Annotated in this window: 82 protein-coding genes and 2 pseudogenes (1 of these 84 cut by a window edge); 37 read left to right on the top strand and 47 right to left on the bottom strand. The window is 68.9% G+C overall.

Annotated elements, in window-relative coordinates:
* Nucleotides 1–139 precede the first annotated feature (139 nt).
* Nucleotides 140–3,004, top strand: a complete 2,865-nt coding sequence (locus ACFY1L_RS22460; RefSeq protein WP_388826872.1) for a SpoIIE family protein phosphatase — start codon at nucleotides 140–142, stop codon at nucleotides 3,002–3,004.
* Nucleotides 3,005–3,013: 9 nt separating this feature from the next.
* Here the strand turns inward: ACFY1L_RS22460 and ACFY1L_RS22455 are convergent, their stop codons facing one another.
* Nucleotides 3,014–3,847, bottom strand: a complete 834-nt coding sequence (locus tag ACFY1L_RS22455; RefSeq protein ID WP_388826936.1) for an SDR family oxidoreductase — start codon at nucleotides 3,845–3,847, stop codon at nucleotides 3,014–3,016.
* A 464-nt stretch (nucleotides 3,848–4,311) separates the two neighbouring features.
* Here ACFY1L_RS22455 and ACFY1L_RS22450 point away from each other — a divergent pair, with 464 nt between their 5' ends.
* The 4 genes from ACFY1L_RS22450 to ACFY1L_RS22435 all read left to right on the top strand — a co-directional run bounded on the left by ACFY1L_RS22450 (nucleotide 4,312) and on the right by ACFY1L_RS22435 (nucleotide 8,763).
* A complete protein-coding gene (locus ACFY1L_RS22450) occupies nucleotides 4,312–4,758 on the top strand; it encodes a hypothetical protein (RefSeq protein WP_388826869.1) in 447 nt (148 codons plus the stop codon).
* Nucleotides 4,759–5,263: 505 nt separating this feature from the next.
* The gene (eno, locus tag ACFY1L_RS22445) at nucleotides 5,264–6,574 is read left to right on the top strand and encodes a phosphopyruvate hydratase (RefSeq protein ID WP_388826867.1); all 1,311 of its coding nucleotides are present in this window, start codon (nucleotides 5,264–5,266) and stop codon (nucleotides 6,572–6,574) included.
* A gap of 257 nt (nucleotides 6,575–6,831) precedes the next feature.
* Nucleotides 6,832–7,758 (top strand): LysR substrate-binding domain-containing protein, encoded by a 927-nt coding sequence (locus ACFY1L_RS22440; RefSeq protein WP_388826865.1) that lies wholly within the window; start codon nucleotides 6,832–6,834, stop codon nucleotides 7,756–7,758.
* Between the two features lie 141 nt (nucleotides 7,759–7,899).
* Complete coding sequence (locus tag ACFY1L_RS22435) at nucleotides 7,900–8,763, top strand: 3-hydroxybutyryl-CoA dehydrogenase (protein ID WP_388826863.1); 864 nt, start codon at nucleotides 7,900–7,902, stop codon at nucleotides 8,761–8,763.
* A 205-nt stretch (nucleotides 8,764–8,968) separates the two neighbouring features.
* Here ACFY1L_RS22435 and ACFY1L_RS22430 read toward each other — a convergent pair whose 3' ends face one another.
* The 4 genes from ACFY1L_RS22430 to ACFY1L_RS22415 form a co-directional block, all read right to left on the bottom strand.
* On the bottom strand, nucleotides 8,969–9,586 hold the full coding sequence (locus tag ACFY1L_RS22430; protein WP_388826861.1) for an FMN-dependent NADH-azoreductase: 618 nt from the start codon (nucleotides 9,584–9,586) through the stop codon (nucleotides 8,969–8,971).
* Nucleotides 9,587–9,639: 53 nt separating this feature from the next.
* On the bottom strand, nucleotides 9,640–10,359 hold the full coding sequence (npdG, locus tag ACFY1L_RS22425; protein WP_388826858.1) for an NADPH-dependent F420 reductase: 720 nt from the start codon (nucleotides 10,357–10,359) through the stop codon (nucleotides 9,640–9,642).
* Between the two features lie 53 nt (nucleotides 10,360–10,412).
* Nucleotides 10,413–10,949 (bottom strand): quercetin 2,3-dioxygenase, encoded by a 537-nt coding sequence (locus ACFY1L_RS22420; RefSeq protein WP_388826855.1) that lies wholly within the window; start codon nucleotides 10,947–10,949, stop codon nucleotides 10,413–10,415.
* A 302-nt stretch (nucleotides 10,950–11,251) separates the two neighbouring features.
* Nucleotides 11,252–12,358: an LLM class flavin-dependent oxidoreductase gene (locus tag ACFY1L_RS22415; RefSeq protein ID WP_388826852.1), complete on the bottom strand. Its 1,107-nt coding sequence runs from the start codon at nucleotides 12,356–12,358 to the stop codon at nucleotides 11,252–11,254.
* A 241-nt stretch (nucleotides 12,359–12,599) separates the two neighbouring features.
* Between ACFY1L_RS22415 and ACFY1L_RS22410 the strand changes: the two genes are divergently transcribed.
* Both ACFY1L_RS22410 and ACFY1L_RS22405 read left to right on the top strand, forming a co-directional pair.
* Nucleotides 12,600–13,025: a hypothetical protein gene (locus tag ACFY1L_RS22410; protein WP_388826849.1), complete on the top strand. Its 426-nt coding sequence runs from the start codon at nucleotides 12,600–12,602 to the stop codon at nucleotides 13,023–13,025.
* 363 nt (nucleotides 13,026–13,388) lie between these two features.
* A complete protein-coding gene (locus ACFY1L_RS22405) occupies nucleotides 13,389–15,362 on the top strand; it encodes an ABC transporter substrate-binding protein (RefSeq protein WP_388826846.1) in 1,974 nt (657 codons plus the stop codon).
* Between the two features lie 176 nt (nucleotides 15,363–15,538).
* On the opposite strand, the gene ACFY1L_RS22400 is transcribed toward ACFY1L_RS22405, so the two are convergent.
* The 6 genes from ACFY1L_RS22400 to ACFY1L_RS22375 all read right to left on the bottom strand — a co-directional run bounded on the left by ACFY1L_RS22400 (nucleotide 15,539) and on the right by ACFY1L_RS22375 (nucleotide 21,238).
* A complete protein-coding gene (locus ACFY1L_RS22400) occupies nucleotides 15,539–16,327 on the bottom strand; it encodes a polysaccharide deacetylase family protein (protein WP_388826843.1) in 789 nt (262 codons plus the stop codon).
* Between the two features lie 207 nt (nucleotides 16,328–16,534).
* Nucleotides 16,535–17,494 carry an electron transfer flavoprotein subunit alpha/FixB family protein gene (locus ACFY1L_RS22395; protein ID WP_388826840.1) on the bottom strand — a complete coding sequence of 320 codons (960 nt, stop codon included), beginning with the start codon at nucleotides 17,492–17,494 and terminating at the stop codon, nucleotides 16,535–16,537.
* Between the two features lie 79 nt (nucleotides 17,495–17,573).
* Nucleotides 17,574–18,356, bottom strand: a complete 783-nt coding sequence (locus ACFY1L_RS22390; RefSeq protein ID WP_388826837.1) for an electron transfer flavoprotein subunit beta/FixA family protein — start codon at nucleotides 18,354–18,356, stop codon at nucleotides 17,574–17,576.
* A gap of 25 nt (nucleotides 18,357–18,381) precedes the next feature.
* Complete coding sequence (locus tag ACFY1L_RS22385; RefSeq protein WP_388826834.1) at nucleotides 18,382–19,557, bottom strand: acyl-CoA dehydrogenase family protein; 1,176 nt, start codon at nucleotides 19,555–19,557, stop codon at nucleotides 18,382–18,384.
* Nucleotides 19,554–20,804: a CaiB/BaiF CoA transferase family protein gene (locus ACFY1L_RS22380; RefSeq protein WP_388826831.1), complete on the bottom strand. Its 1,251-nt coding sequence runs from the start codon at nucleotides 20,802–20,804 to the stop codon at nucleotides 19,554–19,556. The genes ACFY1L_RS22385 and ACFY1L_RS22380 overlap by 4 nt, the downstream gene beginning before the upstream one ends.
* Entirely contained in the window at nucleotides 20,801–21,238 is a 438-nt protein-coding gene (locus tag ACFY1L_RS22375) for a Zn-ribbon domain-containing OB-fold protein (RefSeq protein ID WP_388826827.1), read from the bottom strand. Before ACFY1L_RS22375 ends, ACFY1L_RS22380 begins: the two co-directional genes overlap by 4 nt.
* A 331-nt stretch (nucleotides 21,239–21,569) precedes the next feature.
* Here ACFY1L_RS22375 and ACFY1L_RS22370 point away from each other — a divergent pair, with 331 nt between their 5' ends.
* From ACFY1L_RS22370 to ACFY1L_RS22310, 13 genes are all read left to right on the top strand, one after another.
* Nucleotides 21,570–22,067, top strand: coding sequence for a MarR family winged helix-turn-helix transcriptional regulator (locus ACFY1L_RS22370; RefSeq protein ID WP_388826824.1), 498 nt, complete (start codon nucleotides 21,570–21,572; stop codon nucleotides 22,065–22,067).
* A gap of 212 nt (nucleotides 22,068–22,279) precedes the next feature.
* Nucleotides 22,280–23,296, top strand: a complete 1,017-nt coding sequence (locus ACFY1L_RS22365) for a hypothetical protein (RefSeq protein ID WP_388826822.1) — start codon at nucleotides 22,280–22,282, stop codon at nucleotides 23,294–23,296.
* Nucleotides 23,297–23,990: 694 nt separating this feature from the next.
* Nucleotides 23,991–24,428 (top strand): hypothetical protein, encoded by a 438-nt coding sequence (locus ACFY1L_RS22360; protein ID WP_388826819.1) that lies wholly within the window; start codon nucleotides 23,991–23,993, stop codon nucleotides 24,426–24,428.
* 260 nt (nucleotides 24,429–24,688) lie between these two features.
* Nucleotides 24,689–26,128, top strand: a complete 1,440-nt coding sequence (locus ACFY1L_RS22355) for an APC family permease (RefSeq protein ID WP_388826816.1) — start codon at nucleotides 24,689–24,691, stop codon at nucleotides 26,126–26,128.
* 57 nt (nucleotides 26,129–26,185) lie between these two features.
* Nucleotides 26,186–27,436, top strand: a complete 1,251-nt coding sequence (locus tag ACFY1L_RS22350; protein WP_388826813.1) for a cytochrome P450 — start codon at nucleotides 26,186–26,188, stop codon at nucleotides 27,434–27,436.
* 60 nt (nucleotides 27,437–27,496) lie between these two features.
* The gene (locus tag ACFY1L_RS22345; protein WP_388826810.1) at nucleotides 27,497–28,717 is read left to right on the top strand and encodes a cytochrome P450; all 1,221 of its coding nucleotides are present in this window, start codon (nucleotides 27,497–27,499) and stop codon (nucleotides 28,715–28,717) included.
* 45 nt (nucleotides 28,718–28,762) lie between these two features.
* On the top strand, nucleotides 28,763–29,506 hold the full coding sequence (locus tag ACFY1L_RS22340) for a glucose 1-dehydrogenase (protein ID WP_388826807.1): 744 nt from the start codon (nucleotides 28,763–28,765) through the stop codon (nucleotides 29,504–29,506).
* 107 nt (nucleotides 29,507–29,613) lie between these two features.
* Nucleotides 29,614–30,318 carry a M24 family metallopeptidase gene (locus ACFY1L_RS22335; protein ID WP_388826933.1) on the top strand — a complete coding sequence of 235 codons (705 nt, stop codon included), beginning with the start codon at nucleotides 29,614–29,616 and terminating at the stop codon, nucleotides 30,316–30,318.
* A 114-nt stretch (nucleotides 30,319–30,432) separates the two neighbouring features.
* Nucleotides 30,433–31,422 (top strand): Lrp/AsnC family transcriptional regulator, encoded by a 990-nt coding sequence (locus ACFY1L_RS22330; RefSeq protein ID WP_388826804.1) that lies wholly within the window; start codon nucleotides 30,433–30,435, stop codon nucleotides 31,420–31,422.
* A 390-nt stretch (nucleotides 31,423–31,812) separates the two neighbouring features.
* Complete coding sequence (locus ACFY1L_RS22325; protein WP_388826801.1) at nucleotides 31,813–32,691, top strand: PDR/VanB family oxidoreductase; 879 nt, start codon at nucleotides 31,813–31,815, stop codon at nucleotides 32,689–32,691.
* Between the two features lie 16 nt (nucleotides 32,692–32,707).
* Nucleotides 32,708–33,100 (top strand): RidA family protein, encoded by a 393-nt coding sequence (locus ACFY1L_RS22320; protein ID WP_388826798.1) that lies wholly within the window; start codon nucleotides 32,708–32,710, stop codon nucleotides 33,098–33,100.
* 92 nt (nucleotides 33,101–33,192) lie between these two features.
* The gene (locus tag ACFY1L_RS22315) at nucleotides 33,193–34,224 is read left to right on the top strand and encodes a Rieske 2Fe-2S domain-containing protein (RefSeq protein ID WP_388826795.1); all 1,032 of its coding nucleotides are present in this window, start codon (nucleotides 33,193–33,195) and stop codon (nucleotides 34,222–34,224) included.
* The gene (locus ACFY1L_RS22310; protein WP_388826792.1) at nucleotides 34,221–34,982 is read left to right on the top strand and encodes an SDR family NAD(P)-dependent oxidoreductase; all 762 of its coding nucleotides are present in this window, start codon (nucleotides 34,221–34,223) and stop codon (nucleotides 34,980–34,982) included. The genes ACFY1L_RS22315 and ACFY1L_RS22310 overlap by 4 nt, the downstream gene beginning before the upstream one ends.
* Nucleotides 34,983–35,043: 61 nt before the next feature.
* Here the strand turns inward: ACFY1L_RS22310 and ACFY1L_RS22305 are convergent, their stop codons facing one another.
* Complete coding sequence (locus ACFY1L_RS22305; RefSeq protein WP_388826930.1) at nucleotides 35,044–35,754, bottom strand: M24 family metallopeptidase; 711 nt, start codon at nucleotides 35,752–35,754, stop codon at nucleotides 35,044–35,046.
* Between the two features lie 229 nt (nucleotides 35,755–35,983).
* Here ACFY1L_RS22305 and ACFY1L_RS22300 point away from each other — a divergent pair, with 229 nt between their 5' ends.
* The 3 genes from ACFY1L_RS22300 (at nucleotide 35,984) to ACFY1L_RS22290 (ending at nucleotide 39,416) form a co-directional block, all read left to right on the top strand.
* Nucleotides 35,984–37,039, top strand: coding sequence for a thiamine pyrophosphate-dependent enzyme (locus ACFY1L_RS22300; RefSeq protein ID WP_388826789.1), 1,056 nt, complete (start codon nucleotides 35,984–35,986; stop codon nucleotides 37,037–37,039).
* A 72-nt stretch (nucleotides 37,040–37,111) separates the two neighbouring features.
* A complete protein-coding gene (locus ACFY1L_RS22295) occupies nucleotides 37,112–38,095 on the top strand; it encodes an alpha-ketoacid dehydrogenase subunit beta (RefSeq protein WP_388826786.1) in 984 nt (327 codons plus the stop codon).
* Nucleotides 38,096–38,105: 10 nt separating this feature from the next.
* Nucleotides 38,106–39,416, top strand: coding sequence for a dihydrolipoamide acetyltransferase family protein (locus tag ACFY1L_RS22290; protein ID WP_388826783.1), 1,311 nt, complete (start codon nucleotides 38,106–38,108; stop codon nucleotides 39,414–39,416).
* A gap of 32 nt (nucleotides 39,417–39,448) precedes the next feature.
* Here ACFY1L_RS22290 and ACFY1L_RS22285 read toward each other — a convergent pair whose 3' ends face one another.
* The 13 genes from ACFY1L_RS22285 to ACFY1L_RS22225 form a co-directional block, all read right to left on the bottom strand.
* On the bottom strand, nucleotides 39,449–40,549 hold the full coding sequence (locus ACFY1L_RS22285) for an S-(hydroxymethyl)mycothiol dehydrogenase (RefSeq protein WP_388826780.1): 1,101 nt from the start codon (nucleotides 40,547–40,549) through the stop codon (nucleotides 39,449–39,451).
* Nucleotides 40,550–40,649: 100 nt separating this feature from the next.
* Nucleotides 40,650–41,471: a coniferyl-alcohol dehydrogenase gene (locus ACFY1L_RS22280; protein WP_388826777.1), complete on the bottom strand. Its 822-nt coding sequence runs from the start codon at nucleotides 41,469–41,471 to the stop codon at nucleotides 40,650–40,652.
* Between the two features lie 44 nt (nucleotides 41,472–41,515).
* Nucleotides 41,516–42,994 carry an aldehyde dehydrogenase gene (locus ACFY1L_RS22275; RefSeq protein WP_388826774.1) on the bottom strand — a complete coding sequence of 493 codons (1,479 nt, stop codon included), beginning with the start codon at nucleotides 42,992–42,994 and terminating at the stop codon, nucleotides 41,516–41,518.
* A 36-nt stretch (nucleotides 42,995–43,030) separates the two neighbouring features.
* The gene (locus ACFY1L_RS22270; protein ID WP_388826771.1) at nucleotides 43,031–44,167 is read right to left on the bottom strand and encodes a zinc-binding dehydrogenase; all 1,137 of its coding nucleotides are present in this window, start codon (nucleotides 44,165–44,167) and stop codon (nucleotides 43,031–43,033) included.
* 44 nt (nucleotides 44,168–44,211) lie between these two features.
* A complete protein-coding gene (locus ACFY1L_RS22265; protein ID WP_388826768.1) occupies nucleotides 44,212–45,441 on the bottom strand; it encodes a cytochrome P450 in 1,230 nt (409 codons plus the stop codon).
* Between the two features lie 194 nt (nucleotides 45,442–45,635).
* Nucleotides 45,636–45,821, bottom strand: a complete 186-nt coding sequence (locus tag ACFY1L_RS22260; protein WP_388826765.1) for a rubredoxin — start codon at nucleotides 45,819–45,821, stop codon at nucleotides 45,636–45,638.
* A 10-nt stretch (nucleotides 45,822–45,831) separates the two neighbouring features.
* Nucleotides 45,832–46,206: a cytochrome P450 gene (locus ACFY1L_RS22255; protein ID WP_388826927.1), complete on the bottom strand. Its 375-nt coding sequence runs from the start codon at nucleotides 46,204–46,206 to the stop codon at nucleotides 45,832–45,834.
* 16 nt (nucleotides 46,207–46,222) lie between these two features.
* Complete coding sequence (locus tag ACFY1L_RS22250) at nucleotides 46,223–47,053, bottom strand: cytochrome P450 (protein WP_388826763.1); 831 nt, start codon at nucleotides 47,051–47,053, stop codon at nucleotides 46,223–46,225.
* A gap of 61 nt (nucleotides 47,054–47,114) precedes the next feature.
* On the bottom strand, nucleotides 47,115–47,375 hold the full coding sequence (locus ACFY1L_RS22245) for a ferredoxin family protein (RefSeq protein ID WP_388826760.1): 261 nt from the start codon (nucleotides 47,373–47,375) through the stop codon (nucleotides 47,115–47,117).
* A 43-nt stretch (nucleotides 47,376–47,418) separates the two neighbouring features.
* Entirely contained in the window at nucleotides 47,419–47,646 is a 228-nt protein-coding gene (locus tag ACFY1L_RS22240) for a ferredoxin (protein ID WP_388826757.1), read from the bottom strand.
* Between the two features lie 22 nt (nucleotides 47,647–47,668).
* A complete protein-coding gene (locus tag ACFY1L_RS22235) occupies nucleotides 47,669–49,087 on the bottom strand; it encodes an FAD-dependent oxidoreductase (protein WP_388826754.1) in 1,419 nt (472 codons plus the stop codon).
* Between the two features lie 35 nt (nucleotides 49,088–49,122).
* Complete coding sequence (locus tag ACFY1L_RS22230) at nucleotides 49,123–50,373, bottom strand: cytochrome P450 (RefSeq protein WP_388826751.1); 1,251 nt, start codon at nucleotides 50,371–50,373, stop codon at nucleotides 49,123–49,125.
* A 60-nt stretch (nucleotides 50,374–50,433) separates the two neighbouring features.
* Entirely contained in the window at nucleotides 50,434–51,879 is a 1,446-nt protein-coding gene (locus tag ACFY1L_RS22225; RefSeq protein ID WP_388826748.1) for an APC family permease, read from the bottom strand.
* A gap of 395 nt (nucleotides 51,880–52,274) precedes the next feature.
* Here ACFY1L_RS22225 and ACFY1L_RS22220 point away from each other — a divergent pair, with 395 nt between their 5' ends.
* Complete coding sequence (locus ACFY1L_RS22220) at nucleotides 52,275–52,529, top strand: hypothetical protein (protein WP_388826942.1); 255 nt, start codon at nucleotides 52,275–52,277, stop codon at nucleotides 52,527–52,529.
* Nucleotides 52,530–52,572: 43 nt separating this feature from the next.
* Here ACFY1L_RS22220 and ACFY1L_RS22215 read toward each other — a convergent pair whose 3' ends face one another.
* The 6 genes and pseudogenes from ACFY1L_RS22215 to ACFY1L_RS22190 all read right to left on the bottom strand — a co-directional run bounded on the left by ACFY1L_RS22215 (nucleotide 52,573) and on the right by ACFY1L_RS22190 (nucleotide 56,219).
* The gene (locus tag ACFY1L_RS22215) at nucleotides 52,573–52,863 is read right to left on the bottom strand and encodes a zinc-binding dehydrogenase (RefSeq protein WP_388826924.1); all 291 of its coding nucleotides are present in this window, start codon (nucleotides 52,861–52,863) and stop codon (nucleotides 52,573–52,575) included.
* Nucleotides 52,830–53,012 (bottom strand): annotated as a pseudogene (locus tag ACFY1L_RS22210) (hypothetical protein); the annotation flags it as partial. The pseudogene ACFY1L_RS22210 and the gene ACFY1L_RS22215, both read right to left, overlap by 34 nt.
* A 128-nt stretch (nucleotides 53,013–53,140) precedes the next feature.
* Complete coding sequence (locus ACFY1L_RS22205; RefSeq protein WP_388826745.1) at nucleotides 53,141–53,491, bottom strand: alcohol dehydrogenase catalytic domain-containing protein; 351 nt, start codon at nucleotides 53,489–53,491, stop codon at nucleotides 53,141–53,143.
* Between the two features lie 118 nt (nucleotides 53,492–53,609).
* Nucleotides 53,610–54,410, bottom strand: a complete 801-nt coding sequence (locus ACFY1L_RS22200; RefSeq protein ID WP_388826742.1) for an SDR family NAD(P)-dependent oxidoreductase — start codon at nucleotides 54,408–54,410, stop codon at nucleotides 53,610–53,612.
* A 208-nt stretch (nucleotides 54,411–54,618) separates the two neighbouring features.
* A complete protein-coding gene (locus ACFY1L_RS22195; RefSeq protein WP_388826739.1) occupies nucleotides 54,619–55,401 on the bottom strand; it encodes an N-acyl homoserine lactonase family protein in 783 nt (260 codons plus the stop codon).
* Between the two features lie 35 nt (nucleotides 55,402–55,436).
* Nucleotides 55,437–56,219, bottom strand: a complete 783-nt coding sequence (locus tag ACFY1L_RS22190) for an SDR family NAD(P)-dependent oxidoreductase (protein ID WP_388826736.1) — start codon at nucleotides 56,217–56,219, stop codon at nucleotides 55,437–55,439.
* Between the two features lie 175 nt (nucleotides 56,220–56,394).
* Here ACFY1L_RS22190 and ACFY1L_RS22185 point away from each other — a divergent pair, with 175 nt between their 5' ends.
* Complete coding sequence (locus tag ACFY1L_RS22185; RefSeq protein ID WP_388826733.1) at nucleotides 56,395–56,691, top strand: putative quinol monooxygenase; 297 nt, start codon at nucleotides 56,395–56,397, stop codon at nucleotides 56,689–56,691.
* An 11-nt stretch (nucleotides 56,692–56,702) separates the two neighbouring features.
* Here the strand turns inward: ACFY1L_RS22185 and ACFY1L_RS22180 are convergent, their stop codons facing one another.
* The 4 genes from ACFY1L_RS22180 to ACFY1L_RS22165 form a co-directional block, all read right to left on the bottom strand.
* Entirely contained in the window at nucleotides 56,703–58,145 is a 1,443-nt protein-coding gene (locus ACFY1L_RS22180) for an APC family permease (protein ID WP_388826731.1), read from the bottom strand.
* Nucleotides 58,146–58,350: 205 nt separating this feature from the next.
* Nucleotides 58,351–59,544, bottom strand: a complete 1,194-nt coding sequence (locus tag ACFY1L_RS22175) for an NAD(P)/FAD-dependent oxidoreductase (RefSeq protein WP_388826728.1) — start codon at nucleotides 59,542–59,544, stop codon at nucleotides 58,351–58,353.
* Complete coding sequence (locus tag ACFY1L_RS22170; protein ID WP_388826725.1) at nucleotides 59,541–61,292, bottom strand: tryptophan 7-halogenase; 1,752 nt, start codon at nucleotides 61,290–61,292, stop codon at nucleotides 59,541–59,543. The genes ACFY1L_RS22175 and ACFY1L_RS22170 overlap by 4 nt, the downstream gene beginning before the upstream one ends.
* Before the next feature lie 100 nt (nucleotides 61,293–61,392).
* Nucleotides 61,393–63,696 carry a molybdopterin-dependent oxidoreductase gene (locus ACFY1L_RS22165; RefSeq protein WP_388826722.1) on the bottom strand — a complete coding sequence of 768 codons (2,304 nt, stop codon included), beginning with the start codon at nucleotides 63,694–63,696 and terminating at the stop codon, nucleotides 61,393–61,395.
* A gap of 453 nt (nucleotides 63,697–64,149) precedes the next feature.
* Between ACFY1L_RS22165 and ACFY1L_RS22160 the strand changes: the two genes are divergently transcribed.
* From ACFY1L_RS22160 to ACFY1L_RS22140, 5 genes are all read left to right on the top strand, one after another.
* Nucleotides 64,150–65,412, top strand: a complete 1,263-nt coding sequence (locus ACFY1L_RS22160) for a M24 family metallopeptidase (protein ID WP_388826719.1) — start codon at nucleotides 64,150–64,152, stop codon at nucleotides 65,410–65,412.
* Between the two features lie 130 nt (nucleotides 65,413–65,542).
* On the top strand, nucleotides 65,543–66,361 hold the full coding sequence (locus ACFY1L_RS22155) for a TetR/AcrR family transcriptional regulator (RefSeq protein ID WP_388826716.1): 819 nt from the start codon (nucleotides 65,543–65,545) through the stop codon (nucleotides 66,359–66,361).
* 118 nt (nucleotides 66,362–66,479) lie between these two features.
* Nucleotides 66,480–67,871 carry an FAD-binding oxidoreductase gene (locus ACFY1L_RS22150; protein ID WP_388826713.1) on the top strand — a complete coding sequence of 464 codons (1,392 nt, stop codon included), beginning with the start codon at nucleotides 66,480–66,482 and terminating at the stop codon, nucleotides 67,869–67,871.
* Between the two features lie 174 nt (nucleotides 67,872–68,045).
* Nucleotides 68,046–68,822, top strand: a complete 777-nt coding sequence (locus tag ACFY1L_RS22145; RefSeq protein WP_388826710.1) for an aspartate/glutamate racemase family protein — start codon at nucleotides 68,046–68,048, stop codon at nucleotides 68,820–68,822.
* A gap of 33 nt (nucleotides 68,823–68,855) precedes the next feature.
* Nucleotides 68,856–69,869 carry an LLM class flavin-dependent oxidoreductase gene (locus ACFY1L_RS22140; protein ID WP_388826707.1) on the top strand — a complete coding sequence of 338 codons (1,014 nt, stop codon included), beginning with the start codon at nucleotides 68,856–68,858 and terminating at the stop codon, nucleotides 69,867–69,869.
* Between the two features lie 154 nt (nucleotides 69,870–70,023).
* On the opposite strand, the gene ACFY1L_RS22135 is transcribed toward ACFY1L_RS22140, so the two are convergent.
* Entirely contained in the window at nucleotides 70,024–70,461 is a 438-nt protein-coding gene (locus tag ACFY1L_RS22135) for an ester cyclase (RefSeq protein WP_388826704.1), read from the bottom strand.
* A gap of 105 nt (nucleotides 70,462–70,566) precedes the next feature.
* Between ACFY1L_RS22135 and ACFY1L_RS22130 the strand changes: the two genes are divergently transcribed.
* Nucleotides 70,567–71,313, top strand: coding sequence for an SDR family NAD(P)-dependent oxidoreductase (locus ACFY1L_RS22130; protein ID WP_388826702.1), 747 nt, complete (start codon nucleotides 70,567–70,569; stop codon nucleotides 71,311–71,313).
* A gap of 373 nt (nucleotides 71,314–71,686) precedes the next feature.
* Here ACFY1L_RS22130 and ACFY1L_RS22125 read toward each other — a convergent pair whose 3' ends face one another.
* The 3 genes from ACFY1L_RS22125 to ACFY1L_RS22115 all read right to left on the bottom strand — a co-directional run bounded on the left by ACFY1L_RS22125 (nucleotide 71,687) and on the right by ACFY1L_RS22115 (nucleotide 75,925).
* The gene (locus tag ACFY1L_RS22125; protein WP_388826699.1) at nucleotides 71,687–73,477 is read right to left on the bottom strand and encodes a glycoside hydrolase family 3 protein; all 1,791 of its coding nucleotides are present in this window, start codon (nucleotides 73,475–73,477) and stop codon (nucleotides 71,687–71,689) included.
* Nucleotides 73,477–74,778 carry an MFS transporter gene (locus tag ACFY1L_RS22120; protein ID WP_388826696.1) on the bottom strand — a complete coding sequence of 434 codons (1,302 nt, stop codon included), beginning with the start codon at nucleotides 74,776–74,778 and terminating at the stop codon, nucleotides 73,477–73,479. The genes ACFY1L_RS22125 and ACFY1L_RS22120 overlap by 1 nt, the downstream gene beginning before the upstream one ends.
* Nucleotides 74,779–74,863: 85 nt before the next feature.
* On the bottom strand, nucleotides 74,864–75,925 hold the full coding sequence (locus ACFY1L_RS22115) for a DUF1989 domain-containing protein (RefSeq protein WP_388826693.1): 1,062 nt from the start codon (nucleotides 75,923–75,925) through the stop codon (nucleotides 74,864–74,866).
* Nucleotides 75,926–76,185: 260 nt separating this feature from the next.
* On the opposite strand from ACFY1L_RS22115, the gene ACFY1L_RS22110 reads away from it, so the two are divergent.
* Nucleotides 76,186–76,980, top strand: coding sequence for a GntR family transcriptional regulator (locus ACFY1L_RS22110; RefSeq protein ID WP_388826690.1), 795 nt, complete (start codon nucleotides 76,186–76,188; stop codon nucleotides 76,978–76,980).
* A 150-nt stretch (nucleotides 76,981–77,130) separates the two neighbouring features.
* Here ACFY1L_RS22110 and ACFY1L_RS22105 read toward each other — a convergent pair.
* Nucleotides 77,131–77,321, bottom strand: a pseudogene (locus ACFY1L_RS22105) (DnaB-like helicase C-terminal domain-containing protein); the annotation flags it as partial.
* A 135-nt stretch (nucleotides 77,322–77,456) separates the two neighbouring features.
* On the opposite strand from ACFY1L_RS22105, the gene ACFY1L_RS22100 reads away from it, so the two are divergent.
* The 4 genes from ACFY1L_RS22100 to ACFY1L_RS22085 all read left to right on the top strand — a co-directional run bounded on the left by ACFY1L_RS22100 (nucleotide 77,457) and on the right by ACFY1L_RS22085 (nucleotide 80,443).
* Entirely contained in the window at nucleotides 77,457–78,422 is a 966-nt protein-coding gene (locus ACFY1L_RS22100; protein WP_388826687.1) for an Lrp/AsnC family transcriptional regulator, read from the top strand.
* 231 nt (nucleotides 78,423–78,653) lie between these two features.
* Nucleotides 78,654–78,953, top strand: coding sequence for an antibiotic biosynthesis monooxygenase family protein (locus tag ACFY1L_RS22095; RefSeq protein WP_388826684.1), 300 nt, complete (start codon nucleotides 78,654–78,656; stop codon nucleotides 78,951–78,953).
* 93 nt (nucleotides 78,954–79,046) lie between these two features.
* Entirely contained in the window at nucleotides 79,047–79,787 is a 741-nt protein-coding gene (locus ACFY1L_RS22090; protein WP_388826681.1) for an SDR family oxidoreductase, read from the top strand.
* Nucleotides 79,784–80,443 (top strand): DsbA family protein, encoded by a 660-nt coding sequence (locus ACFY1L_RS22085; RefSeq protein WP_388826678.1) that lies wholly within the window; start codon nucleotides 79,784–79,786, stop codon nucleotides 80,441–80,443. Before ACFY1L_RS22090 ends, ACFY1L_RS22085 begins: the two co-directional genes overlap by 4 nt.
* 150 nt (nucleotides 80,444–80,593) lie before the next feature.
* On the opposite strand, the gene ACFY1L_RS22080 is transcribed toward ACFY1L_RS22085, so the two are convergent.
* The 6 genes from ACFY1L_RS22080 to ACFY1L_RS22055 form a co-directional block, all read right to left on the bottom strand.
* Nucleotides 80,594–81,307, bottom strand: a complete 714-nt coding sequence (locus ACFY1L_RS22080) for a TetR/AcrR family transcriptional regulator (RefSeq protein ID WP_388826675.1) — start codon at nucleotides 81,305–81,307, stop codon at nucleotides 80,594–80,596.
* Between the two features lie 253 nt (nucleotides 81,308–81,560).
* The gene (locus ACFY1L_RS22075) at nucleotides 81,561–83,750 is read right to left on the bottom strand and encodes a hypothetical protein (RefSeq protein WP_388826672.1); all 2,190 of its coding nucleotides are present in this window, start codon (nucleotides 83,748–83,750) and stop codon (nucleotides 81,561–81,563) included.
* Nucleotides 83,751–84,160: 410 nt separating this feature from the next.
* Nucleotides 84,161–84,961, bottom strand: coding sequence for a creatininase (locus tag ACFY1L_RS22070; protein WP_388826669.1), 801 nt, complete (start codon nucleotides 84,959–84,961; stop codon nucleotides 84,161–84,163).
* A gap of 23 nt (nucleotides 84,962–84,984) precedes the next feature.
* Entirely contained in the window at nucleotides 84,985–85,515 is a 531-nt protein-coding gene (locus ACFY1L_RS22065; protein WP_388826666.1) for a MaoC/PaaZ C-terminal domain-containing protein, read from the bottom strand.
* Nucleotides 85,512–86,246 (bottom strand): TetR/AcrR family transcriptional regulator, encoded by a 735-nt coding sequence (locus ACFY1L_RS22060; RefSeq protein WP_388826664.1) that lies wholly within the window; start codon nucleotides 86,244–86,246, stop codon nucleotides 85,512–85,514. Before ACFY1L_RS22060 ends, ACFY1L_RS22065 begins: the two co-directional genes overlap by 4 nt.
* Nucleotides 86,243–87,919, bottom strand: coding sequence for a class I adenylate-forming enzyme family protein (locus tag ACFY1L_RS22055; RefSeq protein WP_388826661.1), 1,677 nt, complete (start codon nucleotides 87,917–87,919; stop codon nucleotides 86,243–86,245). Before ACFY1L_RS22055 ends, ACFY1L_RS22060 begins: the two co-directional genes overlap by 4 nt.
* A gap of 217 nt (nucleotides 87,920–88,136) precedes the next feature.
* On the opposite strand from ACFY1L_RS22055, the gene ACFY1L_RS22050 reads away from it, so the two are divergent.
* Nucleotides 88,137–89,609, top strand: a complete 1,473-nt coding sequence (locus ACFY1L_RS22050) for an APC family permease (RefSeq protein ID WP_388826658.1) — start codon at nucleotides 88,137–88,139, stop codon at nucleotides 89,607–89,609.
* Nucleotides 89,610–89,656: 47 nt separating this feature from the next.
* Here the strand turns inward: ACFY1L_RS22050 and ACFY1L_RS22045 are convergent, their stop codons facing one another.
* Nucleotides 89,657–89,842, bottom strand: the 3' end of a protein-coding gene (locus ACFY1L_RS22045) for a helix-turn-helix domain-containing protein (RefSeq protein ID WP_388826655.1). Its footprint extends 600 nt past the window's final position; 186 of the gene's 786 nt are visible here — the last part of the coding sequence; its start codon lies off the right edge, out of view — the gene reads right to left on this strand; its stop codon occupies nucleotides 89,657–89,659.

The raw sequence follows: 89,842 nt of genomic DNA, 5'->3' as shown, positions 1-89,842 counted from the left end.
CAACGGCTCCAGTTTCGGGCCCCGACGAGGAACTGACGCACCAGCAGCAGAAGTCACACGACTACTAACGATCAACTACTGGCGCAGGACACTAGCCGCTCAGCAGGCCGCGGCCGGCGTCGGCGGGCTGGCAGGACTGGTGCATCTGGCCGGGCCGGAAGAGAACACGCTGCTGCTGGCCGCGGCGGCTGGACTGCCCGCGCCCCTGGCCCAGGCGTGGGAGCGTATCCCTCGTGTGGACACCCCTGCCCTGTCCGGGGCGGTGACCGAGGCCGTGGCGCGGCGTGAAGTGACGTGGTCCTCGCCCCCGCTGCCACCCGAACGCCGCGCCGGGTTCCCCACGGGGTGGGAGACCACGGTGGGAATGCTGTCCGCTCCGATCACCGCGGGGGACACCCCGGTCGGGGCCCTGTCGGTACTGACGAGCCGGGTTCCGGACGCGGCCCGTCGCGCGTTCCTGACCGGTCTGGCGAGGACGACCAGTCGGCAGCTCCTGCACGTGAGGCGATGGCCTGTCGCCCCGGCCCCGTGGTGGCAGGAGCCCGCGCGCCCCCGTGCCGTCCAGCCGGTCAAGCTGGGCACGTGGGCCTGGGACCTGGCCACGGGACAGGTGGACGTGGACCAGGTCGCCGAGGAAGTGTTGCGCGGCGCAGGCCTGCCTCCGGAGAGATGGGCAGGCCAGGTCGACGGCTGGCTTTCCTGCGTGCATCCCGATGACCGCCCGGCTGTCGAGGTCGAAGCCAAGCGGGCGCTGGACACTCACCAGTTGTCCGCGCTGGAGTACCGCGTGGTCGGAGAAGACGGACGGATCTCCTGGATGGAGGAGCGCTGGAGGGGCGAGTACGACACGGCCGGCAACCTGACGCGGATGACCGGCACCGTCGTGGACATCACCGCGCGGCGCTCCCAGCACGAGTGGCTGGCCGGACTGCTGGAGCTGCACCCCGAGCCCATCGAGGTGTTGGACGACGGCAACCGTGTGGCCTGGGCCAATCGTGCGAGTCGAGGGATGGCCGCCGAGAAGGGCGCAGAGATCGTGGGCGCCGTGCCGTGGGAGGCTGTGCCCGCTCTGCGCGGCCATGGCCTGCCCCAGCTCGTGGACCGTGCCAGGACCGCGCCGGGATCCGTGGCCCTTCTGGAGATGGAGCTGCCGGCGGACGAGCACGGCGCTGCGGCCTACTACCAGGTGCGGGCCGTGGAGGTCGGCGGCCACGTCGCCGTCCAGCGGGCGGATGTCACCGAGCATCGTCGGGCGGAGCGGGCCGCGGCGGAACGGACCCAGCGGGTCGCGGACCTGAACGCCGCTCTGGCGAAGGCCCTGGAGACCGCCGACGTGGCGGCCGCCGTCACCGAGCACGTGCTGCCGCTGTTCGGCGCGACCGGTCTGGTCCTGCACGACCAGACCGGCCCGGGCCCCCGCGTCGTCGGCGCGGTCGGCTACCCGAAGGAGTTCCTCGACGAGCTGAATCGGCTGGAGCACTCCGCCCGTCCTCCGGTGGAGATCACGGCCGTGAGCGAGCCGCAGTACGTCTCCTCGCCGGAGGAGTTCGCGCGCCGCTGGCCCAGGCTGGAGTCCTTGGCCCGCCTCGGCCGCAAGCACGCCTGGGCCGTGCTGCCGCTGCTCGTCGGAGAGCGGAGTGTCGGGTCCTGCGTCCTCAGCTGGGCCGATCCGAGGCCGTTCCGGGCGGAGGAGCGGACCCTGCTGGAGACCCTCGCGACCTTCATCGCCCAGGCCCTGAGCAACGCCCGGCTGTACGAGCAGACGCGGGCCCGCGCGGAGCGCCTCCAGCGTGAGCTGCTGCCGGGCGAGCTGCCCGGCCTGGTCGGCGTGACCGCCGCCGCGCGCTACCGGGCCGCCGCCGGACAGGACGTGGGCGGGGACTGGTACGACACCGTGCCCCTGCCCGGCGGGCGGGTCCTGGCCGTCATCGGCGACGTGCTGGGCCACGGCCTGGAACAGGCCATCGTCATGGGCATCATCCGTCACGCGGTCCTGGTGATGGCCACCTTGGACATGCCCGCCGAGGACATCATGGCCCACCTCGGCGATGTCGCGGCCCGCCTGGAGCACCGCACACCCGACGCCCCCTCGTACGCCACCGCCCTGATCGTCCTGTACGACCCCACGGCCGGCACCTGCCACATCGCGAGCGCCGGACACCCGCCGCCCTTGGTCCTCCGCCCCGGCGGCGAGGGACCGCCGCAGGCCCTGGACGTGCCCCCCGGCCCCCCGCTCGGCGTCACCGACGACGCCTCCGGGGTGCCGCCGACCGTCACCCGAGTGGACGTGGAGCCCGGCAGCGTACTGATCCTCTACACCAACGGCCTGCTCGGCGCGGACGCCACCCAGCCGGGGCCGCTGGCCGAGGCCGTGTCCGCCTATGCCGCCACCCACCCCGGGACGCACGAGGAGGCCCCGGGCGCGGCCTGGCTGGAGGGGCTGTGCCAGGCGGTCGTCACCGGCTTGCCCGCCCCCTCCGACCGCCGGGACGACGCCGCGCTCCTGGTACTGTCCGCTGGCCGCGTCCCCGCGGGGCGCATCGCGGTCTGGGACCTGCCCTGCGCCGCGGAGTCCGCCCGCAAGGCCCGCGCCCTGGTGACCGACCGGCTCGCCGACTGGGCCCTGACCTCCCTGGTCGACTCCCTCCGGCTCATCGTGAGCGAGTTGATCGGGAACACCGTCCGACACGCCTCCGGCCTGCCCGGCGGGTCCGCCCAGGACGACCACAGCGACCAGAACGCGGGGACCTCCCAGGACGACCAGAGCCACCCCCGCGGCACGGTGCGCCTGCGGCTCCTGCATCTGGAGACCGGTGTGGTGTGCGAGGTGTACGACGGCTCCGAGGCGACACCGCGGGTGCGGCACCCCGCGCTCACCGACGAATTCGGCCGCGGTCTACAACTGGTGGCGCTGTCCTCCGACGGCTGGGGCGCCCGCTACACAGAGGGCGGGAAATGCGTCTGGGCCCGCCTGGACATCGCGCCGGTGGCCACCGCGCCGTGACCCACACCCTCAGCCCGGGGACCCCGTGATTCCTCCGTCAAGGGGGATGACCGCGGCGGTGAGGTAGGCGCCGGCCCGCGAGGCGAGGAAGCGCACGGCGCCGACGATGTCCCCGGCCAGCCCGTACCGGCCCAACGGGACCCGGGCCAGCAGCTCGGCCTCGACGTCCTGGTCGGCGCCCACGTGACCGAGCATGTCGGTCACAAAGGGCCCCGGGGCGATGGCGTTCACGGTGATGTGTTCAACCAACTCCTGCCGGGGCCCTCGCGTTACGGCGGGAATCGGCCCGTCCGGCCGCCGACAGCGCTGGTCGGCATGGCCGGTAGCGGCCCGGTGCGGTGCGGTGCGCAGGAGCCAGCCACGGTTGGAGAGTTCGCACAGCTGCCCCCGGACCGGCTCGATCTTCCCCGGCGTGGTCTCCCGGCCCAGTCCGAGGGCAACGTCATTGGCCGTCACCGGACCGTCCGCGCCCGCCACGATCTCCATGATCCTGAGATACTCCGAGGTCAGGGCCCGAAGCCTCAGCTCCTCGACGCGATCGGACACCACCCGCATCCCGCCCGCACCCGGGCCCACCGTCACAGCGACCGGCTCCGGCTCCGGCTCCGGCTCCGGCTCCGGCTCCGGCTCCGGCTCCGGCTCCGGCTCCGGCTCCGGCTCCGGCTCCGGCGACACGATGCCCGACTGCCGCCGTCCACCGTCGATGGCCTCGGCCCACTGCCCGAACACCACCTCGGCGGCCTCCAACCGGGCCACCTCCAGCACGACTTCGCCCAGCTCCTTACGCAGCAGCTCAGCACGCTTCGCCGACTCAGACCGCCGCCCGATCGTCCACGTCAGCATGTCCGTCACGGACATCCCTCCCGACGCGGAACCTACGCGGCAGCCCCGAACCTCACACCAGAACCCGCGAGAACGCCCACGCCGGACGATCTCGTACTGACGATCACCCCACCTGCCCGCGAGAGACCTCACCCGCACCTCACACCAGCCGCACTGAACTGCGGAGACGAGTTTGGCGGAGCCTCCGTCGCGTCTTCGCTCCGACGTCCGGGGTGAACACGACACGGGCGCGGCGTGTCAGTGCATGACGGCCGGTCTGTCGCCACAGGGCCTGGAGCCCACCGCGCACAGGCCGAAACCGCGTCGGCGGTTCCGTCGTACGCCATGCGGCGCCGCACCCTGACGGGACTCGAACATGGCCGGAACCGGGGTCCCTGCACTGGTGTTTCCCTGGGTAACACTGATCGCGTCAATTGTCTCGGTTCTTGGATGCCCCCCAGCACCTGGAAGAAGGCATGCGTCTCATGACCTCCCACAACCGCACCCGCCGCACCGCCCGTTCCGCCTACCTGGCCGCACTGTTCACTCTCACCTGCGCGACCGCCCTTGCCGTGGCACCCACAGCGTCCGCGGCCCCCGCGGCCTCACTCACCGCCGACGTACCGCTGGCCGCCAGAGGTGCCGGCACCTCCGTCGTGTACTTCGGCAGTCTCCGGATCGACGACGGCGCCTCCGTCACCTGCCTGAGCGGCATGGGCGGGGACGTCTCCGTCAGCAACGGACGGGCCACCTTCGTCACCGACCACAAGATCACCGCGGGTGTCACCTACGGCATCTCGGCCTGGGAGACCGGCAACTGCGACGCGTACATCCCCCAGACCGGCCGGTGGGCGCAGTCTCTCGGCGGTATCACCGTCAAGCCCACGACGGCCGACGTCTCCGGCGGCGTCTACAAGGTCAGGATTCCGTAGCACTCCCAGCGATTCACCACCTCCGCCGCCGGCCGCCCCGGCCGGACCGCCCCGGCGAGCGCGTGGTCGGACGGTTCGGCAGCCGTTGGGCAGGCCGGGCGGCACCTGCGAGGCCTCACCTTCGCGGCACGCCGGGCAGCGGTACGTCCGCACTCCGGGTGAGTCCCGGCCGCCTTCACCTCGGCGACACGGCGAACGCCGCACCCGGCGACCCCGCCGGACGGGAGCTGGGAAGCCGACACGGCTTCCCAGCTCCCGTGAACCGCGCCCCGGCGGACCCGCGCACCTGTGCTGTCCCTCTGTTCAGCTGCGGTGGATCCGCCGGGGATTTCGGTCGGGGACCCTCTCCCCGATGCGAACGATAGCAAACAACAGGATCGGCAACCTCTGGTCATCTCTTGACCCAAGCCCACCCCTCTCCCATGATTGCGCTATCGTTAGCACAGAGGTTGAGCCTTATGGCTGCCTCACTCCCCGTCGCCGGACTCCGAAAGGTCGCACCGTCATGTCAGACGCGCGCATCGCCACACTCCACGGCCGCAGGGTCTGGGACTCACGAGGTCGGCCGACCGTAGAGGTCGAGGCGCGTCTCGCGGACGGCTCGATCGGGCGGGCCATCGCGCCGGCGGGGGCCTCGACGGGGCAGGGCGAGGCGCTCGACCTGCGTGACGGCGGCCCGCGCTTCGGCGGACTGGACGTCCAGCGGGCGGTCGGCTCGGTGAACGACGAGATCGCGCCCGCCCTGCTGGGCCTCGACGCGGCCGACCAGGAAGCCGTCGACCGGCTCCTGGTGGACCTCGACGGCACTCCCGACCGCGGCCGCCTCGGCGGCAACGCGATCGTGGCCACGTCGATGGCCGTGCTGCACGCCGCCGCCGCTTCGGCGGGCGTCCCCCTGTGGCAGCACCTCGCGGGCGGACGACGGGTCCGCATCCCGCTGCCCGAGATCCAGATCTTCGGCGGCGGCGCGCACGCCGACCGGCGCGTGGACGTGCAGGACTTCATGGTGGTCTGCCCCGCCGCGCACAGCTTCTCGGAGGCGCTGGACTGGACGGCGGAGATCTACCGGGCCGCCGGAAGTCTGATGCGCGAGGCGGGCAAGGCACAGGGCGTGGCCGACGAGGGCGGCTACTGGCCGGCGTTCGACTCCAACGAAGAGGCCCTGGACACCCTGACCCGGGCGATCGAGACGGCCGGCTTCTCGGCTCCGCACCAGGTGGGCATCTCGCTGGACGTCGCGGCCTCCCAGTTCGGCAGTGCCGGTCGCTACACGCTGGCGCTCGACGACCGCACCCTGGACACCGCCGCCCTGATCGACATGCTCGGCGGCTGGATCGATCAGTACCCGGTCCTGTCCGTCGAGGACCCGGTGGGCGAGGACGACCACGACGGCATGGTGGAGTTCACCCGCCGCTACGGCCACCGCTGCCAGGTCATCGGCGACGACTACCTGGTCACCCATGCCAAGCGGGTCGAGGCGGCGGCCGTCGACAAGGCGGTGAACGCCGTCCTCGTCAAGCCGAACCAGGCCGGCACGGTCACCGAGGCGTTCCAGGCGCTGCGCGCCGGCAAGGACGCCGGTTTCGGCACCATCGTCTCGGCCCGCTCCGGTGAGACCGAGGACGTCACCATCGCGCATCTGAGTGTCGGCTGGGACGCCGGCCAGCTGAAGGTCGGCTCGTTCACCCGCTCCGAACGCATGGCCAAGTGGAACGAGGTGCTGCGCATCGAGGAGTCCCTCGGCGACTCCGCGGAATTCAGCGGCTGGTCCGCGTTCCCCTTCACAGCGTCCACGCGCTCCACGACCAGGCCGTAGAACGAGAACGAGACCAAGAACGAGATCGACATGTTCGAGCCAGCGGAACACCGAGTGTGGTGACCGCCGACGTCCCGGACCTGTCGTATCCGCTCTCCAAGCCCCTCCCGCTCCGCGATCCGCTGAGCGGCGGGCTCCCGAACCCACCCCGCGGCACTCCTGTTCTGCCCTGACACCGCCGCGGGGTGACCCTCTCACCAGGTCGTGACAACCGTCGGCGCCCTTCTCGGCGCGGGGCGGTCAGGACGGAGGAGCCGATGGAACTGCGGTGGCTGGAATCGTTCGTCGTCGTCGCGGAGGAACTGCACTTCGCGCGGGCCTCGGACCGTCTGCACCTCGCGCCGTCGGCCCTCAGCGCCCAGGTCAGGGCGCTGGAGTCGCACCTGGGCGTACGGCTGATCGACCGCGGGCGACGCACCCGCCCGGCCCTGACCGGCGCCGGGCGGCTGTTCCTCGAAGAGGCCCGGCTGACCCTCGCCCAGGCGGCGCGGGCGGAGGCCGTGGGCCGACGCGCGGGCCGGGGCGAGCTGGGACACGCCCAGATCGCGTACGTCGCCTCGGCCGCCTTCTCCGGGGTGCTGACGGATGTCCTCACCCGCTGCGCGGTCCCCGGCACCGACCTCACGCTTCAGGTCCGCGAGTTGGAGACACCGGCCCAGTTGGAGGCGCTGGCGTGCGGGGACATCGACGTCGGCTTCCTGCGCTGGCGACCGGTGTACCCGCCTGAGGTCACCGCGGCCTGCCTGCTGACCGAGGACGTCGTCCTGGCGCTGCCCGCCGGTGCGCCGCTCGCCGCGTACGAAGCGGTGCCGGCGTCCGAGCTGCGCGACGAGAACTTCGTGGCCCCGGACTTCGACGAGGAGTACGGCTGCCGCGACCAGATCCTGGAGGTGGCACGGCAAGGGGCGTTCAGCCCCCGCTGCGCCGCCCCCGTGCGGGACTACATCGCCGCGCTGACCCTGGTCGGCGGAGGTCTAGGGGTGGCCCTGGTCCCCGACTCGCTGCGCCGCGCGAACATCCCGGGGGTGGCCTACCGCACGGTGGCGGACGTGGCGCTGACCACCCGGCTGGTCGGCGCCTACCGCAAGGGCGAGACCTCGCCCGCGGTACGAGGAGTGATCCGGCGCCTGCGGCAGGCGGCCGCCACCGCCGTCACAGCTGCCACCACCGTCACGGCCGGCTGAGACCCCGGCCCCGGGCTGACTGCCACAAGCCCCAATCGACGCAACTTTGAACACGTGTGCCGCACTGTTCGGGCAGGTCAGAGGGCCTGTACCCGACCTAAGCTCGACGCGGCACCGCACACCGGACAGGCGGAGGAACACATGACATCGATCAAGCGGGTGGGCGTCGTCGGCGCCGGGCAGATGGGCCGGGGCATCACGGAGGTGTGCTCCCGGGCCGGACTGCGTGTCACCCTGTGCGACGTGACCGAGGACAGAGCCCGGGCCGGTCTGACCGGCGTGGCGAACTCCCTGCTCAAGGCGGAGAAGCGAGGCACCGTCACCTCGGAGGAACGCGCACACGCCCTGGCGGGGATATCGGTCACCGCGGACCTTTCCCTCCTGGCCGAGGCCGACCTCGTCATCGAGGCCGCCGTGGAGGACGAACAGGCCAAGACAGCGCTGTTCCAGCGTCTCGACGAGGTCACCGACCCGTCGGCCGTACTGGCCAGCAACACCTCCTCGATCCCCATCGCCCGCCTCGCCGCCGCGACCGGACGGCCGCACGCCGTGGTCGGCCTGCACTTCTTCAACCCCGTGCCCCTCATGCCGCTGGTCGAGATCATCCCGACCGTGCACACCTCCGAGGCGACGGAGCTGCGGGTGCGGGAGTTCGCGGGCGACACCCTGGGCAAGACCACGATCGTGGCCCAGGACCGGGCCGGCTTCGTCGTCAACTCGCTGCTCGTTCCCTACCTGTTGGCCGCGGTACGCATGGTCGGCTCCGGTACGGCGACGGCGGAGGACATCGACACCGGCATGACCGCGGGCTGCGCCCACCCCATGGGCCCGCTGCATCTCGCCGACCTCATCGGGCTCGACACGGTGGCGGCGATCGGCGAGGCGCTCTACGAGGAGTACCGCGAACCGCTGTACTCCCCTCCGCCGTCGCTGCGCCGCATGGTCGAGTCGGGACTGCTCGGTCGTAAGTCGGGACAGGGGTTCTTCGATTACCGGGCCGCCTGAAGGCGGTGGCAGGACGGGGCTGACCCGTAGGACGGGCGCTGCCCATGACCTGACCGATCCGTCGGTCGACGGACGGCACCCCGGGCATGTCATGTGCTCCCCGGACCAGAACAGGAAACAGGAAAACAGGAGGGGTGGCGGCCGGATCCGGCCGCCACCCCTCCTGCGTGCGGGTGCGTCCTACGACGTACCCGCACGCCCGTCGTCAAGCCGCCCGAGCCGCCAGAAGCCCGGCCTTGGCGACGGCTTCCGCGTGGGCCTTGGCCATCGACGCCTCGTGCAGGTCGATCAGGCCGGCCATGGCCGGTACCACCGGCGCCATGGTGAGCTCGGGAACGATGAAGTGGACGTCCAGGTCCAGGCTGCCGGGACCGAGCGCCTTCGCCAGGTAGGTCGTGACGAACTCGAAGGACTCGCGGGGAGTACCGGGGCCGTAGCCGCCGCCGCGGCTCGCCACCACGACGGTCGGAGTGCCCGCCACCGGCGAGTTCTCGACGCCCGTGGTGCGGCCCATGAGGATGACGTGGTCCAGCCATGCCTTCAGGGTGCTGGGGATGGTGAAGTTGTACATCGGGGCGCCGATCAGCACGGCGTCGGCCTGCTCCAGCTCCCGGATCAGCCGGCCCCGCAGGGCGTGGTCGGCTCCGGCGGTGTAGGTGGGGCCGTCGAGATGGGGTACCGGGTCGGCGGTCAGGTCGCGGTGGATGACGGTGCCGTCCGGGTGCCGGCTCTCCCACTCCTTGCGGAAGGACGCGGCGACGTCTCGGGACACGGAGCTGTCGACGGGCCAGATGGACGAGTCTATGTGCAGCAGAGTGGGCATGGCTGTGGTGCTCCAAGGAGTTCAAACGGGTGGGACTGGGGAAGAGCCGGTGCTCAGACGTCGGTGACGCGCAGTCCGGCGTGGGCCTTGTAACGACGGTTGACGGAGATCAGGTTGGCCACGAGCGACTCGACCTGGTGGGCGTTGCGCAGGCGGCCGGCGTAGATGCCGCGCATCCCGGGGACGCGGGCGGCGAGTGCCTGGACCGTCGCGGCGGACTCGCGGTCGTCTCCGAGCACCATCACGTCGGTGTCGATCCGCTCGACGGCCTGGTCCAGCAGGAGGACGGCGGACAGGTGGTGGAATGCGGCGGTGACACGGGAGTCGGGCAGCAGCAGTGCGGCCTGCTGGGCGGCGCTGCCTTCGTGCGGCTTCAGGGCGTAGGCACCCTGTTTGTCGAAGCCGAGCGGGTTGACGCAGTCGACGACGATCTTCCCGGCGAGTTCGCCGCGCAGGTGTTCCAGCTGCTCGCTGTGGCCCTCCCAGGGAACCGCGATGATGACGACGTCGCTGTCCCGGGCGGTCTCGGTGTTGTCGGCGCCCCGCACGCCCGGGATGTCCAGGCCCGTCGCGGCGGTGCGGGCTCGTTCCGCGTCGCGGGAGCCGATCACCACCTGCTGACCGGCCCGGCCGAGCCGGTACGCGAGGCCCCTGCCCTGTGGTCCGGTGCCGCCGAGCACCCCGACCACCAGGCGGGAGACGTCGGGCAGGTCGTGCGGGCCGGGGGTGGACGTCGCGGACGGAGTGACATGGGGTGCGGAAGGGGTGGGCATGAAAACCTTTGCCTGTGAGGTGAGTTGAGAAGGGGGACGAGTGCCTGGTGCCGCTACGCGCCGGGCTCGGGGGAGGTGCCGAACATGGGGTAGTCGGGCCGCCACACGACGTCGAACAGCTTCTCCGTCTCCTGGAGTTGCTCGGCCGTGGGTGCCGTGCGCGGGTCGAGGTAGTGGAGGGTTCCCTCGAAGCCACCCGGTGCGTAGACCGCGAGGAAGCGCGTGTCCGGTGCCCCGAACGCCCAGGAGTGCATCCAGCCGGTCGGGAGCAGCCCGAAGTCGCCGGCCTTGAGTTCGCTCTCGATCCGGGTGCCCTGCTGGTCGTCCTGCCAGACGTGCAGCGCACCGCTGAGGACGTAGACCGCCTCGGTGGTGTGGTGGTGGAAGTGGGGCGGGGTCGGACCGGAGGTGTCACCCGCGCAGTACGTCATGCCCATGTTGCCCTCGGTGTCCTGCGCCCGCGTCAGGAGGGACCGAAGACCGTTTCGTACGGTGATGTGGTCACCCTCTCCGGCCCGGAGGATGTAGGGCGCTCCGTTGCCGATGCCGTCGAGGGAGACGTATCCCGGGCGAAGTGTGTTGTCGTGCATGGACTGGCTCCTGGTGAGATGGGTCGGACGGGTCGGCGGTCATGCCGCCGGGGAGGGGCGCCGATGTCGGCGACGATCCGTCTCCGGAGCCGCTCGGCACACCTGTCGGACAGGGGAGAACGGGCGGCTTCGCGGGTGCTGTCCCGGCGGTTCGCTGGTGGAGACGAAAGGCGGTGCGCCGACAGAGGTCGAGGCCGACAGCAGAGGGCGGGCCGGGCTACGGCGGGTACCTGACGGCGACCGCCCGCGCCAGCAGCTGACGGATCACGGCTCACGGCTCACGGCTCACGGGTCACGGCTGCCTACAGAGGACTCTTCGCGGCGAGCAGCGGAGCGATCTTCTCCGCGTACTCCCTGATCGCCTCGCGCGCCAGGTGCGGCGGTGGGTTGAGGGCGATGTTCCGCAGACCTGCCGCCTCCAGTGCCCGGAGGATGTCCGCGATCTCGCGCGCCGTACCCGTCAGGGTCGTCATACGGATGATCTCCTCGGTCAGCACCTCCTCCTCGCCGGGCAGCAGATGGGAGAGATGACCCCGGTGGGACTCCTGATAGAGCCGGTCGCGGGGGACGTCGAGGCGAGCGAGCACCTTGCGTTCGTAGATCTCCAGGCGGTCGCGGATCGGCGCGGGAAAGTGCTCGCCGATGGCCGGGTTGTCGGCGTAGGCGTGGAAGGGCAGCATCGCGACCGGGCCGACCCGTTCCAGGACACGCGGTGACATCGGGGACTCGCCCTCGTCGAGGACGCAGAGGCCCACCGAGCACATCGTGTAGAAGTCGTCGGCGTTCTCGCCGGTCTCGGCCGCCGCCGCCCGCACGGCCGCGAGGGACGCTCCGAGGACCTCCGGCGCGTTCACCATGGCATGGCAGCCCTGGAGGCTCATGATCCAGCCGTCGCCCTGCTCGTACGCGACCCGGCGTGCGCGGGGGCCGTCCGCCGCCACGTAGACGGGGATGCCGCCGTAGTCGACATAACGATCCTCCGGGGCGTGCCCCATCCGGATCGGGCGGGCCGTCCCGCCTTCCATCTGGAGGGCCTCGCCGCCGTCCAGCAGGTCCCGGCACGCGGCGACGTACTCCTGGAGACGGCTCACGGGGAGCGCCTTCAGTCCGAGGATCGCCCGCCCCGTGTTGCCCGTGCCCACGCCGAGGAAGACCCGGCCGGGCGCGAGCCTGTTGACGGTCGCGAGGGCGGTGGCACAGGCGGGGGCGATACGGTTGCTGGGGATCGCGAGCATCGTCCCCATCCGGATGGTCGACGTGCGCTCGGCCGTAAGCGCCATGGCCACGAACGGGTCACCGGCGATGAGGGGCGAGTCGACGAAACCGACACTGGAAAACCCGGACTGCTCGGCAAGAGCCGCGTCGTCCCATGAACCGTGATAACTCATGAGGACCAGACCGACGTCCATGACGTCTCCTTCCTGCCGCTTCTCTCCCTCACACAACGCGCGGCCCCGTTCCCGGGCAACCGCTCCTGTGCGAAGAAATGCGGCGGCACTCCTTTGTGCTGACAGCGAAGGGCACCGTAGCAATGCTATCGGTAGCACACAACCCTTACGACCGGGTAGCAAAGAACCTGCTTGATTCAGTGCTACCGTTCGCATTAAGAAGGTCAGGCACGCTCACACAGGGAAAACGGTGACAGTCGACATGACAATCCCCGGCCGTAGCGACCAGTCGCCCGAGCCCGTGATCCTCCGCGTCTGGGCCGACGAGACCGGACAGAGCCGCTTCGAGGAGATCCGCCTCCCCGGGGGGCCGCGGCGCTCCGAGGTGTCGACCTCGGTGGCGTGGCTTTCGGAGAAGATCGCCGTACGCGGCCTGGTCTGGCGACGCGTGGAGCAGGAGGCCCCGCCGACGGTGCCGCACAACGCGCCCCGCCGCCAGTTGATCGTGCCGCTGTCCGGGGCCGTCGAGCTGGAGGTCAGCGGCGGGGAGCGGCGTACCGTCCAGCCGGGCGGGATGATCCTCGTCGAGGACACGACCGGCGCGGGTCACATCACCCGTGCGGCCGACGACGCACCGCGGGTCACGCTCATGCTCGAACTCGGCGACGAGCCCTTCCCCGGGATCTGACCCGGCCGCGGGCGGCAGAGGGACGCGCCACCGCGCGTACCGGCGGAGCGGACGCACTGCACGGAACGCAGGCAACCGTGCCTGTGCTGTGCGAACAACCTAAGTATTCGCCCCTGTGCAGATTCCGCGGCAGGCCCCGGTATGTACGGTCCTTGGTGGGACTCCTGAGCCAGGGAGTGCAGTCGATGACATTCCCGACGGTCCGACTCGGCGGCGCCGACATGGCTTTCGACGGCCGCCTCGACACCGACCGTCGCTCACCGAGTTCCCACCGTTCACCAGACCCGGTGCTGCACTCGCGGTTACGTCCGCCGGCGCGCTGGGGTCCGTCCATGCCGGTGCACCTTGTCGAAGGGGACAGACATGACTCCCGACCTCCACTCCAGCGCCCGTTCTCACGAGCCCGGCCCCGGCCGGCGCTCGATCCTGATCGGGGGCGCCGCCGCGCTCGGCGCCACCGCCCTCGGCTCCGTCACGGCGAGCCCCGCACTGGCCGCCACGCCGGTCGCGTCCCTGTCGACGCAGACCTCCCCCTCGACTGCGAGCACTCTCTCGATCCGGAGCTCCGGGGCAGCGAGTTCGCACACGCTCAGGATCGCCGGCGCCGTCGCGCCGACGTCCTACGACCGCTACAACGGCGGTGACGGCGACTACGCGTTCACCTACACCCTGCTCTGGGGCGACCGGCTCCTGGCATCCGACGAACGCGGTCACTACAGGCCCTGGCTCGCCGAGGATCTCGGCTCATGGTCCGACGACTACCTCACCTACACGGTGACGATCAGACACGGGGTCACCTTCCACGACGGCACGAACCTCACCGCGGCCGACGTGGCGGCGAGCTTCAACCGGCTGAACTCGGAGACGGGCCTCGCCAAGTCCGTGGTGTGGTCGCGGTACCTCACGCGCGCCACCGCCCACGGCAAATACCAGGTCACACTGCACTTCGGTACTCCGATGCCCAGCTTCTACGCGCAAGTGTCGATGTTCCCGATCATCCCCGCGCGTCATGTCAGGACAGGGGCGACCGACGCGGCGTTCTGGGCGCGTCCGATCGGCAGCGGACCGTACAGGTTCGACCCCGCCGATTCCGCCAACCTGACGTTCGTCCGCAACGAACACTGGTGGGGATGGGGCGTGGAAGGCCACGCCAACGTCGACAGGCTCGTGTTCTCCACCGTGTCCGGCGACAGCGCCGTGAACGGTCTCGCCGCCGGCGACTACGACATCGTGCAGCGGGTCGCGCTCGGCACGTCGAGTGCGGTGGACGCAGCTGTGGCCTCCGGTGCGAAAGACGTTCCACTCACCTATGACAAGCGGGAGTACCTGGCCTACACGGTCGCCAGGGCCGTACAGGACGGCGGTTACATCGCCGCGAGCGCCGCGTACGACAGCAGTGGGCAGTTCGTGGCCGGGGTCACCGTCGAGGACGCGCTCTTCGCCGACGTGCGACTGCGGGAAGCCGTGTCGCTCGCCGTGGACAGGGCCGCGCTGGCTCAACTGCGTGGTGGCGGGCCGGTCGAGCTGTGGTCGGGCCTGCCCGGGGCCATCGGATACGACGACACCCAGCCCTACGAGTACGACCCCACGAAGGCCAGGCAGTTGCTGGCCGACGCCGGCTTCGACTCCACGACCGTCGTCTACATGTTCGCCGAGAACGCGACCGTTCTGTCCACCATCACCAAGCAGCTGGCCGCGATCGGCATGACCGTCGAACCGACCGCCTTCAACCCGCTCAACCCCTCCACCTGGGCGGCGAACAAGGACAAGCCCGCCGACCTCAACTCGCAGGCGTACAACGAGCGGAACGCCGAAGGCATCGACGAGCTGACCGGGCTCATCTCCGTCGACCGGCAGAACACCGGCTACCTGCTCAAGCCGGAGGGCAGGCAGCTGCGCGCGCTGATCGACCAGGCCGTCGTGACGCCTGAACTCGAGTCGTGGGGCATCCGGCACGATGTCTACCAGTACGAAAGGGATCAGTACGCCCCGTACGCGTGGATGTACCTGCTCGTCAACCGCTACGTCGTGGCCGGTGATGTCACCGGCCACGGGATCCTCACCTACCCCGGCCTCGACCTGCGCTTCGTGAAAGTCGGCCTGAAGAAGGCGACGCCCATCGCTTCCCTCCAGGCGCTCGACGACGGCCGCACCAAGCTGACGGTCACCGTGACGGAGACGTATGCCGACGGGTCGACGACGACGTACACGACGAAGCAGACCCTGACCGGCAGCGGCGCCGGCATCCACTCCGTGGGCGGGGAGTACCGGGTCTTCGTCGACGTCGTGTCCAGCGGCGAGGTGGCGGGCTGCTCTCTGGTGTCCGTTCCCGCTTGAGTCGTACCCCCGTCAAGAGGGGCTGGCCTGCGAAAGGTCCCGGCTGCTCGGGGCGGGGGGCCTGGTGGACGCCGATGATCGCGGACGGACCGGACAGGCGGACGCCGACGACGGCGCTGTAGCAGGTCACGGGAGGCGACCGGGCGGCATGTACTCGGCCTCGGCGGCCGGGCGTCTCACCCGGGCGCGCCAGCCGCCACCTGCTCGGCGCTGAGGACATCGACGGCCGGGTGTGCCAGGGAATGCTCCAGCACCCGGCGCAGCGCGGCGACGCGCGTTTCGTCGACACCGGTCACGAACGGATGGACGATCAGGGTGACCAGGCCGGCGTTCTCAGCGGCCGAGTCCACCAGCCCCATCCAGTGCTCGGCGACGCGGTCCGGCGTCTGGGGACCTTCCGGCCTCGACTCGTAGTGACAGAAATCGATCATGTCCCAGGTCCACGGGATCGACACGATCCCGCCAGGCAGCGTCTGTACGGCCGGCTGGTCGCCCTCCCCGCCCCGGCCGCGATCGATGCTGCTGTCGATCCGGTATCCCAGTTCGGCCAGCACTTCGAGGGTGCGGCCGCCCCGGTAACCGCCGGGGGCCCGGAACGCCACCGGATCGAACCCCGCGAGCCGCAGAGCCGCCGTGCCGTCCCACAGCAACTGCTCCCGGCCCCGGTCGTCCAGCTCCTCCTCCCAGCGCTCGTGCACCCAGCCGTGCAGTCCGATCTCGTGGCCGGACGCGGCGATCCGCCGTAGGACATCCGGGTGGTGCAGCGCGTTCCATCCCTCCACGAAGAACGTCGAACGCAGACCCAGATCGGCGAACAGCCCCAGCAGGGCCGGCACTCCGAGCCGCAGGCCCGACTCCTCAGGGTCCGGGCGGGCCGCCGTACGCCTGCCGACCGCCCGCGCCGCGCCCAGGTTGTCGACCGTCAGGCACAGGGTGCCCCGCCCGCCCCGGCTCATTACCTCCATGGGTTCCTCCGTAAGTTGTCGGGTGGCCCGAGAGGGCCGGATGTGGCTTATGGTTCCTTGCCCTCACCTCAGTGGCTTGTGAGGAGTGGCCGTCCGGCTCTCCGGGGCGGCCTGTGTGCCGGTTTCGAGGCTGGCAGGCCGCCCCGGCGCTTCCGTCGACGGTGGGCATCCACCCGTCCTGGCCGGGGCGTGCCCACACCGTCCGCGTCACCCGCGGCGGGCGGCGACCTCCTGGGTGAGTTGGGGCGCGACCGCGAAGAGGTCCCCTACCACGCCGTAGTCGGCGAGAGCGAGGATCGGTGCCTCCGGGTCCGTGTTGACCGCGACGATCGTCCGGGAGGTCTGCATCCCGGCGAGGTGCTGGATGGCCCCGGAGATGCCCAGGGCGATGTACAGCTGCGGGGAGACGGACTTGCCGGTCTGGCCGACCTGGTACTGGTGCGGGTAGTAGCCGGCGTCGACCGCGGCGCGGGAGGCGCCCACCGCACCGCCGAGGGCGTCGGCCAGCCCCTCCACCACCCCGAAGCCGTCCGCTCCCCCGACTCCGCGCCCGCCGGAGACGACGACGCCCGCCTCGGTGAGCGCGGGCCGGTCGCCCGCGGGTGCGGCGCGGCGGGCGGTGACGCGGGCCGAGGCCGCGGGGTCCACCGTCGGCAGGGAGACGGTCCGCTCCACGGACGTCACCGGGTGCTCCTCCGGTTCGAAGGCACCCGGGCGCACCGTGATCACCGGCGTGCCATGTGTGACCTGGGAGCGCACGGTGTACGCCCCACCGAAGACGACCTGGTCGACGACGCCGGAGGAGTCCAGGTCGACCGCGTCGACCAGCAGCCCGGCGTCGAGTCGGGCGGCCAACCGTGCGGCGATCTCCTTGCCGTCCGTCGTGGCCGAGACCAGGACGGCGGCCGGAGCGGCTTCACGGGCGACGAGTTCCAGGGCGCCGACGGCGGGCGTGACGAGGAACCCGTCCGCTTCGGCGGATTCGGCGGCGTAGGTGCGCGTGGCGCCGTGCCGGGCGAGGGATTCGGCAAGTCGGGCCGTGGTGCCGGGAGTTCCGACCACGACGGCGGCCGGGTCGCCCAACCGCCGGGCGGCGGCGAGGAGTTCGTAGGTGGTTCTGTTGACGTGTTCCCCGTCGTGATCGACGAGGACGAGGACATCGGGCATGTGCAGGTGCCTGTTTCTTGGTTGGTTTCTCAGTCGGTTTCTTGGTCGGTTTCTTGGTCGGTTTCTTGGTCGGGGCGGTTCAGATCAGCTTCTCGGAGACGAGGTACGCGGCGAGCTGTCGGCCGGCCGAGCCGTCGTCCGTGACGAGGGTTCCGCCGACGCGCGGGGGTCGCGGCACGGCTTCCAGCACCCGGGTGCGGGTCACAAGGAAGGCGGCGAGGTCCGCGTCGGGGAACAGGTCGTCGAGATCGACCGTCTCCAGCGGCTTCTTCTTGGCGGCCATGATCCCCTTGAAGGAGGGGTAGCGCGGCTCGTTGATCTTCTCGGTGACGCTGACCAGTGCGGGCAGCGGCGCGAACAGCGTCGCCTCGCCCAGCTCGGTCTGACGCTCGGCGCGCACCTCTCCCCCGTCCACGGCGAGTTCGCGTACGCGGGTCACCTGCGGCAGGCCGAGCAGGTCCGCGACGACGGCGGGGACCGCGCTCGCCTGGCCGTCGGTGGCCGCGTCGCCCGCGAGCACCAGGTCGACGTCCGTCACGGTCCGTACGGCGGCCGCCAGGACCTTGGCCGTGCTCGGCACGTCCGCACCCCGCAGCCGGTCGTCGCAGACATGGATGCCGCGGTCGGCGCCCATCGCCAGGACCTTGCGGATGGCCTCCCGTGCGGAGTCTGGGCCCATGGAGACGACGGTGACATGGGCGCCGACCGCCTCCTTCAGCCTCAACGCCTCTTCGGCGGCGCGTTCGTTGATCTCGTCCAGGACGAGGTCGGCGTTGTCCCGGTCGAGATGGTGGTCGTCCTTCGACAGGGTGCGTTCGGCACCGGTGTCGGGGACCTGCTTGACGAGTACGACGATGTTCACTGCGTTCTCCTGCGGTCGTCGGCGCTCAGCGGAAGGCCGCCTGGCCGGTGATCGCCTGCCCGACGACCAGGGTGTGCATCTCGCTGGTGCCCTCGTAGGTCAGGACGGACTCCAGGTTGTTGGCGTGACGCAGTGGCGAGTACTCCAGCGAGATGCCGTTGGCGCCGAGGATCGTGCGGCACTCCCGGGCGATGGCGATCGCCTCGCGGACGTTGTTGAGCTTGCCGACGCTGATCTGCTCGGGCCGGATACGGCCCTGGTCCTTGAGCCGGCCCAGGTGCACCGCGAGCAGCGCCGCGTTGCCCACGGACACGCTCATGTCGGCGAGCTTCTTCTGGGTGAGCTGGAACGCGCTGATCGGCTTGTCGAACTGCACCCGGGAGTCGGCGTACTCGACGGCCGCCTGGATCGAGTCGCGGGCCGCGCCGACCGCGCCGAACAGGATGCCGAAGCGGGCCTCGTTCAGGCAGGACAGCGGGCCGCGCAGGCCCTCCGCGAGCGGCAGTCGGGCCGCGTCCGGCAACCGTACGTTGTCGAAGTACAGCTCGGAGGTGATCGAGGCGCGCAGCGACATCTTCTGCTTGATGTCCTGGGTGGTGAAGCCGGGTGTGCCGCGCGGCACGAGGAAGCCGCGCACGCCGTCCTCGGTCTGCGCCCAGACGGTGGCCACGTCGGCGATACCGCCGTTGGTGATCCACATCTTGGAGCCGTTGAGGATCCAGTCGCCGCCGTCCCGGACGGCACGGGTGCGCATGCCGGCCGGGTTGCTGCCGAAGTCGGGTTCGGTCAGCCCGAAGCAGCCGATCGCCTCACCGGCGGCGAGCCTGGGCAGCCACTCCTGCTTCTGCTGCTCCGATCCCCACTTCCAGATGGAGAACATCGACAGCGAGCCCTGCACGGAGACGAAGCTGCGGAAGCCGGAGTCCGCCGCCTCCAGTTCGAGACAGGCCAGGCCGTAGCTGACGGCGTTCGTGCCCGCGCAGCCGTACCCCTTCAGGTGCATGCCCAGCACCCCCAACTTGCCGAGCTCCGGGGCGAGTTCGCGGGCGAAGTGGGCGTTCTCGAACCACTCGCCGAGGTGCGGGCGCACCCGGTCGGTGAGGAACCTGGCGACGGTGGCCTGGATCTCGCGTTCCTCGCCGGTGAGGGTGGAGGGGAGGTCGAGGAGGTCGAGGGGGTCCTTGAGCGGCTTGCGGCTCATCGTGGCTCCTGAGAGTCGGTGGTTACGGTGTTCGGTCGGCTGGTGCGGTCGAGGATCTCCGCGGTGTGCTGGCCCAGTCGCGGAGGCGGGAGGCGGTACCCCGCGGGTGTGGCGCTCAGCGCGATGGGGCTGGCGACCTGGCGCGAGGGGCGCGCGGGTGCTGCGCCATCAGGGGCGGCGGGTATGTCGACGATGCCGGGCAGACCGAGCTTCTGGGCGAAGTCGAAGGCCTCGTCGAGGGTGTTGACCGGCCCGGCGGGCACTCCGGCGGCCAGCAGGACGGCCGTCCAGTGGTCGGCGCCGGCGGTGGCCAGCCGTTCGGTCAGGACGGCCCGCAGTGCGGCGCGGTGGGCGACGCGGTCGGTGTTCGTGCGGAACCGGTCGTCGAGCGCGAGACCGGGATCGCCCACGGCCTCGGCGAGCGCCGCGAACTGGCGGTCGTTGCCCACCGCGAGCGCCAGGGGACGGTCCGCGGCCGGGAAGGTCTCGTACGGCGCGATGCTCGGGTGCGCGTTGCCCATGCGGCCCGGCACCACTCCGGCGACGGCGTACGCGGACGCCTGGTTGACCAGGGCGGACAGCAGCGAGCCGAGCAGGTTCACCTCCACCCGCTGGCCCTCCCCGGTGGCATCGCGGTGCCGGAGGGCGGCGAGGACACCGAGCGAGGCGTGCAGTCCGGTGATGACGTCGACGAGGGCCACGCCCGCCTTCACCGGTTCCCCGTCCGCCGTGCCCGTCACGCTCATCAGACCGCCGACGGCCTGCACGAGCAGGTCGTACCCGGGGATCGCGGCGCCCGCGCCGCCGCCGAAGCCGCTGATCGAGCAGTAGACCAACTCCGGGCGCAGGGCGCGGAGTTCTTCGTATCCCAGACCCAGCCGTTCCATCGTGCCGGGCCGGAAGTTCTCCACCACCACATCGCACTCGGCGACCAGGGCACGGGCCTGCTCCCGGCCGTCCTCCGTGGTCAGGTCGAGGACGACCGACCGCTTGTTCCGGTTGACGCTCAGGAAGTAGGTCGAGGTGCCGTCGGTGTCGGCGGGCGGGTGCCAGGCGCGGGTCTCGTCCCCGATGCCCGGCCGCTCGACCTTCACCACGTCGGCCCCGAGGTCGCCGAGGAGCATGGTGGCGTAGGGCCCCGCGAGAACCCGGGAGAAGTCGGCGACACGCAGCCCGTCGAGGGCGCCCCGTCCCGTGCCGTTCCGACAACCGGCCCGTTGGTCCGGCGTGTTGTGCTGGGTGCTCACGCACCCTCCTCTCTGATCATCCACCGCGGGTACAGCCGCGTCGGCGCCCCCGGCCGTCCCCGCGCCTCCTCCACCGACCGCAGCGGGTCGGCCCGTTCGACGACGGGAAGGCCCTGGTCCAGCGGTCCGACGGCCCGTACGACGGTCACCCGCGCGCCCACCGCCATGACGACGGGTGCGGTCCCAGTGACCTGGCAGAGCAGGTTGAAGCCCTCGTCCATCGCCACGTACCAGGTGTTGTGCTGGGGGTGGCCGTTGCGGCGCACCACGACTCCGACTCCCCTGCTGCGCTCCCGGCCGAAGGCCCTGGACCCGCAGGCACGGCAGAACGAGCGTCGGTAGGCCGGCGTGCCGCACCACAGGCAGCGCTGGAAGAGGAGCTCACGGCTGAACGGCGGTGCGGTCGGCACAGCCGCCGGGTCCGCCGCGTCCACGGCGGCCACCCCAGAGTCGTTTTCGTGTTCGACGGGTGCGAAGGTCTCTGCACAGGGCGCCGCACAGGTCTCTTCACGGGCCGCCGCACAGGTCTCTTCACAGGCGTCTGCACGGGTTTCTGTCTGAAGCATCGCGGCCTCCCGCACGCAGCTCGGTGACCGGAACCAGGTGATCGGAATCCGAAGTCCCTTTCACCCTCGCCCCGCGGCGGATCACCGGTCAACGACCAGCTCACGCACCTTTGTGCGTGGAAAACGTTCCGTTCGCGGGGGTCGATACGGGCCTCCGGCCCTCCCTCGTGCATGCGCAAGCACTCTGTAGGGTTGGCCCATGTCAACGAGCGACGAGGCCTCCCCCCTCCATCCGGACGAGGAGGCGGTGATCCGGGCACTGCTTCCCGCGGTGACCGCGATGATGCGCGACTTCGACGCGGATCTGACCCGTGACGAGCATCTGACACACACCGAGTACCTGGTGCTGGTCTTCCTGTCCGAGGCCCCGGAAGGCACTCTGCGGCTCATCGACCTGGCCGCCCGCACCCACAAGTCACCGAGCGCCGTCAGCCGTGCGGTGGGACGCCTCGAGAACGAGCAGTTGGTACAGCGTGTGCAGGCCAGCGACGACGGCCGGGGCAGCAACGCGGTCCTCACCGACGCGGGCCTCACCCGCCTGGAACGGGCCCGGCGCACCCACATCACCAGCATCCGCCGACACCTCATCGACCACCTGAAGGGTGTCGACCTGGCAGCCCTGGCCCGGGGCCTGGAAGCCATCGCGCAGCCCGAGGCCGGCCCGAGGACCACGAAGCGGGCAGTCCCCCGTCGTTAGCTGGCGGAGTGCCGCCCTGGCTTGATCGCCGCGGGCGGCCTCGCCGACGCCCCTGTTCACCATCATCGGCCTTGCCTGCATCCAAACTACGTGCGTGCGCACGCACCTGGTGATACTGTTTTCTCATTCAACGACCCCGGCCGCGGACGTTCGACATGGCCGAGCCCTGTCCGGGCGGAGGTCGCGGCCCACACCTCGATGGGAAAACACAGATGAGAGTCAGCGAGTCGGGAACCGGCACGACAAGACGGGCGATTCTGCGGGGAGTCGCCCTCGGCGGAGTCGGTATCGCCACCACGTCACTCCTCACCCCCCAAAGCGCCGTGGCCACGGACGCGGGCAGCGGACTCGCCGTCCCCGGCGTCGATGTCGTCATCGACGACTCCCACGCCACCCGAGAGGTGACCACGCTGGTCAGGAACTACCTCGCCCGGAAGAGCGAGGCGGACCCGGACGGCACGATGACCTTCTTCTCACGCAACCCGGTCACCTACGTCGACGCGGTTCTGGGCTGGTCCTGGTACGACTGGAACTCCCTGCGAGCGGCGCTGCACCAGTTCATGCCCAACTGGCCCAGTGACGGCAGGTCCTACCCCACCCGGATCCTCGGCGACTCCTCCGGCGCCATCGTGTTCTTCACGGACACCGAGGGACTGTTCGGGCCGTCCGAGATCCGCGCTGTCGGCGTCGTCGACTTCCGTCATCGGAAGATCACCCGCCAGATCGACTACTGGGACGGCCGCCACTTCGGCGTGGCCGACGCGGCGAAGCTGAAGGTGTCGTCGGACCAGTTCCCCGCGGACTTCGGTGAATCCACCGTCGGCGAGAACGCGGCGCCGACCATGAAGAACATCTCCTCCCGACTCGCCCGCGCCCTGCGCGAGGGCGACGGAGCGAGCGCCGCGCGGCTGTTCGCTCCGGGGGCCGTCTTCGAGGACGTTCCGGCGCATGTGCAGATCACCGGCCCCAGAAGCATCGGCTCCTACCTCACCGGTGCCGCCGGCCTGTTGCCGTACGCCGGTCGCGGCACGAGCGTCCGGCACATCGTCGGCAGCGCGGTGGGGGGCGGCTACGAATGGACCGCTTCCGACGGCACCGTGCCCCGCGGTGTCACCGCACTGGAGCTGGACGAGTGGGGCAGGATCACCCGCCTGACCGCCATGTGGGACGGCTCGCTCGTCGAGGACTCCGCTCTGGTCGCCCTGGCGCAGCAGGCGATCGAACACTGAGGCGCGTGCAACGGCTGATGCCACGAGGGGAGTTGTCATTGGGTGATCAGGCCGGAGGCGAGTTAGAGGAACCCTTCGCGGATGTCGGCGCGGCGTTCCCAACGGATCCGCAGGCGCCGGAAGCCGTGCAGCCACGCGAAGCCTCTGCCGATCACCCCGCCGTGAGGGCCCAGTCCGGTGCCGGGCCATGTTCCCCGGCGGGGAGAGGAGGGATCTCGACGAGCACCGGCAGGAGCGGGGTGACGTCGCCACGGTCGGCACCGGTCAGCAGGACCACGAGCACCGGTCCGCGGCCCTGAAGGAGACCGGTGTCCGACCGGCCCGGTGCAACGGGGCACGATTCGCGCAACGGCGACATCGAAGTGCGCTTGCGGTCGGCCACGTGACCGTCGCCCCGCTTCGCCAACGCCTCGCGGCGCACGGTCCACGCCGGCCAGAGCCAGCTCTCATGACGTGATCGCAAGCTCGGCCCATCGGGTGACGCGGGCAGCGCGGCGGAAGACACCGTGCCGGACGGCGAGTGCCTCGACGATGCCCTTTTTCCGCGGCCTCATTCGGCCAGAGCGACCTCCGGGACAACGGGGGCAGGTTCCGGGGCGGTCTGCGCTGCCTGGGCGCCCCTCAGCGAGAGGCGTTCTGGGTCTGGAACGAGGTGCTGATACGTGATCGATGGCACCGCCTGGCTCACCTGGACATGCTGAGCTACCTGTCACCGGCGGAGTGCGGCAGCCACATGCAGATGATGGACTTCGTCGACTCGGTGCAGGCGTGCATGCCGGCCACCGCCCCCACTCTCGGTCTGGAACTGACGGCCGCGGCCCGCCAGTACATCAACACGCTGGACACGGGTGGCCCGTCAGCCCTGCTGGCCAGAGACCAGTGGCGCCACCGGGCCGACGTCTTGATTCTGGAGCGTGCCCTCGCCTGGCAACGCGATCCCCGATGCCTGCATCACGCCGCTGCCCTGGCAGACCTCAACACCCTCGCCTTCGCCCTCGCTGCCGCGCGAAGACCCCACGACGCCCAACCCGTCTTCGCCGCCTTGGGCGGCATCGTGACTCCCTGGCCCTGGAACGCGGTGGGCGACCCGCTCGCGGCGTACGCGCGGGAGAGCAGACGCGCCCTGCGCTGACTGCCCGGTAGCCAGTGCGGCCCGAGGGCGTCCCGGCCCGCGCGAGACCACATCGCCAGGGCGGATTTTCGCTGGAACAGGGCCCTTGATGATGAGAGTCCGGGGTAGCGGCGAAGTTTTCTGACTACAACTCTTGAGGAGGGATGTGATCTGGCCTACAGTCCTGCCACTGAATCCGCCCCGTCCACGCTGGCTGAAAGTGCCTCGTCCGGCTCAGCGGCGAACCCGTCGGCACGCGGCCTCCCGAAAGGATCCGTCCCGTGGAATCAGCAGCAGGCCAACACCTCAAACGGGAGTTCAGAGCACGAGACGCCCTCGTGTTCTCCTTCGCGGCGATCTCCCCCATCGCCGCCATCTACTCGGTTTTCGGCCTGGTCCTGGTCCTGGCCGGGCCGGTTGGATGGTGGGGATACGTCGCCGTACTGGCGATATCGGTGGTCGTCGCGTGCACCCTCGGTCTCGTGGCCTCCCGGTGGCCGATCGAGGGTGGCAGCTACCAGTGGGCCCGGCGGCTCGGCGGGCGCGCCTTCGGCTGGGCCGCGGGGTGGTCCTACATGTGGACCTGGACCATCGGCGTGGCCTCGGTCTCGTACTTCATGGCGGGGCTCCTGCCCCCCTTGCTGGGCATCGATCCTTTCACCGTGACGCGACAGACGCTGGTCGGCGTGGCGCTCATCGTGCTCGTCACCCTGCTCAACATGCTCGGTCCCACGGTCCTGAAGGTCGTCACCCGGCTCTGTCTGGTCGCTGAGGTGATCGGCTCGGTCTTCCTCGCGTTCGTCCTTCTCGTCTGGCATCGGGAGCAGTCACTCTCGGTGCTCACGGAGCGGGCCGGCGCCACGCCGCACGACTACACGTGGAGCGGGCTCTTCCTCGCGATCGCCCTGATCGGCTACACGTTCAGCGGCTACGAGAGCGCCTGCTCGATGGCGGAGGAGATCAAGGACCCGGAGCGGCACCTGCCCAAGGTCATGATCTACGCGGTGTTCGCCCTCGGTGGTGTCACTCTGCTCTCCTCGCTGGCCCTGCTGCTCGCCGTGCCCGACCTGCCCAAGGTGATGCTCGGGCAGGTGACCGACCCCGCAGCCGAGACCATCGTCGCCGCGCTGGGCTCCGGCGTCGCGAAGCCGTTCCTCGTGCTGATCCTTCTCGCCTTCGCCGCGACCCTGGTCGCCAGCCACACGACGGCGTCCCGGGTCCTGTGGTCGTTCGCGCGGGACGGCGCCGTACCGGCGTCGAAGTTCCTCGTGAAGCTGTCGGGACGCAGCACCTATCCGATCCGGTGCCTGGTCACCGTCGGCGCCCTGTCGACCGTCGTGATGCTCTCGGCCTTCTCGAACAAGATCTACACCACGCTCGTCTCCGGGGCGACCACCACCTTCTACATCACGATGGCGCTCGTCATCGGCGCCCTCGCGGTCAAGGTGTTCACCGGACGATTCGAGTACGGACCGTTCACCCTCGGCCGCGCCACCCCCGTCTTCGTCCTCGCCTCTCTGGCCTGGGTGGTTTTCGAGGTGATCAACCTCTGCTGGCCGCGGGCGACCGGTCAGGCGTGGTACGTCACGTGGGCCGTCCCGCTCGGGGTCACCACCATCGCCGTGCTCGGCGTGGTCGTTCGCCTCGTCGTTCGCCCCTCCCTCACCGAGCTCGACGTCAGCACCGAGCCCGACGCCGACGAGCGAGTGGCGGCGGTCTGACGGCCCCCCGTTCCGCGCTTCGCTCACGATCATGCCGTAGGAGAACTGAGAGTCACCATGACTGAGACCGGTGCGTACGACGTCGACGACCTCGATTCACCACTGCTGGCAGCCGATCCGCAGTCCTTCCTCGGGCGGCTGCGGGAAACGGATCCGGTGCACCGGAATCCGCGCTGGAACGCGTGGCTGGTGACGCGGCACGACGATGTCACCTTCGTCACCAGGAATCCGGAGATCTTCAGCAGTGCTCCCAAGGGGCTGAAGGCCTCGGAGTTCTACCCGCCGATCGACGAGGAGGCGTGGGATCTGGTCGACGGCGTCGATCCGGCCTACCGCGGTCATCTCGGTATCGGCCTGGGCGACATCCTGGTCCTGAGTGCCGACCGGCCCGATCACCTGCACATGCGTGAAGCGCTGCACGAGTGGTTCACCCCGCGCAACGTCAAGCGCTGGACGGATCTCATCCGCAGCACCGTCGACGGTCTCATCGAGGCCCGGTACGACGACCACCGGATGGAGTTCAAGAACGACTTCGCCACCCAGCTGCCGTTCCTGGCGATCCGGATCATGCTCAACCTGCCGGAGTCCGACGCCCTGTTGCTCAAGGAGACGGCGGAGCGGCTCACCAACCCGGCTGACGGCACCGCCGGAGCCGTGGCGGCACTCCACGAACTCGCCGCCTACTTCGGTCCGTTGCTCGACGCGCGCGCGAACAACCCGGGTGACGACATCCTGTCTCTGATCGCCGCGGGCGAGAAGAAGGGTGTCTACACCCGCCCGCAGGCGATCTCCGTCGCCATCACCATCCTGCTGGCCGGACACGAGACCACGCTCACCCTGCTCACCAACGGCCTGCGGTTGTTCATCGAACACCCCGACCAGTGGGACCTGTTGCGCACGGACCCCGGGGGCCTCGCGCCGAAGGCCGTCGAGGAATGTCTCAGGATGGAGCCCTCACTTGTCGGCATCGGCAGGTGTTCGACCCGGGATGTCGAACTGAGCGGCACGGTGATCCCTGCCGGCGATGTCGTGTACGGGATTCTGGCGACGGCGAACCGCGATCCCCGCGTCTTCGAGAACCCCGACAGCTTCGACATCACGAGGTTCCCGAACCGGCACATCTCGTTCGGTGGCGGGATCCACCACTGTCTCGGCGCCGCCCTCGCGCGGCTGGAGAGCCAGATCGCCTTCACCGCGCTGGCCAAGCGGTTCGAGCGGTTCGAGCTCGCCCAGCCGACGATCGACTACCTGCCCGACGTGTTCGTGCACTTCATGCACCAACCGACCGAGCTGAACGTCACCTGGTGAGACCCGACGGCCGACCCACCTCCCTCACACGGATACGCAGATGACAGGAGAGAACCGACGGTGAAGAGTCATCCCTCTGGCACTCAGGCCCCCGCCGCCACACAGGGCGACGAGCGCCCGCTCAAGGAAGCCTTGGAGTTCCTCTTCGAGGTCCCGGCCCCCCGAGACCCCTACCCGGCCTATGCCCGGCTGCGACGCGAGGCACCGGTCTGGTGGTGCGAGGAGCAGTCGGCGTGGCTGGTGAGCAGGTACGAGGACGCTCGCTCGGTCCTGCTGGACGCGGAGTCCTTCAGCAACAAACCTCATCAGGGTCTGTACGGCCCGTACAACGAACCGGACGCGGGCTCGTTCTTCCTCAAGGACAAGCCGGACCACACCGTGTGGCGCCGGATCTTCACCGGAGGAGGCAGTTACAGCGCCGCGGCGATGAAACCCGTCCTGGGCATGATGGAGGAGATGTGCTCCGACAGCATCGCCCGTCTCCCGAAGGACGGGTTCGACGCGGTCGGCGACCTCGGTGTGCCGTTGGCCGCGGAGTTCCTCGGCCGCTTCTTCGATCTGCCGGCGGATGAGTCACCGTGGGTCGCGGCGATCCCCATCTTCTACTATCCCGGCGCCGAGGACCTGACCCCGGAGTTGTTGACCTACTTCGAGGAGCTGGTCAGGAAGCGTCGCGCGGCCCCGGGGAACGACCCCCTCTCCAAGGCCGTGCTCGCCAACGACAGCCAGGGCCCGCTGCTGACCGACCGTCAGATGGCCTGGAACTTCCATGACTTGGTGTTCGCCGGCGCCGGTTCGCTCTATGTCGCGATCGCCGAGTCGGTCGCGGTGCTCGCGGAACACCCCGAGGCACAGGATCCGCTCCACTGGGAGTCGCCCGACGCCGCCGCGCGTTCGACCGAGGAGGTGTATCGATGGCTCAGCCACTCCCACTGGCTGTTCCGGACCGCGACGGTGGATGTGGAGCTGGGAGGTCAGCGGATTCGCGCCGGTGACGGCGTCTTCCCGCTCATCGCGTCGGCCAACCGGGACGAGGCCGTATGGGGGAACGGTGAGGAGCTGGACCTCGGGCGCGAGGCCGGCGTCCCGAACCTCGCCTTCGGCTACGGCCCGCACATCTCCGTGGGCACGTCGATAGGCCGGGCGTTCCTTGCCACGATGCTGCCCATCCTCGTTCGCGACCGAGCTCCCTTCCGCCTGGCCGGGACGCCTGAGCGCGTGCTGGCCTACGGCGTGAGCACGCCGAGGACACTCCCGATCGCACCGGCCGACGGAGGCTGAGAGGCACGTCAGGAACATCCGCACGAGAAAGGTGTACGCACCCCGATGCAAGGCAGAGTGCAGGACAAGGTCGCGCTGATCAGCGGCGGGGCTCGCGGAATGGGCGCCAGCCACGCTCGCGCGCTGGTCGCCGAGGGCGCACGCGTGGTCATCGGCGACCTCCTCGACTCCGAAGGTGCCGAACTGGCGGATGAACTAGGGGACATGGCCGCGTATGTGCACCTGGATGTGACCGACAGGTCGCAGTGGCAGGCCGCGGTGGACGAGGCCGTGAGCCGGTTCGGCGGTCTCGACGTCCTGGTGAACAACGCCGGTATCACGATCCGCGGTTCTGTCGAGGACTACGACCCCGAGGCCTGGCACAAGGTCATCGCGGTCAACCTCACCGGGGTCTTCCACGGCATTCAGGCCTGCGTCGGACCGCTGAAGAGGAGTGGACGCGGTTCGATCGTCAACGTGTCGTCGACCGCGGGGCTCCAGGGCTACCAGAACCTGGGCGCGTACGTGGCGTCCAAGTACGGAGTCCGCGGTCTGACGAAGAGCGCGGCGATCGATCTGGCACGCGACAACATCCGGGTCAACTCGGTGCACCCGGGACTGGTCCGCACACCGATGATCAGCGAGGGCGCGTGGTCCCAGGACCACGTCGCGCTCCAGCGCATCGGCGAGCCCTCCGAGGTCTCGGCACTGGTCCTCTTCCTCGCCAGCGACGAATCCAGCTTCTCGACCGGAGCGGAGTTCGTCGCGGACGGTGGCGAGACCGCGGGCCTGGCGGTCCTCAAGGGATGAGGGGCCGTCACGGGATGAGGGGCCGTCACGGGATGAGGGCCGTCATGGAGATCGGGCCGCCGAAAGCGGCACCCGCACGGTCAAAGGAGTAAGCGCTGATGGGCCAAGTGATCTACGACGAGGAGACCCGCGTCGCCGGTCTCCTCGCGGCGCAGGAGAAGGCCGAGGAACTGTTCGACGCCATGGTGGCGCACGATCTGATCCGCCCCGGCCGGAGCGAGGAGGAGGTCAGCCAGGACATCCACGCGCTGGCCCGCGGCATCATCGGGAAGCCGCGCTACTGGCACGCGCGTCTGGTGCGCGCCGGCATCAACACCGCGGCCCCTTACGACGAGTCGACCCCGGTTCGGGTCATCGAGGAGGACGACATCGTCTTCTGCGACCTCGGTCCGATCTTCGAGGAGTGGGAGGCCGACTTCGGGCGGACGTACGTACTCGGCGACGACCCGGACAAGCTGCGGCTGCGGGACAGTCTGCCCCAGCTGTGGGAAAGCGGGCGACGCTACTTCGAGCAGCACCCGGAGGTGACGAGCGCGGAGCTGTTCGCCTTCATGGAGTCGCAGGTCAAGGCGCGGGGTTGGGAACTGGGTGCGGGCTTCACAGGCCATCTCGTCGGTCAGTTCCCGCACGACATGGTGCCGCCGCCCGACGACATCCACAGCTATATCGCGCGCGACTCGCACCGTCCCATGCGTCGTCTGGACGACATCGGCCGCGTGTGCCACTGGATCCTGGAGGTCTACGTCATGGATCGCGAGCGGCAGTTCGGCGGCTTCCACGAGCAGCTTCTGGACCTGGGCCACGACGGTTGAGCCGGTGTGGGCAGATTGCCCAACCTCCCTGGTCATAGGAGCGGGCCGAGGTATTTTCGATGACAGAATCTCGCAGTGTGGCGTGCGTCCCAGCACTGTTCGGAAGGGGTTGCTGTGGAGAAGCCGGTCAGGCATCACGTTCTTGACGAGGTCGATCTCGGGTTGATCGAGTCGCTTCGTGAGGACGGCCGGATGGCGCTGGGCGAGCTGGGACGCCGGGTCGGCCTGTCGGGCGATGCGGCGCGTGAGCGGCTGCGTCGCTTGCGTGAGGCGGGCATCGTCAGGGTGCAGGCGCGGGTGGACCCGGCGGTGCTGGGTTACGACACGCTGGCCATGGTGCTGCTGACGGTGCGGGGAAACGTGGCGAAGGTGGCCGAGCGGCTGGTCGAGGTCGAGGAGATCGACACGGTCGTGACGGTGGCGGGGAGCGCGGATCTGCTCCTGGAGTTCGTGTGCCGGGACGACGAGCATCTCAACGAGCTGCTGGACACGCATGTGCGGGGCAGTGAGGAGATCGACGGGCGGTCGGTGCTGGTGTACCTGGAGGTGCTGAAGGACACCACCGGGGAGGACGCGATCGGTTCCGGTACGCGGCCGACGGGCGCGAAGCCGCTGGACGATGTGGATCGCGCCGTACTGGCGGCTCTCCAGCGCGACGGACGTGCCTCGTACCAGGATGTCGCCGATCACACGGGTCTGTCGTATTCACATGCGCGCAGACGTGCGGTGGCGTTGATCGAGTCGCAGACCGTCCGGATCGAGACGTCGGTCAACCGGATCAGTCAGGGACGCGTGGTGGCGGCGGTGGGGGTGCGTACGCAGGGGCCGATCGGTCCGGTGCGCGACGTGCTGCTGTCACTGGACGAGGTGCAGTTCGCGGTGGCCACGGCCGGTCCGTTCGACCTGGTGATCGATGTCGCCTGTCGTGACCGGGCGCGTCTGGTCGAGCTGGTGCTGCACGAGCTACGGATGGCGCCCGGGATCAGCGCGACGGAGATATTCCTCTATCTGGAGCTCCGGAAGCTCCCGCTGTGGTGGTCCGGCCTCGTCCGCCAGCCCGACAGCATCGGCGAGCGTCCCGCGCCGGCGGTCGATCCCTCGTAGCAGCGTGTCCTCCGTGGCGGCGTACCAGGTTCGCGGTGGGGCGCCGGGCGCTCACGGCAGGCCCCTGGCAGCGGTGCCCCGCCCGCACGGTGCACGCCTCACGCTGATCCCGTACGTCGACTTGCGCGTCGTCCGTCTCCCGATGCCGGTCGGGCATCCGGCTCTTACGTGACCACTCGCGGCACGCTGCACCTCGACACCCAAACCATCTGTCGAGACGCCCAGGGTTTGAAAATAACTCGCCCATTGCGACTTTCTAGTGTTAGCATCTCGGGTACAGGACCTTGGCAGAGTAATCCGTGAGGTGCGCTGGTGAGCCCATCAACCACCCTTGAAGCCGATGCCTTCGAGGTACGAGTCCGCGCGGTTCGCCTTGAGGCGGAGCAGGTCGTGTCTCTCGAGTTGGACAGTGCGGTCGGCGAGCCGCTCCCGGCCTGGACCTCCGGCGCCCACGTCGATGTGGTCCTGCCGTCCGGGCAGATCCGTCAGTACTCGTTGTGCGGGGACACGTCCGACCCGCGCAGCTACCGCATCGCGGTGCTTCGCCAGGAGGCGGGACGCGGTGGATCCGTCGAAGTGCACGACGGCCTGCGGGTCGGCCAGACACTCGAACTCAGGGGACCGCGCAACAACTTCCCCCTCGCTTCGGGCAGCCGGCACCTGTTCATCGCGGGAGGCATCGGGATCACCCCGCTCCTCGCCCACGCCCGTGCCGCGCACGCGCGTGGTGACAGGTGGTCCTTGATCTACGGAGCGCGCAGCGAATCAGCGATGGCGTTCGTCGACGAGCTCAACGCCCTTGGATCGGGCCAGGTCGACCTGGTGCCCGAGGACAGCCGCGGATTCATGGACCTCGACCGGATCGTGGCCAGACTCGACACGGACTGCGAGGTGTACTGCTGCGGACCCGCGGGCCTGCTGGACGCGATCACGCAGAAAGTGCCGGGTCCGCGACTTCACATTGAGCGCTTCACGGCGTCGCAGCAGCAGTCGACGACGGACAGCGGGTTCGAGGTCGAGTTCGCCCGCAGTGGGGTGACCGTCAAGGTGGGCCCGGACCAGAGCGTCCTGGACGCCGCGATCGACGCGGGCCTCAATCCCCTGTGGTCCTGCCGTGAGGGTCTGTGCGGAACCTGCCTCACCGGAGTGACGGGAGGCGAGCCCGAGCACCTCGACGACGTCCTGGACGACGACGAACGGGCCGCGAACGACCAGATGCTCATCTGCGTGTCACGCGCCAAATCCGCCCGGCTCACTCTCGACATGTAGGGACGAAAAGCCACCCATGCCCCCTCACACCCTCGTCACCCACGGCCCCGGCATCCCCCCGGCAGCGGGGCCCTACAGTCCCGCGGTGGTCGTCGGCGACACCTGTTACCTCAGCGGCCAGATCGCCCTCGACCCCGCCGGCGCGTTGGTCGGCGAGGACGCCGCCGCCCAGACCGTTCAGGTCATGAGCAACATCGGCGCCGTACTGGACGCCGCCGGCTTCCGCTTCGAGGACCTCGTCCTGGTCACCATCCTGCTCGCCGACATCGCCGACTTCGCCTCGGTCAACGACGCCTACGCCGCGGCCCTGCCGGAGCGGGTCCGTCCGGCCCGTGTCACCTACCAGGCGGGCGCGCTCCCCCTCGGCGCCCTGGTGGAGATCCAGACCACCGCCGTCCGACAGCGCTGACCCGCTCGCTCCGCCGCCGCCGAGTACACCCGAGCGGTCTCCGACGTCCCCGAAGGGACCAGCGCACGACTTTCGATCGAAAGGTTTGAGAGATGGCCGTAGGCGAACTCCTGTCCACCGAGGAAATCTCAGAGGGGCTGCGGCGCGCCTGGTTCCCCGTCGCCCGGAGCAGTGACATCGCCGCTCCCCACGGCACGGAACTTCTCGGTCGGCGACTGGTCGTCTTCCGTGACGCTCACGGCACCGTCCGCGTCACCGACCGCCGCTGTCCCCACCGCGGTGGGGACCTGGCGGCCGGGGAGATCCGGGGCACAAGCGTCAGCTGCCCCTACCACGGGTGGCAGTTCGACGGGGAGGACGGCGCCTGCACCGCGATCCCCGCGCTGGGCCCCGACGCCCGGATTCCACGGAACGCCCGCATCGACGCCTACCCGGCGGTGGAGCGTTACGGCCTGGTCTGGACGGTGCTCGGCGATCCGCTGACGGATGTGCCGGAGCTGCCCGAACTCGATCCTCTGGGGATGACGTACCTGGTCGGTGCGCCGATCCCGACCGCTGCCGGGATCCTCGCCTCGGCCGAGAACTTCCGGGACGTCGCCCACTTCCCCTTCGTGCACGCCTCGACGATGGGCGGAGTCCCCAAGGAGGTCGAGAGGCTCCACGTCAGGGCCGAGGGCTTCGAGACCTGGCTGACCCGGGAGTACTCCGTCGGCGGAGGTGACGCGGGCACGTACGTCTTCGACGAAGGCGTCGCCGTGCACTACCACGCGGTGATGCCGGCACTGGTGTCCGGGCGTTTCGACTACGGCGAGCAGGGCCAGCGCATCATCCTCGAATGCTTCCAGCCGCTCGGGCCGACGGGCACGATCATCTACCCGGTGTCCGGCACGGCCGAGGACTACACGGTGTCCACTCCCGAAGAGGCCCTCGCCGACGAGGAGTTCGTCATCAACGAGGACAAGCCCATCCTCGACGGCCTGTGGCCCCTCGAAGTCCCCCTGGACGGTTCGTTCGACGAGGTCTCCATCGCGGCGGACCGGTACACGCTGACGACCCGCAACGCCTTCTCTTCCTTTGTCCGTACCGCCCTGACCGCGGGCGTCCGAGAGCGGAGCACCGTGTGAGCACCGACCCCATGCCGGTCCCCGGCCAGCGAACCGTCCTCGTCACCGGGGCCGCCACCGGCATCGGCCTGGCGGTCGCCCGCCGGTTCGCCGCGGAGGGCGACCGCCTGGTGCTGAACTACTACAAGGACAACGGCGAGCTGGACGCGGTCGCGGCCGGCCATCCCGGCGGCGAGGCCGCCGTACTCCAGGTCGAAGCCGATGTCTCCGACCCGCACGCCTGTGAGGAACTCGTCCGCCGCGCCGAGGCCGCCTACGGCCGCGTCGACGTACTGGTCACCTCCGCGGGCATCGCCACCTGGGGGCCCACGGCGGAGTTCCCGTGGGAGGACTACGAGCGGTTGATGGCGGTGAACCTCCGCGGCACCTACGCCTGTGTCCGCGCCGTCCTTCCGGGCATGACCCGGCGCCGGGCGGGCCGCATCATCACCATCAGCTCAGAGGTCGCCCTGGTGGGCATGGCCGAGGCGACGGCCTACGCGGCGACGAAGGGCGCGGTCATCGCCATGACCAAGTCCCTCGCCCGGGAGATGGCACCACTGGGTGTGCTGGTCAACTCGGTGGCGCCGGGGCCGACCATGACCCCGCTCTTCGAGCAGTCGCCCGAGTCCCAGGACCCGGCGGTGCAGGCCGCGGTCCCGGTGGGCCGGTTCGGCCGGCCCGCAGAGATCGCCGGTGCGGTGTCCATGCTGGCGGGTCCCGACGGAAGCTTCTTCGTCGGACAGGTCGTCAGTCCGAACGGCGGAGCGGCCATCTGACATGGCCGGCGCCCCACGGAGACCTTCTCCGTGGGGCGCCGGCCGATTCGGAGCGGCGGAGTCACACCACCGCCGCGCCACCGAGATCGAGCAGCTCTTCCCGAAATCCACCGAACCGCCGCTGCCGGTCCACCAGATGCACCTCGAGAATCCAGTGGCAGACCCGCCCGGTCTCGTCCAGGCGTCGCATGGGCCGATCGGAACCGCGGGCGATGTAGCTGTGGACGTCGTCCGGCGGGGGGACCATGTCATGGGGGAACTGGCCGACGAGGTGCCCGCTGAAGCCGGCGCCGAGTTCCCATCCGGCCTCGTGCGCCCGCGCTTCCATGAACTCGTAGAGTCCCTCGCCCGTCACGTCCGGGTTCCGCTCGAAGTGACGGCGGCCCTCGTCCCACAGGTGGGCCAGGTCGTCGCGGAGTCGGAGCTTGTCCGGATCGTCGCCCAGCACGAAGGTCCGGCCGAAGTCGGCCTCCCACTCCTCGAAGATCGGGCCCAGGTCGCAGAACACGATGTCGTCGGGTTCGAGGACACGAACGGAGGCTGACTGGTCGTAGGGCAGCAGGGTGTTCGCACCGGCGCGGACGATGCGGGCGTGCCAGTACCGGGCCACGCCGAGTACCTTCCTGGCGAGCACGTGGATGTCCTTGCTGACCTCGACCTCGCTGCGCCCGGCGCGCACCAGCCGGTCCTCGACGATCGCGTCGAAGAGCTCCTCCGCCTTGGCCTGGGCCGCCAACAGGCCCTGAACACGTGCCTCTTCATCGAAGACCAGCTCTGCCATGTGGCTCTCCCCTTCAGTCCAGACTGCGCCACCCTATACAAGGCAACACCACAAGAACAAGAGTTTTATGCCATAGCCACCTGCTAATACCCGAGCTATATTCACTCCAAGAGAGTTTCAGCCGTACAACTTACGATCTTAGTCGACGGCAACACACCCCGTCGCGGCGCGGCCGCCCACCCGGCGCCCCGCGCTGCGGCGCACCCGGTGGAGGACCTGCATGGAACCCGTGCAACTGCTCGCCCCCGATGGCACACTGCGCTCCGACCCACGATGGCCACTCGACGTCACGGCGGAGCTGTGCCGTGACTTCTACCGGCGCATGACCTTGGCGCGCTGCTTCGACAACGAATCTCTCGCACTGCAACGCCAGGGCGAACTAGGCCTCTGGCTCCAGTCGTTGGGACAGGAAGCCGCACAGGTCGGCTCGATCACCGCGCTCCGCTCCGACGACTACGTCTTCCCCAGTTACCGCGAGCACGCCGCCGCGCTGTGCCGCGGCATCACGCCCGCCGAACTGCTGGTGCAGTGGCGCGGCAACCAGCACAGCGGGTGGGACCCGGTGCGGTACCGCTTCCACATCTACACGCTGGTCCTGGCCGCGCAGCTGCCGCATGCCACGGGCTATGCCATGGGCGTGCAGCGGGACGGGACGGAGGAGATCGTCGCGGCCTACTTCGGCGACGGCTCGTCGAGCCAGGGCGAGGCCAACGAGGCCTTCAACTGGGCCGCTGCCGCCGGCGCCCCCCTGCTGTTCTTCTGCCAGAACAACCAGTGGGCGATCTCCACTCCCACCCAGACCCAGATGCGTGCCTCGCTCCATCAGCGGGCCGCCGGTTTCGGGCTCGACGCCCATCTGGTCGACGGCAACGACGTCCTGGCCGTGCACGCGGTGACCAGCGCGGTCGCCAGCCAGATCCGCGCCGGAGGCGGCCCGGCGCTGATCGAGGCGATCACCTACCGGATGGCCGGCCACAGCACGTCCGACGACCCCGGCCGGTACCGGGCCCCCGGCGAGCTGGACACCTGGCAGAACCTCGACCCGATCACGCGGCTGGAGACGCTGCTGGTCGACCGGGGCTGGCTGGACGCGGAGTTCCGGGACGGGCTGGAGCAGGAGTGCGCGGCGCTCGCCGCGGAGACCCGCCGTATCTGTCGAGAACTCCCGCTCGGAGACGTCACCAGCCTGTTCGGCACCGTGCTGGCGCAGGAGACCCCGCTGCTGGCCGAGGAACGACGGCAGTACGAGGCCCTCGTCGCCTCCTATGTCGACTGATCAACCCACCCGTGCACTGATCGACCAGCCCACCAGCCGCCCCACCCCATGCGGCTCTCGACGGGAGCGAACATGCCCGTGCTCACCCTGTCCAAAGCGATCAACACCGGCCTGCGGCACGCCCTCGAAGACGATCCCAAGGTCATCGTCATGGGCGAGGACGTCGGTGTACTCGGCGGCGTCTTCCGCGTCACCGACGGCCTCCAGAAGGACTTCGGCGCCGACCGTGTGATCGACACCCCGCTCGCCGAGGCGAGCATCGTCGGCACCGCGATCGGCCTCGCGCTGCGCGGTTACCGCCCGGTGTGCGAGATCCAGTTCGACGGGTTCGTGTACCCCGCGTTCAGCCAGATCGTCTCCCAACTGGCCAAACTCCGTGCCCGCAGCGGCGGGCGGCTCTCGGTCCCGGTGGTGATCCGGATCCCGGTCGGCGGCGGCATCGGGGCGGTGGAACACCACAGCGAGTCCAACGAGGCCTACTTCGCCCATACGGCGGGACTGCGCGTCGTGTGCTGCTCGAACCCCCTGGACGCGCACTGGATGGTGCGTCAGGCGCTGTCCGGCCAGGACCCGGTCATCTTCTACGAGCCCAAGCGCCGCTACTGGACCAAGGACGAGGTCGCCGACACCGCCGACGACGAACGCGTGCTGCCGCTCGACCGTGCCCGGGTCGTGCGCGCGGGCCGTGACATCACGCTGCTCACCTACGGAGGCATGGTGCAGACCTGCCTCCAGGCAGCGAGCGCCGCGGCCGAGGAAAGCCGGGACATCGAGGTGATCGACCTGCGGTCCCTCGCGCCGCTGGACCTGGAGACGATCTCCCGCTCGGTGGACAGGACCGGCCGCTGCGTCGTGGTGCACGAGGCTCCCACCTTCGCCGGGCTCGGTGCCGAGATCGGCTCGGCGGTGACCGAGCGCTGCTTCTACCGTCTCCAGGCTCCGGTCCTGCGGGTCGGCGGGTTCAACACCCCTTATCCCCCGGCCAAGTTCGAGGACCGGTACCTGCCCGACCTCGACCGCGTCCTCGACGCCGTCGACCGCTCCTTCGCCTGGTGAGGACGCTGACATGACCGTCCAACAGTTCCGCCTGCCCGACGTCGGTGAGGGCCTCGAAGAAGCCGAGATCGTCAGCTGGCATGTCGCCGTCGGCGACACCGTCACGCACAACCAGGTCCTCGTCGAGATCGAGACCGCGAAGTCCCTGGTCGAGCTGCCGTCGCCGTACAACGGTGTGATCGCCGAACTCCTCGTCGAGGAAGGGCAGACCGTCGCCGTCGGCACACCGATCATCAGCGTCACAACCGACGCCGAGACCACCGTCGACACCCCGCCATCGACGCAACCCGTGCCCGACACGGACGACCACCCGGAGCCCGCACCCTCCGTGCTGGTCGGTTACGGCCCCAGCGAGGCGAGCGGCACCCGCAGGCGACGTCGGACGCCGGTGACGGCCACGCCGAACGGGGCGAGCCGACCCGGCGCGGTGATGACGCTCGCCAAGCCGCCCGTGCGCAAGCTCGCGAAGGACCTGGGCGTCGACCTGAGTGTGATCAGCGGCTCCGGGCCGGAGGGGAGGGTCACCCGGGACGACGTCCTGCGCTCCGCCGAGACGGCGGTCTCCACCGAGCGGCCCGTGCCCGACCACGCGGACCGCGCCGCCGTACCGGTTCCCGCCGCCTCCGTCACGCGCATCCCGGTGAAGGGCGTCCGCAAGGCCGTCGCGGCGGCGATGGTGGGCAGTGCGTTCACGGCGCCGCATGTGACCGAGTTCGTGACCGTGGACGTGACCCGTTCGGTGAAGCTAGTCGAGAAACTCAAGGCGGAGCGCGCCTTCGAGGGGTCCCGGGTCACGATGCTCCTGCTGGTGGCACGGGCGCTGCTGGCCGCGGTGCGTGAGTTCCCCGACATCAACGCCTCCTGGGACCGGGAGGCGAACGAGATCGTGCTGCACCACCAGGTGAACCTGGGCATCGCGGCCGCCACCCCGCGCGGGCTGATGGTGCCCAACATCAAGGACGCAGGCGCTTTGTCGCTGCCCCGGCTCGCCGGCGCTCTGACGGAACTCGTGGGGACCGCGCGCGAGGGCGGGCTGAGCCCCGAGGACATGGCGCGGGGGACGATCACGATCACGAACATCGGGGTCTTCGGGGTCGACTCCGGTACCCCGATCCTGAACCCGGGCGAGGCCGCCATCCTTTGTGTCGGAGCGGTGCGACGCACTCCGTGGGAGCACAAGGGCGGCATCGCCCTGCGCTGGACCGCCCAGCTGGCGATGTCGTTCGACCACCGGCTGGTCGACGGCGAACTCGGCAGCAGGGTGCTCGCCCGGGTGGGCAGGATCCTGGAGAATCCGAAGTGGGAGTTGTTGCTCAGCTAGTGTCTCTCGCACGCCCCGCGCTCAGGTGAGGGTCAGAGGATCACCACGGAGCGCAGGACGTCGCCGTGGTGCATCCGTTCGAACGCCGCCTCGACCCCGTCGATGCCGATCTCCTCGGTCACGAAGGCGTCGAGGTCGAGGCGGCCCTGCCGGTAGAGGTCGACCAGCATCGGGAAGTCGCGGGACGGCAGACAGTCCCCGTACCAGCTCGACCTGAGCGCGCCGCCGCGGCCGAACACGTCGATGAGCGGCAGGTCGGGCACCTTCATCTCCGGGGTGGGGACGCCGACCAGGACGACGGTGCCGGCCAGGTCGCGGGCGTAGAACGCCTGCTTCCAGGTCTCCGGGCGGCCGACCGCCTCGACGACCACGTCGGCGCCGTCCGCGCCGTCGGAGAACTCGCCGCAGATCCGCTTGATCTCCTCGACCGGGTCGACCTGGGAGGAGTCGACGGTGTGGGTGGCGCCCATCTTCTTCGCGGTCTGGAGCTTCTTGGTGTCGATGTCGACGGCGATGATCGGGCTCGCCCCGACGAGCGCCGAGCCTGCGATGGCGGCCACGCCGACCCCGCCGCAGCCGATGACCGCGACGGACTTGCCGCGGCTGACGGCGCCGGTGTTGATCGCCGCCCCGATGCCGGCCATCACTCCGCACCCCAGCAAGCCGACGGCGGCCGGCCGGGCCGAGGCGTCGACCTTGGTGCACTGCCCCGCCGCGACCAGTGTCTTCTCGGCGAACGCGCCGATGCCGAGGGCGGGTGAGAGCTCGGTGCCGTCCTCCAGGGTCATCTTCTGCGTCGCGTTGTGCGTGTCGAAGCAGTACTGGGGGTCGCCGCGCCGGCAGGCCCGGCACTCACCGCACACCGCCCGCCAGTTGAGCACCACGAAGTCCCCCGGCGCCACGCCGGTGACGTCCGGGCCCACGGCCTCCACGACACCCGCCGCCTCGTGACCGAGCAGGAACGGGAAGTCGTCGTTGATGCCGCCTTCGCGGTAGTGCAGATCGGTGTGGCACACCCCGCAGGCCTGCACCTTCACCAGCGCCTCCCCGGGGCCCGGGTCGGGCACGTTGACCGTGACGACCTCGACCGGTCGGCCCTTGCCCCGGGCGATGACGCCCTTCACCTGATGCATGGTTCTCCTTCGTTCTTGATGCGAATGTGCCCGCTCACGACAGACCGGGCCGGGCGCTCGACGCGCCCGGCCCGCATGTGCGAAGTCGCCGAAGCCGGCGTCAGGTCCCGGCCAGGTGCGGGATCTCAAGGCCGGGCAGGACGAGGGCCCCGGTCATCATCGCGCCGTCGCCGCCGCCCGAGATGTTGACGTCCTCGCCGTTGACCCAGCGCGCTCGTGGGCTCAGCAGGAACGTGATGAGCGTGGCGACGTCGGCGGGAGCGCCGTCTCCGCCGACGGCATCGCGTGCCGTGTCGAGCTGGTCCTTGTCGATGGTCCGGTAGAAGGAGGGAAGGAGCGGAGTGGCGATCGCCCCCGGGCTCACCGAGTTCATCCGGACACGGTCGGCGGGAAAGCGGCGAAGCGCCCGGTACTGGGTGTAGACGACCACCGCCTCCTTCGAGAACCAGTAGGCGTCGGGGCCCGACATCGGGTTCGCCTTGACCCACTCGACACCGGCCTCGTAGCTCGGTGTCTCGATGAGCTCACGGCAGAGGGCGACCCGGTCCCGCCAGAACATGCCCGCGTCCGAGGCGACGTTGACGACGGCGCCGCCCGGCTCAAGACGGTCGTACAGGGTTTCGGTGAGTTCGCGCAGACCGAGGAAGTTGATCCGCATGACGTCCTCACCCGCCTGCTCGCCCGAGACGCCGGCCGAGTTGACCAGCCCGAAGACCCGCTCGGGCAGCTGCTCGACGGCGTCGGCGACGGAGTCGGGGTCGGCGAGCGAACACTGGACGTGGGCGCGGCCGTCGGCCGGTGCCTTGATGTCGAGAACCGTGACCACGGCGCCCTCGGCTTCGAGACTCCGGACCGTGGCCTCCCCGATACCGGACGAGCCGCCCGTGACGACGATGTTCTTTCCTGCCAGCTGAAGGTCCATCTGCAACTCCTGTATGTGCACGCTTTCGAACGACCGTCACACCTCTAGGAGAGGTCCATCCACGTCGTCTTGAGGCCGGTGTACTTGTCGAGCGCGTGCAGGGAGAGGTCCCGGCCGATACCGGACTGCTTGAATCCGCCGAACGGCGCGGCCACGTTGATCGCGTCCACGGTGTTCACGCTGACGGTGCCCGCACGGACGAGTCGGGAGACCCGGTGCGCGCGGGTCAGGTCGCGGGTCCACACAGAGGCCGACAGACCGTAGTCGGTGCCGTTGGCGATCGCGATCGCCTCGGCCTCGTCGTCGAACCCGACGACGGAGAGCACCGGTCCGAAGATCTCCTCCTGGCCGAGCTCGGACCGCGGGTCGACGTCGTCGAACACCGTCGCCTCGACGAAGCAGCCGCGACCGTTGACGCTCGCCGTCTCGCCACCGAGCACCAGGCGGCCCGACGAGCGTCCGCGCTCGATCCGGCCCATCACGCTCTCGACCTGTTTGCGGTCGATGAGGGGGCCCATGGTGGAGTTCTCGTCCAGCGGGTCACCGGGGCGGTAGCCCTTGGCGCGCTCGATCACGAGGTCGATGAGGTCCGCCTTGACGTCCCGGTGCACGAGCAGCACCGTCGGAGCCGAGCAGACCTGCCCCTGGTGGTAGAACACCCCGTCCGCGGCCAGGCCGGCCGCGCGCTCCAGGTCGGCGTCCGAGAAGATGATGTTCGGGTTCTTGCCGCCGCACTCGGTCCACACCGGCTTCATGTTGGACGCGCCGGAGTACTGAAGGAAGTACTTGCCCACCTCGGTCGATCCGGTGAAGCAGATGCAGTCGACGTCGTGGTGCAGCCCGAGCGCCTTGCCCGCGGTGTGCCCGTATCCGGGTACGACGTTGAGGACGCCGTCCGGAAGTCCGGCCTCCTTGGCGAGCTGTGCGAAACGAAGGGCGCTGAGCGGGGTCTGCTCGGCGGGCTTGAGGACCACGCTGTTGCCAGCCGCCAGCGCGGGGGCCAGCTTCCAGGTCGCGAGGTAGAGCGGGAAGTTCCACGGGGTGACGGCACCGACGACGCCGAGCGGTTCACGCGTGACCGTCGCGAACTCGGTCCTGCCGGTGGGCACGATCTCGTCGTAGATCTTGTCGAGGGCCTCGCCGTACCACCGTATGGTCGCGGCGACGGACGGGATGTCGGCCTCGCGGGCGATGCCCAGCAGCTTGCCACCGTCCAGCGATTCGAGCATCGCCAGCTCTTCGGTGTGCTCGTCCACCAGGTCGGCGAGACGCAGCAGCACCGCCCGGCGCTCTCCCGGTGAGGCGAAGGACCAGTCGCCGTCGCGGAACGCCCGCGCGCCCGACTGCACGGCCCGGTCGATGTCCGCCGCATCGCCCGCGGCGACGTCGGCCAGCACCTCGTCGGTGGCCGGGTTGACCGTCTCGAATCGCGCGCCGTCGGCCGCGTCGTGGAAGCCGCCGTCGATGTAGACACCGGGCTCGGACGTGCCGAGGAGGTCGGAGACTTTCGTGCTGGTACTCAATGCTCTCTCCCGTATGCAGAGTTGGCCGTGTGCTCGTCAGAGCCCGGGGCTGCCGGACAGGTCGTCCTCCGACACCTGGATCACGAGCTTGCCGATGAACTTCTTCTCGGCGAAAGCCCGTTGGGCCTCGCGCAGCTGTGTCAACGGGAAGACGCGGTCGACGTGCGCGGTGATCTGCCCGGCCTCGATGTACCTGACCAGGTTCGCGGTCGTCTCGATCTCCGGGCTGGCGACACCGATGACCTGGAGGTCCTTGTAGATGATCTCGCGTAGATCCACGCGGGCGAACGGGCCCGCGAGTGCTCCTGCGGTGACGAGCCGGCCACCACGCCGCAGGAGACTGAGGAGCTCCATCGACGACTCACCGCCGACGACGTCGCACAGGACGTCGACACCACGCCTGCCGAAGACGGAGAGAACGGCCGCTGTCTGGTCCTCGACATCCCGGGCGACGAACTCGCTCGCGCCGAGGGCGCGTACCTCGGCCTCTTTCTCGGCGCTCGCGATCGCCAGGACGGTTGCCCCACGCATTCGAGCCAACTGGACCAGAGCTGTTCCCACTCCACCTCCGGCGCCGCGGACGACGACTTTGTCACCGGCCTTCACGTCGGTGCGAACGAGCATCTCCTCCGCAGTGGTGTGCGAGACGGGGAAGCCCGCCAACTCGACGAAGGAGACCTTGGCCTTCACCTCGATCGCGCTGGGCGAGGGGACCGCCACGTACTCCGCGAAACCACCGTCCGTGTCGCTTCCGATGCTTCCCACACCCCGGGCCAGAAAGGGGAGTTGCTCATCTCGGAGGATGGGATCGACCATGACCCGTTGTCCTACGCGCCCCTCGTCGACTCCCTCTCCGACCGCGACGACGGTTCCCGCGATCGCGCTCCCCTGGATCCTCGGGAACTGGAACTCGTCACGATTCCAGTTCCCGAGGTCGGTGGCGTCGGCGGGCGCTCCTTCCAGAGCGACCTTCTCCGTCATGCCTTCGGTGACGGTGGAGCCGTACCACCCCGTACGCGCGTTGAGGTCCATGTTGTTGATGCCGCAGGCGCCGACCTTGACGAGGACCTCGCCCTTGCCGGGGCTGGGCACCGGCCAGTCCTTCTCGTGGACGAGTCTGTCGAGGCCGCCGTGGCCGGTCAGCACCATGGCGTGCATCGTCTTGGGAATCACTGCCAAATCCTCCTGTACTCGGCGTGAGTCACCGCCGGTCCGCTTCAACGAACGCTGAAAGTCATCTCCATGCGCGCGGGCTGACTGGTGAACGGCTCGCCTCGCGTCTCGAACGGTGTGGCGAAGTCGATCGCCGCCCATCGCCGCGTCAGCACGCGGACGGCCTCCTCCATCTCCACCTGCGCGATCGGCTTGCCGAGGCAGTAGTGGATGCCCGTGCCCCAGTTCAGGGTCGGCTTCGGTCGCTTCCGGTCGATCCGGAACACGTCGGGCTCGGGATATGCTTCCGGGTCCCGGTGGGCGGTTGCCGCGAGCCCGAAGAACTCGGTGCCGGCCGGCACCTCCGTGTCGAGCACGGTGAGATCCTCGCGGGCGATCCGGAGGATCGACCACGCGCCGGTGCGCCAGCGAACCGCCTCCATCACCGCGGGCGCGATGACCGCGGGATCGGCGTGGCAGAGCTTCCAGAGATCGGGGCGGCTCGCCAACTCGGCTAGCACGAGCCCGAGTTGACCGGACGTGGTGTCGGTGCTCGCGCGCAGCAAGGCGGTCGTGTTGACCACCACATCGCGCCGCGAGACCGTGCCGGCCGCCTCCGCCGCCAGCAGATAGCTGACCACGTCGTCACCGGGCGCCTTCTGCTTCTCCTTGATGAGTCCGTTCACGTAGTCGGCCAGCTCCTGGTAGGCCGCCTCGATGGCCTCGTTGTTCGCCGGGTCCATGTAGACCACCTTGAGGAGCTGGTCCGAGATCCTCTCCAGGAACGTGGCGTCGGCGAGGGGAACGCCGATGAGCTGGGTGAAGAGGCGCGAGGGGATCTTCGGGGAGAACTCGGTGACCAGATCGACCGTCCCGCGGGGCTCGAAGCCGTCGACCAGGTCCTCGATGATCGCGCCGACCGTGGGCCGGAGCGCCTGCACCCACTCGCGGTTGAAGTAGCTGCCGAGCAGGGTGCGGAGGTTCTTGTGATGGTCGCCTTCGAGATTGTTGATGCTCGTCACCGCTGACTGGAACACGGCACTGGACTCGTCGAAGCCCGTCGCCGCGTACATCTCGTCGAACCCGATCTTCAGGCGACGGTCACTGAACAGCGTGTGGCACGCCGCGTAGGTCAGCGCCTCGATCCCGCGCGAACTGCGCGCGAGGCCATTGGGGCTGTCGGCCAGGGCGCGACGGGTGACCTCCCAAGGGGCGGACCGGAACTCCGCCGAGAAGACATCGATCTCGGGCAGGTCCCCCACACCGAACGTCGACGCCGTCTGCTGCACACTCATCCGTCCGCTCCTTCGTCAACGGGCTTCGAAGCCCGGCGTGGCGCCCCGCGGTTGCCAAGCAGGGTCCGCCCGGTCGGTCATGCGATCGTAATCTCAACATCACAGCAAGACAAGGATTTCGCGCATCCCAAGATGATGTGGCACGAATCTTCACCATGAATATCAGTCGCGATCAGCATTTCTGACACAGCTCGTCAGCTCTGCAGGGCGGCGAAGCACTGCTTGTCGGCTCCGCAGACGGGGCAGAACCAACTCGCCGGAATGTCCTCGAACCTCGTGCCCGGCGGCACACCGCCGTCGGGGTCGCCCTCGACGGGGTCGTACGTGTATCCGCAGGGCGCGCAGTACCACTTCTGTGCGGTCGTCGTCTCGGTGCTCATCGTCTGCCTCTCAGTTCTCGTCGGCCGGTGCGATCGGGACCGTGGTCGGAGTGCTGACGCCGTTGCCCAGCACACGCTCGGGCGTGCCACCGAGGCGGAACGGCGCGCGGGCACGGACGAGGATGGGCAGCAGCGTCGCGAGGAACGCCCGGGCGACCATCGCCCCCACGGCGATGTGCGGCCCGTACCCGAAGGCGAGGCTCTGCACCCCGGCGTCGCGATCGAGGTCGAGCTGGTCGCCGTTGCCCCACACGCCCTCGTCCCTGTTCGCCGACGCGATGACCGGGAAGACGCCGTCACCGGCACGAATCTGCTGACCGCCCAGCTCCACGTCCACGACCGCGGTCCGGAACAACCAGTGGGCATGCTCCAGCCACCGGAGGATCTCCTCCGTCGAGCGTTCAGCAGCCGCGGGGGTCTCCCAGTAGCGCGGATCCTGTGTCTCGGGGTGCTCCGCGAGGAACCGCCACCGATTCGGCGATCGCCGCGTAGAGCGACGCGGCGCCGGCGAGCACCATGTCATGGAAGTTCCAGGCCATCTGCTGATCGGTGAGCAGCGGGCCCTTGCTGTCGTTGGCCAGCACCGCCCTGGAGAGGGGGTCGTTTCCCGGCGTCTCGCGTCGCTGCCTGACCAGGTCCTCGAAGTACGTCAGGAGCGTGGGCGTCAGCTCGCCCGTGCCCGGGTGATAGAAGACCGTGATCGCCTCGACCCATGGCGATTCGTCCGCCGGGAGATCGTAGAAGCGCGCGAGGAACCTGGCGGTCAGCGGAACGCTGATGTCGTGGACCGCGTCGATGTCACCCTCGGGCAGCTTCGCGACGAGGTCGGAGCAGATCTCCTCCATCGCGTCCCGGCAGGCCTTCATCGCCGCCGCGCTGAAACCGCCGCCGCCGGTGAAGATCCGTCGCCAGGCGGTGTGTTCTGGCTGGTCCTTCAGGAAGAACGAGCCCGCGTTCTCGTCGTCGTACGGTCCGTACAGGCCCTGGTGGGGCTTGTTGCTGTACGTCTTCGCGTCCAGCAGGACCGAGCGAACATCCTCGTACCTGCTCACCAGCCACGCGGACTGCTCCTTGCACCACCACACCGGCGCCTCGTGGCGCAGGCGGGCGTAGACCGGGTGCGGGTTCCGGAAGAAGGCCGGCTCCTCGAACACGACCTCCTCGAGCGGGCGCTCGTCACGCCCCGTCCTGGCGTCGGCCTGGATGCCGGAAAGATCATCTTTCACTGCCACGACTCTCTCCTGTCATCTGAATCGAGTGAATCGACGCGACGGACTCGCCGTCCCGGCACTGTCAATGGCCGAAGTGGTTGGCGTTGATCTCGATGTACTTCAGCCAGTGGGCCGGGACCTGATCGGCGGGCATCGGCGCGTCGACCGGGCAGGCGGTCCTGCACGCGCCACAGTCGATGCAGCCGTAGGGATCGATGTAGAGCTGACTCGCCGAACTCGATTCGGGGTCCTCCGGGGCCGGGGAAATGCAGTCGACCGGACAGACCTCCACGCACGAGAATTCCTTGGTACCGATGCAGGGCTCGGTGATCACGTAGGTCATCTTGTTCTCCACATACCTTCGTCGATACGGGGTTCGGGCAGCGTCACTCGAACAGTTCCTCTCCGGTCTCGGCGTCCCGCACGACGATGGCGGCGACGGGGCACGCCGACACCGCGTGCAGGATCTGCTCGCGCCCGTCCAAGGGCGGCTCGCCGACGACCGACTGGCCGTGTTCGTCGGTGACGAAGGTCCGCGACGCGGCCTGTCTGCACATCGCGTTGCCGATACAGAGGTCGGCGTCCACCGAGATGTCGAGGCTGTGCTGATGCATTTCCCGGTCCCTTGTCTCTCTTTCAACCCCGGCCGAGAGCCACGGCCAGCTGGTCCGCTCGGCGAACCACCTTGACCCTGGGCCGGCCCTGTGACTCGCCCAGTCCCTTCTCATGGCTGTTGAGCAACTCCCAGCCGGCTTCGCGGACCACCTCCACCCCGCGCTGTTCCAGGAGGGACAGCAGGTCCGCGGAGGTCGACCGCGGCTCCGGCAGCAGTCCGGCGTCACGGTCGGCGAGGAGCAGTTGCGCGGTCTGGACGGCACAGCGCTTGTTCGTCCCGATCACCCCGGAGGGACCGCGCTTCGCCCATCCGGCGACATACGTGCCGGCGATCGGATCGCCGGTCCGCGGCTCGACGATCCGGCCGTCGTCGTTGCGGAGCGTTCCGCGTACGTCGTCGAAAGGCACGCCGGGAAGCGGTGAGCTCTTGAACCCGATGGCCCGGATCAGCAGCTGCGCCGGGACGACCTGCGTGTCCCCCGTCGGCCGCGCGGTGACCCGATCGCTCTCAAGCGTCAGGGCGTTTCGCGCGACGCGGATTTCTTCGACCTTCTCGCCTCCGATCACCTCGGTCGGCGAAGCGGCGAAGCGAAGAACGATGCGCCTGTGGCACCCCTTCGGCTCTCGGTTTCGAAGGGCCCGCAGGAGGTCGACGTTGCGCTGTTGGGCGGCGTTCGCCGGGTCCAGGCCGACGAAGGTCTCCTCCGGTGCGTCGACCACCAGGTCCACGTCGTCCCGGTCGGCGAGTTCCCGAAGCTCGACGTCGGTGAAGGCGCTCTGCGCGGGACCGCGCCGGCCCAGCACGATGATCTCCCGCAATGCCGATCGCGACAGAGCCTCGACGCCGTGATCGGCCATGTCGGTCGTGCGGAGATCCGCGCCGTCCGAGGCGAGCATCCGCGCCACATCCAGCGCCACGTTGCCGTTGCCGACGACCACGGCGGTGGCGGTCGAGGTCAGGTCGAACTCGCGCTCGGCGTGGTCGGGATGACCGTTGTACCAGGACACGAAGTCGGCGGCGGAACAGGAGCCGGGCAGTGCCTCCCCCGGTATCCCGAGGCCATGGTCCCGCGCCGCCCCCACCGCGTAGATGACGGCGTGGTAGGCGGACGCGAGCTCCGCGTGCGTCACATCGGCACCGACCTCGACATTGCCCAGAAACCGGAACCCAGGCCGCCGGGCGATCTTCTCGTAGGCGGCTGTGACGGACTTGATCGTCTGGTGGTCCGGCGCAACACCGTGCCGTACCAGCCCCCACGGCACCGCCAGGCGCTCGTACACGTCGACCTCGGCCGGGACACCGTCGCGGCTCAGCAGGTGTCCTGCGGCGTAGAAACCCGCGGGACCGGATCCGACGACGGCTACGCGCAGGGCTGGTGCCGGTGCCGGTGCCGGTGCCGGTGCCGGTGCCGGTGCCGGTGCCGGTTCATCTTGCTTCATCGCGCTTGCCTTTCGGCTCGGTTCCGGACGGGGCATCACCACGTGACGATCAGCTCGATCGGCTGGTGCATGTGGTGCACGAAGACGTCGGGCATGTACTCCACGGTCGGTTGGGCGAGTTCGAATCGCTCGAACCGCTTGGCCAGTGCCGTGAAGGCGATCTGGCTCTCCAGGCGCGCGAGGGCGGCGCCGAGGCAGTGGTGGATTCCGCCGCCGAACGTGATGTGCCGGTTCGGGAACCTCGTGATGTCGAAGCTGTCGGGATCCTCGAACGCCCGAGGATCGCGATTCGCGGCGGCCACGATGCCGTACAGGTCGTCACCCGCGCGAATCACCGTGCCACTCAGTTCGACGTCCCGGGTCGCGCGCCGGTTGATGATGACGAGGGACGGCTCAAACCTGAGGCATTCCTCGACGGCTTTCTGGGCGAGGCCGTCGGGATCGGTGCGCAGCAGGTCCCACTGGTCGGGGTTCTTGATGAACGCGTACAGGCCGTTGGTGATCAGGGTGAGTGTGGTCTCGTGTCCGGCCAGCAGGATGGTGATGGCGACGGAGATGGCCTGCGGGCGGGTGTAGACGCCCTTCTTCTCGCCGGCGGCGATCAGCGAGAGGATGTCGTCGCCGGGGTTCTTGCCCCGCTCGTCGAGGAGCGGGCCGAAGTAGGCGGCGAGTTCGTGGAGCGCGGCCACGGCACCGGCGGTGCCGTCCGCCGGGTTGGTCAGCCGCTCCGTCGTCTCCTTCAGCAGCAGGGCGTCGGACTCCGGCAGGTTGAGCATGATCCGGATCGCGAGGAACGGCAGCTGGGTGGCGAAGTCGTTCTTGAACTCCATCCGGTGGTCGTCGTACTTCGCCTCGATGAGACCGTCGACGGTGCTGCGGATGAGGTCTGTCCAGCGCTTGATGTTGCGCGGGGTGAACCATTCGTGCAGGGCCTCGCGCATGTGCAGGTGGTCGGGGCGGTCGGCGCTGAGCACCAGGATGTCCCCGAGCCCGATGCCGAGGTGACCGCGGTAGGCCGGGTCGACGCCGTCGACCAGGTCCCAGGCGTCCTCGTCGATCGGCGGGTAGTACTCCGAGGCCTTCAGCCCCTTGGGGGCACTGCTGAAGATGTCCGGGTTCCTGGTGACGAAGGTGACGTCCTCGTAGCGGGTCACCAGCCACGCCTTACGGTACGGGTTCCAGTGCACCGGATCCGTTTCCCGCAGCGGAGCGAAGAAGGCGTAGGGGTCGGCTGACAGCAGCGGTGCGTTGAGGTTGTCGACGTCGTACACGCCAGTCTCAGTCACAGGTCTCTCACTTCTTCTACGCCGGTGCGGGCTCAGGAGCGGGTTGCGGGCGAGGCGGGATCACACGGCAGAGGCCAGCCGCTCGCCGTCGGCGTCGGGATCGGTGCTCTCCCCGAGGCCGTCGCCAGACGTGCGAACACTCAGGCGAACGACGACGCCGAGGACGCCGATGGCGGCGACCCCGAGCGGAACGGCCCACGTCACGTACCACGCCTGGCCGGTGGCCCGAGGCCAGCACAGGTTCACCACCTCGAAGGTCAGCCAGGCCAGAGACGCGGCGACGAGTACGGGGGTGGCGCGTCCGAAGTTGAACGGCCCGTACTCGAACCGTCCGGTGAACACCTTGACGGCGAGTGCGCCCACGATGAGGGCCATCGTGACGTAGAACCCGGTGGTCGAGCCGGCGATGAGCGTGGTGTAGATCCTGTTCGAGAAGGCCGAGACCGTCACGACGGCGGCGAGACCGCCGCCGACGACGAGGCACCGGATCGGGTAGTTGTGGCGGTCCGACAGCTTCACGAGGAACTTCGACGCGGGGACCGAGCCGTCGCGCGCGAACGACCACAGCACTCGGGACGCCGCGGTGTGACACGCGACCAGGGTGGCGGCGAAAGCCAGGAGGATCAGGGCCAGGAACGGCTTCGCGATGCCGGCGCCGAACGCGGCGACGATGGTGTCGGAGGCCGGGTCTGCCACCTGCCCGAGCATGACCGCAGGCAGGTCCGGGACAGCGAGCAGCAGCGCCAGCGACGAGATCAGTATGACGGCGCCGAGGGAGAGCACCGCATAGATCATGACCTTGGGAAGGTGACGCGCCGGGTCCTTGATCTCCTCCGCCATCGAGCAGGCACTCTCGAAGCCGGCGAACGAGTAGCCGATCAGCGCGACGGCGAAGAAGAATCCGCCCCACAGGTAGTTGCCGTGCGCGGCCCCGGCGCTCTCGGTGAGAACCGACAGGGGGTGGTCCCGGTGCCAGACCAGAAGGACGACCGCGAGGAAGACCGAACCGATCGCCTCGGCGACCAGACACAGTCGGGTGAAGACCTTCAGAACCGTGGGACCGAGCATGTTGAGGACGGTGACAAGCACGATGATCACAAGCGACACCATCGTCTGCTGGGTCACCGTGAACGGGTCGATGCTCAGCAGCGGCGGCAGGAGTCCCGCCATGAAGTAGGCGACGGACGCGACACCGATGATCCAGGTCCACAGGTAGGCCCATCCCGCCGCCCAGCCGTAGCCGGGCCCGGCCAGCCGCCTGGCCCACTGGTAGCCACCGCCTTCGACGGGCCACCGGGACACCATGAGCCCGAGAGTGCAGGCGACCAGGACTTGAAGAGCCAGTACTCCGACGTATCCCCACCAGCCGAGCGGGCCGGCTGCCACGAGTACGAGGCCGAAGACCGAATAGAGGGCCGCGATGGGCGAGATGGTGGCGAAGGAGAAGACGAGTGCGTCTCGCGCTCTGAAGTCTCGCTTCAGACGCTGGGTGGCTGCTGATTCCACAGGACGATCCTTCCCGGGAGACCGCGCTCCGGCGGGCCGCTGCTGATCCGGGCGATGCGCGGGCAGCCAGCAGGTGGGAGCTGGTTCAGTGGCAGGACTGTAGGCCGGATCACAACCCGTGACAAGAGTTTTAGTCAGAATTACCGTGCGGCAACCGGCAGTCTCTCCCTCACGTCACGGATTCAAGCGCGAAACTGACCTCGGCGACAGGCAGGAGGGCGGTACCCGCCCCTCCTGCGCACGGTCACGGGCCCTCCCCGCAGGCAGCCCCGGGGGAGGTTCACCATTTCGCGCGCGACTTGGTACCGTTCCCCACAGGGCTCAGAGAACCCGGCCCTCCGGACGAGAGTGAACGCCGTACCCGGTCTGACGACGGCGCCGTACCGGAGGTGCCCGTGGAACAGATCATCTCGGTCTTCGGATCGCTGAACGTGCTCGCGGCGTTCGTCGCGGTCCAGCTCGGCCGCCTGGGAGTCGGTACGCGCAGGTACCTCGCCTTGAATCTGGTGGGGTCGACGATCTTGTCGGTCATCGCCGTCCTCGATCACCAGTGGGGGTTTCTCCTCCTGGAGGGCGTCTGGGCGCTGGTCTCGGCCAAGAGTCTGATCGGGACCTTCATGAAGGACAGTGAACCCGCGCGAGATCGATAGAGCGCGCGCGAGTTGCCCCTTCCCCTTGGTGCCGAACAGGCCTTCACCGCAGAAGTACGACCTTGCCGAACCCTGTACCGCCTTCGAGGTGCTCGTGTGCGGCCGCGGCGTCGGCGAGCGGGAAGGTCCGGTCGAGCACCTGCGGTGCGACACCGTACTCGACCAGGAAGGCCGGCAGCGCGGCGAGGTCACGGGGACTGCCCATCGTCGTACCGAGCAGGCTGAACTGTCCGAAGTAGAACGACGGACGTCGACCGGGACCCGCTCGGGGCGCGACGCGCCGAGCGCGATCAGTCTGCCGCCCGGCTTGAGCGCGCGCAGCGAGTCCTGGCAGGCGCCGACCGCATCGAGGACGACATCGAAGCCGTCACCGCCCGGAGCGAGCGCGCGGGATTCGACCGCCCAGTCCAGCTCGGTGTACGGGACACCCGCGACGGCGCCGATCTCCCGCGCCCGCTCGATCCTGGCCACCGACGACGTCACGCGCACGGTCGCCCCGGCGGACGCAGCGAGCCGGACCACCGTCGTGGCGACACCGCCGCCCGCGCCGAGCACCAGAAGCGACTCCCCCGCCCTGAGGCCGGCCCGGGTGAACAGCGCCCGGAACGCCGTCACTCCGACCAGGGGCAGCGCGGCCGCCTCCGCCCAGCCGTAGCCGGGGGGTTTGGGGACGACGTTCTCCACGGGCACCCGGACGGACTCCGCGTAGGTGCCGGGCCGGTGGGGTCACCGAGGATCTCCCAGTCGGACGCCGGAGCCGCGTCACCGTGCCCCCAGCCCAGGGTCGGCAGGATCACGACCTCCTCACCCGTGTCGGCACGCACCCCGGCTCCGTCCGCACCCAGGACGTGCGGCAACGGCGAACCGTAGCGGCCCTGCCGAACCAGGATCTCGTGCCAGTTCAGCGCGCTCGCCCGCAGCCGCACGACTACCTCGCCCGGCAGCGCGACCGGAACCGGCATCCTCGGGCCGCAGCAGGGCCGCCTCCCCGAACTCCCTCAGCACGACGGCGCACATGGCCCGCCTCCTCGTCGTTCGCCCACCCTCACTTTTCCGGGTGGTGATTTCGAATGCGCGGTGTCAGTCGAGAATGCTCATGCCGATCCGGGTCCATCCGCCGTCGACCACGAGGGTCTCCGCGGTGATCCACGACGACTCGTCCGACGCGAGGAACAGGGCCGCCTTAGCGAGGTCATCCGGTCGCCCGATCCGGCCCAGGGGGATACTCGCCGCGATGCGGGTCCTGATCTCGTCGTCGTCGAGCACCGACGCGGTTCCCGGCACTTCGACGAAGCCCGGAATCAGCGAGTTGGCCCGGATGCCGTGCGGGGCCCCCTCAGCCGCGACCTGCTGCGTGAGACCGATCACGGCCGCCTTCGCGGCACTGTGGCCCACCGACGAGCCGGGCTCAAGGCCCTCGATGGGCAGACCGCGGAGAGCGGCGGCCGACGAGGTGTTGACGATCGTCCCACGGCTGGCCCGCAGCGCCTCCCACGCGGCACGGACGCCCGCGAAGACGATGTCGGCCTCGTGCCGCATTCCCTCGCGCCAGGCGTCCCAGGCCTCAGGGTCGTCGATGGCCACCAGCCGCACGCCGGACGCGTTGTTGTACAGGATGTCGACGCGCCCATAGGCGTCAAGTCCCGCCTGGATCCACTCCGACGCACCCGCCGGAGTGCTGACGTCCAGTGGATGCACCGAGATCATCTCCCCGCCGGCCGCGCTCACGAGCTCGACGGTCTCCTTCGCTCCCTCGGCTTTCACGTCGCATCCGACGACCTTCGCACCCTCGGCCGCGAACAGCTGCGCGGCCGCTCGTCCCTGCCCTCCCCCGGTGCCCGAGATACAGGCCACCTTGCCTTCGAGTCGTCCGCCGCTCATCACCGCTCCGTTCTTGTCCTTTACGCACGGGTCATCAACGCAGACGGGCCTGCGCCGTTTCGGGGCGACGACGGAATCAGCGGGGCCGGGGCGGTCCGCGGCGCTCGTGGGGACGCCGATGCCTCTGCGGGCCGAGAACGTCGCTCGCCGCTCCGGACGGAATCAGGGCCCGGTTCGCCACCGACGCGATTGCTCGCACACCGTTTCGTCACTGGTACTTGACGGGTCGGCCCGGGATCGCGGGCCACGTCCGCGGGCAGGCCCCCGGCAGGAGCTCGGCGCCCTGCTTCGCGGCCAACGCGATCAAACGGTCCTGCGACGTGCGGATCATCGGCCGCTGCGCCGCGACCGCCGCCGCGGTGAGCGGCGCATCGCGTTCGACGTTCTCGATCGTCGGGATCGCGTCGAACGCGAAGAGGTACCGGCCGCCGTCGGCGACTTCCATGAGGACGGACAGCTGCCCCGGCGTGTGTCCAGGGCTCGCGAGCACCTGGATCCCCGGCGCGATCTCCTCGTCGCCGTCGAGACGGTGCCAGGCGATGCCCGGGTCGGTGTAGTGGTCGTGGATGAAGCCTCCCGACGCATCGCCGGTGTTCAGCCCGAACTCGAGCTCGGCCCGCTGGATGTAGACCGGTCGACCGTCCGCGAAGCGTCGGATCCCTCCCGTGTGGTCCGCGTGCAGGTGACTGACGACGAGCGCGTCGACGTCGTCGAGCGTGACGCCGCACAGCCTCAGTTGGCCGTCGATCGGATCGGGGTCGGGGCCGGGTAGCTCGGGGTCCCCCCAGTGGTAGAAGCGACGCGAGAACTCGGGGTCGCGGAAGTCCGGGCCGAGTCCCGTGTCGAAGAGGAACCAGCGCCCGTCGGAGCGGGCGAGAACCGAGGTGAGGGGCAGGCGGATCGGTCGCTCGTCGGTCTCCCCCTCCACGAGGAGGCTGTGCGGCATGTACTCGTAGCCGAGTGTCAGCAAGTGCAGTTCGTCACACGCCATCGTCACTCCTGCCTGGGATTCGCGCGGGGTGCCGTTCAGGGGGCGGTCAGGCCGCCGTTGGGGTCGAGGGTCTGGCCGGTGAAGTAGTCGCCGTCCGGCGACACGAGGAACAGCGCGGCGCGCGCCACCTCCTGGGGGGTGGCCCACCGACCGAGCGGGATTCCGTCGAAGCGGCCTTCCGTGTTCTCGACGCTGTTCAGCATCGACTCGGTCGCGACACCGCCCGGGCACACCGTGTTGACGGTGATGGTCGGCGCCAGCTCGACGGCCAGCGTGCGAGCGAGCGTGACGACGCCGGCCTTCGCCGCCGAGTAGTGGGGAAGCCCCGGTTGGCCGTGGTAGGCCGACGACGAGCCGAACAGGACGATCCTGCCGCCCCCTTGCTCCAGCATGACCTTCGCCGCCGCCTGCGCGCAGAAGAACGCGCTCTTCAGGTTCGAGTCGACGATCTCGTCGTACTCGGCCTCCGTGATGTCGGCGAAGGGCGCGTGGCCCATCTCGTAGGTGTCACCGGCGTTTCGGACCCGTGCCCCGCCAGCGACGGACACGAGGATGTCCAGCCCTCCCAGGCGCTCGGCCGCTCGTGCGAGGGCCTCATGGCACTCGGCTGCCGACGAGAGGTTCGCCCGCACATAGTGGCCTTGCCCGCCGGCGGCCTTGATGACCGACAGGACGGCGTCGGAACTCGTCTGGGGTGCGATGTCGACGGCGACCACCGACGCGCCGGCTTCGGCGAGCACTCCGGCGGTCGCCTTGCCGATACCGGCCGCCGCACCGGTGACCACTGCCTTCTTCCCCACCAGGGGCTTGACGTCCACAGTGCTCCTCCTCTGGGCATTCGCGTGCCGCTCTGCGGTGTTCGAGCCAGGGATGTGCGACGGCCCGGACGTAGCGAGTACAGCGGACCTTCGCGTGGCATTCTATCTATCGATCGACTGAAAGAAAGGTTCTCCCACCAACGCAACGGTGCCGCGGCACCGGGAACGGACGAGCATGTCCATCACTCTCATCGCCGATATGAAGATCAAGCCCGGCCTCCTCGACGAGGCACTGTCCGTGATCAAGGACGAGATGCCGGAGGCCCGCGCGTTCGAGGGGTGCGAGTACGTCAACGTGTACACCGCGCAGGACGACCCCAACCGGATCGTGCTGATCGAGAGCTGGGCCTCCGAGGAGGCGTTCGCGTCCTACGACGCCCTGCGGACCGAGCGCGGTGACGCCGACGCGTTCACCAAGTACTACGACGGTGCACCGTCGGTGACCAAGCTGGTCGCCACGCCCGGGTTCTGACAGGCCTCCGACTAAGCCGAAGGCGCCAACTCGCCTTCGGTGTCGGGGTCGTTCTGGCTGCCGGCGGCGTCGTGATCCGGGCGGAAGATCACGCGGATCACGACGCCGAGCACGGCGATGGCGCCGAGCCCGAGAGGGACCGCCCAACTCACGTACCACGCCTGACCGGTGGCTCGCGGCCAGGCCAGGTTGACGACCTCGAAGGCGACCCAGGCCAGGGACACGAGGACGAACGCGCCCGTCGCACGGCCCAGTGTGAACGGCCCGTACGAGAAGCGTCGGGTGAAGACCTTCACCGCCAGCGCGCCGATCACCGCGGTGATGGTGATGTAGTAGGTCGCGGTCGCGCCCGCGACGAGCGTCGTATAGATCCTGTCCGAGAACGCCGAGAGCATCACCACGGCCGAGAGGACACCGGCGGTGATCAGACTGCGGATCGGGTAGCTGCGGCGTGTCGAGAGCCTCACCAGGAACTTCGACGCGGGAATCACGCCGTCGCGGGCGAAGGACCACATGACACGGGATGCGGTGGTGTTGCACGCGACGAGGCTCGCCGAGAAGGCGATGAGGATCAGGAGCAGGAAGGGCTTCGCGAAGTCGGCGCCCAGCGCCGCGACCACCGTGTTCGAGGCCGGGTCGGCCACCTGCCCGGCCATGACCGCCGGCAGGTCCGGGATGGCGACGATCAGCGCCATCGCCGAGAGCAGGACCACTGCGCCCAGCACGAGAACCGCGTAGATCATCACCTTGGGCAGGTGGCGTGCCGGGTCCCTGACCTCCTCCGCCATCGAGCAGACGCTCTCGAAACCGCTGAACGAATAGCCGATCAGCGCCACGGCGAAGAACAGACCGCCCCACACGTAGTGGTGCGGTGTGGCCCCGGCCCGCTCGGTGAGAACGGAGAACGAGTGGTTGCGGTGTGACACGAGCAGGACGAGCGCGAGCACGACGGAACCGATGGCCTCGGCGGCCAGGCAGATACGGGTGAAGATCTTCAGGACCCCGGGACCGAGCATGTTGAGCAGCGTGGCACACGCGATGATCACGATGGCGACGATCGTCTGCTGGGACAACGTGAACGGATCTAGGCCGAGCAACGGTGGCAGGATGCCCGCCATGAAGTACGCGACCGACGCGGTGCCGATGAGCCAGGTCCACAGATAGGACCACCCCGCCACCCAGCCGAGGGTGGGTCCGCCCAGCCGCCTGGCCCACTGGTAGCTGCCGCCCTCGATGGGCAGTCGCGACGCCACCAGGCCCAGCGTGCTGGCGACCACGAGCGATATCGCGAAGACGGCGAGGTATATCCACCATCCGACCGGGCCGGCCAGGACGATCACCAGGCCGAAGACCGAGTAGATCGCCGCGATGGGCGAGATGGCGGCGAACGAGAACGCGAACGCGTCGCGCGCCCTGAAGTCTCGTTTGAGATGCTGACGAGTCGTTGATTCCACGGGAGGGTCCTTCCAGGGGATCGCATTCCGACGGATCGCCGAAGAGCCGACCGGAATGCGGTCAGCCGGCGGTAACGGGCCGGCCCGGTCGCGGGAATTCCGACCGGGTCACACCCGAGGACCAGAGTGACGTTGCAGCGTTTTGTGGCTGATCGAAATCCAGGTGTAAGACCCCACCTCGATGGAGCCGACCTCCTCCGGGGATCTAGCGGTTGCTCGCCGACGCCATACGAGCCGTCATCTCGCGTCGGGCTTTCGCGAACTCACGTGGCGCATTGAGCGCTTGGACGGCGACGGTCCGCTCGCCTGCCACGTAGTGGGCGACGAACTGGTCACCCGTGGTGTCGCCTTCGATCTCGACCCGCTCGTATCCATCGATCAGGCCCACCATCTGCAGTTTGAGATCCCCCTGCTGGGACCAGAACCACGGGGCGGTCGGTGCGGGCGGCGCCGCCCCTGTGATGTCGGCCGCCACGGCGCGGGCCTGCGCGATCGCGGCGGGGACCGATTCGATCCGCACCAGACGATCGGCGACGGTCGGATGAGGCTGGACGGTGCAGTCTCCGGCGGCATGGACACCGGGACGGCTGGTCCTCCCGTGTCCGTCGACGACGATGCCGCCCTCGATGCGAAGGCCGGCACGGGCGCCGAGTTCGGTGGTCGGAGTCATCCCGATGCCCGCCACGACGAGATCGGCCGGAAGGACCGTGCCGTCGCTCAGCAGCACCGAGTCGGTGCGCTCGCCGTCCCCGTGGATCTCGCGGACCGTCGTGGTGAGCCGGAACCGGATGTCCCGCCGTTCGTGCGCCCGCAGGAGAAGGGCGGACACGTCCGGAGCGACCGATCGCGTGAGTACCCGGGACGCGGCTTCGACGACGGTGACCTCGATGCCGTGCGCGGCGGCGGTCGCGGCGAGTTCCAGGCCGACGAATCCCGCACCGATGACCAGGAGGTGGCGAGCATCGCCCAGTTCGCGACGCAGGAAGTGGGCATCGGCCAGGGTACGGAGCACGAACAGCCGCTCGGCTCCGGTTCCTCCGATGCGGGGCACGAGCGCGGTGCCGCCCATGGCCAGGACGAGGTGGTCGAAGGGCTCTGGCGGGCCGTGTTCCAGGAACGCGGTTCCGCCGGTGTCGCCCGGTCGGAAGCTCAGGTCGGTGACCCTGGTTCCGGGCACCATCCTGATGTCGCGGTCCGGGTAGAACGTCGGCCGTCGGATGTACAGGTCGTCGATGACGAGTTCGCCGGTGAGCGGGGTCTTGGACAGGGGCGGGCGTTGATAGGGGTGGGCCGGCTCGTCCCCGATCACGGTGATGGCTCCCGGGTAACCGAACTCCCGCAACGACTGTGCGGCTTGGGAGGCGGCCTGGCCCGCTCCGACGACCACGGTACGTGTCATCGCGGCTCCTGCGGTACGGCGACTTCGATGCCGTCGAGGGGCCGGGTCAGGTCGATCTGACAGGCCAGTCGGCTGGTGGGCAGTCGCGGCGCGAGAACGCCGTCGAGCATGTCGTCCTCGAGGTCCGAGGGCGGGCCGATGACATCCGCGTGGTCCGCGCTCACATAGACATGACACGTGCCGCAGGCACCGCCGCCACCGCATTCGGCGATGATCCCGGGCACCCCCGCTTCGACGGCGACCTCCATGAGGGTGTCGCCGGCACGCGCGGCGGCGCTGATGTACGTGCCGTCGACCCTGAACCTGACGGCGATCGTCTCGCCCTGGTCGACGTCCAGGTCCTCTGCCTGATGTCGTGGTTCCTGTACGGCGGTCGTGGTCGCGGCGATAACCGCCTCTGCGACTCCGGGCATGCGGGACGGGTCGGTCACCCACGCGGGAGGCGCCGGGCTGCGGCCCTCCCGCCATGCCGTGATCTTGTCGTCGAGCTCCGCGGTCTGCAGGGCTTCGGGCCGGATCCAGAACGCGGCTTCGACGAACTGCGCGGCGACCGTCGCGTCGAGGGTGCTGAGTTCCTCTACGGCGATGCCGAGTTCGGCCTCCTCGGCCGACGGAGGTGTGTAGTTGTCGACCTCGGCTCCGGGGAAGGACGAGTCGACGGCCGCGCACATGGTGAAGGCCGCCTCGATCATCCCGCCGAAGGGGACCTGCACCGCTCGCGGAAGGTCGTCCCAGCCTGTCCCCTCGTCGAGTGAACGACGCAGGTGGTCGGCGCCCAGGGCGGCCAGGGTCATCCCCTGGGCGTAGAGCGGGTTCATCGACCCCGCCGCATCGCCCAGGACCAGCAGGCGCCTCGGCAGAGAGGCCGATTCCCAGCGTCGGCGGAGGTTGCCGGGCTGGTGGTAGACCTTGATGTCGCCGACGGGGACGCACTGGCGGGCGATCTTGCCGAGGATCGGGGACCGCGCCTTGTCGATGAAGTTCAGGAACCCGTCGGGGTCTCGTGGTGGGAAGTTCCGCATCATGCCCAGGGCGGTGAGCTGATGGATTCCGTTGTCGCCGGGGAGGAGCACGGCCCCGTACAGGTGCTCGGGTGTGGGGAAGGCGACGACGCCCTTGAAGCCGTCCAGGGCTCCCGGTGGCACCCGGACGAACTGGGTGGCATAGCCCGTGAAGGCGTACGCGGTCATCCGCTCGGGTGCCGGGAATCCCGCCTCGGTCAGCCAGGACTCCACGCGGGACCGGCGCCCGGAGCAGTCGACGACGAGGTCCGCGGTGAGCCGGGCGCCGTCTCGGAGCCGTATTCCCTCGACGGTCTCGCGGTTCTCGGAGAGCACGAGGTTCTGGGCGGAGTTCCGGACGATGCGCACGTTGGGCAACCCGAGTACCTGCTGCCGCAGAACGTGCTCCAGGACGATCCGCCGGAACGCGATGCTGTCGGTGCTCGGCACCAGGACCCGCCATCCGGCCGACGTGTACTCGGGGACGTCGGCGGCCTGGTCGTAGATCAGGCTGCCCGCGTCGAGGAACCCTTGTCGCAGCCCGGGAAGGAGGGCGCACATCCGCTCGAATCCGAGCGGCAGCAGGACGTGCACCTGGTGTCCCTGCGGGGCGCCGTCACGCGGGGTCGGACCGTCGGGCAGGTGGTCGCGTTCGACGATGGTCACCTGGTCGCAGTAGGGGCTGGCGGCGGCAGCGGCCAGGAGGCCGGAGATGCTTCCGCCGATGACGACGACGTGTCCGGGCATAGCTTTGCTCCTCATATGGGCGTTTTATGCCTGAGAAGAACAATCGAATATATCGATCGACCGAAAGAAAGTGTCGCGAAGCGGAGGTCTCCGACCGTGCTCAGGCCAGTTCGACCAGGGGCGGGGGCTCGTGGGCGCGCAGAGGGGGCAGTGGGGCGTCGTAGCGCTCGATGTCCACCAGGACATGCTGGCCGGTCGTGCCGCGGGCAAGGGTGGAGGTACCGGCGTCGGTGGTGAGGACGTTGGGGTTGCCGTGGCCGCACATCGACGCCGGGTCGGCCGGGTCCACGGGGTCGTACCAGGCGCCGGTGGCGAGCTGCACGACCTGCCGGCGCAGTCCCGCATCGAGGACGACGCCGGCCAGGCAGGAGCCGCGGTCGTTGAAGACCCGGACCACATCGCCCGCGGCGATGCCCCGGTCGGCCGCGTCGGCCGGGTGGATCCGGATCGGTTCGCGGCCGTGGACCTTCGAGGCCATGCTGGCGGCACCGTGATCCAGCTGGCTGTGCAGTCGGCTGGCGGGTTGGTTGGCGATGAGGTGCAGCGGGAAGCGGGACGCCCGCTCACCGCCGAGCCATTCGGTGGGCTCCAGCCAAGCCGGGTGGCCTGGACAGTCGGCGTAGCCGAAGCCGTCGATCGTCTCGGAGAAGATCTCGATGCGGCCGCTCGGGGTGGGCAGGGGGTGCGCGATCGGATCGCCGCGGAAATCAGCCATGGCGACCACGCCCTGAGCGGTGGGCAGTTCGGAGTGGCCCGCGGACCAGAACTCGGCGAACGACGGTGCGGTGAAGTCGACTCCGGCGGCCCATTTCTCGTACATGTACTCAAGCCATTGCCGGGCGCTGCGGCCCTCGGTGAACTGTTCCCCGAAGCCCAGCCGTTCGGCCAGTGCGGAGAAGGTGTCGTAGTCGTCGCGGGAATTGGCATACCGCGGGGCCATGGCCTGCATCGCCACCAGGCGCGGATCGTTGTGGCTGCACCCCATGTCCTCGCGCTCGTACGGCGTGGTGGACGGAATCACGATGTCGGCGTGCTTCGCCATGCCGGTCCAGTAGATCTCGTGCACCACGACGGTATCGACCCGGGCCAGGCCCTGCCGCAACCGGGCCAGGTTCTGGTGATGGTGAAACGGGTTGCCGCCCGCCCAGTACACGCACTTTATGGTGGGCAGAACGATGGTCGTCCCGTTGTACTCCAGCTCGCTGCCGGGGTGCAGCAGCAGATCGCTGATCGCCGCGACCGGAATGAAGTCCGGTACGGGATTGGTGCCTTGCGGGAAGGTCGGAAGACGGCAGGTGACCGCCGGGGCACCGACCCCGCCGACGCCGAGGGCATGGGCGAAGCCACCCCCGGGCAGGCCCATCTGCCCGAGCATGGCCGCCAGTGTCACCGCCATCCACACGGTCTGCTCACCGTGCTCGGTGCGCTGGAGCGACAGGCTGGTGGTGATGAGGGAGCGGCCGGCTGCCAGCTCGCGCGCCAGGTCCCGGATGTCGTCGGCGGCCAGTCCGCACAGCGCGGCGGCCCATTCAGGTGTCTTCGGGACTCCGTCGGCGCCCAGCAGATACCGCTCGAAGCGGTCGTATCCCGTGCAGTACCGCGCGAGGAAGCCGGTGTCGGCGAGTGATTCGGTGGCCAGCACATGGGCGAGCGCGAGCATGATCGCCACGTCGGTACCCGGGATCGGCGCCAGCCAGCGGCAGCCGTCACCGAGGGGACCGGCGAGTTCCTCGATGTCGTCCCGCAGGGGGCTGAACGACACGACGCGTCCGCCACGGGAACGCAGGCGTCGCACCATCTCCCGATCCGGATGGTCGGAATTGCCGCCGGCGCTGACCTTGGTGTTCTTCAGGGGCATGCCGCCGAAACACACCAGCAGATCGGTGTGTTCGGCGATGACGTCCCAGGTCGTGCCGTAGGTGAGGGGCTCCATTCCGTCGATGCCGAGCACGTGCGGCACGATCACCTCGGTGGCGCCCGCGCTGTAGCTGTTGCGGGAAGCGGTATAACCGCCCAGCAGGTTCAGGAAGCGGTGCACCTGGCTCTGCGCGTGATGAAAGCGCCCGGCGCTGGCCCACCCGTACGAGGAGCCGTAGACAGCGGAATTGCCGTAGGTGTCGACGACCCGGCGCAGCTCGTCGGCGAGCAACTCGGTGAGCCGCTCCCACGACACCTCGACGAACTCGTCCGACCCACGCCGCGAGCTGGGCCCGGGACCGTCCTCGAGCCAGCCGCGCCGCACCGCCGGATTCGCGATGCGGGAGCGGTGCCGCACCGAGCCGGGCAGGTTCCTCAGCTGCGGCGCCGGATCGGTGTCCGTGTCGAACGGTCGTACCGCGGTGATCTCGCCGTCGGCGACCTCGGCGGTGAACGACCCCCAGTGCGCCCGTGATGAAAACGTCATCGCCACCTCATCGAGAGTCCTCAAGATGCGGTTGTTCGGTCTGGGACCGGTCGGCCCGGCCCGGAACGTCTCGAGCCGACGAGCCCGAGGAATGTGGCGCGAGTATGGAGTGCGCCGCCAGTAGCGGGATGTGACACATCCTGAGCACGACGACGAAGTTCAGGCAGTCGGTGCCGTGCCCCATGGAAACGTCGAACATTCGCTCGACCAACCCCCCGATCATGGCGGGCAACCTTGACCACGGCCAATCGATCCGCTGTCGGACAAGCCGTCGATCGCAAAGCTGAAACATATCTATCGAACGAAAGAAAGTCAACCAGCAGATGACGGTCGCCCGACGCCGGCATCCGCAGCTCGCGACATCGGCCCGCGTCCGCCGCCTTGACAGCCGCGACAATCCGGCCGAATACTTTCGATCGCTTGATATAAATCGGCCGTCGATGAGGACTCGCCATGCATATCAACACAGCGCTCGATCGCGTCTCGGAGGTCTCCACCGGGGTCGAGTTGGCCGGGACCGCGCCCCCTCACCTCGACTTCCCGCTGGCGGAGTACGCGTTGCGCTACGCACGCGTCGTCGCCCTCATGGACCTCGCCGAACTCGATGTCCTGGTCCTCACCTCGGAACAGTCCACGCGGTATCTCTCCGGCTACGAGTCGTTCATCTGGACCGGAGCCGGCCGCTGGCTGCCGGGATCGATGGTCGTCACGCGGGATCCCGCGGCCGCACGACTCGTCATCGCGAGCCTCGACGCGGGGGCGGCGGGCGGCACTTCGTGGACGGCCTGCGAACCGTACGCCAGGCCGGAGGAGTTCGCGCCCACGATCGTCGACTACGTACGCAAAGCCGTCGGTCCCGGCGCCCGGGTCGGCATGGAGCTCTCCCCCGGCTCGGGAACACACGCCCCCATCGGCGCCGTCCAGCACCTGTTGGATGCCTGCGCGCCGGTACGCGACGCGGGCGCGGTGCTGTCCACCGTCCGCATGCTCAAGAGTCCGCTCGAAGTCGACCGGCTTCGCACCGCGGCGCAGGCGGCGGTCGCGGGGTTCAACGCCGCGTTGGACAAGGCCTGCGCGGGCACCACCGAGGAGGAACTGGTCTGCGCGATCACCAGCACCATGTACCAGAACGGCGCGGTCCCTTCAGGGATGCCCCCGTTCCTGAACGTGGTCAGCGGCCCCGGACGCTACCCGGTGGCCAACGCCCCGGCGAGCCTGAAGCCCCTGGCCGCGGGTGACACCGTGTTCGTCGACGGCGGCGCTCCCGCGCGCGGCGGGTACATGTCCGACCTCATGCGCATCGCCGCTGTCGGGGAGGTCGGCGCCGACGTGACGGCCTGGATGGACGCCGCCGTCGCGGCCAACACCGCCATGCGGGCCGCGGCGCGCCCCGGTGTCAAGGCGAGTGAGCTGTACGAGGCGGGCCGCGCCGTGTACGAGGGGCGCGGGCTCGCGGACTTCACCGGCACGGTCTCCGGGCACGGGATCGGGCTCGAGGTCTGGGAGCGCCCGCTCATCGGCCCGCATGACCATGATCCGGAGGAGGACGCCCGTCTTCGCCCAGGGATGGTGCTGTGCGTCGAACCGCTGCTGGCCCCGGTCGACGACGGAATTCTGCAGGGCCTGTTCTGCGCCGAGGACACGATCCTGATCACCGAGGACGGAGCGGAGCTCCTGTCCGAGGGACTGGATCGCGACCTCCGCCGCCTTCCCTGAGCCGGCCGGACGGCCCCGGCCATGTTCTCGACCGCACGACAGAAACTCGGTACTCCCGGATCTCCAGTCCCGGATGGGCGGTGGTGCAGGTGGCCCAACGATCCGCAAAGATGTCGGGTTGAATGTCGCCATGACGAAGCGACCTTCGAAGAGGGCGGCAGACACGCCGGACCAGGAGCTGCCGTCGCGCACCGAGGACACCCGGCTCGGTCGACTGGTGACCGGTGCGCTCGAGACGGCGCTTTCCGAGTCGACGAGTGCGCGCAAGCAGCCGGCCAAGAAGCTGGGGCGGCCACGCAAGATCGAGCAGTCTTTCGAAGGAGACCCGAGGGAGGAGATACTGGCCGCCGCGGCGACCCTGTTCGAGAAGGCCGGGTTCGCCGGCACGACCACCCGCCAGATCGCGACGGCCGTCGGGCTGACGCAGGGCGCGATGTTCCACTACTTCCCGACCAAGGTCGACATCCTGCTCGAACTCGTGAACCGCACGGTCGATCCCGCGCTGGAGTACCACGAGAAGCTCCAGGCGACACCGGACCTCGGCCCGGTCGAGCGGCTCTGCCTGCTCTCCTACCGTGACGCCCTGGGGATTTGTTCCGCCCCGCACAACGAAGCCGCACTGGCCACCCTTCCCGAAGTCCAGGGAGGCGAGTTCGCGATCTTCTGGAAGAAGCGCGAGCGGCTGCGCAACGCGTACCGGATCCAGCTCACCGCCGGAACCGCTGACGGATCCTTCATCTCCGACGAGGACGAGCGCGGTCTGTTCGAGATCGTCTGCGCACTGGTCGAGAGTTCCATCTGGTGGTTCCGGCGCGATCAGGACGACGCCGACCACGCGGCGAGGCTCGTGACCCGCAACGTCCTTCGGCTCGTGCTGCCCGACTCCAGCTCCGTGTCCGCCGTCGTCGAGTCGATCCTGGACCGGTTCGCGACCGACCTGCCCGACTGAACCGCTTCACCCGCGATCTCCACCCGGCGATCCGTTAACCCAGGGCAGAGGATTTATTTCAGTCGACCAAAAAATCGACCGGGGTCATCGAACCCGATCGCCCCACAGGAGGCTGTGCATGACTACTGCTGCCCATTCGGCTCTGCCGGCGGGTGCGATCACCCGCGACCACCCGGACTACGCCGAGGCCTGTCACATCTGGAACGCGGACGTCACGTTGCAACGTCGTCCCCTCGCCATCGTGAAGTGCAAGTCGGTCGAGGAGGTCCAGGCCACGGTCCGCTACACGGTCGCCAACGGACTGCCGCTGGCGGTGCGTTGCGGCGGCCACAGCTTCCCCGGCCACAGCATCTGCGACGACGGCGTCGTGATCGACCTGACACCGCTCAACGACGTCGTGGTGGATGCGGAAGCCCGTCGGGCACAGGTGGGCGGCGGCGCGCTCTGGCGCCACGTCGACCAGGCGACCCAGAAGCACGGCCTGGCCGTGACGGCAGGCGTCGTGTCGCACACCGGCGTGGGCGGCCTGACGCTCGGCGGCGGCGTCGGCTACCTCCACAAGAAGTTCGGCCTGACCTGCGACAACCTGCTGTCGGCCGAGCTTGTCGACTACCGCGGCAAGGTTCATCAGGTCGATGCCGAGTCCAACCCGGACCTCTTCTGGGCCCTGCGCGGTGGCGGGGGCAACTTCGGCATCGTCACCAGGTTCGAGTTCCAGCTCCACGAGGTCGGACCCGAGGTCGTCACGGGGTGGATCGGCTGGCCGTTCGAACAGAAGGCCGACGTGATGAGGATGTACCGCGACGCGGTCGCCGGGGCTCCGCCGGAACTGCTGCTGCACATGCTCGTCTTCCCCGCCGGGATCTACGGGACCGATCTCGTACCCGAGGAGCAGTGGTACAAGCCCATGATCGTGATCCGCCCGAACTACGTCGGACCTGTCGACGCATGGGAGCGGGACGAGGTCCTCCAGAGCGTGCGCTCCTTCGGCTCGCCGCTGATGGACACCATGGCGCCGACGACCTACGTGAAACTCCAGTCGACGTTCGACGAGCTGTTCGGCCCGGGCAACTCGATCTACATCAAGGTCGCGAACCTGCGGTCGATGGACGACGACGTGGTCGACACGCTCGTCGAACAGCTCGACAACCGGCCCAACGACGACTGCGAGTTCGAGATCTTCCCGTTGGGCGGCGCGGTCTCGGACGTGTCCGCGGACGCCACCGCGTTCGGCGACCGCGAGTCCCAGTTCCTGTGCGAGTGCGTCTACAGGTGGGAGGACCCGAAGGAACGCGAGGTCGGCATCGCGTGGGCGCGCGGGGCGTACCGAAGCGTCGGCCGGTTCAGCACGGGCATGGCCTACATGAACTTCCTGGCCGACGACGACGAAGGGACCGTGGCGGCCGCCTACGGTGGCGCCCACTGGGACCGACTGCGCCAGATCAAGCGGAAGTTCGATCCAGACAACGTGTTCCGGATCAACCAGAACATCAGCCCGGCCGAGGACTGATCTCCGCCGGTTCGAGCGGGTGACGCCGTACTCCCGGGCACACCCGTCCGATCCTGCTTCCACTCCCCCTCTCCCCCTCTCGGTCACGCCGGCCGTTCGCCGGGCGCAGTCGGTGGCGACGGCTGCCCGGCGACCGGTGGTGCCTCCGAGTCCGCCACCACGGTTGGAGGAACCGTGAAACTGCTCTGCATCTGGCCCGAGCCGCTCGATCCGGCGAGCGAGCACATCGCTCTCATGGCCCAGGCCGGACAGGCGATCATGCGACCCGGCGACTCGTTCACCCTGCTGCCGATCGCGTCCGGGCCGTCGGAGTACTACGAGTCCGAGGTCGGGTTCGCGATGTGCGTGCCGGGGCTGCTCCGCGCGGTCCTCGAGCACCAGGACGACCACGACGCGATCTTCGCGGGCTGCGCCGCCGACCCCGGTCTGCGCGCCATGCGCGTCATCGCGAAGGTCCCGGTCGTCGGTGCCGCCGAGTCGGCCGCCGCGACGGCCCAGCTCGTGTCCAGCCGGTACGGCATCGTCACCATCCTCGACGAGGTGGTGGCCGACCTGGAGGGACTGTGGAGCTCGATGGAGGTGCGGTCCCGCCTGGTCGGCACCAACGCGATCAACCTGGGCCTCGAGGAGTTCACGGATCTCGAACAGAACATGGCCGCCGTCCAGCGGTGCGGCGAGAAGCTGCTCGCGCAGGGAGCCCAGGCGATCATCCTGGGCTGCCTGAGCTTCGGGCTGACCCATCCGTCCATCGCACCGCTCCTGAGTGATCGTCTCGGCGTGCCGGTCATCGATCCGCTGCGGGCGAGCGTGGCGGCGGCCTACGCGTGCGAGACCCTCGGGGTGCGGGTCAGTCGCCGTTGGGTGCCGCCGTTGCCGTCGTTCCAGGACAAGACCGTCCTGGGCACCTACCTGAGTTCGCTCCCGACCGCACAGCAGCCGGCCGGGGTGTAGCCCTCGCGCTGCAACAAAGTAAGGAGTGGGGACATGTCTCTGTCCAGCGAGCGGCGTGTGGGATTGATGTTCACCGGAACTCCGTCGGTGCCCGAGATGGTCGACGTGGCGCGGAGGGCCGAGCACAACGGTTTTGAGTCCATCTGGGTCGCGGAGACGCGGATCACGCGTGACGCCTTCGTTCCGGCGGCCGCGATCGCGCAGGGCACCACGACGATCCGCGTCGGCACGGGGATCGTCAACGTCTTCACCCGCAATCCGGTGCTCCTGGCCACCAGCTTCCTGAGCCTGCACGAACTCGCGCCGGGGAGGACGGTGATGGGTCTCGGCAGCGGTTCCGAGACGGTACTCAGCCAGCAGGGATTCGACTACCACAAGCCGCTGACGAGGCTTCGGACGTACTCGGACGCGATCGGCCGGCTGCTGCGCGGTGAGTCCGTGACGCTGGACGAGGGACCGGTGAGGCTTCGTGACGCCCGGATCGAGGACGTCGTCTCCTCCGACGGCCAGGCGCTGCGGGCCTACCTCCCGCAGTACCTGGCGGCCAACGGGCCCAGGACGCTGCGCTTCGTCGGCGAAACCGCCGACGGCTTCCTCTCGGATGTCTGCCTGCCCACGGAAGTCTTCGAGGAGAAACTGGAGATCGTGCACGAGGCGGCGCAGAAGGCCGGCCGGTCCACCGAGGACATCGACATCGGTGCGGTCGTGCTCTGCTCGCCACACGAGGACGTACAGGTCGCCCGGGATGCCGTACGCCCCGTGGTGGCGATGTATCTGGGCTGGACCGGTGGCGTGGGCGACGAGCTCGGGCTCGATCCCGCGTTCGTCGAGGAGCTCAAGGCCGCGCTCGACGAGGGCGGCCCGGTGGCCGGCGCGGCCCTGGTGCCCGACGAGCTGGTCGACACGCTGACAGTCGCCGGCGACCCGGCGACCTGCCTCGACCGGATCGACGCCTATCGCGCCGCCGGCGCTGATTTCGTCGTCCTCGCACCGGTGGAGACGGCGATCGATGAGACCGTGCGTCTTCTGGCGCCGAGCGACGTCTGACGTAGGGCATCCACGTACAGTCGCGCATCCACGGACAGACGACGAAGCCGATCGCCGTGTGCCCGCGACCCTGGTGGTGGGTCGCGGGAGGCACGGAGTCCGCCGTGGGACTCCCTCACCGTGCGCGCGCAGCCGATCCCTTGGAACAGATCGTCTAGTAACCGGGATCGACGGGCGGGATCGTGCCGAACTGCTCGAACAGCTCATGCAACGGCTCGGCGTACCAGACATCGGCGATCCTGCCGTTCTCCACCCGGAAGATCTCCATGCCGACCATGGAGACCTGGCGCCCGGTCGGCGCGACCTTGAGGAAGGTGCCGTCATGGGTGCCGGTGAACCGGAACCTGGCGGCCACCAGGTCACCTTCCGCGAGGAGATGCACGACCTCCTCGTGGAAGTCGGAGAAGCCCTCCCGGTAGGCCGTGACGGCCCGCTCGACCGCGCCACGGCTCCTCAGAACCCCGGCCTCCGTCGGCTCTTCCGTCAGGAACTCCCCCGTGAACAGGTCGTCGACGATGTCGAGGCGGCCCTGGTTCAGCAGTTCCTCGTAGTAGCGGGTGACAACCTGCTTGTTGCTTTCGAGTGCGTCCATGCGGCGGACCCTATCCCTCCCATCTATTTCGTTCAATCGATTGATAAATATTCGGGACTGGCTCAGGATGTACGCACCCGGCCGCCGCGTTCCAGGGAGAAACACATGTCCACCACGTCTCTGACTGATTCGACCGTCGTCGTGACCGGCGCCTACGGCGGCATCGGCCGCGCTCTCGTCACCGACCTCCTGGAGCAGGGCGCCCAGGTCGTCGCGGCCGACATCGTCGCCGACAAGGGCCCGTGGTCCGGGAGCCCCGACCCGGAGAACCTGCTCTCCCATCACGTCGACATCAGCGACTGGCGCTCCTGCGAAGCCCTCGCGAAGGCCACTTACGAGCGCTTCGGCTCGGTCGACGCACTGGTCAACAACGCGGCGATCGACGCCCCTCCCGGGCTGGCCTGGGAGATCACGGAAGAGCACTGGGACCGGCTCGTCTCGGTCAACCTCAGTGGCGCCTGGCGATGCACGCGGGCTTTCCTGGACGGGATGCGCGAGCAGAAGCACGGGCGCGTCGTCATGATGAGCTCGATCACCGCTCGGCACGGAAGCGCGCGGTACTCCCCCGCGTACGCGGCCGCCAAGGCCGGACTGATCGGGTTGACGTCAGGGCTGTCCGCGCAGTTGGAGGCCGACGGCATTCTGGTCAACGCCATCACACCGGGCGCGACCGGTAACACCGGCACACCGATGACCCCGGACGAAGCCGCCTCCCTCGACCGGGACTTCCCGCTGGGCGTCGGCGGCACCCAGCCGGTCGTCGACGCCGTGAACTACCTGCTCGGCCCGTCGGGGTCCTGGATCAGCGGCGCCGTCCTCAACGTGACCGGCGGTCAGCTGCGCGGCATCTAGGCCATGGCCGCCCCGTGCAAAGGCGGCTGGGCACCGTGCTGGTGTCCAGCCGCCTTTGCGGGCGAAAGCTGACAGCCCCTGCGTAGGTGATCGGCCCTGCTGGGCAGCTCGGATCCCGCTGCGACGCGATCACCGCGCCACGCACCTCGCCCCGGGATGATCACGGACCGGACAGCACGTGACCACGCCGAAGCCCCGCGCACTCGGGCCACCTCAGTCAGGCCCTCTTCGCCCGTCACAGCCCGACCTGCTGAATTCCCCATCCAGGAGAACGCAGCGACCCGCTCCCATCATGACCACCGGAGGACACGTGGCCGGAGCGGCGCCACCCCAGCCACGGCTGTCGAAGTGATCCGCATGGGTCCCGGTTCGGCTAACCGACGGTCGCGTTGTGCCGGTCGAAGCGGAACCCGACAGGAAACACCGGGTCCTCGGTGTCCGAGGCGGCGTCGGGGGCCGAAGCCTCGATGGCCTCGGCGGACTGAGGGATTTCGAACGGCAGAACGCCTTCCGGCGACAGGGGCCCTGTGAGCGCGGCCAGATAGGCTTCGTCGGAGCAGCCATAGGACGCTGTGAGGGTCGAGACGACGGGAAGCAGCGGCGCCAGCAGGGCCGGGCGTTCGAGGAAGACGTCCAGGATCACGGGGACGCGCTGAGCGACACTTTGAAGATGCGTGACGAAGCCCTCGGTGAACTCCAGCGAGCCGGCGTGGAAGCTGCTTTCGAAGTAGTAGGAGTTCCGCGGGGTGAATGGTGCTTCCGCACGGATGATCGCCACATCTGCGTCATCGAGCGAGTCCACAGTCGTGATCCCGCTCGTCAGGGACCTCACGTCGATGCCGTCCACCCATACCCGGCTGCCGGCAGGCAGGCGCCCGTTTCGGAGCGCAGCACCGTCGTCCTTGAGGAGGGTGACCGACCGTGCCTGGGCTTCGAACCCGGCTGTCATGTCGGTCCGGGTCCCGACGAGGTCCTCGACGGCTGATTCGTCGACATACGGGTTGTCGAACAGCCCCAGTCGGAACTTCACGCGAAGGAGTCGGCGTACCGACTCATCGATGCGTGAGAGTGCGATCTCGCCTTGCTCGACGAGGTCGATCAGGAGGTCGGTGCACGTCTCACCACCGAACTGATCCACCCCGGCGTCGATCGCTTTGACGATCCGACGACGGGCGTCGAGGTCCTCGACGCCCCACGCGCGAGCCGGGAGGACGAGATCACCTTCCGCGTCCTGGTGGATGAGACCCCAGTCGGTGACGACGACCCCGTCGTAGCCGAGTTCGGTGCGCAGCAGGCCCTGGATGACGTCGTGGTTGAAGCCGAAACCCACCTCCTCGATCGCTCGCCCCTGCCTCGTCAGTCCCACGGGCATGCCGTAGTACGGCATCATGTTCGCGGTGCCGGCGGCGATCGCGGCACGGAACGGCTCAAGGTGCATCTCGAACGCGCCGCTCGGGTAGACCTGCTCCCGCCCGTACGGGAAGTGAGGATCCTCACCGTCCTGCTGCGGCCCCCCGCCGGGGAAGTGCTTGGTGGTCGCAGCGACGCTGTCCGACGAGAGCACATCGCCCTGCAGACCTCGAACGTAGGCGGTCGCGAACGCGGTCGCGCGCTCCGCATCGGCGCCGAAGGTCTGCAGCTGTCGTCCCCACCGGGGTTCCGTCGCGAGGTCCACCTGCGGGTGGAGAGCGCTGCGGATGCCGACAGCCAGGTATTCGCGCCGTACGGCATCCGCGAAGGCGCTCACCGTCTCGACGTCGTCCAATGCGGCGAGCCCCAGCGACTCCGGCCACTGCGAGAACCCCTGGGAGCCGAACGACACACCCTGGGTACGTACGAAGGAGTGCCGCGGGTCGGTCGAGACAGTGACCGGGATCCCATGTCCCGTCTGTGCGGCAAGTGCCTGGACACGGTTGTGCCAGCGGGCGATCTCCAGCGGGGTGCTCGCCGAGTCGATGTTCACGTGCGTGATCATCTTCCGGCTGATCAGATCGGTCGTCGAACCATGGAACGCTCCCGACGGCGCATCGACGAGCGCACCACCGGGCCCCGCGGGAACGGCCGTCTGGAACATCTGGCCGACCTTCTCGGCGATCGTCATCCGTCCGAGCAGGTCCTCTATCCGCGTCTCGATCGGCAGGCTCGCGTTCTGGTACGGCGTCATCATCGGACTCCACGGATGGCGAGCAGGGATACCGCCCCCGCGATGACGAGGACGATCGCGATCGGGAAGAGGGCGAAGTAGCCGCCGAACACCGTGACGATGGCACCGCCGATGCCGATGCCGATGGTCTGCGGCAGCGTCATGGTGATGTTCACGATGCCAAGGTCCTTGGCGTAGTCGTCCGCGGACGGCAGCACCTGCGTCACGAGCACCTGGTCGACCGCCGTGTACGCGCCGAAGCCGACGCCTGAGAGGAACGAGAAGACCAGCATCGCGTTCTCGGTGGGCCAGATCATCGGCGGCACGAAGGACGCCGCGAGGATGACCGACGAGATCGCGACCATCGGCTTGGTGCGCTTCATCTTGTCCACGACCGTCCCTGAGAACGGCGTCCCGACGAGCGTGCCGACCAGTCCGACGAGGCTGAACAGGGGAATGGCGTCCGTGGCGTTCTTGCCCAGTCCGACGTAGGACTGCAGGAGGTAGAGGGTGTAGGTGGTGAGCGGGAAGTAGCCGACGGCGAGCAGGAACCGGCCGGCGAAGGCCCATGCGAAGTTCGGGTACTTGACGGGGTTGACCCAGAACGTCTTCAGCAGCGCGCGAATGTCGAGCGGTGGCTTCGGCTCGCCCTTGTTGGATTTCCGGACAGCGTGCGCGAAGGTGACCGTGGTCGCGAGGACCAGTACTCCGATCAGCGTGTAGCCGATGAAGATGTGGTCGGAGAACCACGCGCCGAGGGTCTGGCCGAACAGCAGACCGACCACCTGGGTGGTACCCATCACGGACGAGAACAGTCCGCGCAGACGCGGCGGGACACGGTCCGGGATGAGCGCGGTGACCGGGGTGTAGACGATGTTCGTCGCGATCTGCATGAGAAACCAGTACGCGAGGAGCTCCGGGATGGAGGTCGCGAAGGCCATGATCATGCCGAGAGCGAGCGTGGCGCCGCCGCCGATGAGGACCCAGGGCCCGCGGGGGCCGATACGGCTGCGGGTACGGTCGCTGAGGGCTCCGGCGATCGGCGCGCTGAGCATCGCCGCGATCGCTCCGACGCTCACGATCAGGGACAGGGATCCGGCCGCGCCGTTCGGGTCGATGCGCTGCACCTGGAGTCCGAGGAACACCGACTGGACGGCGCCCCAGAGTACGGCCGTGGACGTGCAGGCCAGTCCGAACGCGATTAGCGGCCACCACAGTCGCTGCCTGCGCAGCGACCCGTCGCTGTCCGTGACCGCGTCAGCGGCTTCGACGATGTGCGCGTCTCTGTGAGCGGCCAGCGGTTCGTTCGAGGGGAGAGACATAGGAGCTACTTTCTTGCAGGCGCGTGGTTCGTGATGTGGCGCGCAGAGATGGCTTCCGCGGCGGAGGACGTGCGACACGGCGTTTTCACCATGATCCGAACTTCCTGTCGAGCCAGGTCATGAGCACGTCACGGAGCGCCGCTCCGGGGTCGTCCGGGTAGAGCAGCCTGTTCCAGACGGCGTCGAGACGCGCGAGCTGCTCGTCGTCGAGGTCGACGCCCACCACGGTGTCGTCGATCGGGAGGTGTGGGAAAGCCGGCTGGTATGCGGGGTCACGCGTCAGCGGGGCCGGGTCGAGCGTGTAGGGCTGCTCGGGCAGGTCGGCCGCGCCCGCGTCCGAGTAGATCGACGCCGCGGTCCGGTCGTCCTCGTCAAGCGCTTCGGTGACGACCACACGGATCGGCTTGTAGGAGTAGTTGCTCGCCATACCGAGGTCGTCGCCGCAGACGTTCTGCACGGCAAGGAGGTCCTGATAGGCGTACAGCTCGATGTAGTCGCCCGGCAGCGACGTGTTGCGGAGCACGACCGCACCGAGGGTCGTGGCGCCTTCCTCGAAGGTCTGGAAGATGTTGAACACGTCGTGGAGTTCGTAGGGCTCCAGGCCGTATTCACGCTGCGCTTCGTGCTGCATCTGCTGGCAGTTGAGGTGCGCGCCGGATGCGAAGTACTTCGCGTAGAGCATCGCGTCGCAGGGAGCGGAGAACAGGGTGTCGGAGTGTCCGGTGCTCTCGATGATCGCCGCCAGTGGCCGGTGCCAGGGCGCGCTGGACCAGATGATTCCGCCCCGTCCGGGTTCGTTGCCCTCGATCATGCGGGTCAGGGCGACGTGCATCCGCTCATGTCGGTTGCCCAGGGCGAAGAGGTTGAGGTCGACCGTCTGGCCACCCTCGACCTGCTCGATGCGGAGGATCTGTCCCTTACGGACCTCGACGGCCTTGCCGTGACCCGGTTCGATCACGTACGCGGCCACCACTGTCCGCACCGGGGGAGCGGCGGGCTCGACGAGATCGGCTGCGACAACCTCGTCGCTGTCCGCGACGGACAGGGCCGCGAGCACCAGCTCGGCGTATCGGCCCGACGCGTCGTCGACATGGTGGTCGATGTAGGCGAGCTGCTGGTGGTTCAGGAGGACGTCGATCGTCGGCATTGGCATCGCACTTCGGGGAGGAGCAGGCAGCACGCGATCGACGCTCAGAACGCGGCGGACGCGGGCCGGTTTCGGGACAACCGGCCGAGTCAGTGCAGGGCGCATCGATTGCGGTGACGTTTCCAGTATGTTTCCACTGGATTACGCCACCGGGGCCGGGCCAGATCAGCACCACACTGCTCCAATGCGCCCCCAACCATCTTGGCGGTGCTCCGGCCCTGAACGAATGACCGCATACTCGTTCTCGGAGAGGAGTGAACGTGACGAGCGAGTTCCAGGACCGGGAAGGGCAGGCGCGACGCGCATTCGAGGCCATCCGCCGTCCGACCCGGCCGAGCGTCGAGCGCGGGTCCATGTCCAAGCGCGTGGGACGGCTCTACGACCTCATCCGTACTCGCTACGCGCTCTCCGGGGACGACGATCTCAAGATCGCGGAGCAGGCGATCGTCGACGCCTCGGGCGCGAGCCGCAACGCGGTGCGCGCCGCTCTGTCTCTCCTCGCCGATGAAGGCTTGATCGCCCGGCAGACCCGCACGGGGACAAGGCCGGTGCCGCTCGCCAGGATCGCCGTCGATGAGTGGCAGGAGCTCGGAGCCTACGATCCGAACGAGCCGGACCGTGTCGGTTACATCGCGGTCGGCCACGAAACCGAAGAAGCGAATCCGCTCCTCGCGGAAGTGACCGATGTGCCGGTCGGCACTCCCACCCTCGTCGTCGAGTCGTTGCTCTGGCATCGCGGAAGGCGAATCGGACTGCTGACCTCGTACCTTCCAAGACCGTCTGGTATCGATTCCGGCGGCACCATCCATGACATCACGGCACTCCTCCGCGCTGCCGGCCCGCTCTCCCCGTCACAGACCCTCACAGGCGCTTCCGCGGCGGAAGACCGTGCCGCGTCGCTTCTCGGTGTTCCGCCCGGGTCCCCGCTCGCATGGGTTCAGGACCAGATTCGATCAACGAGTGGCGAGTTCGTCGCACTCAACTACGTCCGAGTCCGACCCGACCGGGCGATTTTCGAGCTCACCCTGAAGAACTCCTTCGGCTCGGACTCCTGACGATCGCGCCTCACGGCGCGGGTCCCAGGCCGTGCATCCGTCGCCGTGCAGTGCTCCGATGCCTGGACGGCCTCCTTGGCCTCACCGATGAGGGCGATGGCGGCCCGCAACCTTGGGCAATCTCGCGTCAGCGAGGTCGACGAACCGCGTTCAGTGGCCCTGGAAGACGACCGTGACCGTCGCGGTAGGCAGAGCTTGGTTGGCCACGATCAGGTCGGCTTCTCCGGCCTCGGGCGATTTACCAGGCCCGCGTCGTCCTCCAGAGCTCCCGAGTCGCGTAGATCGCTGCCCATGGGCCGTTTGTCATTGCGTTGCTCCGGCCCGCGATTCAGCCGAGTCATTCCCGGATCGTCGACATGGGTCGGACACCGTCGAACGGCGGTGACGGCCGATCCTGACCATGCGGCAGCGACACCACCTGGCGACGGAGGGAGTGGCAGGATGGTCCGCAGGATCTGTGAAGGGACGACGCGGGCGTGAACCACGGCGACACCCGCGGCAGCCGCGCCGCTGCCGTCGACGACATCGACCGTGCGCTCCTGGCTCTGCTGGAGGGCGACGGGCGCATCTCCTACAAGGAGATGAGCGAGCGGGTCGGCCTGTCGAGCCAAGCCGTCAGCGCACGGGTCGCCCACCTCATGGAGCGTGGCACGGCCAAGGTGATCGGCAGCATCGCGCCGGAGGTACTGGGCTACGACAGGTTCGCGACGGTCGGGATCCGCGTCGACGGTCCGATCGAAGGAGTCGTAGCCGCACTCGTCGCCGATCCGGCGACGGACCTCGTGGCGATCACGGTAGGTGACATCGACGTCATCGCCGAGGTGGTGTGCCAGGGTGAATCAGAACTCCTGGGGGCCCTCGACCGGATCCGGTGCGTGCCCCATGTCGTCTCGTGCGTGACCCACAGCTATCTCGAGATCTTCAAGTACGCGTACGCGCGAGAAGGAATCCTCTCCGTCGCTGGAACAGCCTTGCGGGGCCCGGTGGCCACCATCCCGTTCGCTCTCGACGAGACGGACAAGAAGATCATCGAGACGCTCCGCACGGACGGCCGCGCGAGCTACAGCTACCTTGCCGCCGAGGCCGACACGACCTACGCGACGGCACGCCGCAAGTACCACCGGCTCGTCGAATCCGGGGTTGTCCGTATCCGCACGGTCTTCAACCCGACCCGCCTCGGTTCCGAGGAAGTGGTCGCCGTGTTCATCGACGCCGTCGGTGATCTCAAGGACATCGGCAAACGCCTCGCGGAGCTGTCCGAGGTGACCATCGTCATGTCGACGATGGGGCCGTGCGACCTGATCGTCGAGGCGGTCTGCGAGGACATGGCCTCGCTCGCGGACTTCCTCGGCACTCGGCTGCGTGCCGTCCCTGGCATCGTGTCGGCCAACGCCTACCCGCTGATGCGGGTCGAGAAGCTCGCCTACACCTGGGCCGGATAGCCGCCCGAAAATCACCCCTGCCGAGAACCGGCGCACCCTCGTGCCGTCGCGTCGGCGCCTCGACGCACAAGGGAATAACACAGACGCGCTCCCAGGCCGGGAATGTTTTCAGATGTGGCCCGGTTGACCGATCTGATGGCGCTGATACGACGGCTCGCACGGAGTTTTTCGTCATCGTTCACCGCGGAGCGGTACCTGATCGCTCCCTGCACAACCCGAGAGGCACGACTGATGTCCCACTACGTTGACTTCGTGATCAAGGTCCGCGAAGAGGCGCTCGATCACGCGAACGCCGTGATCCAGGAGACCCTCGAGGCCACCCGGACGTTCAAGGGCAATCTCTCCGCGACGGCCCTGCGCAGCGCCGAGGACGCGACCGTCTACAACCTCCTGACGGTGTGGGAGCAGAGCGAGGACCATGCGGCATACGCGGCCTTCCGCTCCACCGAGGAAGGTGCCGCGGTCGACCTGGCCGCGCTGCTCGCCGAAGCGCCGACGAGCGGCCACTGGGACGCCTTGCCTGCTTCGTAGCCTCAAGGCGACTTACGGCCCTGTGCCGTACCGGGGCACACCGTTGTGACGCACTCTCATCTATTCCCACGAGCAAACAATCTGGAGGACTCCATGGATACGAATCTCACGAACAAGAAAGCGCTTGTCACCGGTGGTGCGCGGGGTATCGGCGCGGGCATCGCCCGTACCCTCGCCGCCCGGGGAGCCGACGTCGTCATCACCTACTCGGCGTCGAGCGAGCTGGCCGAGAAGGTCGTGGCGGAGATCAGGGCCACGGGCAGGCGTGCGTACGCCGTCAAGGCCGACGCGGGCAACCCTGACGAGGCCCGTCAGGGAGTGCGGGACGCCGTCCAGCACCTCGGGGGCCTGGACATCGTCGTGAACAACGCCGGCAACGGATGGTTCGAGCCCTTCATGGACGCGTCCGACGAGCACATCGAGAGCACTCTCGACGTGAACATCGGCGGCGTCCTCTACACCACGCACGAGGCGCTGAAGCACCTCGGTGAAGGCGGGCGCGTCATCTCGATCGGCAGCGTGGTCGCCGAGCACGCACCGTTCCCGGGCCTCACCGTCATCGCGACCGCGAAGGCGGCTCTGGTCGGGTTCACCAAGGCGCTGGCGCGTGACCTCGGGACCCGGGGTATCACCGTGAACGTCGTCCAGCCGGGTCCCATCGACCCTGACGGCGTGCGCGCCACGGGAGAGCTGGCCGTCCTGACGTCGCCGACCTCGCTCGAGCGTTTCGGCACTGCCGAGGAGGTCGCGGAGATGGTCGCATGGGTGGCCTCGGACGCGGCCGCGTTCGTGACGGGAACCGCCCTCACCGTGGACGGCGGATGGACGGCATGACCGCCCCCTCCCCCGTCAAGGTGGATGTCTGGTCGGACATCGTCTGCCCTTGGTGCTACATCGGAAAGCGCAGGTTCGAGGAGGGCCTGCGTGAGTGGGGTGGCGCCGTGGAGGTCGAGTACCACTCCTTCGACCTGCTCCCCGACACACCCGAGGACTTCGCGGGAACACCGATCGACTACCTGGTCGACATCCGCGGAGTGGATCGGGACGCGGCGATCGGCATGGCCGCCCAGGAGGAGAAGGTCGCCAAGAGCGTCGGGCTCGCATTCGACTACGCGAGCGCGCGCCACGCGAAGACGACCAAGGCCCACCAGCTCCTGCACTTCGCGAAGTCACAGGGCAAGCAGCTGGAGGTGGCCGAGCGGCTCTTCGACGCCTACTTCGTCACGCGGAGCGATATCGGCGACACCGAGAACCTCGCCCGGATCGCCGAGGCGGCGGGACTCGACTACACGAGCGCCCGCACCGCCGTAGAGGAAGGCGCCTTCGACGAGGCCATCCAAGGGGACCTGAAGGCCGCCGCGGCGTTCGGCATCCGTGGGGTGCCGTTCTTCGTCCTCGACGGAAAGTACGGGATATCCGGCGCGCAGGACCCTCGGGTCTTCGCCGAAGCTCTGGCCCGGGCGGCGGGCGAGAGTGACGTGGAGGGGTAACAAGGGCGGGATCGCCGGCGGCGGTGGGCGATCCGCCTGCGAGGCGACCGACACCTTGCCTCCCCGACGCCTGTTCCGCCCCGCGACGGGACAGGGGCGGCAGGCAATCGGGGATCCGGAACCCGTACGTCGAGAGCCAGGGTCCCGCCGCTACCGCGCGTCCGGCAGCGCGGTGGTCACGGGAACGATGCCGGGAAACGTGTCCCCGTACTCCGCGACCGTCGTGGAGACGATCGCCTCCGTGTCGACGCGTTCACGGAGCACGATCTTCAAGACGGTGCGCGCGACGAGTTCCGCGGTCTCCCGCGGCGATTCCCGTGCTCGGTCGAACCATCGCACCGAGCTCTCGGTGAGGGCGCAGACCAGTGTGTTGAGCCGCGCCGGGTCGTCGTCCTCGAATTCACCGGACTCGACTCCCGCGCGGATCACCTCCTGGTAGGAGTCGACGAGCACCTGGCGTTTGCGCCAGTAGTCGTCGAACATCGGCTCACGGGCCTCCGGCAGGAACATGAGGGCCGCTTCGTTGTACGGCCCCGAGCACAGGGCCAGCGCATCGAGGTAGTTCAGCAGGCAGAGCCGCTGAGTGGTCGACACGTCCAGGTTCTGAAGGTCGGCGACATAGCTCAGCGCTGGTTCGGTCGTGCGGTCGAGCAATTCGGCCAGGATGTCGGCCTTGGTCGGGAAGTAGTGGAAGATCGAGCCCTGTGTGAGCCCGGCGGCCGCGGCGATCTCACGGGTCGACGTGCCCGCGAAGCCCGCTTGCTCGAAGAGTCTCGCGGCCGCCGACAGGATCTGCTCGCGCGGGTCGCCGTCGAAGTCGGGCGCCACCTTCCGGGGTCGACCGACCCGTCGCGTCGTACTCATCCCCGCGTGCCTCGCCTACGTCGACTCTCGACCGATGAGCGCCTGGAGCGGGGCGTCGGATGTCGGAGGGCCTTGGCCCAGGACGCTTTCTATCAGTCGAATGAATGAAATCGACTTCATCCTATCTCGAACGCACCGCCCGGTCGGGCGGATCAGGTACGCGGAAGCGAGGCCTGTCCGGCACCCGGGAGGGTGCCGGACCGACGAAGGGACCGCCTCGCCCCGTCGACGTACAGGCCGTTCGCTCGGCTGTTCAGCCTGATCGGGGACGCGCCCCGGCGCTGACGGCCGGAGCGACCTGGATCCGGTCGATGTTGGGCGCGTACGCCGCGCCATTGCCGAACCTGATGGTGTTGACGCCGGCGTGCAGCGTCACGTCGACCGTCGTGGTCCAGTAGTTGGACCAGCCACGGGTGTTGCGGAAGTACACGCGCTGCGGGCTCGCGCCTTTGACGGTGATGTCCGCGTACCGGTTGATGATGTTGAAGTCGTTGCCCCCGTCCCCACGGTTGTCGCCGTTGGTGTAGGTCACGACCATCCGGTGGAGGCCCGAGGTCCGCGTTGTGACCCCGTTGAACTGAAGTGTGTTGGCGGTGCCGTTGCCCAGCCAGTGCACGTACTCGCCGCCGGACGCGGCGGTGTCGGACGCGGTCACCGCGGTGCCGCTGAGGGTGTTGGCCGGGTTCTCCGCCTCGTAGCTCCCGATCACGCCGGAGGTCGACGGGGTCACGTCGATGGAGTCGACGGCGATGTCGTCACGGTCGTCACGCGTGTAGGCACCGTAGTTGATCCTGTTGATGCCCTGGGTGAGGAACATCCTGACCGTCCTGGTCCTCCAGGTGTTCCAGTTCGCCGTGCCGGAGAGCGAGAGGTCGGTCAGACGGGACCCGTTCACCGTCACGCGGGTGGTTCTGGCGGCGGGGGTTCCTCGGTGCGGGCCGGCCGAGTAGCGGAGGGTCACGTCGTGGTACCCGTGGTCGGGGGCGGTGACGACGAAGTTCGTGCTCGCGTCGCGCGAACCGGCGTAGCCGTCGACGAAGGACGTCCCCGAGTAGCCGGTGCCGGCTGCGTACTTCACCCGTGCGCTGCCGCTGAGATCCGCGTACTCGGCCTCGTACCTGGTGGGTACGTCGGCCACGGTGCGGTCCGTGTCGGGCGTGACGATCATCTGGTACGCGGAGGAGGCGGCCATGTTCGCGACGGGGACGGTGATCCGACCGTCGGTGACGGTGTAGTCGCCCTCCTGCACCACTCGGGGCCTGCCCGACGGATCTTCCGTGCCGGTGCTGTCGGTGGCCTGGACGATCGCGTGGACCCTGCCCTTGAAGTACGGGGTGGAGGCCAATCCGTCGACGACGACGTCGGTGTCGCCCGAGGAACCGCCGAAGACGACCCGCACCTGCTTCTTGGCGGAGTCGAGGGTGGCGATGCCCTGGAGCGCGCCGTTCTGGGTCGGCGGGGTGACGGTGACCGTCTTGCCCGTCATCTCGCCGTACCAGTTGTAGAGCCACCAGGCGCCGGTCGCCTCGTTGTTGTGGGTCGACAGGCCGTTGAGGGTGCCCTCGGTGACCCAGTACGCCAGGTCGCCGCTCACCTTGGTGTTCTCCAGCCGGGTGATCCACTGGATGAGCTGACCCGGTACTCCGAGGTCGCCCGTGGACCGTGCGTACTCGTTGATGACGATGGGGAGTTCGGGGAGCCCGAGCCGCGATTCCATGGCGCGGTAGTGGTCGTAGTGGTTGTAGTAGTCGGTGAAGAAGTCGTTCTGGAGCTCGTGCCAGGTGACGATGTCCGGCACGACGTCGTTCGCCTTGGCGTAGGCCATGAACTCGGAGAGTGCCTCGCCGCGGTAGATGGCGAAGTTCGGTCCCGCGATCTTGGTGGTCGGGTCCAGTGCGCGGATGCGCTGGTAGACCGTCTTCCAGTCCTCGAAGAACCTCTGCCGCGTGGCCGCGTCGCTCGCCAGTCCGTCGTACCAGATCAAGTCGGGCTCGTTGAACGGGACGTAGACGTACTTGCCGTAGTTCGGGTCGGCCTTCACGTCGGCGACCATGTCGTCGATCTTGCCGAGGTAGTCGTTCAGGCCCAGGTTCTCGTAGGGCCAGACGCGGTACATGTCCTGGAGGTAGATCTGGATCTCGCTGATGCCGCTCGCCACGTATCGGGGGGCCACGTCGAAGGCGTCACCGCTGGGGTGCTGGAGACCTACCTGGGGCTTCTGGGCGGCCTGCTGCGGGTGCAGCGGCTGGAGCAAGTTGTCACTTGGAACTCCAGGGTTGCCCAGGCCGTAGAGAAAGCCCGTCGCACCGTGCGCGATGTCACCGGTGCTCCGCGACAGATCGACGCCTAACCGGGGTTCGGCCGCATAGCTTGCGCTGGGGAACAGAACTCCGCCCGCCATGAGCACGATGGACAGCAGGCCGATGGTGATCTTGCGTCTCACGCTTGTGAACCTTTCAGGCCTCTGATGACCCGTCGGCTGAAGCGGCTCCCGAGTCAGGCACACCGCGCCCCCTCACCGGCTGAGCCACCGTTCACCGCCGACAGATCTCTGATGGTCTCCTCGTGTCCGTTGCCTTGCCCTCTCTCAGAGCCCTCACCTCGAACCGGCGGTGAGGACGATCCGGGACGCCTCGCCTGGCGCTCCCCGGTGCGGTGGTCTCCCGAGAACGGGCCTGGGCTCCGGAATCGCGGATGCCGGAGCGGCCCCGACAAACGACGTGTGACCGCTCACATTCCTGGAAGGAGTGTGAGCGGTCACAACATCGGTGCGCAAAAGTGGTGCGGAAAGTCGAAGGGGTTCCGCTGGGCGTGCGCCCTTTGTCACAGCCGGGCCGGGCTCGACCGCCGGCCTCAACGAAGCGGCACATGCCTCTCGGTCGCGGGCTTCTCGAAGGCCTCGATCAGTAGCCGGGCCATGTTCGTTCCCATGTCGTCGACGATGGTGCGGCCCAGGTCCGCGGTCGATCCGCTCGGGGACGAGAGGGAACCGGTCTCCGGCAGGCCGGTCGGGTCCTGCGGGAACACGTCGTACGGCGGGAACGTCACGTACTCGGCTTCCTGGACGCGGTCCTCATGGACCTGCTCCTCGGCGATGTGCAGCATGGCCGAGGTCTCCAGGACACCGGCGTGGGCGAGGTCGAGGGGAACGTTCCCGCTGGTGGCGTCGACCTTCCGCCAGACCTCGGGCGACACGGCGTCCCAGCACATCATCGCGACGATCCGGGCGTCCGAGCCCGCCTGGACGATCTCCTTCGACACCTGCTCGCACGCGTCGACGAGGTACCAGGTGTTCTCGTAGTGGGCGTTGATGACGGCGATCCGCTTGGCACCGTGCCGTATCAGGGACCGTACGACGTCGGAGACGACCGCCACCAGCGTGCTGGACTGGAGGGAGATGTTGCCCGGCCAGTGGTTGCCGGCGGCGCTTCGGATCTGCGACGCGTAGCCGTAGGCGATCGGCGGAGCGATCAGGAAGTCGCCGTGGTCGGCGGCGACCCGGCACGCCGCCATGACCTCGACCGTATCCGTCCCGAGCGGGAGATGGTGCCCGTGCTGCTCGTTGGCACCGACCGGCACCAGTACCGTCGCCCCGGCTTCCAGGCGCTCGGCGTACTCCGACCAGGGGAGCTCCGCGAGCATGTTGACCGTCATGTTCTCAACCTCTTTCCGGTTCGTCATCGGACCTCGTTCACGGAGTCGCCGTGGACGAGCAGCATCAGGACGTCCGCGATCAGGTGCGGCCGGTCGCCGCACCGTTCGGACTCGTACACCGCACGGATGTTGACCAGGTTCACGCCCTCACGGCGCTCGGTGATGTCGGTGAGGGTCAGCCGGGCGCGGATCCGGTCGCCGATCAGGACCGGGTTGATGAACCGGACGCGGTCCAGGCCGTAGTTGAGCATGCGCTCGTTGGCGGTCTGCACCATCGGGAACCCCATGTCGCCCATGAAGTGCGACGCGAGGGACAGCAGGAAGTAGCCGTGCGCGATGGTCCTGCCCCACGGTCCGGTCCTGGCCCACTCCGGGTCGTTGTGCATGTAGTCCCAGTCGTGGGTGATGCGCGAGAAGTCGTCGATGTCCGCCTGGGCGACGTCGAACCAGCCCGAGACATGGACCTCGGACCCGATCTGCGGGCGCAGCCGGTCGACGAGCGGTGTCTCGCCGGCCTCCGGTACGGCGTCCGGCTTCTCCGTCCTCGAACTCACTCGTCCTCCTCCTTTCGTGCCGCCCGGATCAGGGCGAGTGCTTCGGTGCGGACCGCTTCCAGGGCGCCCTTGTCGGCCAGCAGGAAGAGCAGGACCGCGTCGGCGACTTCGACGCTGATCTCCTGGGGCTCGAAACTGTCGGCGTCCTCCCACAGCGCGACGCTGTCGGCGATGCCGAAGACGACGCTGCGGGCGATGGCCTCGTCGCGACAGGCGAAGGCCGCGCTCTTCAGACCTTGGGAGATGAACTGCGCGTATCCGTCGAACAGTTGCGTGCGCAGCGCCCAGAACCTGTCGAAGCGCTCCGTCCTGGCGTTGTTGAGGAACTGAAGGGTGGTCATGTTGGTGTCGGAGCTCGCCATGTTGAGCACGTCTCCGAAGGCCAGCGCGTACAGCTTGGCCGCCGGCGCGGCATCCAGCACTTCGAGGTTCGCGAGCAGCTCGGTGGTGGGGGTGATGAGGTTCTCGAGCAACTCGGCGAGCAGGTCCTCCTTGGTCCTGAAGTAGTGGAACATCGAGGGCTGACGCAGACCGACCTGTTCGGCGATGGCACGGGTCGAGGTGCCGGCGTACCCGGTACGGCTGAACAGCTCGGCGGCCGCGACCAGGATCGCCTGGCGCGGGTTCTCGTCCTTGGCGGCTCCCGAGGCCCGGGGGCGGCCGAGCCTGGTGGTGTTCCGGGCGGCGGGTGACGTCGACCGCACGGACCGTTCGGGCTTGTCGGGTGTCACCGGCCGGCCGGCCTGTCCGTGAGTCGGCCCTCGTCCGGAGAACGACCTGCCACCTCGTCCAGGGTGACCGAGTCCGCACCGGCGGCGTGGCGGCGCAGCCTCTCCTTGTCCACCTTGCCGACGGGTGTCTGCGGGAAGCGCTCCAGGAGCACGAACCGCTTGGGCACCTTGTAGTTGGCGAGCTGCCCTCGCAGGTGATCGCGCAGTTCCTCCTCCGTCGTCGACTCGCGTCCCGGGGCCAGAACGAGGTAGGCGACGCCGACCTCCTGGTAGAGCTCGTCCGGGGCCGGGACGACGACGGACATCTCCACGGCCGGGTGAGCGTCGAGCACCGCCTCGATCTCCATCGGGTACAGGTTGTATCCGCCGGACTTGAACATCTCCTTGGCCCTGCCGACCATCGCCAGGAACCCGTCGGGGCGCTGGACGGCGAGGTCGCCGGTGCGGAGCCAGCCGTCCTGCGTGTACAGGTCCCTCGTGGCCTCGGCCCGACCCCAGTAGCCGGGGCTGACCCCTACGCCGGTCGCCTGGATCTCGCCCGGAGTGCCCACCGGCACGACGTTGCCGTCGGGGTCGGCGAGCCGTACCGGGAAGATCGGGCTCGGTCGGCCGATCGTCGCCTGGCACTGTTCGTCGGTGGCGTCGGTCGGGGTGAAGATCAGCGGCCCCATCGTCTCGGTCTGACCGAAGTCGGTGCCGGCTCGCGGAGCCAGCGACTTCAGGAGCCGCAGGAGCTTGTCGGGGATGGCCGCGCCGCCCCACCAGATGAACTCGAGACTGGACAGGTCGTGCTCGCTCAGATCCACGTCACGGAACATGAGCTGGAAGTGCGTGACGAGGCCGGGCAGGTAGGTGAGCTTCTCCCGCTCGATCAGCGAGAGGATCGCCGGGGCGTCGAAGTCCTCCAGGGGGTACATGGTGCCGCCGGCGACGACGGTGAGAGACGCGACGTCCCCGAGACCGGCCAGGTGGTTGATCGTGAAGTAGGCCGGGACCTTGAGCCAGTCCATGTAGCGCTGGTCGTAGGTGTGCCAGTAGTTGTACGCCAGGCCCTTCTGGGTGAGGATCGCCCCCTTCGGGACCCCTGTCGTGCCGGACGTGTACACGATGGTGGCGGCGTCGTCGGGCTGCACCGAGGCGACCAGGGCCTGGACGGCCTCCTGGTGCCGGAGATCCGCGGGGACGAAGTCGTCCAGGCCGGCCCCGCCGCGCGCCTTGGGCGTGAAGAGCGCCACCGTCGTCCCGGGCCGACGGGCGAGGACCGCGTCGACGACACCGGCCACGTCCGCGCAGCCTTCCTGGGTCGCCGCGAGGAAGACGGTCGGCGTCGAGTCGTCGACGACGTGGAGGACTTCCGCCTCGACGTACTTGGGGTTCACTCCGACGAAGGTCGCGCCGATCCGCACACAGGCCAGGTAGCACAACAGGCTCTCGACGCTGGGCGCGGCCCATACGGCGATCCGGCTCCCCCGGGTCACACCGTGGCTCACCAGCGCGTCCGCGATCGCGTCGAGTCGGTCCGGGAGCTCGCCCCACGTGACCCTCTCCTCGCCCGAGACCAGGACCTCGCGCGTCGCGCGGTGCCGCGCGTTGAAAACGATGTGGTCCGCCAGGCGCGGCAGCATCGGGGGCCTCGCCCGAAGGGGCGTGGCGGCACTGGGTGAGGACCGCATGTGCATCCTTTCTATTGATTGATAGAAAAGAGAATGTATCGTGATCCGGGTCACGGTCAAGGGTGCCGCCACCTTCTCCCCGCGCAACGAGTGGATGTAAACAGCTCGGATCGGGCACGTATATTCTGATGATTAGTCGCGTCCAGAGCCTTGTGAGGCAATAAAACTCGGACTAGCGTGCGGCCACCTGCCTATACGGCGTCGTAGGAGGATCCCCATGCCTGAGTCACACACCGAGGTACGCGGCACGCAGCCGGAGGCTGACAAACCCGCCCTCAAACGCGAGTTCACTTACGCCTCCACCGTCGCCCTGGCCTTCGGCTTCATCTCGCCGATCGTCGCCCTCTACACGATCTTCGGACTCGTGCTCACGGCGGGCGGCGCCGCCTTCTGGTGGGGCCTGCTCATCGCCCTGGGCTTCCAGCTGGCGGTCGCGTTCGTCTTCGCCGAGCTGGTCTCCGTGTGGCCACTCGCCGGAGGCGTCTACCAGTGGACACGCGCATTGGTAGGAAACGGCCCGGGCTGGTTCGCCGGCTGGTTCTACACCTGGACGCTGGTGAGCGGTCTGGGAGCGGTGTCCTTCGGCGGCGGCGCGTATCTGAACGCGTTGATCGGCGTCGACAGTCCGACGACTCTCCAGAGCGCCATGGCGGGGCTCGCGATCATGCTGGTGGCGACGCTCGCCAACACCGTCGGGCGCAAGGCGATGAAGATCCTCATCGCGGGTTCGATCGTCGCCGAGCTGGTCGGGTCCGTCCTGATCGGCACCTACCTGCTGATCTGGCAGCACAACAACGACTTCTCGGTCCTCTTCGCCTCGCAGGGCGCCGACCACGGCAAGAGCTATCTGCTGGGCGGGGCGTTCGCCGCGGTGATGGCGCTGGTGGGCTTCTCGTTCTTCGGCTTCGAGAGCGCGGGATCGATCGCCGAGGAAGTGCGCTCGGCCCGGCGGGTGGCCCCGCGCGCGCTGATCGTCTCCCTCGTGCTGGTCGGTGCCGTCGTCGCGTACAGCGGTCTCGCCCTGATCCTCGCCGTGCCGGACCTGAAGGCGGTCGTCGCCGGGCAGAGCGCCGACCCGGTGGTGGAGACCCTCACCCACGCCCTGGGAGACGGAGTCGCCAAACCGCTGTTCGCACTGTTCCTGATCGGCTTCCTCGCCGCGGCCGTCGCCGTCCAGGCGGGAGCGTCGCGGGTGGTCTTCGGCCTCGCCCGGGACAACGCCATCCCCGCGTCGAAGACGCTCGGCCGGCTCTCCCAGCGGGACGGTCTGCCGATCAACGCCATCGTCCTGACCGGTGTCCTCGTCGGGCTCCTGTACCTGCTGAGCGGCTCGAACATCTACGTCACCCTGATCGGATTCGTCACGGGCGGCTTCTTCGTCACCTTCCTCTTCCCCTCCATCGCCGCCCTGGTGACCCGCCTCAAGGGGCGCTGGCACCCGGGTTCGTTCAGCCTCGGCAGGTGGGGGCTGCCGCTCAACATCGTGATCGTGGTCTGGCTCGTGGTGGCGGGCGTCAACGTCGCCTGGCCGCGGCAGCCCGGGACGGCCTGGTACGTCAACTGGGCGGTGCCTCTCGGTGTGCTCGTGGTGAGCGTCGCCGGAGCGGTGGTCTACCGCTCGCGCCGCGATCTCATGAAGGTCCACGAGCGGCTGGACATGCGGCAGGCGGCGGCTGTCGTGGACGACTGATCAGGATGTTCACCGCGGCCGTCGCACGGCTTCGGACCTGCGCGTGCTCAGGGCAGGGCCTGCCGGACCGATGTCTCCACGTACAGGGCCCGGACCGGGCGCTCGGAGCGGTTGCGCCAGGTCCACGCCAGGCCCGGCGGCAGAGTGATCGCGTCCCCGGTGGTGAGCTGCACGTCCGGCCGACCGTGGAGTTCAAAGTCCAGGACGCCTTCGAGGACGTACAGAAAAGTGGT

Origin of the sequence: Streptomyces sp. NPDC001663 (assembly GCF_042893105.1) — a bacterium.
In the GTDB taxonomy this organism is placed as follows: domain Bacteria; phylum Actinomycetota; class Actinomycetes; order Streptomycetales; family Streptomycetaceae; genus Streptomyces.
The sequence above is the reverse complement of the archived record's forward strand: the minus strand, read 5'-3'. Positions and strand labels throughout refer to the sequence as shown.

Coding starts and splice junctions, on each gene's coding strand:
- ACFY1L_RS22070 (WP_388826669.1), bottom strand. CDS start 84,961: ATGACGGTCAACATGCTCGCGGAGCTCCCCTGGTCGGAGTACGCCGAG.
- ACFY1L_RS22185 (WP_388826733.1), top strand. CDS start 56,395: ATGTCCATCACTCTCATCGCCGATATGAAGATCAAGCCCGGCCTCCTC.
- ACFY1L_RS22295 (WP_388826786.1), top strand. CDS start 37,112: ATGCCCGTGCTCACCCTGTCCAAAGCGATCAACACCGGCCTGCGGCAC.
- ACFY1L_RS22350 (WP_388826813.1), top strand. CDS start 26,186: ATGACTGAGACCGGTGCGTACGACGTCGACGACCTCGATTCACCACTG.
- ACFY1L_RS22320 (WP_388826798.1), top strand. CDS start 32,708: ATGCCCCCTCACACCCTCGTCACCCACGGCCCCGGCATCCCCCCGGCA.
- ACFY1L_RS22090 (WP_388826681.1), top strand. CDS start 79,047: ATGGATACGAATCTCACGAACAAGAAAGCGCTTGTCACCGGTGGTGCG.
- npdG (WP_388826858.1), bottom strand. CDS start 10,359: ATGCCCACCCCTTCCGCACCCCATGTCACTCCGTCCGCGACGTCCACC.
- ACFY1L_RS22120 (WP_388826696.1), bottom strand. CDS start 74,778: ATGTCTCTCCCCTCGAACGAACCGCTGGCCGCTCACAGAGACGCGCAC.
- ACFY1L_RS22085 (WP_388826678.1), top strand. CDS start 79,784: ATGACCGCCCCCTCCCCCGTCAAGGTGGATGTCTGGTCGGACATCGTC.
- ACFY1L_RS22290 (WP_388826783.1), top strand. CDS start 38,106: ATGACCGTCCAACAGTTCCGCCTGCCCGACGTCGGTGAGGGCCTCGAA.
- ACFY1L_RS22195 (WP_388826739.1), bottom strand. CDS start 55,401: ATGGCGTGTGACGAACTGCACTTGCTGACACTCGGCTACGAGTACATG.
- ACFY1L_RS22400 (WP_388826843.1), bottom strand. CDS start 16,327: ATGGAGGTAATGAGCCGGGGCGGGCGGGGCACCCTGTGCCTGACGGTC.
- ACFY1L_RS22420 (WP_388826855.1), bottom strand. CDS start 10,949: ATGCACGACAACACACTTCGCCCGGGATACGTCTCCCTCGACGGCATC.
- ACFY1L_RS22410 (WP_388826849.1), top strand. CDS start 12,600: ATGACAATCCCCGGCCGTAGCGACCAGTCGCCCGAGCCCGTGATCCTC.
- ACFY1L_RS22170 (WP_388826725.1), bottom strand. CDS start 61,292: ATGCCCGGACACGTCGTCGTCATCGGCGGAAGCATCTCCGGCCTCCTG.
- ACFY1L_RS22175 (WP_388826728.1), bottom strand. CDS start 59,544: ATGACACGTACCGTGGTCGTCGGAGCGGGCCAGGCCGCCTCCCAAGCC.
- ACFY1L_RS22450 (WP_388826869.1), top strand. CDS start 4,312: ATGACCTCCCACAACCGCACCCGCCGCACCGCCCGTTCCGCCTACCTG.
- ACFY1L_RS22455 (WP_388826936.1), bottom strand. CDS start 3,847: ATGCTGACGTGGACGATCGGGCGGCGGTCTGAGTCGGCGAAGCGTGCT.
- ACFY1L_RS22280 (WP_388826777.1), bottom strand. CDS start 41,471: ATGGACCTTCAGCTGGCAGGAAAGAACATCGTCGTCACGGGCGGCTCG.
- ACFY1L_RS22260 (WP_388826765.1), bottom strand. CDS start 45,821: ATGAGCACCGAGACGACGACCGCACAGAAGTGGTACTGCGCGCCCTGC.
- ACFY1L_RS22385 (WP_388826834.1), bottom strand. CDS start 19,557: ATGAGCCGCAAGCCGCTCAAGGACCCCCTCGACCTCCTCGACCTCCCC.
- ACFY1L_RS22300 (WP_388826789.1), top strand. CDS start 35,984: ATGGAACCCGTGCAACTGCTCGCCCCCGATGGCACACTGCGCTCCGAC.
- ACFY1L_RS22405 (WP_388826846.1), top strand. CDS start 13,389: ATGACTCCCGACCTCCACTCCAGCGCCCGTTCTCACGAGCCCGGCCCC.
- eno (WP_388826867.1), top strand. CDS start 5,264: ATGTCAGACGCGCGCATCGCCACACTCCACGGCCGCAGGGTCTGGGAC.
- ACFY1L_RS22095 (WP_388826684.1), top strand. CDS start 78,654: ATGTCCCACTACGTTGACTTCGTGATCAAGGTCCGCGAAGAGGCGCTC.
- ACFY1L_RS22140 (WP_388826707.1), top strand. CDS start 68,856: ATGTCTCTGTCCAGCGAGCGGCGTGTGGGATTGATGTTCACCGGAACT.
- ACFY1L_RS22370 (WP_388826824.1), top strand. CDS start 21,570: ATGTCAACGAGCGACGAGGCCTCCCCCCTCCATCCGGACGAGGAGGCG.
- ACFY1L_RS22430 (WP_388826861.1), bottom strand. CDS start 9,586: ATGCCCACTCTGCTGCACATAGACTCGTCCATCTGGCCCGTCGACAGC.
- ACFY1L_RS22240 (WP_388826757.1), bottom strand. CDS start 47,646: ATGCATCAGCACAGCCTCGACATCTCGGTGGACGCCGACCTCTGTATC.
- ACFY1L_RS22150 (WP_388826713.1), top strand. CDS start 66,480: ATGACTACTGCTGCCCATTCGGCTCTGCCGGCGGGTGCGATCACCCGC.
- ACFY1L_RS22125 (WP_388826699.1), bottom strand. CDS start 73,477: ATGACGCCGTACCAGAACGCGAGCCTGCCGATCGAGACGCGGATAGAG.
- ACFY1L_RS22080 (WP_388826675.1), bottom strand. CDS start 81,307: ATGAGTACGACGCGACGGGTCGGTCGACCCCGGAAGGTGGCGCCCGAC.
- ACFY1L_RS22165 (WP_388826722.1), bottom strand. CDS start 63,696: ATGACGTTTTCATCACGGGCGCACTGGGGGTCGTTCACCGCCGAGGTC.
- ACFY1L_RS22315 (WP_388826795.1), top strand. CDS start 33,193: ATGGCCGTAGGCGAACTCCTGTCCACCGAGGAAATCTCAGAGGGGCTG.
- ACFY1L_RS22130 (WP_388826702.1), top strand. CDS start 70,567: ATGTCCACCACGTCTCTGACTGATTCGACCGTCGTCGTGACCGGCGCC.
- ACFY1L_RS22050 (WP_388826658.1), top strand. CDS start 88,137: ATGCCTGAGTCACACACCGAGGTACGCGGCACGCAGCCGGAGGCTGAC.
- ACFY1L_RS22235 (WP_388826754.1), bottom strand. CDS start 49,087: ATGAAGCAAGATGAACCGGCACCGGCACCGGCACCGGCACCGGCACCG.
- ACFY1L_RS22155 (WP_388826716.1), top strand. CDS start 65,543: ATGACGAAGCGACCTTCGAAGAGGGCGGCAGACACGCCGGACCAGGAG.
- ACFY1L_RS22055 (WP_388826661.1), bottom strand. CDS start 87,919: ATGCGGTCCTCACCCAGTGCCGCCACGCCCCTTCGGGCGAGGCCCCCG.
- ACFY1L_RS22285 (WP_388826780.1), bottom strand. CDS start 40,549: ATGCATCAGGTGAAGGGCGTCATCGCCCGGGGCAAGGGCCGACCGGTC.
- ACFY1L_RS22415 (WP_388826852.1), bottom strand. CDS start 12,358: ATGGACGTCGGTCTGGTCCTCATGAGTTATCACGGTTCATGGGACGAC.
- ACFY1L_RS22360 (WP_388826819.1), top strand. CDS start 23,991: ATGCTGAGCTACCTGTCACCGGCGGAGTGCGGCAGCCACATGCAGATG.
- ACFY1L_RS22245 (WP_388826760.1), bottom strand. CDS start 47,375: ATGACCTACGTGATCACCGAGCCCTGCATCGGTACCAAGGAATTCTCG.
- ACFY1L_RS22435 (WP_388826863.1), top strand. CDS start 7,900: ATGACATCGATCAAGCGGGTGGGCGTCGTCGGCGCCGGGCAGATGGGC.
- ACFY1L_RS22160 (WP_388826719.1), top strand. CDS start 64,150: ATGCATATCAACACAGCGCTCGATCGCGTCTCGGAGGTCTCCACCGGG.
- ACFY1L_RS22340 (WP_388826807.1), top strand. CDS start 28,763: ATGCAAGGCAGAGTGCAGGACAAGGTCGCGCTGATCAGCGGCGGGGCT.
- ACFY1L_RS22205 (WP_388826745.1), bottom strand. CDS start 53,491: ATGCCGGTTCCGGTCGCGCTGCCGGGCGAGGTAGTCGTGCGGCTGCGG.
- ACFY1L_RS22200 (WP_388826742.1), bottom strand. CDS start 54,410: ATGAGCGGCGGACGACTCGAAGGCAAGGTGGCCTGTATCTCGGGCACC.
- ACFY1L_RS22440 (WP_388826865.1), top strand. CDS start 6,832: ATGGAACTGCGGTGGCTGGAATCGTTCGTCGTCGTCGCGGAGGAACTG.
- ACFY1L_RS22365 (WP_388826822.1), top strand. CDS start 22,280: ATGAGAGTCAGCGAGTCGGGAACCGGCACGACAAGACGGGCGATTCTG.
- ACFY1L_RS22395 (WP_388826840.1), bottom strand. CDS start 17,494: ATGCCCGATGTCCTCGTCCTCGTCGATCACGACGGGGAACACGTCAAC.
- ACFY1L_RS22265 (WP_388826768.1), bottom strand. CDS start 45,441: ATGAGTGTGCAGCAGACGGCGTCGACGTTCGGTGTGGGGGACCTGCCC.
- ACFY1L_RS22115 (WP_388826693.1), bottom strand. CDS start 75,925: ATGCCGACGATCGACGTCCTCCTGAACCACCAGCAGCTCGCCTACATC.
- ACFY1L_RS22135 (WP_388826704.1), bottom strand. CDS start 70,461: ATGGACGCACTCGAAAGCAACAAGCAGGTTGTCACCCGCTACTACGAG.